The organism is Umezawaea beigongshangensis (genome assembly GCF_016464305.1).
Lineage (GTDB): Bacteria > Actinomycetota > Actinomycetes > Mycobacteriales > Pseudonocardiaceae > Umezawaea_A > Umezawaea_A beigongshangensis.
Map to the genome: position 1 here is coordinate 113,774 of NZ_JAEIOJ010000001.1, position 113,765 is coordinate 227,538.

The following is a 113,765-nucleotide window of genomic DNA, read 5'->3' on the forward strand; positions in this document are numbered from 1 at the left end:
CCCGATGGGCCGCAACCTAGGTCCGTCCACCCGAGCGATGAAGAGACTGGCCGTAAGGGTCGTATTGGTCGTTAAGGTCGTGAGACAGCTCACAGGCCGCACAGGACAGAATGTTGTCATGCGCAGAGCGGTTCCACTGGGTCTCTACCTGCTCGCCCTGCAGGTGGCGATCGTCCTGGCCACCACGGCGGCGGCCGGTCTGCTGGCCGCGAAGATCCAGCACGACCGCATCCGCGCGAACTACGCGTCGCAGATGCTGTCGGTGGCCGAGAGCGTGGCGAAGCTGCCGTCCGTCGTGGACGCGTTCTCCTCCCCCGAGCCGTCGGCGACGATCCAGCCGCTGGCCGAGCTGATCCGCAAGTCCTCCGGAGCCACCTACGTCGTGGTGACGGACACGAGCGGCGTCCGCTACGCCCACCCCGATCCGGCGCGCATCGGCGAGCTGGTGTCCACGGACCCGAGCCCGGCGCTGGCCGGCACCGTGTTCGTGGGCACCGAGACCGGCACCCTGGGCGTGTCGCTGCGGGCGAAGGTGCCGGTGCGCAGCGCGAGCGGGGAGATCATCGGCATGGCGTCGGTGGGCATCCTGGAGAGGGAGCTGGCCTCGGACCTGTCCGAGGACCTCCAGCAGCTCGTGGGGTGGCTCGGCGGCGCGGCGGTGCTGGGCGTGCTCGCGGCTGCGCTGGTGACGCGGACGGTGCGGCGGCGGATCTTCAAGCTGGAGCCGCGCGACATCGCGCACCTGCTGGAGACCCGCGACGCGATGCTGCACGGCATCCGCGAGGGCGTCGTCGCCGTGGACGACCGCGAGCGGCTGGCGCTGGTCAACGACGAGGCGATGCGCCTGCTCGACCTGCGCGTGGACCCCACGGGGATGCCCGCGGTGGAGGTGCTGGAGCAGGGCGGCCTGCTGGACCTGACCCGTGCGAAGGAGGACGTGTCCGACCAGCTGGTCCTCGCCGGTGAGCGCGTGCTGGTCGCGAACCGGATGACCGCCACGACGCAGGGCCGCCGGGTGGGCGTGGTGCTCACGCTGCGCGACCGGACCGAGCTGTACGACGCGTTGCGCGAGCTGGACGGGCAGCGCACCCTCACCGAGGTGCTGCGCGCGCAGGCCCACGAGTTCTCCAACCACCTGCACGTCATCGGCGGGCTGCTGGAGCTGGAGCGCCGCGAGGACGCCGTGCGCTACATCGAGCGCGTGGGCGGTGGCGGCGCGCTGACCTCGGCCGCCGTGGACGGCGCGATGGGCGATCCGGCGCTGGCCGCGCTGCTGCTGGCCAAGTCCAGCACGGCTCACGAGCGCGGGGTGCTGGTCCGGTTGGACCCCGACTTCGAGGTGGCCCAGGACGCGGGCGATGATGCCCTCACGGTGCTGGGCAACCTCGTCGACAACGCCGTCGACGCGGTGGGAGCGGGAGGAACGGTGCAGGTCCTGGTGCGGTCCGACGCGACCGGGGTGCGCATCGTCGTCTCCGACGACGGCCCAGGGGTCCCCGAGTCCGACCGCGGGAGGATCTTCGAGCTGGGCGTGACCTCGAAACCGCAGCGCAACGCCCACGGTCGTGGCATCGGCCTGGCCCTGGTGTCGCGCGTCGTCGGCCGTCGGCGCGGACGGGTCGAGATCGGCGACTCCTCCCTCGGCGGGGCCGCGTTCGACGTGTGGCTGCCCTCGGGAGCGGCGTCGTGACCTCGCCCGTGCGGACGATCGTGGTCGACGACGACTTCGCCGTCGCGGCCGTGCACCGGGGCTTCCTGGAGACGCTGCCGGAGTTCACCGTGGTCGCCGAGGCGCACCGCGGCCTGGACGCGCTGCGCGCCATCGAGGAGCTGCGGCCCGACCTGGTGCTGCTCGACATCCACCTGCCCGACATCTCCGGGCTGGAGGTGCTGGCCAGGCTGCGCGCGCGCAGCGGACCGCAGGTCGACGTCATCGCGATCACCGCGGCGCGCGAGGTGGAGACGGTGCGCCAGGCGATGTCGCGGGGCGTGGACCACTACCTGGTGAAGCCGTTCACGAAGGCCGCGTTCCTGGACCGGATGCGGATCTACTGGGCGCAGCGCAACGAGGTGCTGCGGTTCACGCGCGAGGACGACGCCGTGCTGGACCAGGAGGAGGTCGACCGCCTGCTGGCCGCGGGCCAGAGCCGCTCTCCCACCGCGACGCTGCCCAAAGGACTGTCGGCGGTGACGCTGCGCCTGGTGACCGACGCCCTGAAGGCCACGGACGGCGATCTGTCCGCGCAGGAGGTCGGCGACCGCGCCGGGCTGTCGCGGGTCAGCGCGCGCCGCTACCTGGAGCACCTCGTGGCCGTGGGCAAGGCCGAGGTCCTGCCGCGCTACGGCATGGCCAACCGGCCCTCCCACGGCTACCGCTGGCGCGGCTGCTGACCCTGCCGGGGGCAGCGTGCAGCGCGGATCCGGCGCGGACCCGCGACGCGCGCGACGTCAGCCGGCGTGGAACGGACGGTGGACGAATCCACCGGTCCGAGGACGACGGTGACGCGCGGCGAAGTGGTGTCCCTCGGCGCAGCCGATGAGCAAGCAGCCCGCGAGCAGGGGAAGCACCTCGCTGCCGGTCACGGCCAGCGAGGTCACCACCACCGCCCACACGAGGAGCCTCATGCTCTCCAGGTAAGCAGGATCACGTCGCGAACACATCGCATTTGTCCAAGTTTTGAGACAACGGGTCACGCGCCGGGCACGACGGCGTCCACCACGGTGCCCACCAGCGGCCACGCGCCGGGCACGAGCAGCACCCCCACGACCGTGAAGACGGGGAAGAGCAGCAGGTTCTCCACCGGACCGCCGGTGCGGAAGCGCAGCCACCTCGGCGGCCGCAGCTCGTACCACGTCTCCCCCGCGATCGGCAACGGGAACAGGAACGGACAGCCCGACATGGTGATCGAATCGCCGAGGTCGTGCACGACGCAGCCCACGGCCACCGCGACGCCCAGCTCTCCGGACAGCGCGCCGAACTGGTTCACCGCCGCGTCGAGGCCGTTCTGGTAGAGCCACAGCAGGATCGCCGCTCCGGCGACCAGACCGACCCAGTCCCCGAGCGCCGCCTCGGCCAGCAGCGCCGAGAACACCGCGACGCCGAACACCGCCCACCCGCCGCCGAGCTCCGTGACGCCGGCGACGAAGTAGCCCAGCAGCGCGGCGAACAGCACGGTGTGCGAGAGGTGCCGGTGCTCGCCGGTGACGGGCTCGTCGCGCGGCCCCTTCGTCACGGCGTAGACGTAGCGGGACGACTTGCGCAGCACGAACGACAGCGCCCCGGTCAGCGGTCCGAGGAACCGCGACGCGGTCGACGAGCGGTGGTCGAAGTCCGGCAGCAGGGCGAACCCCGCCGTCACCAGCCCGATCAGCACCGCGCCGGCCACGTCCCCGTGGCCCAGCAGCGGCGCGATCCCCATTCCCGCGCACCATCCGGTGAGCGCGTGCGTCCTCCCCATCACCCCCCGACTAGATCACAGGTGGATCAGCGGGCCGCGCACCCGGCACCTTCCCCGACAGCGTGAAGCTCGGCCACCCGATGGTGTGGGCCCCGCCGCGCGAACGCGGTCGCGGACCGCGGCGCGGTTACGTTGCTGACCGTCGTCCCCCGCCCGCCGCGAGGAGTTGTCAGTGATCACGCGCGAGCGCGTCGGCGCCGCGGTCGACTCGCCGCGGTTCCACCACGCGATCATCGGACTGATCGTCCTCAACGCCCTCACGCTCGGGCTGGAGACCTCGCAGCGCCTGCTGGAGGGCTACGGGCCGCTGCTGCGCGGCTTCGACCGGCTCGTGGTGGCGATCTTCGTCGTCGAACTGCTCGCCCGGTGCTACGCGCAGGGCCGCGCCTTCGTCCGCGATCCGTGGAACTGGTTCGACGTGGTCGTCGTGAGCATCGCGATCGTCCCCGCCACGGGGGCGTTCTCGGTGCTGCGGGCGCTGCGCGTCCTGCGGGCCCTGCGGCTGATCTCGATCGTGCCGAGCATGCGGCGCGTGGTGTCCGCGCTGCTGGCCGCGGTGCCCGGCATGCTGTCGATCGGCGCGCTGCTGGTGCTCGTGCTCTACGTGTCGGCCGTGATGGCGACGAAGCTGTTCAGCACCACCGCGCCCGAGCGGTTCGGCGACCTGAGCGACTCGCTGCTGACGCTGTTCAAGATCATGTCCGGTGAGGGCTGGTCCGACGTGTCCGACGAGGTGATGCGGACGCAGCCGTTCGCGCTGGTGTTCTTCGTCGTCTACATCGTCATCACCGCCTTCACCGTGCTCAACCTGTTCATCGCGGTGGCGGTCAGCGCGATGGAGTCGCAGGTGAGCGAGGAGCGGCGCGAGCAGAACTCCGAGGACGCGGCCGTGGCGCTGACGATCCTCGACGAGCTGCGCGCGCTGCGCGCCGAGGTGGACGCGCTCGGGGGCGAGCGTCCCGCGGTGCCCGACCAGCGCTGACGGGTTCCCCGCGCTTGACACGGGCGGCACGCGGAGGAGAAGCTCTCCCGGTTCCACTAGTTCAGTAGTTGAACGGTGATGAGAGCGGCGTGATCGAGTTCAGGATCGACCGGCGGTCCGGCGTGGCCACGTACGTGCAGATCGTGCAGCAGACCAAGCAGGCGCTGCGACTCGGCCTGCTCGGGCCGGGCGACCGGTTGCCGACGGCCAAGGAGGTCGTCACGGCCACCGCCATCAACCCGAACACGGTGCTCAAGGCGTACCGCGAGCTGGAGCGCGAGGGCCTGGTCGAACCCCGCCGCGGTCTCGGCACCTTCGTCTCGGCGTCGCTGGCCGCGCCCGCCGTTCCCGAGGACTCCCCGCTGCGCGCCGAGCTGAGCGACTGGATGCGCCGCGCCCGCGAGGCGGGTCTGGACCGGGAGGACGTGGACGCCGTGTTCACCTCGACCCGGTCCGAGCACTACGAGGCGTGACCGGGACCACCACCTCCTCCGGACGAGGGTGAGCCGCACCACCGCCTTGGACACTCTGTCCAACACTCAGACTCTTCGTCTACAGTTCGCGGTGTGACAGCGGACGCGATCCTCGACGCCCTGAAAGACGTGGTGCCCGGCCTCGCGGCGACCTTCGGCCGCTCCTGCGAGGTCGTGCTGCACGACTACCGGCGGCCGGAGCACTCGGTCGTCGCCGTGGCGGGCGACCTGACCGGACGCCACGTCGGCGGCGCGATGAGCGAGATCGGCTTGTCCGTCCTCGCTCGCGGGGACGACGCGGAGAACGAGCTGAACCACGTCACGCGCACCCCGTCCGGCCGCACGGTCAAGTCCTCCACCCTGCCCCTGCGCGACGAGCACGGCCACGTGTTCGGGGCGCTGTGCGTGAACCTGGACGTGACGGCCCTGCGCCAGGTGGGCGACCTGCTCGCCGACCTGGCGGGCGGGGAACCGGCCGCGGTCCCCACGACCACGTTCACCGACGACGTGGACGAGGTCGTCGACGCCGTCGTGCGGGCGGAGGAGCTGGCCCTGGCCAAACCGGTGGACGGCCTGAGCAGGCGCGAACGCCTGCCCCTGCTGCGGACGCTGGACCGGCGCGGCGTCTTCCGCGTGCGCGGGGCGGCACCCCGCGTGGCCGCGCGCCTGGGCATCTCCCGCGCCTCCCTGTACGCCGACCTGGCGCAGTGCCGCGGCGCCGACGACACACGGACCGAGGAACGGTGAACACACCCCACCTGCTGCTGGACCGGGCGGTGCTGGAACGCAACGTCGCACGTCTGCGCGCCCGGCTGGACGCGCTGGGCGCGCCCCTGCGCCCGCACGTGAAGACCGCCAAGTCCGTCGACGTGGCGAGGCTGCTGTTCGACGGCGGCACCGGTCCGATCACCGTGTCGACCCTGCGCGAGGCGGAGGCGTTCGCCGACGCGGGCTTCACCGACGTCCTGTACGCCGTGGGCATCGCACCGTCCAAGCTGGACCGCGTGGTCGCGCTGCGGCGGCGCGGCGTGGACCTCGTGGTGCTGCTGGACTCGGTGGAGCAGGCGGTCGCCGTCGCGGAGACCTCGGTCGCGGCCGGAGCGCCCCTCCCGGCGCTGATCGAGGTCGACTGCGACGGGCACCGCTCCGGCGTGCTGCCCGGCTCGCCGGACGTGATCGCCGTCGCCGACGCCCTGGTGCGCGGAGGGGCCGAGCTGCGGGGCGTGCTGGCCCACGCGGGCGAGTCCTACTTCCGCTACGACGCCGACTCCCTCGCCGCGGCGGCGGAGGCCGAGCGGGCCGCGGCCGTGCGCGTGGCGGAGGACCTGCGTGCCGCGGGCTTCGCGTGCCCGGTGGTGAGCGTCGGCTCCACGCCGACCGCTCACGCGGCCCGCGACCTGACCGGGGTGACCGAGGTGCGGGCGGGCAACTTCGTGTTCTTCGACCTGGTGATGGCCGGGATCGGGGTGTGCTCCGTCGACGACCTGGCCCTGTCGGTGGTCGTCACGGTGATCGGCCACCGCCCCGACAAGGGGTGGATCCTGACCGACGGCGGCTGGACGGCCACCTCTCGGGACCGCGGCACGGCGCGGCAGCCGGTGGACCAGGGCTACGGGCTCGTCGCCCGGCTCGACGGCGGCGTGTACCCCGACCTGCTCATGACGGACGCGAGCCAGGAGCACGGCGTCCTGTCGGTGCGCGCGGGCAGTGCCGCCCCGCTGCCGGACCTGCCCGTCGGAACGCGGCTGCGCGTCCTGCCCAACCACGCCTGCGCGACCGCGGCCCAGCACGAGTCGTACCGGGTCGTCGACGGCGAGGCGGTCACCACGTGGCCCCGCGTGAACGGCTGGTGAGGGCGTCGTGATCGTCGTCCAGGAGGAGGAGTCGGCCGCCCCGGTGACCGAGGAGCTGGCCTGCGAGGCCGCTCGGCTCGCCCTGCTGGCGGCCGTGGCCGAGGGCACGGACTCGTTCGCCCCGGTGATCGGCCACGGCTCGTCGCCCGACGACCGCTTCACGGTGAAGTCGGCGACGACGGCCGACACCGCGGGCGTCAAGATCGGCACGTACTGGCCGGGCAACAGCGACCTGCCCCGGCACAGCTCGCTGATCCTGCTGTTCGACCAGGCGATCGGCCGGGTCGGCGCGGTGATCGGGGCGGGCGGGGCGAGCAGGAGCTGCCACCGGACCTGCTGGCGACCGCGAGCCCGTTCTGCGACCTGCCCGCAGACCCGACCGGTTCGGAGGGGTCACGGTTCCCGGACCGCGGCGCGGCCGGGTTCCAGCACGCGGTCGAGGCGGACGGGGAGGACCCGGTGGCGGGTGCCCGTGGCGTGCCACACGGCGTTGGCGATCGCCGCCGCGGTGCCGGCCGTGCCGATCTCGCCCAGTCCGTTGAACCCCGACGGGTCCTGGGGCTCGTAGTCCGGCACGAAGTCGGCCTCGACGTCGGGCACGTCGGCGTGCGAGGCGATGTGGTAGCCCGCGAAGTCGCCGTTGACCAGCCTGCCGGTCCTGGCGTCCCGCACGCTCTCCTCGTGCAGGGCCATGGAGAGTCCCATGACCATCCCGCCGACCACCTGGCTGCGCGCCAGCAGCGGGTTGATCACCCGGCCCACGGCGAACAGGCCGAGCAGACGGCGCACCCGCACCTCGCCGGTCGCCGGGTCGACGGCGACCTCCGCGAAGACGGCGCTGAAGGTCTGCCGTTCCCCGCCCGGCCGGAAGTCGATCATCGTGGTGGTGTCCACCGTCGCGGTCACCGGCCCGGCCGGGTCGCCGGGGTTCTCCCGCAGCTTCTTGGCGGCCTCGGTGATGGCGAAGGACCAGGACGTCGTCCCGCGGGAACCGCCAGCGCCCCACGCAGCGCCGAGATCGCTGTCCCCGATCCTGATCCGGATCTTCTCCGTGCCGACCCCGAGCGAGTCGGCGGCGACCGCGGTCAGCGCGGTGCGGGCGCCCGTGCCGATGTCGCTCGCCCCGACCGACACCGTGAACGTCCCGTCCGTCTCCGCGGTGATCGAGGCCGTCGACGGGAACACCCCCGCGCCGAACGACGTGGTGGCCACGCCGCTGCCGATCAGCAGCGCGCCCTCGCGCCGGGAGCGGGGACGCCGGTCGCGCGCCGCCCAGCCGAACCGGCGCGCTCCCTCCCGCAGGCAGGCGACCAGGCGGCGGGTGCTGAAGGGCAGTCCCGAGACGGGCCCGACCGCGGGCTGGTTGCGCAGGCGCAGCTCCACGGGGTCCAGGTCCAGCCGCTCCGCCACCTCGTCGATCGCCGACTCCAGGGCGAACGAGCCGGGTGTCGCGCCCGGCCCGCGCATCGAGGCCGGTGGCAGGACGTCGAGGGGCACGGCGACGAGCTGCGTGCGGATCGCCGGAGCCGCGTACAGGACCTTGGTCTGCTCGGTGCAGGCCTCGATGTACTCGGCGAGCGGCGAGAGGGCGTAGGCGGCCCGGTGGCGCACGGCCCGCAGACGGCCGTCGGCATCGGCGCCGATGGTCAGCAGCTGGTCCGTGGGGGGCCGCGACGAGGTCGTCTCGAAGACCTGCGCCCTGGTCATGACGATCCGCACCGGACGTCCGAACCGCCGGCTGGCCAGCGACCCGAGGATCACCGGAGGACCGCAGGCGCCCTTGCCGCCGAACCCGCCGCCGACGTGCTCGGAGCGGACGTGCACCCGCTCCCGGTCGATGGACCACAGGGCGGCCAGCACCTCGGACACGCTGAACGCCCCCTGGTTGGAGTCCACGGCGTACAGGTCGCCGGAGTCCCACCACACGGTCGCGGCGTGCGGCTCCACGGCGCAGTGGCTCTCCTCCGGGGTGCGGTACCGCTCCTCGACCACGACGGCGGACGCGGCCAGTTCCGCGTCCAGGTCACCGGTGTCCGCCTCCGGGCCGAAGGCGGTCGACGCCGGACGCGCGGCGGGGTGCTCCAGACCGAGGTCCAGGTCGTGCGGCTCGGCGTCGCAGGTCACCCGCAGCGCCGCCGCAGCCGCTCTGGCCTGCTCGGGCGTTTCCGCCACCACCAGCGCGACCGGCCAGCCCGCGTACGGGATCACCTCGTGCTGCAGCAGTTGCAGGCTGCCGTCCGGGCCGAAGTAGTTGCCGGCCCCCTGGTCGAGCCGGGGTGCGTTGCGGTGGTCGAGCACGCCCAGCACGCCCGGCATGGCGAGCGCGGTCGAGGCGTCGACGTCACGCACCCGGCCGCGGGAGGTGGTGGCGGTCACCATCCAGCCGTGGGCCAGGTCCGGCAGCGGCACGTCCGCGGCGTAGCGGGCGGCGCCGGTGACCTTGAGCGGGCCCTCGATCCGGGGGCGTGACGCGCCGACGGCGCCGGGAGCGGGTTCTGGACTCATCGGTTCTCCTCCGTCGCAGCGAGTTCGGCGAGCACGGCCCGGATCAGGTTCCGCGCCAGCGGCACCTTGTACCCGTTGTCGGGCAACGGCTTCGCGTCGCTCAGCGCCTCGTCGGCGCAGGTGCGGAACCCGTCGGCGGTCGGGCGGGCGCCGCGGAGCACGGCCTCGGCGGAACCGGCCCGCCAGGGACGCGACGCCACGCCGCCCAGCGCGATGCGCACGTCGTGCACCACGCCGTCGCGGACGTCGAGCGCGGCGGCGACGGAGACGATCGCGAAGGCGTACGACGCGCGCTCGCGGACCTTGCGGTAGCGCGACCGCGGGCTCACCGCGGACCCCGGCAGCACGACGGCGGTGATCAGCGCGCCGGGCGGCAACGCGGTCTCCCGGTCCGGACGGTCGCCGACCGGCGGGTAGAACCGCGACAGCGGGATCTCGCCCGCGCCGTCGAGCGTCTGGTAGCGCACGACCGCGTCGAACGCGGCGAGCGCCACCGCCATGTCCGAGGGATGGGTGGCGACGCAGTGCTCGGAGTGACCGAGCACCGCGTGGTTGGGGTGGACTCCCCCGATCGCGGCGCACCCGCTGCCGGGAACCCGTTTGTTGCACGGCCGGGAGAGGTCGGCGAAGTAGCCGCAGCGGGTCCGCTGAAGCAGGTTGCCGCCGACCGTGGCCACGTTCCGCAGCTGGCCGGACGCGCCCGACAGGACGGCCAGGGCCAGCGCCGGGAACCGGCGGCGCACCTCGGGATGCGCGGCCACGTCGCTGTTCGTCGTGGTCGCACCGACGACCAGTCCGCCGTCCGGGGCGACCTGGACCCCGTCGAGCGGCAGCCGTCGCACGTCCACCAGCCGGGTCGGCTCCTCGACACCGCGCTTCATCAGGTCGACGAGGTTCGTGCCCCCGCCCAGGTACCGGGCGCCGGCGTCCTCGGCGACCGCGGTGAGCGCGTCGCTGACCCGCGCCGCGCGCCGGTAGGCGAACTCCCTCACGCCGCACCCCCCTGGCGAGCCGCGGTCTCCAGCACCGCGCGCACGATCGACGGGTACGCCCCGCAGCGGCACAGGTTGCCGCTCATCCGCTCGCGCACCTCGGTCTCGTCCAGCTCCGGTACCCGGTCCGGCGCGTCGCCTGCGGTGACGGCGCTGGGCCAGCCCGCCGCGTGCTCGGCGAGCATCCCCACCGCCGAGCAGATCTGCCCGGGGGTGCAGAAGCCGCACTGGAAGCCGTCCAGGCGCACGAACGCCTCCTGGATCGGCCGCAGCTCGCCCTCGGCGGCCAGTCCTTCGACGGTCGTGACCGCGGTGGCGTCGGCGGCGACCGCGAGGGTCAGGCAGGAGAGCACTCGCCGGTCGTCGCACAGCACCGTGCAGGCCCCGCACTGCCCGTGGTCGCACCCCTTCTTCGGCCCGGTGAGGCCGAGGTCCTCCCGCAACAGGTCGAGCAGCGTCCGGCGGTTGTCCACGGACAGCCGGTGGAACGCCTCGTTGACTCTCAGCGACACGTCGGTGCGCGTGTGATCGATCATCGCAGTCCTCGTTCTCGAACGGACGACGGTGCGTGCGGCCGCGCCGGTACGCGGGACCTCCGGCAGAGGTGGACGAGGGCCGGCGGCGGCGACATCGCTTGTCGTGGCCCGAGTCTCGGTGCCGCCGCGTCGATCCACATCGGTCATCCGACTCCGGGAACTCGGCGCCGGCGCCCCGCACGCCCGTTGGGTCGTTCGACGGATGCGCCGGCCACGAGCCGTGCTCCACCCTCGACGGCGTGGCACCACCAGGACGGGGACACCGCTCGGCGTCCCACCACCCGACGGCCGCGTGCGGAGGCGGAGGCGCGGGCCGGGGACCTCAGTGCGCGCCCCGCCCGTCGGCCGGCGACGACAGGGCGTCCCGGAGTCCGGCTCGGGACGTGACGCCCAGCTTGGGGAAGATCCGGTACAGGTGGGCGCCGACCGTCCGGTGGGACAGGTACAGGCGCTCGGCGATCTGCTTGTTGGTCATGCCGCTCGCCGCCAGGTGGGCGATCTCGTCCTCCTGGGCCGTCAGCGCGGGCGGACCACCTCGCCGCCCCGGCGACGGCCGGTGTCCGCAGGCGCGCAGTTCCCTCTCCGCCCGGAAGAGCCACGGTGCGGCCGTCATGGCGGCGAAGCCGTCGCGCGCGGCGAGGAGGTGCCGCTTGGCCCGCGCCGCCGACCCGGCCCGGCGCAGCTTCTCGCCGAGGGCCAGCCGCACCCGCGACCCGTCGAACAGCCACCGCCGCGCGTCGGCGCCGACCAGCGCGGCTTCCAGGCGGGACACCGGCTCGTCGCCGTCGAGGACGAGGGCCTCGGCGCCGGCCAGGAGCAGGGCCGTCCGGGACGACAACGCCCCCACGTCCGCGTCCCGCATCGCCCGGACGTGCGCCAGCGCCTCGGCCGTGCGCCCGGTCCGCACGGCGGCCTCGACCAGGTCGAACATGACCCACGTGCAGTGCGGGACGTGGGAGGCGAGAACGCCGGGCGGGCTCAGGGCGGCGGCGTGCCAGAAGGCGGCGTCGTGGTCGCCCCGCCCGGCGGCGGCGAGCGCCCGCGCGTGGTGCGCGAACAGCGCGGCGGCCGCCACACCGCGGGGCAGCGCCCAGTGCGTGATCTCGTCGGCGAGCGCGCACGCCTCGTCGAACCGCCCCCGGCCCGCGGCGAGGATCGCCCGGTTGTACCGGAAGCACCACGCGAAGAACGGGAAGCCGCTGGTGTCGCAGATCCGCCGTCCCTCGGCGGCGAGTTCCTCGGCCTCGTCCCACCGTCCCACCAGGAAGTCGTCGAGGCACAGGTGCATCAGCGCCCCGAGGTGCCGACCGGGTGCTCCGCCGTCCCTCCCGTGCCGGACCAGCCGCCAGGACGACTCGCGGCAGTCGCCGAGGCGGTCGAGGTACACCGCGGCGGTGCCGATCCGCACGACGCGGGCGGCGTCCGCGTCGGCGGTCAACGTCCGCAGGACCGCGTCGACCCGCGGCAGAGCGGCCTTCCCGTCGCGCACCGGATCGGCGACGCTGTCGCGCGCCAGCGCGAGCACGTCCGGCGGCTGCGGCCGGAGCCGCCGCAGGACCGAGAAGAACGGCTTCCAGTGCTCCGGCGTGCTCCCGTGCCAGCACAGCAGCAGCAGGGTGTGCACGGCCTCGACGAGCGCGGGATCGTCGGCCCCGTGGTCGTGGCCGCCGGTCTCGATGGCGCTGACCAGCAGCCGGTGCGCGGTGTTCAGCTCACCGTCCCCGTTGATCACGAGGAGGGCTGCCGCGCTGGCCGCGTACAGGGAGCCGGCGGAGTCCGGAGCCGCCCGGCGTGCGTCGGTCAGCAGGACCTCGGCGTCGGCGACAGCGCCGTTCGCCTCCGCGCCGACGTACGCGGCCTCGGCGAGCCGCCGTCCCCGGTCGGCGCTCGTCGTGCTCAGCTCGGCGGCGCGGACCAGGGCCGCGACCGCCGCGAACCCGTCACCCCGGAGCAGCACGCGGTGCGCCGCGTCCTCCAGGAGCCCCGCCACCGCCTCGTCCGGACCGGCGGCGGCCGCGGCGAGGTGCCACGCGCGGCGCTCCGGGTCCTCGACCAGGGCTCCGGCGAGGGCGAGGTGCGCGGTGCGGCGCTCCTCGTGCGTCGACATCGCCACGACCGCCGAGCGGATCAGCGGGTGCCGGAACGCGATCCGGGCCGTCGCGTCGTCCACGCGCACCAGCTGCGCCCGCTCGGCGGGAGCCAGGTCGGCCAGGCCGGGCCGGTCGGGCAGAGCGGCGCGGAGCACCCGGACGTCGCCGGCGCCCTCGAAGGTGGCGAGCAGCAGCACGTGCCGGGTCGCCTCGGGCAGTGCGGTGAGGCGTGCCGCGAAGATCGCTCGCAGACGATCGCTGAGGGGGACGACCTCGGGATGCGTGCCCGTGCGCTGAGCGGAACCCGGCAGCGTGGCCGGCAGCTCCACCAGCGCGAGGGGATTGCCCCGTGCGAGGTCGAGCAGGCGCCGCCGCACCCGCGCCGGCATCCGCGGGTGGCGCGTGTCGAGCAGCTGCCCGGCCGCCTCGTCGCCGAGCGGCTCGACGACGAGCTCGGACAGCCCCCGCAGGTCGAGGAAGCTCGCCGAGCCCGTTCTGGCCGACAGCAGCAGCCCGGCCCGGCGGCCCCCGAGTCTCCTGGCGACGAAGCCGAGGACGACGGCACTCGCGCGATCGATCCGGTGCACGTCGTCGACCACCAGGACGACCGGCGCGTCGGCCGCGAGCTCCCCGACGAGCAGCAGCGCGGCGTTGCAGACCAGGAGGACGTCCGCGGGCACGCCGGCACCGAAGCCGAGTGCCACCGACAGCGCCTCGCGCGGACCGGGCGGGAGGCGGTCGAGAGCCCCGCGCACGGGCAGCAGCAACTGGTTGAGACAGGAGTAGCCGACGTCGGCTTCGAACTCCGATCCGGACGCCCGCAGCGCGCGCATCCCGCCCGAGAGGGCGAGTTCCGCCGCGGCGGTCACGAGGGAGGACTTGCCGACTCCCGGTTCGCCCCGGATCAGCCGGACGCCGCCGCCCCGTCGCACACCGTCGAGGAACTCGGAGATCAGCGCCAGCTCGTCGCTGCGCCCGAACAGTTCGACACCGGCCACCCACCACCTCACGCGCCCGTCGTCGCTCCCCGGTCACCGGTGGACCGTGAGCCGTCTTCAAGTTCCTTCGTCCGGGCAGGCTATTGCGAGCAGCGCGCCGCGGGGCCGTCAGCGGGATCGGCGAGGAGGATCGAGCAAGAGATCGCGAGTTCTGATCAACCGTCGCCGGGCGCGACCGGCGCAGCACGCCGCTCTGCTCACCGATCAGCAGCCGCCGGACGAGCTCCCGTTCGACCAGGGGCGCCTCCGGGACGACCCGCGCGCGGTGGCGCTGCGTGAAGCGCTGTTCGCCCTGCGCCACACCCGCTCGCGGTGGACACCTGCGAGCCGTTCCCGTCCCCGCCCTCGCGGTCGACGGCTGCCGGGCGGCCGGGCCGGCGGTGGCGGCGAGATCCGGAGGTGACTCGTGCCACCTCCGCGAGCGGAGAGTCCGCGGAACACCCACGGCGGTGATCGAATACCTGTTCAGGCCCCGGAACCCTCGTCTTCTCCCGAAGCGGCGCGCGTGCCATCGTGCGGATCGGGCCCCCGCCCCGGCCTCCCGGTCGGCGTGCGGGGTCACGGCCGGAGGGCGCCGGTCGGGCGAGGACGCGGCACCTCGCGGGCAGCGGGAGTCGCACGGAGGAGACGGAGCGCGGCATGCAACGACGGGCGCTGCTGGGTCGTGAGACGGAGCGCGGCGCGCTGGCCGCCCTGGTCGAGCAGGCAGCCTCCGGGTCGGGTGGCGCGGTGGTCGTGCTCGGTGCCCCGGGGATCGGCAAGTCGGCGCTGGTCGCCGAGGCGGCGGCGCGCGCCGAGGGCCGCGGGATCCGGGTGATCACGGCGGTGGGGGTGGAGTCGGAGGAGGACGTGCCCTGCGCCGGTCTGCACCAGCTGGTCCACCAGCTGCGAGACGGGATCGACGGCCTGCCCGGACCACAACGCGCCGCGCTGCGCGCGGCCGTCGGGCTCGTCGACGAGGCCGTGCCCGGCCTCTACCTCGTCGGTCTGGCCGCGCTGACCCTGCTGTCGGACGCGGCGGTGAAGACGCCGCTGCTGGTGGTCGTCGAGGACGCCCACTGGATGGATCGGGCCAGCCTGGAGGTGCTGGGGTTCGTCGCGCGGCGGATCGAGTCCGACCCCCTCGCCCTGGTCGCCGTCACCCGCGGCCTCGACGACCGGCTCGGAAGTGCCGGGCTGCCCGTGCTGCGCCTGAACCCGCTGACGGACGCGGTGTCGGGCGAGCTGCTGGACGCGGTGGCTCCCGGCCTGGGGCAGCAGGTCAGGCGGCGACTGCTGGAGGAGGCGGCCGGGAACCCGCTGGCGCTGACCGAACTGCCGGTCGCGCTGCGGTCGGTCGGCGGGGCGTACGCGCTCACGCCGGGTCCGCTGCCGTTGACCGAGCGGCTGGAGCGGACCTTCACGGCACGGGTCTCCCGTCTTCCGGCCGACACCAGGGCGGTCCTCCTCCTCGCGGCCCTCAACGGTGACGGCACGGTGGACGAGTGCCTCGCCGCCGCTGCCCGGATGCTCGGGAGGGCGGTCGACGTCGCCGCCCTCGGCCCAGCGGTCGGCGCGGGGCTGGTGGAGGCGTGGGGGATGGTCTTCCGGCACCCGCTGGTCCGCTCGGCGATGCACCACGCCGCGACCGCCGCGGAACGGCAGGCCGCGCACGCCGCTCTCGCCGCCGAGCTCGAGGGGCAGCCCGACCGGCAGGCGTGGCACCGCGCCGCCGCCACCGCCGGTCCCGACGAGCAGGCGGCGCGGGACCTGGACTCCACCGCCGGCAGGGCCCTGCGGCGGGGCGGTGTCGCCGCGGCCCTGGGCGCGCTGCGGCGAGCGGCGGAGCTGACCGCCGACCCGTCCGCTCGCGCGGACCGGTTGCTGCGCGCGGCCGAGCTCGCCCTGGAGTCGGGGCAGTGCGACGTCGCGTCGCACCTGCTGGTCCGAGCGCGCTCGCTGGACCTCTCGGTCCGGGACCAGGGCCGTGCGGCCTGGGTCGGCATCGCCCTGGTCGAGGGTGCGCAGGGCGAGGGCACCGCGACCGCCGAGCTGGCCGAGCTGGCCGTGGAGATCGCCGCCGGCGGCGAGCCCGTGCTGGGGCTGCGCATGCTGTGGGGCGCGGTCCTGCACTGCTTCTGGGGAGAACCGGGACCGGCCGCCCGCCAGCGGGTCACCGACGCCGTCGGCCGGATGCCCGTGGACGCGGACAACGCCGACCTGGTGGCTCTGCGGGCGTACTGCACGCCGGTCGAGCGCGGGCGAGACGTCTTCGAGTCGCTGGCCGCCCAGCTGGAGCGCTCGTCCGAGGACGCCGAGGGGGACCAGCTCCTGGGCAGTGCCGCGGTGACGGCGGGTGCTCCCGCCCTGGCGGGTCGCCTGACAGCGAGGTCGCTGGACCCCCTGCGGACGCAGGGCCGGCTGTCGATGCTGGCCCGCGCCCTCTGCGTCCAGGCGGGCAGCGCCGCCCGGCTCGGTGACGTGCGCACTGGTCACCGAGCCGCCGAGGAGGCCGCCGAGCTGGCCCGCGCGACCGGCCAGCGTCTCGTGCACGCGATGGTGCACGCCATCCGCGCACAGCTCGCCGCCGTCTGCGGCGACCCGCTGGCGGAGGCGTGGGCAGCGGAGGCGGAGCGCACGGCCCTGCCAGGCGGCGCGCGCCCGGCGCTGGCCATCGTGCAGATGGCCCGCGGGCAGGCAGCCCTCTGCCAGGGGCGCTACGGCGACGCCTTCGGGCACCTGCACCGCGTCTTCGACCCGGCCGACCCCGCCTTCCACCCCTGGCTGCGCTTCTACGGGGTCTCCGAGCTGGTCGAGGCGGCCGTGCGCAGCGAGTCCGCGGAGGCGGCACGGGACGTCCTGGAGGAGTTGACCCCGCTCGGAGAGCTGACTCCGTCTCCGGCCCTGCTCTGCGGGCTGCGCCTCGCCCGCGCCCTGCTCAGCCCGTCGGACACCGCTGAGCCGCTCTACCGGGCGGCCCTCGACGCCGTTCCCGCCGACTGGCCGTTCGAGCGGGCGCGGGTGCACCTCGCCCTGGGCGAGTGGCTGCGGCGTCACCGGCGGCCCGCGGAGTCCCGCGTCGTCCTGCAGGCGGCGCGCGAGGTCTTCGACGCGCTCGGCGCATCGGCCTGGGCGGAGCGGGCACGCCAGGAGCTGCGCGCCGCGGGCACGTCCTCCCCCGGCCAGGACCCGGCCACCGTCGACCGGCTCACGTCCACCGAGCTGCACGTCGCCCAGCTCGCCGCGCAGGGGCTGACGAACCGGGAGATCGGCGAGCGGCTGTACGTCTCGCCCAGGACGGTGAGCACCCACCTCCAGCGGATGTTCCCCAAGCTGGGCGTGACGTCCCGCGGGGAGCTCGCGGCGGTGCTGCGCGGCACGATGACGTACGCCGAAGACGTCGTCTGACGGACGCGGCCGGTCCCCGTCGCTCCCTAGGTTCGTGCCGTGCCCGATCCGCGCACCGCGGACGGGCGGGAAGGACACCATGGGCACCATCACCGTCGGCACCGAGGGCTCGACCGGCGTCGAGCTCTACTACGAGGACCACGGCTCCGGCCAGCCGGTCGTCCTGATCCACGGCTACCCGCTGGACGGGCAGTCGTGGGAGAAGCAGACCATCGCGCTGGTCGAGGCCGGCTACCGCGTCATCACCTACGACCGCCGGGGCTTCGGCCGGTCGAGCAAGACCATGACGGGCTACGACTACGACACCTTCGCCGGTGATCTGGACAAGGTCCTGACCCAGCTCGACCTGCGTGACGTCGTCCTCGTCGGCTTCTCGATGGGCTCGGGCGAGGTCGCCCGCTACCTCGGCACCTACGGCTCGGAGCGAGTGGCGAAGGCGGCGTTCCTCGGCGCGCTCCAGCCGTTCCTGCTGCAGACGGAGGACAACCCCGCGGGCGTGCCGCAGTCGGTGTTCGACGGCATCGCCGAGCAGGCCGAGGCCGACCGCTACGCCTGGTACCAGAACTTCTTCGTCGACTTCTTCAACACCGACGAGACGCTCGGGTCCCGTCTCAGCGAGGCCGCGCTCCGGGCGAACTGGGCCACCGCCGTCGACTCGGCGCCCGTGGCGGCCTACGCCTGCGTTCCGGCGTGGCTGACGGACTTCCGAGCCGACGTGGAGCGCATCGACGTGCCGTCGCTGATCCTGCACGGCACCGCCGACCGCATCCTGCCGATCGACGCCACCGCCCGCGAGTTCCGCCGCCGCCTGCCCGAGGCGCGCTACGTCGAGATCGACGGTGCTCCGCACGGCCTGCTGCTCACCCACGCGGCCGAGGTCAACGCCGCCCTGATCGCCTTCCTCGCAGACTGAGAGCCTGACATCCACACGCTCACGCACCGCCTCACCGCACGCGTCACCGCTCTGCTGGCCGTGCTCGCCGCCGCCGCCGGGCTCGCCCTGTTCGGCACGTCGAACGCCGTGGCCGCCCACCCGTCGGGCGGGCAGAAGCCCACGATCGTCCTCGTCCACGGCGCCTTCGCGGACGGCTCCAGCTGGACCCCCGTCCTGGAGCGGTTGCAGCGGCGCGGCTACACCGCCGTCGCCGTGGCCAACCCCCTGCGCGGAGTCCGCTCCGACGCCGACGCCCTCGACGCGCGTCTCGCCACCATCGACGGACCCGTGGTGCTCGTCGGCCACTCCTACGGCGGTGCCGTCATCACCAACGCGAAGGCACGGTCGCCGAAGGTGAAGGCGCTGGTGTACGTCGCCGCCTTCGCCCCGGCCGAGGGCGAAGCCGCGGCACAACTCGCCGCGAAGTACCCCGGCAGCACGCTGGGCGAGACGCTGGCACCGGTTCCGCTGCCCGACGGCTCGGAGGACCTCTACATCAAGCCCTCGCTCTTCCGGCAGCAGTTCGCGGCCGACGTTCCGGCGCGACAGGCCGCCCTCATGGCGAGCACCCAGCGTCCCATCCGGAACGTCGCCCTGAACGAGGCGTCCGGCGAACCCGCCTGGGCGACCGTCCCCTCGTGGTTCCTGCTGGCCGGCGCCGACAAGAACATCCCCCTGCGGGCGCAGAAGTTCATGGCCGACCGGGCTGGTTCGCGCGCCACCGTGACCGTCGAGGGGGCGTCGCACGCCGTGGCGGTCTCGCGTCCGGACGCGGTCGTCACGCTCATCGGCCGCGCTGCGGGCTGACCCCTCCCCTCTCCCCCGGCCCCCGCGGACCACAGGTCGCGGGGGCCGGGGGTGCGCCCGCTTCGGCGGAGCCGCGGCTCTGACCTGGAGAGCACGTTGGCCGCCACGGAGCTGGACCTCACGGCCGGGGAGATCGAGTTCTCCGTCGGGCAGCCGACGGAGACGGCGGCGGCGGGGTGGGACCACCGCGCGCGGTGGCCGCATCCCGGCCCACGCGTGCGAGGGCGCGTCAGCGCGCCGGTGATCCGTCACCGGTGGTGCCCCCGGTGCGGCCCCACCGGAACCGGGGGCACCACCAGCCGCGACGATCGGTGCCGAAGTGTCGCTGGAGCACCGGCGTCACGAGCCGGAGTGCGATCCCGTGTCTCGACCACCAGAAGCAGGTCGATTCCCGATCCGGACTCGGCCGTCGTCTCCGCGCTCCAGGTCGTGCACCTCGGACGCTCCCACCGGCGGAGAACCACCGGCCCCGCGGTCCCCCGGCTGCGCGTGCAGCGAGACGCGGAACTCTCGTGGTGACATCCCCACAACGCGCCGAAACGCGGTGCTGAAAGCACTTTCGGACTGGTACCCGATGGCTCCTGCTATGACCGTGAGGGAGTCTTCGGTGCGCAGTGCGGCACGCGCGAGCTGCATTCTCCACTCGATGAGGTAGTCCAGGGGAGGTCTTCCCACCCTGTCTCTGAAGTTCGCGGCGAAAGCCGACCTCGACATCGTCGAGATCTTGGCGAGCTCGTCGAGCGTCCAGCGACGGCGCGGTTCGGCGTGCATAGCTCGCAGTGCTGCCCCGATTCCGTCGTCGACGACCGACGCGAGCCATCCCAGGGGCTCGCGGGACGAACCGGCGTGCGACCTCAGCATGTGCACCAGCAGAATTTGAGCCACGTGCTCGAGGACGAGAGACCTGCCCGCCTTGTGCGTCTCGATCTCGTGGACGAGGAGGGCCGCGATGTTCCAGAGCAGTCTTCCGTCAGCATCGTCCGCTGTGACGATCACAGCCGGGGGAAGCGATGAGAACAGGGTCGACGCATCGGAGCTCCGGAACTCGAAGTCGACGCTGCACGTGTACATGACGGAGCCGCGAGAGATCTCGTGAACACTCGCGGAGAGCTCCTCGCTGAGCAGCCCGTTCGAGTCGCGAGCTCGGGCCTCCTCGATCGAACTGCCGAGGCCGTAGGGGGGCGGATTTCCGAGAAGGTAGAAATCGCCCGTGCTCAGGAGAACGGGTTCCAGTCCGTCGACGCACAGCCAGCACTCGCCTTCCACCATCACGCCGAGCTTGATGTGCGGGAAGGGGGAGAACTGAGCTCCCCACGGCGCCGTCGCGTGGAGCGGGACGGGAGCGACGGTCCGGGGCCGCGCCAGCGCCAGGGCGACCCGGAAGGGGTCGTGCGCGTCGAGGGGGACCTCGGCGGTGGACGATCGATAAACATTCCTGGACTGCACGTTATGGACTGTACGCCCAGCGGTGGGAACGATGGGTGTTCGACGGCGGGAGTTGCCAGGCGTGCGAAGCCTGCTCACGCCGGATCGACACGAGGAGCAGCAGACGCATGCGGTACCGATTTCTCGGAAGCTCAGGGCTGCGAGTATCAGAACTGTCGCTGGGGACGGGTAATTTCGGCACGGGCTGGGGACACGGGGCGCGGGCGCCCGAGGCTCGGGCGATGTACGACACCTACAGAGAAGCGGGAGGAAACTTCATCGACACCGCCTCCAACTACCAGTCGGGGGATGCCGAGGAATACCTCTCGGACATCATCTCCTCGGATCGCGAGGAGGTGGTTCTGGCGACGAAGTACACCATGGGGACTTCGGCGAGCAGCGGCCTCCAGATGACCGGGAACAGTCGAAAGGCGATGGTCCAGTCCCTGGAGCAGAGTTTGCGTCGACTGGGCACCGACCGGGTGGACGTGTTCTGGGCCCACGTGGCCGACACGTCCACTCCCGTCGAGGAGATCGTGCGAGCCTTCGACGACCTGACGCGCGCCGGCAAGATCCTGTACGCCGGTCTCTGCAATTTCCCCGCATGGCGTGTGGCAACGGGAGTCACCCTGGCGCAGCAGCAGGGCTGGGCCCCTCTCGTGGCGATTCAGGTCGAGTACAGTCTCGTCGAGCGCAATGCCGAACGGGAGTTGGTGCCGATGGCAGAAGCCTTCGGCCTGGGCGTCCTCGGGTTCTCGCCTCTCGGCGGCGGTCTTCTGACGGGCAAGTACCGGCGGGGCGAAACGGGTCGCGCGCAGAGCTCGATCAGCCAGTTCCTCCACGGGGAGGACGACCCCGCCAAGGCGAGGGTTCTGGATGCCGTCGAGAGCGTCGCCGTGGACCTCGACACGACTCCGGAGCGGGTGGCGATCAGGTGGTCGATGTCGAAGGGGGTGATCCCCATCATGGGACCGAGGAGCGTGGACCAGCTCACGTCCTACCTCGCGGCCAGCGAGCTGGACGTCTCGACGCGTCAGCTCGAACAGCTGGACGAGGTGAGCGCGCCGCAGCTGGGGTACCCCCACAGGTTGTGGCCCGAGCACGAGCGGGTGGAGAAGAACCGGTTCACCCGGCCGTGAGAGGCATCCATCACTTCATCGGGAGGTCGACGTGAAAGCCGCACTCGGAGACCGGGTCATCGCGACCGCGGACGCTGAAGATCTCGTTCTGATCGAGGGGAACCGGTACTTCCCTCCGAGCTCTGTCGAGTGGTCGGTGCTGGAACCGAGCCCGACCGCGTACACGTGCCCCTGGAAGGGGCAGGCCGAGTACTACTCCCTCGTCGGCGGCCCGAAGGACGTCGCTTGGGCGTACACGGCACCCCGTGCGGACGCCGTCGAGCGGGTCGGCAGGGACTTCGCCGGGTTCGTCGCGTTCGATCGTGCCGTCGTCATCAGCGAGTAGTCCGCGGTCGTGGCGAGAGGGCCTCGCAGGCCGTGCGGGATCTGGGCCAGCGCCCGCACCCCGCACGGCCGGCATCGCCGGCCCCGTCAGAGCCGAAGTGGCACAACACCGTCTGCACGACACGAGGGGATCGACGCACGAGCGCTCCCCGGTCGTCGTCCACGCGGAACGCCTCCTCGGCCAGCCGGACCGCTTCCACCGATGTGGGCGGTCCGGCTGCGGCGAGTCCACTTCGGACGCGGGCGACCCGAACCGGACCGGAGCTGATCCGCTCCCGGCGGACGGCCGCGTTCCGCGTGCCGCTGGGGATCGGGCGGATCTGACGGACGGTGGACGCCGCCACGCCCCTGCAGACGAGCGGCTTACCGTCACAGCGGGCGCGGCAGCGGCGCAGCTCGGCGTGGAGGTCTTCGAAGGTCCGGGCGGCCAGCTCTGACGGCGATCCTGCCGACTGCCGGCGCGACCGTGCGCTCGGCGCAGCCGACGGAGGTCCTGCGGGTGCTGTTGCCGATCTCACTCGTGCGCAGCCACTCGTCGACGACGCGGGACCGCCGACTCCGCCGAGCGCCGCTCGTCGACCTGAGCCCGGAACTCGACGATTTTCTTCTCCGCCTTCTCCCACACGGCGTCGAGACGGATCAGCTCCGGTGGTCCTGATCCGGTTGTCGCCGCGGCCGAGCGGTGGTGCCCCCGGTCAGACTCGAACTGACACTGGACGGATTTTGAGTCCGCTGCCTCTGCCGATTGGGCTACGGGGGCCGGCGAGTGCTGACTCTACTGGATCAGACCCGGCCGGACGGCCCGCACCCGCGAACGTCCGACTCGCGGATCACGAGCGGACCAGACGGGCTATGGCCTCGCTCGCCTCCTGGATCTTCGCCTCCGCCACCGGGCCGCCCTCGGCGGCCGCCTGGGCGACGCAGTGCTTGAGGTGCTCGTCCAGCAGGCCCAGCGAGACGGCCTGGAGGGCCTTCGTCGCGGCGGCGATCTGGGTGAGCACGTCGATGCAGTACTCGTCGCCCTCGACCATGCGCTGAAGACCCCTGATCTGCCCCTCCACGCGGCGCAGTCGCTTCAGGTAGGCGTCCTTGTCGGCGGTGTACCCGTGCATCAGACCTGCCCTCCCTACCCCCGGCGGGTATCCGGTCCAGGATACGTGCGACTGGCCGATTGTGGCGCGTGACCGGCTTCACCACCCATTTTCCGCAGAGGACGACGGTCGCGAAAAGGCCACGAACGGGCGCTCTTGGCACATTCTGGTGAGAAAGGTTGGCTTCTGTTTGTCACAGTGCACTATGGTGAGCGCGAAGCGCGTCCACAGTTACTGTCGGGGGCAACGCGCTCTATGCGAGCACACACGGAGGAACTAGTGGCACAGCAGACGGTGGTTCAACTCATCGACGACCTCACCGGTGACCAGGCCGATGAGACGGTGACCTTCGCTCTCGACGGTGTCGAGTACTCCATCGACCTGTCGAAGGAGAATGCCGACAAGCTTCGCGACTCCCTGGCCGACTTCGTGGCGAAGGCGCGTCGCGCTGGTGGCCGCAAGCAGCGCAAGGGCACGGGCAAGAGCACCATCAAGGCCAGCGACAAGGCCCAGGCGCAGCAGATTCGCGACTGGGCGCGGGCGCAGGGCCACCAGATCTCCGACCGGGGCCGCATTCCGCAGGGTCTGGTCGTGCAGTTCCAGGAAGCGCACGCCTCCTGACCCGCGGCGTGTCTCGCTCGGTTTCTCGTGTCGCGGGGGCGCCCCTCGCCCCCGCGGCGCGAGAAGTCCGCGCCAGCACGGTACTCCCAGCTCAGCGGTCGGGAAAGGTCGCTCCGAGCAGACGCAGCGCCGCTGTCGCCTTGACGGCCGTCTCCTCGAATTCCTGTCCGGGATCGGACAGCGCGATGACCGCTCCGCCGACCCCGAAACTCACCTTGTCGCCGTCGACCACCAGGGTCCTGATGACGATGCTGAAGTCGGCCGCGCCGGACAGCGAGAAGTATCCCAGCGCCCCCGAGTAGACTCCTCTCGGACCGGCCTCCAGGTCGTCCAGGATCTGCATTGTTCGGATCTTGGGCGCTCCGGTCATGGAGCCGCCGGGGAATGCCGCTCGCACGCAGCGCACCGCCGACGCGTTCGGACGCAGGCGTGCCCGGACGGTGCTCACGAGCTGGTGCACGGTGGCGTAGCTCTCCACCTCGAACATTCGCGGGACCTCGACGGAGTCGATCTCAGCGCACGTTCCCAGGTCGTTGCGGACCAGATCGACGATCATCAGGTTCTCGGCCCGGTCCTTGACGCTCGACGCGAGATCGGCGCGCAGCGCGGCGTCCTGTTCGGGATTCTCACCGCGGGGCCTGGTGCCCTTGATGGGGCGTGATTCGGCCTCGCCGTCGGCGGTCACGCGCAGAAAACGCTCCGGTGACGCGCTGAGAACCCACAGGTCGGCGAAGCGCAGCAGGGCGGCGAACGGCGCGGGGCTCTCGCGGCGCAGGACCCGGTACGCCTCGCGGGGATCGAGGTCGCCGTCCCAGCTCACCGTGTTGGTGAGGCACACCTCGTAGGTCTCCCCCGCGGTGATGGCCTCCTGGCAGGCCGCGACGAGCTTCAGGTACTGCGCGCGCGAGTGGCGCGGCCGCGCGTCGCCCGGCACGCGCACCGGAGCGGCCACCGGCGGCGCGGAGCCGGTCAGGGCGCGCAGGACGCGTTCGGTCTCCTCCAGCCAGCCCGCCGCCGCGCCCTCCAGGGCCAGCAGGTGCACGCGCCGCAGGACGTGGTCGAAGACCACGGCGCGGTCGGCGAAGATCATCGCGGCGTCGGCGTGGTCGGCGCGGTGGGCGGCGTTCCCGCCGGTCTCGGCCTTCAGCTCGTAGCCGAGGTAGCCCACCCAGCCCAGGGCGAAGCCGAACGGCAGGCCGTGCGGCGACACGGCGTTGCGGGCCACGTCGGCGTCCAGCCAGTCGAAGAACGACTCGACGTGCTCCTGCTCGCCGGAGACGGTGAGCAGCTGCTCGGCGACGTCGTAGGTGGCCACGCGGGCGAGCGGCCCGGAGGCGTCGCCCAGGAACGAGAAGCGTCCGCCCCCGCCGCTGCTGTCGAGCCAGAACGCGTGCTCGGACCCGCCGTGCAGGGCGTCGAACGCGGCCTCCGGCGACGGGTGCGCGTCCAGGGTGCGCACGACGACGCGGTGCGCGGGCGCCGGGCGGGCCGGTGCGCTGCGGGGGACCTCCTCGCGGGCGGCGCGGCGCGGGGTGAGGCGGCGGAAGTTGGCGAGCAGGTCGTCGCCGTGGGCGGTGCGGACGGACTCGGGGTGGAACTGCACGCCCCACGCCGCCCGCCGGCGGTGCTGCACGGCCATGAGCACCCCGTCGTCGGCGACGGCGAGCGGTTCCAGCTCCGGCGGCAGGCCGGTGACGGCGAGCGAGTGGTAGCGCACGACCTCGAACGACGGGGGCAGGCCCGCGAAGAGGCCGGTGCCGGTGTGCCGCACGGACGAGGTCAGACCGTGGCGCGGCTCGGGAGCCGGGCCGACGACGGCCCCGTGCGCGAGGCACAGCGCCTGGTGGCCGAGGCACACGCCCAGCAGCGGGATCTCGGCGTGCGCGACGACGTCCCGGCAGATCCCGACGTCGGAGAGCCGGTGGGGCGTGCCGGGGCCGGGCGAGATCACGACGTTGTCGAACGCGTCGAGGTCGCCCGGTCTCCAGGCGGGGTCGTCGTTGCGGACCACGACGGGCTCGCGGCCGTTCACCCGCGCCAGCTGGTGGTACAGGTTGGCGGTGAACGAGTCGTGGTTGTCGAGGAGCAGCGTGCGCACGGTTCACCACCACGGGAAGGAGCGGAACGCGTGGACGTTACCTGGCGAAACGCACCGCACGGGCGTCCGTGGCACAGCTCTCAGCGAGTACGGTGGCGATCGATGAGCGCCGACGAGGAACCCGAGGACGACTTCTCGGACGATGATGACGAGTTCGACGAGGACGACTACGAGGAGGACGGTTCCGACCTCTTCGAGGTGACGCGTGAGCCGCGCACCATCTGCCAGCTCTGCGGCGGTGCGGGCTTCGTCGCGAGCCCGGTGATGGCGGTCGTCAGCGGGGCCCCGAGGACGATCGACAACGGCCGCCCGTGCCCGCACTGCGACGGCAACCGGACGTTCACCGGCCTGATCCCGCCGGTCTGACGCGCCCCAGCGGGACCGGACGAACCCCGGTCCCGCTGGTCCTGGCGGTGGGCGCGCGCCTACTCCACGACGTGGAAGCGTTCGTCCACGGTGAGGGCGGCGAGCTCCTCGACGGTCATGGGCAGCTCTCCCATCGCCGGTCGCCCGGAGTGCGGAAAGGCCAGGGACTGGATCACCTGGACGTAGGTGCCGTCCTCGTGCACGTGCACGGCGACCTGGTCGGCGGTCTCGGCGTCCTCGGCGTCCGCGGCGCCCTCGACGAGGACCACCTGCTCACCGTCCACGTCGATCGGGGTGCACTCGCCGTGCTCCGGCCGGGGGTGCGCCGACACCGCCTCGCAGGCGTCGGCCGGCACACCGGAACGGGCGGTCCGGACGAGGACCTCGACCAGGCCGACACCGGACTCGGCGACGCCGTCCGCGGCGACGGGGAGTTCGACGCTGTAGCTCCACAGCTCCCGGCCGTCCTCGACGGCGTCGTAGCTGGCCCCGGCCCGCAGGAGCGGGTCGCCCGAGAGCTCGTGGGTCCCGTCAGCCACGTCGACGCCCGCCGGGAGCATCGACGTGAGGACGTCGACGAGCTCCACGGCCCGGTCGGCGCGCGGTCCGCTCCTCGCGGTGGGGTCGGTCCGGCCGCTGGGCGGGGCGGAGGACTCGGCCGCGCCGGGAGGGCTGGTGGGGGCCGGGGTCTCCTGCACGGTCGACGTCGGCCGCGGTCCGGCTGCCGGTCCGACCCGCTGCCCGCCGCCGGACAGTCCCGGCAGGACCACCGCGCCGACGGCGATGATCACGACGGCGGCTCCCGCGCCGACCGCGCCGAAGGTCGCCCGCCTGCGCCGCCGTGCGGCTCGCGCCGCCTCCAGCACGGCGACCGGGTCCATGCTCGGGGGCGGGCCGCTCGCCACCACCACGTCCTCCAGGACGCGCTTGACCTCGTGTTCGTTCATCGGTTCCTCTCCGCGGACGAGATGGTCGGGGTGGCGTCGAGCAGGCGTCGCAGCGTCTGCAACCCCCGCGAGGCCTGGCTCTTCACCGTTCCTCGCGAACATCCGAGAAGCCGGGCGGTGTCCTCCACCGACTGGTCCTCCCAGTAGCGCAGGACGATCACGGCGCGCTGTCGCGGCGGCACCTTCTCCAGCGCCTCCAGCAGCACCATCCGTTCTTCCGCGTGGTGCCGCTGCTCGGACCGCACGTCGGTGGGGGAGTCGGTGACGCGCTCGTTGCGGAACCAGCCGCGGCGCAGGTCGGACACGAAGGTCCGCACGAGCGTCCGGCGGGTGTAGGCGTCGAGCGCCTCGTGGCGGGAGATCCGCCACCACACCCGGTACAGCTTGACGAAGGTCTGCTGCACCAGGTCTTCTGCGCGGTGCCAGTCGCCGCACAGCAGGTACGCCGTGTTGCGCATGGCGTCGGACCGGGCCGCGAAGTACTCGGCGAACGCGGCGTCCCGATCACTCATTCGTCCTCCCCGTTCTGCGTTGCGGGTTACTCACGCCGGCGAGCACCGCGCGGGTTGCACCGCGACGCGACGAATCCGTCCGGTGTGCTCCCCATCACCCGTCCCTCGTACATCGCACTCACCCGAACGAGGACAATGGGACGTACCGTCACGTTCTTCGGAGGCCCCGCTTGTTGTTCGCCCTGATCCTCGGCGTGCCCTGCGCGCTCGCCCACTACTACCTGTGGCGCAGACTGGTGCGGGACACCTCGCGTCCAGGCGGTCGTGGCCGCCTGTTCGGCACGGCGGCTCTCGTCGTCGCCTTCGCGGTGATGCTCGCCGCGCTCGTCCTCTCGCGGTCCGCCTCCCCGGAGGTCGCCCGGTTCGTGGCGTGGCCCGGGTACCTCTGGCTCGCGGCGATGTTCTACCTGACGCTGCTGCTCGGCGTGCTGGAGATCCCGCGGCTCGTGCTGAACCGCCGCGCCCGCGGCGCGGCCCCGGTGCGGGCCGGGGAACCGGTGGCCGTCGGGACGTCCGGGGCCGCGATCGCCGCGGAGGAGCCGGACCAGCGGACGCCGGAGGTTCCGCGGGAGCGCGACGCCGTCCGGATCGACACGGGTCGCCGCCTGTTCATCGCCCGCTCGCTGGCCGTCGCCGGTGGTGTCGCGGCCGGCTCGGTGGTCGGGTACGGCGCGACGCGGGCGCTCGGCACCCCGGACCTGAGGCGGGTGCCGGTCGTGCTGAACAAGCTCGACCCGTCGCTGTCGGGGTTCCGGGTGGCCGTGGTCAGCGACATCCACCTCGGCCCGCTGCTGGGCCGCTCGCACACCGAGCGCATCGTCCGGATGATCAACGAGCAGCAGCCGGACCTCGTCGCGATCGTCGGCGACCTGGTCGACGGCTCCGTGGACGAGCTGGGCGAGGCCGCCGCTCCGCTGCGCGACCTGGTGAGCCCGTACGGCAGCTTCTTCGTCACCGGCAACCACGAGTACTTCTCCGGCGCCGAGCCGTGGCTGTCCGAGCTGGAGCGCCTCGGCGTCAACCCGCTGCGCAACGAGCGCCTCGCGATCGAACGCGGTGGGGCCGGCTTCGACCTCGCCGGGATCAACGACGTGACCGGCCGCAACTACGACGACGCCCCCGACCTGGACCGCGCGCTGGACGGCCGGGACGACTCGCGGCCGGTCGTGCTCATGGCCCACCAGCCGGTGCAGGTCGCCGACGCCGCGCGGCGGGGCGTCGACCTCCAGCTGTCCGGGCACACCCACGGCGGGCAGATGTTCCCCTTCAGCCTGGCCGTGCCGGTGCAGCAGCCGGTCGTGGCGGGTCTCGCGACGGTGGACGGCACGCAGGTCTACGTGAGTCGCGGTGCGGGCTTCTGGGGACCGCCGGTGCGGGTGGGCGCGCCGCCGGACATCTCCGTGATCGAGCTGCGCTCCAGCTAGCCACGTCACAAAGTCGCTCCGGGATGCGGCTGTTCCTCCTCGGAGGACCTACAGTGGACGGCCGTGCCCGAGCGCGGGTGCGGAGGGAGATCCAGGAGCGGAATGACGGAGAGCTCTACCCCCTCGGGGATGTCGCCGGTGCCCGGTGGCGCCGGTGCCCGGCTGGAGACGCGACACGAACGCATCCGCCGCTTCCTGGACGAGGAGCGGCCCGCGACGCCGTGCCTCGTGGTCGACCTGGAGACGGTGCGGCAGCGGTTCGCGGCCGTCCGCGACGCGCTGCCGCGGGCCGGGATCTTCTACGCGGTGAAGGCGAACCCCGCTCCCGAGGTGATCGGGCTGCTGGTCGCGGAGGGCGCGAGCTTCGACGTCGCCAGCCCCGCCGAGATCGACCTGTGCCTGGCGCGGGGCGCCGCTCCCGAGACGATCTCCTACAGCAACCCGATCAAGAAGGCCGCCGACGTCGCCCACGCGTACGCGCGGGGCGTGCGGCTGTTCGTCTCCGACAGCGAGCAGGACGTGCGGGCCCTCGCCGAGCACGCGCCCGGCTCCTCGGTGCTGCTGCGCATCGTGGTCGACGCCGTCGGCTCGACCTACCCGTTCGGCAAGAAGTTCGGCTGCGCCCCCGACATGGCGACCGACCTGCTGCTCCTGGCCCACGAGCTGGGCCTGCGGGCGAGCGGCGTCGCCTTCCACGCCGGGTCCCAGCAGCTCTCGACGCGGGCGTGGGACGGCGGGATCGCGGACGCGGCCACCGTGTTCGGCAAGCTGCGCGCCGAGGGGGTCGAGCTCACGACGCTGAACCTCGGCGGCGGTCTGCCCGCCACCTACCGCGGCTCCGTCCCCCCGCCGCTGGCCGACTTCGCCGCCGGCATCACGGCGTCGGTGCGCGAGCACTTCGGCGACCGGACCCCGCGAGTCATGATCGAGCCCGGCCGCGCCGTCGTGGCCGAGGCCGGCGTCGTCCGCTCCGAGGTCGTGCTGGTGTCGCGCAAGTCCTACACCGACGACCGGCGCTGGGTGTTCCTCGACATCGGCCGCTACCAGGGGCTCGCCGAGACCGAGGGCGAGGCCATCGCCTACCCGCTGCTCACCTCTCGCGACGGCGGCGCGACGGGTCCGGTGGTGCTCGCCGGTCCCACCTGCGACGCCGACGACGTGATCTACCAGAACACCCGTTACGACCTGCCCCTGGACCTGCGGGCCGGTGACCACGTCGACCTGGTCAACGCCGGCGCCTACACCGCGAGCTACTCGTCCGTGGAGTTCAACGGATTCGGCCCGCTGGCCGTGCACTGCGTGCGGTGACCGCACACCCCCGAGTTCGTCCGCGTAGTTCCGCTGTTGATCGCGTTTGGAGTGATTGATGTCCGATGTTCCCTGTCAGGACGAGCCGGTCGGCTTGTTCGCGGGACAGCACGTGCTCGCCGAGCTGGAGGGCGTGAGCGCCGAACTGCTGGACGACGAGCAGTTCTTGCGCCACGCGCTCGGTGAAGCGCTGACGCAGGCCGACGCGACGGTGCTGGAGGTGATCTCCAAGCAGTTCGACCCGCAGGGGATCACCGTGCTGGCGCTGCTGTCGGAGTCGCACGCCTCGATCCACACCTATCCCGAGGTGGGTTCGCTGTTCGTCGACGTGTTCACCTGCGGTACCAGGGCCAAGCCCGCGCTGGCCGTGCAGCTGCTGGCCGACGCGCTGGGCGCGGTCTCGACACGGACGGACTCGATCGAACGGGGCCGGAGGGTTCCGGCCCTGGTGTACGACAAGGAGAAGACCGCGTGACCGCCATCAGCAGCACGATCCTGGAACCGCTCGGCGCCGGACTGCACCGGCTGTGGGAGCTGGAGGAGGTGCTGGTGGACACCCGGACCGACTTCCAGCACCTGGTGATCGCGAGGACCGCGCAGGGCGTGTCCCTGTTCTGCGACGACGACCGGCAGAGCACCGAGTTCAGCCAGCTCGTCTACCACGAGGCGCTCATGGTGCCCGCCCTGCTGCTGGCCGACCGGGTCGACCGGGTGCTGGTCGTCGGGTCCAGCGAGGGCGTCGTGTGCCAGATGGCCGTGGCCGCTGGCGCGACGGTCGTCGACCACGTCGACATCGACTCGCAGGCGGTGAAGCTGTGCGCCGAGCACCTGCCCTACGGCTACACGGCCGAGGAGCTGGCGCGGGCCGAGCGCGGCGAGGGCGCCGTGCGCGTGCACTACACGGACGGCTGGGAGTTCCTGCGCCGCGCCTCGGAGGGCACCGACCGCTACGACGTCGTGCTGATCGACCTGCCCGACGAGCGCGAGGAGGAGGCGCAGCACAACCGCCTCTACGGCACGGACTTCCTGCGGATGGCCCGCTCGGTGCTCTCGCCCGGCGGTGTCGTGGTCAACCAGGCCGGGTGCCAGACGATGTGGCGCAACGGCACGCTGATCCGCTCGTGGCAGCGGTTCAACGAGGTGTTCGACACCGTCGCCTACTACGGCTCGGACGAGCACGAGTGGGCCTACCTGTTCGGGCGTGCCGACGTCGTCGAGGACCCGACCGAGCTGATGGTGCGGCGACTGGAGACGTGCGGCTACCGGCCGCGGTCGATCGACGCGCTCGCGCTGCGCGGCAACTCGGTGGCCCCGCACGCGGTGCGCAACGCCTGATCGGATCGACCGTTCCGGGGGAGGTGCTCGTCACGAGTGCCTCCCCCGGTCGCGTTCACACCCCCAGCGCTCGCTTCAGGAAGTCCACCTGGAGCAGCAGGAGGTTCTCCGCCACCTGCTCCTGCGGGGTCATGTGCGTGACGCCGGACAGCGGCAGCACCGAGTGCGGGCGGCCCGCGGCGAGCAGCGCGGAGGACAGCCGCAGCGTGTGCGCGGCCACCACGTTGTCGTCGGCGAGGCCGTGCACGATCAGCAGGGGCCGCTCCAGCGAGCCCGCGTCCGCGATCAGCGAGTTCGCGTCGTACACGTCGGGCTGCTTCTCGGGGTGCCCGAGGTAGCGCTCGGTGTAGTGCGTGTCGTAGAGCCGCCAGTCCGTCACGGGAGCACCGGCGACGGCCGCGTGGAACACGTCCGGGCGGCGCAGCACCGCGAGCGCGGCCAGGTAGCCGCCGTAGGACCAGCCGCGGACGCCGACCCGGCTCAGGTCCAGGTCCGGCTCGGTCTCGGCGACCCCCCGGAGCGCGTCCACCTGGTCCTGGAGCGTCACGGTCAGGTCGAGGTGGATCTGCCGCTCCCACGCCGGACCGCGTCCCGGCGTGCCGCGACCGTCCACGACGAGGACCGCGAAGCCCTGGTCGGCCAGCCACTGCGAGGTCAGGTGGGCGCCGCGGGCGTGCAGCACGCGCTGGGCGTGCGGGCCGCCGTAGGGGTCGAGCAGCACCGGCAGCTGGCCGGAACCGGGCACGTGCCCGGTGGGCAGCAGCAGCGCGCAGCGCAGGTTGCGCTCCCCCACCGACAGCAGCCGCACGTTCGGCGTGATCACCGGCGTCTCGGCCCACGAGACGATCTCGGCGACCTCGTCGCCGTCGCGCGAGACGACGACCCGCTGGCCGAACCGGTCCAGCGTCGACGACGACAGCACGAGGACGTCGCCGCCGCGCACCGCGCCGTGCACGCCGTCCACCTCGGACAGCCGCTGGACCGAGCCGTCGGACAGGCGCACGCGGAAGACGTGGACCTGCGCGGGGTCCTCTTCGGACGCGGTGACGAGAGCGTCGGTCGACGTCACGTCGAGCAGCGAGCGGACCTGGAGCGACACCGGCGTCAGCGCCTGCCCGCCCACCAGCAGCCGGTACGCGCCCTCGCGCGGCGCGAGCAGGACGAGGCGGCCGTCGGGCGTGCGGTCCGGCGATCCGGCGGCGACCTCGACCCAGCGCTCGTCGGTCTCGTCGTGCAGCACCCGCGTCGCGCCGCTGTCCGGGTCCAGCGCGAGCACGCGCACCGTGCGCTGGTCGCGGGTCTGCACGGCGAGCAGCGGTGCGCCGGAGTCCGGCCAGCGCACGGAGTTGAGGTACGGGAACGCGGTGTGGTCCAGGTCCACGTCGGTCCGCGCGCCGTCCTCTCCGAACAGGGCGAGGGTTACGACGGCGTTGTCGGTTCCGGCGGCTGGGTAGGCGATCTCACCGGCCGGAGTGCCGGGGTTCGCCGGATCGGCGACGTACCAGCGCGCCACGGGACCGTTGTCCACGCGCGCGGCGAGCAGCGTCCGCCCGTCGGGGGACCACCAGTGGCCGCGGTAGCGGCTCATCTCCTCCGCGGCGATGAACTCGGCGAGCCCCCAGGTGATCTCGGGGCCGTCCGGCTCGGCCACGACGCGGTCCGCGCCCGTGTCCAGCTCCACGACGTGCAGCGCGCCGCCGGTGACGTAGGCGACGCGGGAGCCGGTCGGGTCCACCCTCGGGTCGACGACCGCGCCCGCCGCGGCCAGTTCGCGCACGGTGTCGCCCTCGACGACGAAGAGCTTGCCGGACAGGGCGAAGGAGACGACGTCGGCCTGCCGGTCGGCTGCGTAGCCGACGATGCCGGCCGCCTGCTCGCGGCTGCGCTCGCGGCGGGCCCGCTCCTCCGGCGGCAGGTCCTCCGGATCGGCGAGCAGCGCGGCGGGGTCGGCGAGCAGCGTCTCCTCGCCGGTGGCGGTGTCGAGCGCCCACAGCCCGTTGGCCCGCGCGCTCGGCGACGTGGCGCGCAGGAACAGCACGCGCGAGCCGTCCGGCGCGACCACGAAGGTGCGCGGAGCGCCGAGGGTGAACCGCTGGGTGCGCGCGTGCTGGCGCGGGAAGGAGATCTCGTTGCCCACGCCGGTCACCTTCGCAGATGACCGTGCGGGGTGCCACGGTCGGGTGGAGGTGAGCGGTGCCCCGTCACTCGGCGGAGTGACGCGGCACCGCCTCGTGCACGTCCCTTCTGAACCGCGGCGCTCCCGGGGCCGTAGGGCTGTGTGAGAGCGACCGACGGATGAGGAGGACATGAGTGTGATCCGCAAAAACCGCATCGCCGTCAGCGTGGCCGCAGGTCTGGCAGTCGTGCTGGGCCTGGGACTGTGGACCTCCTACGCGACCGGAGCGCAGAGCAACACCCCCGTGGCGCAGGTCCAGCCGGACAAGCTGCGGCAGCAGGCGCAGGCCGACGACGGCTACGGCACCGCCGCCGACCCGGACCAGGCCGGCGCGCAGGCGCCCGCCGCCACCACCACCGAGGCCCCCGCCGCGGCGCCGGTCAGCACGATCGCGCTCCAGGGCAAGACCGTGGACAAGATGGGCGAGGTCGTGCAGGACGGCGACGGCCGGACGCTGTACCGCTTCGACAAGGACGTCGCGAAGCCCGCGGCGAAGACCAACTGCGTGGACGCCTGCGCCACGACGTGGCCGCCGCTGCTGTCGCCGACGGTCCCGACCGACATCACCGGCGTCGACCCGGACCTGGTGGGTCTCGTCGAGCGTCCCGACGGCCAGACGCAGGTCACGATCGACGACTGGCCCGTCTACACCTACTCCAAGGACGACAAGCCCGGCGCGTGGAAGGGCCAGGGCGTCGGCGGCACCTGGTTCGTGATCCAGCCGGACGGCAAGCGCAACGTCGAGTGCCTGCCGGCGGGAGTGACGCCGCCGGTCGCGTGACCGTTCCCCCAGTTCGACGTGGTGCGACCCGGCCTCGGGGAAGGGGCCGGGTCTCGCCGCGTTCCGGTGGTCCCACCTCCCGCACCGCTCTCGCTCACGACGAAGGGGCCCTCCGCTCGGAGGGCCCCTTCGTCGTCGCGGCAGCGATCAGAGAGTGGGGTACAGCGGGTGCTTGGCCGCCAGCACCTCCACGCGGGAGCGCAGCTCGGCCAGGTCGGGCTCGGGCTGGAGCGCGGCGGCGATGACGTCGGCCACCTCGCTGAAGTCGGCCGCGCCGAAGCCGCGGGTCGCCAGCGCGGGCGTGCCGATCCGCAGACCCGAGGTCACCATCGGCGGGCGGGGGTCGTTGGGCACGGCGTTGCGGTTGACCGTGATGCCGACCTCGTGCAGCCGGTCCTCGGCCTGCTTGCCGTCGAGCTGGGAGTCCACCAGGTCCACCAGCACCAGGTGCACGTCCGTGCCGCCGGTCAGCACCTTCACCCCGGCGTCGGCGGCGTCCTGCGCGCTCAGCCGCTCGGCGAGGATGCGGGCGCCCTCCAGGGTCCGCCGCTGGCGGTCGGCGAACTCGGGGGTCGCGGCGTGCTTGAACGCCACGGCCTTGCCCGCGATCACGTGCTCCAGCGGACCGCCCTGCTGGCCGGGGAACACCGCGGAGTTGATCTTCTTCGCGATGTCGACCTCGTTGGACAGGATCACGCCGCCGCGCGGTCCGCCCAGCGTCTTGTGGGTGGTGGTGGTGGTGACGTGGGCGTGCGGCACGGGGCTCGGGTGCAGCCCGGCGGCCACGAGGCCCGCGAAGTGCGCCATGTCGACCATCAGGTACGCGCCCACCGAGTCGGCGATGCGGCGGAACTCGGCGAAGTCGAGCTGACGCGGGTAGGCCGACCACCCGGCGACGATCAGCTTCGGCCGGTGCTCGGTGGCGAGGCGCTCCACCTCCGCCATGTCGACCAGGCCGCCGGTCTCCGAGACGTGGTAGGGCACCACGTCGTAGAGCTTGCCGGAGAAGTTGATCCGCATGCCGTGGGTCAGGTGCCCGCCGTGCGCCAGGTCCAGGCCCAGGATCGTGTCGCCCGGCGTGAGCAGCGCGAACATCGCCGCCGCGTTGGCCTGCGCGCCCGAGTGCGGCTGCACGTTGGCGAACCCGGCGCCGAACAGCGCCTTCACCCGCTCGATGGCCAGGGACTCGATCACGTCGACGTGCTCGCAGCCGCCGTAGTAGCGGCGGCCGGGGTAGCCCTCGGCGTACTTGTTGGTCAGGACCGAACCCTGGGCCTGGAGGACCGACACCGGGGTGAAGTTCTCCGACGCGATCATCTCCAGCGTGCCCTGCTGCCGGGACAGCTCGGCGGCGACCGCCGACGCCACCTCGGGGTCGAACTCCGCGAGGGAGGTGTTGAACTGCTCGGACATGGTGGGGATCTCCTCGGAACGGATCAGTTGGCGCGCTTGTAGAACGGCAGTGGCACGACCTCGACGGGCTCGTGGCGGCCGCGGACGTCCACCGACAGCTTCGTGCCGGGCTCGACGTTCGCCGTCGTCACGTACGCCATCGCCACGGAGTGGCCCAGCGTGGGGGACAGCGCGCCGCTGGTGATCTCGCCGATCACCGCGCCGTCGGCGTCGAGCACCGGGTAGCCGTGCCGGGGAGCACGGCGGGAGGGGGTCGTCAGACCCACGAGGACGGAGTCGACGCCCGACTCGGCGATGGCGGCCAGCGCCGCGCGGCCCACGAAGTCCCCCGGCTTGTCCAGCTTCACCACGCGGCCCAGGTTGGCGCTGTAGGGCGAGCGCTGCGCGCTCAGCTCGTTGCCGTACAGCGGCATCCCGGCCTCCAGGCGCAGCGTGTCGCGGCACCCCAGCCCGGCCGGGCGCAGGCCGTGGGGCTGACCGGCCTCCAGCAGCCTCTGCCACACGGTCGGGGCGTCGGCCGGGGCGACGAACAGCTCGAAGCCGTCCTCTCCGGTGTAGCCGGTGCGCGCGAGCAGCACGTCCTTGCCGGCGACCTCGGTCGGGTAGGAGGCGTAGTACTTCACCGAGTCCAGGTCGGTGGGGGTGAGCCCGCCGAGGATCTCCGCGGACCGCGGCCCCTGCACGGCCAGCAGGGCGTGGTCCTGCGAGGCGTCGACCACGGTGGTGTCGAAGCCGTCGGCCCGGCTCACCAGCGCGTCGAGCACCACGGCGGCGTTGGAGGCGTTCGCGACGACCAGGTACTCCCGCTCGCCGGTGCGGTAGACGATCAGGTCGTCGATCACGCCGCCGTCCTCGCGGCAGATCATGGTGTAGCGGGCGCGACCGAGGCCGATCGCGGAGACGTGCCCCACGAGCGCGTGGTCGAGCGCGGCGGCGGCCTCGGGACCGCTCAGCAGGATTTCACCCATGTGTGTGAGGTCGAAGAGACCGGCGGCCGTGCGGACGGCGTGGTGCTCGGCCAGTTCGCTGTCGTACCTCAGGGGCATCCGCCAACCCGCGAAGTCGGTGAACGCGGCACCCAGGGCCTCGTGCTCGGCGTGCAACGGCGTGCGACGGCTGTCCATCAGGTTGTTCCTCCGTGGTGGGGGCGTGCCGGGGTGCCGGTCGTCGCCGGTGGGCGAGCGATCGGTCGGCGGTGCGAGCAGGACGGGACACGGTCCACGGGCAGACTCCTCCGGTGGGAGCGAGCCTCCCCCTCTGTCATGAGCCTGAGAGCTTCACCGCGCACGCGCGGTGTGCACCGTGGGCGAGGCGCACCGGGGCGCCTGCTTTTCAGAGCGGCCTTCGTCGGGCGGTGGCTGTGCCTGAGAGATTCCGGGGAGGGATTGCTCCTTCGGCGCCCCCGAGGGGGACTCTCCCGCGCGACGTCGACGGCCGTGTTCAGTTGACCGGACCGAACGCTATGCGGGCGCGCGCCGAGACGCAACGCCCGGACCCGCGCCGGCTCGGCACGTCGGCTCAGAGCGCGACGCCCTCTCGCGCGCGCTCGGCCACCTTGCGCTCGGCGACGAACGACAGGAACGGGATCGTCCCGGCGATCAGCACGAACACCGTGCCCTTGACCGACCAGCGGGCCTTGATCGCCAGGTCGACGGTCAGCACGAGGTAGACGGCGTAGAGGAAGCCGTGGACCGGGCCGACGACCCGCATCATCTCGTCGTGGCCGCCCGCGTACTTCACGACCATCGCCACCACCAGGACCAGCAGGAACACGCCCACCACGTAAGCCATGAACCGGAACCGGCCCAGTGCGCCCCTCATGGACAACCGCCCTCTCTCGAATCGATCAGCCCGCGCGGTCACGCGCGTTGAGCTCGGCGAGGTAGCGGTTGTAGGCCGCGTGCTCGTCGTCGGGGTCCTCGTCCTCGTGCGCGACGGGCACGTACCGCTGCCGCGCCTCGGCGGGGGGGTCGGCCGGTTCCGCCGGGTCGGTCCCGGCGCCCTCGGCCAGCTCGGCGGCGTGCTGGGCGTTCAAGCGGCGCAGGCGCCAGACCATGAACGCGGGGAAGAGGCCGAACAGCGGCCACTGGAGCACGTACCCGAGGTTCTGGAAGCTGCCGCTGGCCGAGGAGAAGCGCTCCCACTGCCACCAGGCGAGCGCGCAGCATCCCACCAGCGACACCACGCAGGCGAGGAACACCGCGAGTCGCTTCGGGGTGAGGAGACCGCGCACGGGGAAAACGCTAGCACCGGCGCCGGTGTGGTCCAGCACTCAGTGCGCGCGGCGGGCGCACGGGCCGGTGTCGGGCGCGGCGGGAGATCGGCAGGTCGTCGCGGGTGCGCCGCGGGCGACGAGCGCCGGCCCGCGATCGGGCGAGCCGCCGAGTCGCGTGCCGGGAGGTGTGGAGGCGGTGCTGCCGGAGGAGGCCGCCGGGGCGGCCCCGGACCGGGGGTGGGACCGGGAGGCCGGGTGGGAAGCGACCCGACCCCTCGTGACCGGGCTCCTCCCGCACGAGGAGCCCCGCCCGTCTGTCAGGCGACGCCGTCGCGGCGCTGCCGCTGGAGCCTCGCCACGCACCAGGCGGCCGCACTTCCCCGCCTGAGGTGCTGGAGAACCGTCATCGGGCCGAGCCGGCGACCCAGGTCGGCGGGCGAGAGCCCGGCGGCCCGGTAGTCGAGCGCGCGCTGGTCGAGGGGGCTGATCCCCGCGTCCCACCACTGCTCGGCCTCCGACACGTCCCCGACCAGCTGCCAGTAGCTGGCCGCCGCCGCCAGGAGGTCCTCCGGGACCTCCGGTGCACGCCTGCGCATCGCGGCCACGTAGCCGGGATCCGCGGACTCGACCCGCACCAGGCCGCGCGAACCGCTCCTCGCCGCTCGCTGCACGGGGATTCCCGGCGCCGACGGCGGTGCTTCCGCGAGCCACGCGTCCTTGATCCGGTTCACCTCCTGCATCTCGGCGTCTTCCGACCTCTCGGCCGCCCACTGCCTGAGCAGTGCGTCGACACCCGAGTCCTCGACCATTCTGCCTCCTCAATCGGTCGAAGATCAGCCAATGCAGCGCACCGTATTCGCGGCTAACGACAACCGCTAGACCCAGATCGGCCTCAACACCCGTTACCACGGTGTTATAGCCCGCAATCCACCCGTTGGATGCAACGAACCGGGGGGCATGTCACCCGCAGTAGTCACCTGTCCGGGGGACCTGCGGGAACCGAACGGGGTCTTCCGCGACGTCACACGGACGTGTCAGATCAGGCGAACAGACCCTTGACGAACGTGACGACGGCCTCCGCGCCCCGGCGCAGCCACGCGAGCACCCGCTGAACGACCTCGGCCGACTCGACCGGCTGGGTGATCAGGAAGAAGAGCACCAGCGCGGCCACCACGAGTCCCACGAGCTTCCTGGTGTGCACAGCTGCCTCTCCGTCCGCTGGCCGAACGCGCCGGTGGCGGTACCACCGCGTCAACGGTCATCGTCCACCATTCACCCGGCCGAACACCGGCGCACACGCCCGCGCGGCCCGTTCGCCCGTACGGCGGGTCGTTCGGCCGACGGAGAACGACGCAGGGGTGTCTCCACGTCGTCCTGATGTCACCCGAACGGACGCTCAAGGCGCATCGCGGCCAGGCCGATGTCATGAAAAGCAGGCTGGAGGCCCGCCCAGATCCTCCCCCGCTGAACATCGACGCTCGAACCTCGCTGAACCCCGGAGAGCCAGACGCTGACGCCGGCCACACCGTCACCCGGTCGCCACATGTCCGGACACGCTGTGTGAACGCTGTAGTTCACCTGCGTTCTATTTCCGCGCCTTCTTATTGGCGTCCGATCGTCACGCGACAACACCGGAACGACGCAGTTCGTCAATGTCCTCGTCCGTCATGCCCGTTTCGGCCAGAATCGTGTCCGTGTGGGACCCGTTCCCGGGCGGGGCGCTCGGGACGGCGGCGGGCGTGCGGTCGAACCGCGGCGCCGGCGCGGGCTGGGTCCGCCCGGCCACCTCGACGAACGTGCCGCGCGAGACGTTGTGCGGGTGAGCTGGGGCCTCGCCGGGGGTGAGCACGGGCACCAGGCACGCGTCCGTCCCCCCGGCGCGCTCGGCCCACTCCTCCCGCGTCCGGGAAGCCACGGTCGCCGCGATCAGCTCCCGCAGCTCCGGCCAGCGCGCGGGATCGTCGCGGTCGGGCACGTCGGCGTCGGCCAGTCCGAGCACGACGAGCAGCTCGGCGTAGAACTTGGGCTCCAGCGCGCCGATGCTGACGTAGCGGTCGTCGGCGGTGCGGTAGACGTCGTAGAACGGCGCCCCGCCGTCGAGCAGGTTGGTGCCGCGCTCCGGCCCCCACACCCCGGCCGAGCGCATCCCGTGCAGGAACGTCGTCAGCAGCGCGCTGCCGTCGACCATCGAGGCGTCCACGACCTGACCGCGACCGGAGCGCTCGCGCTCGTACAGCGCGGCGAGGACGCCCACCGCGAGCAGCAGGCCACCGCCGCCGAAGTCGCCGATCAGGTTGAGCGGCACGGTCGGCGGACTCCCGGCGCGGCCGATGGGGTCCAGCGCGCCGGAGAGCGCGATGTAGTTGATGTCGTGCCCGGCGCGGTCCGCCATCGGCCCGTCCTGGCCCCACCCGGTCATCCGGGCGTAGACCAGGCGCCGGTTGCGGGCGAGGCACTGCGCCGGGCCGAAGCCGAGCCGCTCGGTCACGCCGGGACGGAAGCCCTCCACGAGCACGTCGGCGCGCTCCACCAGCCGCAGCACCACCTCCGCGCCCCGCGGCGAGCGGACGTCGACGGCGATGGAGCGCCGGCCGCGACCGAGCACGTCACCGGGCACGTCACCGGGCACCGCGACGCCGCCGGGCCCGACCCGGTCGACCCGCACGACCTCCGCCCCGAGATCGGCCAGCACCATGCAGCCGAACGGCCCCGGCGCGAGGCCGGCGAGTTCGACGACCTTCAGACCCGCGAGCGGTCCCACGACTTCCCCTCCCCTGCGAACGCGCACTCCTGGAACGGCGGACCTACAGCGCGCGGGAGATGATCTCCTTCATGATCTCGTTCGTCCCGCCGTAGATCTTCTGCACGCGCGCGTCCGCCCACGCGCGCGCGATCGGGTACTCGTTCATGTAGCCGTAGCCGCCGAAGAGCTGCACGCACTCGTCGACCACCCGGCACAGGCGCTCGGTGGACCACCACTTGGCCATCGCCGCCGTCGGCACGTCCAGCTCGCCGCGCAGGTGGCGCTGCACGCAGTCGTCGACGAAGGCACGGGTCACCGCGGCCTCGGTGGCGCACTCGGCGAGGGTGAACCTGGTGTTCTGGAACGCGAAGACCGGCCGGCCGAACGCGGTGCGCTCCTTGACGTAGGCCAGCGTCATGTCGACCGCCGCCTCCAGCCCCGCGATCGCGGCGACCGCGATGATCAGCCGCTCCTGCGGGAGCTGCTGCACGAGCTGGACGAACCCCTGGCCCTCGACGCCGCCGAGCAGGTTCGCCACCGGAACGCGGACCCCGTCGAAGAACAGCTCGGCGGTGTCCTGCCCCTTCATCCCGACCTTGTCCAGCACGCGGCCGCGGCGGAAGCCGGGGGTGGTGGTCTCCACGACCAGCAGGGAGATGCCCGCCGCGCCCTGCTCGGGATCGGTCTTCACGACCACGACCACCAGGTCGGCGAGGCCGCCGTTGGTGATGAACGTCTTCGACCCGTCGATCACGTAGTCGTCGCCGTCGCGGACCGCCCTGGTCCGCACCCCCTGGAGGTCGGACCCGGCGCCGGGTTCGGACATGGCGACGGCGCCGACCAGCTCACCGCTGGCGAGCTTCGGCAGCCACGTCCGCTTCTGCTCCTCGGTGCCGTAGGCGAGCAGGTAGTGGGCGACGATGCCGTTGTGCACGCTGCCGCCCCACGAGCTGTCGCCCGCGCGGGCCTGCTCCTCCAGCAGCACGGCCTCGTGGGCGAACGTGCCGCCGCCACCGCCGTACTCCTCGGGGACGCTCAGGCACAGCAGGCCGACGTCGCCCGCCCTGTTCCACAGCTCCCGGTCGACGTGCTTCTGCTCGGCGAAGCGCTCCTGGTGCGGCACGACCTCCCTGGCGAAGAACGTGCGGGCCAGATCGCGCAGCTGGTCCAGGTCGTCGGTCATCCACGGCGAGCGGTGGGCGGGCACGGCGACCTCCTGCGAGCGGGACGGGCGTGAGCTGTCTGCGAAGGTAATCCGCCCCGCGCCGCTCAGCCATGACCGTCGCGCTGATGATCGCCCTCCGACACTGAGCGGAAGAGTCACCCCGGACGACCGCGCCGGTCATGGGCGTGACGGGGGCGCGTGCCTACCGTGGAGCACATGAGCGAAGCCTTGATCTTCGACGCGGTGCGCACACCGCGCGGCCGGGGGAAGCGCGGGTCGCTGCACAGCGTCAAGCCCGTGTCCCTCGCGTCCGGCGTGCTGCGCGCGCTCGCCCAGCGCAACGACCTGGACACCTCGGCGGTCGACGACGTCGTGTTCGGCGTCGTGTCCCCCGTCGGTGAGCAGGGCTCCGACATCGCCCGCACGGCCGTGCTGGCCGCCGGGTGGGACCTGCGTCCCGCCGGTGTGCAGCTCAACCGATTCTGCGCGTCCGGCCTGGAGTCGGTGAACATGGCGGCCGCGAAGGTGGCGTCCGGGTTCGAGGACCTCGTCGTGGCCGGTGGCGTGGAGTCCATGTCGCGGGTGCCGATGGGGTCGGACGGCGGCGCGTGGATGGCCGATCCGGAGACGAACACCGCGGTGAACTTCGTGCCGCAGGGGGTGAGCGCCGACCTGATCGCCACGCTGGAGGGCTTCAGCCGCGAGGACGTCGACGGCTACGCGCTGCGCTCGCAGCAGCGCGCGACGCTGGCCCGCGACAAGGGCCGCTTCGAGCGGTCGATCGTGCCGGTGGTCGACCAGAACGGGACGGTGCTGCTCGACCACGACGAGGCGATCCGCCCGGAGACGACCCTGGAGGGGCTGGGCGCGTTGAAGCCGAGCTTCCAGTTCCACGGCGACCTGGGCTACGACTCGGTGGCGATCGACCGCTACCCGTCGGTGGAGCGCATCCACCACGTGCACACACCGGGCAACTCGTCGCAGATCGTCGACGGCGCCGCCGCGATGCTGATCGGCAACGCCCGCGCGGGCCGCGACCTGGGCCTCACGCCGCGGGCGCGCGTCCTCGCCACGGCCGTCGTCGGCAGCGAGCCGACGATCATGCTCACCGGTCCCGCCCCGGCCACCCGCAAGGCTCTGGACCGCGCCGGGCTGTCGGTGGAGGACATCGACCTGTTCGAGATCAACGAGGCGTTCTCCGCCGTGGTGCTGAGGTTCCTGCGCGAGCTGGACCTGCCGGAGGACCGGGTCAACGTCAACGGCGGGGCCATCGCGCTGGGCCACCCGCTCGGCGCGACCGGCTGCATGATCCTGTCGACGCTGCTGGACGAGCTGGAGCGGCGGAACCTGCGGCGCGGGCTGGCCACGCTGTGCGTCGGCGGCGGCATGGGCATCGCGACGATCGTCGAGAGGATCTGAGGATGGCTGACGCGATCCGGTACGAGCGCGACGCCGACGGCGTCGTCGTGCTCACCCTGGACATGACGGGCTCGGCGAACGTGATGAACGCCGAGTACCACGAGGCGATGGGCGCGGCCGTCGCGCGCCTGGAGGCCGAGCGCGACGACATCACCGGTGTGGTGATCACGTCGGCCAAGAAGACGTTCTTCGCCGGCGGCGACCTGAACCTGCTGATCCGGGTCACACCCGAGAACGCGGCCGAGTCGCTGAGCTTCCTGGAGGAGGTCAAGACCCAGCTGCGCCGCCTGGAGAAGCTGGGCAGGCCCGTCGTGGCGGCGCTGAACGGCCACGCGCTGGGCGGCGGCCTGGAGATCGCGCTGGCGTGCCACCACCGCGTGGTGCTCGACGACCCCGGCATCTCGCTCGGCCTGCCCGAGGTGACGCTGGGTCTGCTGCCCGGCGGTGGCGGCGTGACGCGCCTGGTGCGGCTGCTGGGCGTGCAGGCCGCGCTCCCGCTGCTGGTGGAGGGCACGCGGTTGCGCCCGGCGCGGGCGTTGCGGGCCGGGATCGTGCACGAGCTGGCGTCGGACGCCGACGACCTGCTGGTCAGGGCGAAGGCGTGGATCGCGGCGAACCCCGAGCCGAAGCAGCCGTGGGACGTCCCCGGCCACACCGTGCCCGACGTGCGCCCCGGCGACCCGAACGTCTACGCGGTGCTGGCGGCCGCGCCCGCCGTGCTGCACAAGAAGACCCGTGGCGCGTTCCCCGCGCCGGAGAAGATCCTCGCGGCGGCCGTCGAGGGCGCGCTGGTGGACTTCGACACGGCGCTGCGGATCGAGGCCAGGTACTTCCTGGAGCTGGCGACCGGCCAGGTCGCCAAGAACATGATCAGCACGTTCTGGTTCCAGCTCAACGAGATCACCGCGGGCGGCTCGCGTCCGTCCGGTGTGGACGGCCGGCCGGTGACGAGGGTGGCGGTGCTCGGCGCGGGCATGATGGGCGCCGGGATCGCTCAGGTCAGCGCGGAGGCCGGGATCGACGTCGTGCTCAAGGACGTCTCCGCCGAGGCGGCCGAGCGGGGCAGGGCGGGAATCGCCGCGATCCTGGACGAGCGGGTGTCGAGGGGACGGCTGACGGCGGAGAAGCGCGACGCGGTCCTCGCCCGCATCTCCCCCACCGGCGAGGACGCCGACCTCGCGGGCAGCGACCTCGTGATCGAGGCCGTGTTCGAGAACCGCGAGCTGAAGAGCACCGTGCTCGCCGCGGCCGAGCGGCACGCGCTGGGCGACGCGGTGATCGCCTCCAACACCTCCACGCTGCCGATCACCGGTCTGGCCACCGCCGTGCCCGATCCGGGCCGCTTCATCGGGCTGCACTTCTTCTCCCCCGTGCACAAGATGCGGCTCGTGGAGATCATCCGCGGGGAGAAGACCTCCGACGAGACCCTGGCCAGGGCGTTCGACTACGTGCGGCGGATCGGCAAGACGCCCGTCGTCGTCAACGACAGCCGCGGCTTCTACACCTCGCGCACGTTCGGCACGTACGTGACCGAGGCCGTCACGATGCTCGCCGAGGGCGTGCACCCGGCCCTGATCGAGAACGTGGCGCGCAAGGCGGGCATGGCGGTCGGCCCGCTGGCGGTGTCCGACGAGGTGACGCTGACGCTCCAGCTGAAGATCCGGGAGCAGACCCTGGCCGACCTGGCCGAGGACCCCGGCGCCGCAGCGCTGAGCGAGAGCCCCGGTTTCCGGGTGATCGAGGAGCTGGTGGCGCTGGGCCGCACCGGCAGGTCCGGCGGCGCGGGGTTCTACGAGTACCCGGAGGGCGGCACGAAGCACCTCTGGCCCGAGCTGGTGACCCGCTGGACGAAGCCCGACGCGGGCGTGTCCGAGCAGGACGTGCGCGACCGGCTGCTGTTCGTGCAGTCGCTGGAGACGCTGCGCTGCCTGGACGAGAACGTGCTGACGTCGGTGAGCGACGCGAACGTCGGCAGCGTGCTCGGCTTCGGCTTCGCGCCGTGGACGGGTGGCACGGTGCAGTTCGTGAACTCCACGGGTCTGGCGGAGTTCGTGCAGCGGGCCGACTACCTGGCCGACACCTACGGCGAGCGCTTCCGCCCGCCGGCGTCGCTGCGGGAGCGGGCGGCGCGCGGCGAGCCGTTCTGATCGACGGCGCGCGGCTCCCCGGCACGTCCGGGGAGCCGCGCGCGTCAGCGACCGCACCCGGCGGTCGTCAGCGCGGGATCGGCTCCCTCCCGAGCGGCGATCAGCGAGGGCGGGAACTTCCGGTCGCCCGCCGACCGTGCGCGACCGCGTGTGGCGGCTGTGCGACGCCGCGCTGACGACCTCTCCCCGGCCCGGCGCGGTCGCTAGTCGCGCGCCGGGTGCGCGCGGTAGGCGCCGGGGCTGCTGCCCGTCCAGCGCTTGAACGCCCGGTGGAACGCGCTCGCCTCCGAGAAGCCCAGCCGCCTGGCCAGCTCCTCCACCGACTCGCCGCCGCGCACGAGGCTCGCCACCGCCTGGTCGCGCAGCAGCTGCTCGCGGACCTCGCGGAACGACGTGCCCTCCGCGGCCAGCTTGCGGCGCAGGGTCGGACCGCTCACGCCCACCCGCGACGCGACCGCGTCCAGCGACGGCAGGTCACCTCCGATGCCGTTGCCCAGGATGCGGCGCACCTGGCCGGACGTGTCCGCGCCGTGGTCGCGGCGGGACAGCAGTTCCGCCGGGGAGTTGCGCAGGAAGCGGCGCAGCGCGGGCTCGTCCTGCACGACCGGCAGCCGCAGGAACCGCGCGTCGAAGTGCAGCGCCGTCGCGGGCGCGTCGAAGCGCAGCGGGCAGCCGAAGATCAGGTGGTACTCGGCGCCGTGCGACGGCTCCGGGTAGGCCAGGTCGACGGCGCGCAGCGGGATGCGGCGGCCGACCAGCCAGCTGGAGAAGCGGTGCCACAGCACGAGCAGCGACTCGGCGAGGAACCGGTCCGGGTCGTCGAACGTCGTCGTGTCGATCTCGAAGCGCACCACGTCGTCGTGCTGGGCGAGCGTCAGGTTCAGCCCGGTGTCGAACAGCTCGTAGAACGCGAGCCCGCGGTGCAGCGCCGACGCCAGGTCGGCGCAGTGCACCGCCAGCAGGCACATCGTGGGGAACGTGCCGCGCTTGCTCGGCCTCGGGCCGAAGCCCATGAACTCGTCGTCCAGCAGGTCCCACAGCGCTTGCACGAGGCGCGTGTACTGCTCCGCGGTCACCCTGGCCCGCTCGTCGTCCAGCAGGCTCGCGCCGATCCCGGCCGCGTCGAGCGCGGGAGACACGTCGCGACCGGCCCGGCGGGCCGCGCTCAGCGCCGCCGTGACGTAGTGGCTCGCGATGGTCCTGGTGAACATCCCGTCCAGTGTCGCAGTCGGCACGGATCTTCCCGGCGGACGGTGGCGCGGCACACGACACGTGCCGCGCCACCGCCGCCGAAAGGCTCGGTCGAGCGAGCCAGCACCTCGTCGGTGGGGCATGAACCCGGCCACCGGCGAGGGGAGTCGGTGCCACCATCACAGGGGTTGCCCGTGTCGAGCGCGTGTCACGCACGTTGCGGTGCTGCTACGTCCAAGACCACGCGAGTGGATGAGCAGCGCGCTCGCGCCGCCCGCCGGCGGTGCGAGCGCAACAGGAGCGCGGGTGAACCGGAGCTGACGGTTCGTGGGCGTTCGTCCACGCGGACGAACGCCCGATAGGACGTTCGAGGCGTCGTGACGTTCACGGAACGGGGACGGCCGACAGCGGCCGAACACGGTTCGTCACCCGGTACTGTCTGCGACGATCGTCTTCTCCTGCCGGTCCGGACGGGGCCAGCGAACTTCGCGAGCACGTGGGAGGCAGGCTGTGCGGATGCTCTGGGCGACGTGCGGCGGTGCGGTGGCCGTGTCCGCGGTGGCGGGCGTGCTGATCGGCGTGCACGTCACCGCGCCGGCCGAGGACCGCCCGAGCGGCGGCGGACCGGCGGTGACCCAGGTGCGGTCGCGGACCTCGACGCCGCCCGTGACCTGGTCGATCACGCCGACCAGCGAGCCGAGCCCCGAGGCGGCCTCGCCCTCGGCGCGGGGGACGACCCGCAGCACGACGCAGGCCGCCCCGCCCCCTCCGGAGGAGGAGACGCAGGAGCCCCAGCTCCCCCCGGTGGTCCAGCAGCCGACGACGCAGGAGCCGTCGCCCACGACGACCACGACGAGGGGCTGGCCGTGCAGCCCGCTCAACCCGCTGCCACCGCCCTCCTGCACCGAGTGAGCGACCCCCGGCGCTGAGCCCTCCGCCCGAACGCTCCACTCGCGGGTTTTACGTTTGCGTGTCCCGGTGGCAACGTCGGGTCGGCAACCTGGGCGCATGGACCTTCCCACGTCGAAGACGGCCCCGGCCTGGCGGTTGCGCGTCGAGCTGGACGACAGCCCCGGCGCGCTGGCGCGGATCACCATCCGGCTGGCCGAGCGGGACTGCAACGTGCTCGCGCTGGCGGTGATCCCCGTGCCCGGCGGGGTGCTCGACGAACTGGTGGTGCGGGCCGCGCCCGACGTGCTGCCCGCCGACCTCGTGGAGGCGGTCCGCGCCGAGGGCGGGCGGTGCGCGGGCATCACCGCCGCCGACGTGCGCGACCTGGTGGACGCGCCCACGGCGGCGCTGCGCGCGGCGCGCGACGCTGCGCGCGACCCCGGCGCGGTCGTGGAGGCGCTGCGGGCCGTGCTCGCGGCGGACTCCGTCGAGGTGGCGCCCTCCGCCGAGGAGGAACCGGAGTCCGGTCACCGGGTGGTGCTGACGACCGGCGAGGGCGTGGTGCTCGTCGCCCGGCGCGGCTGGGCGCCGTTCACCGGGGTGGAGGTGGCCAGGGCGCGGGCACTGGTCGACCTGCTGGTCGACACCGGCGGCCCGGCCCGGTTGCCGGTGGCCGCGCTCAGCGACGACGGCGCGGCGCTGGTCCTGCGGCTCGGCCGTCCGGTGGACGAGGACGCCGTCGCCGACCTGCACGCCCGCTGCTCGATGCCCACGCTGTTCAGCCGCTACCACTCCGGGATGCGCTCGGTGCCGCGTCGCTGGCTGCACCGGCTGCTGAGCCCGCCGCGCGGCAGCACGCTGCTGGCGCAGTGCGCCGACCGGGTCGTGGGGATGGGGCAGCTCATCCGCACGGCCGAGCCCGGCTGCGCGGAGGTCTCGCTGCTGGTGGAGGACGCCTGGCAGCGGCGCGGAGTCGGCACCGCCCTGCTGGCGGCCCTGGCCGGCGCGGCGCGCGGCGCCGGGTACCGGGAGATGGTCGCCTGGTGCCTGCCCACCGAGTCCGGGCTCGTCCGCGCGGCGGCGCGCGTCGGCCTGCCGACGTCGCTGCGCCGCGAGGACGGTCTGCTCCGGGTCGGGATCACCCCGACGGCGGAACCGCTGCGCGTGCCCGTCCGCCGGCAGGACGCCGAGACAGCTCCGCTGAGCGACGTCCGGTGACACGCTGTCTCCGAGAGCGCTTCCAAGCCGGTGGTGCGGGGCTAAGCTGATCTGCGAACCGCGACGGCTAGGAGTGATGCGCGTGACCGCCCAACCTCAGCCATCCGCGCGTCCGACCCTGGAGGACGTCGCGGCCAGGGCGGGGGTCTCGCGCGCGACGGCCTCGCGGGTGCTCAACGCGTCACCTCGGGTCAGCCCCGAGGCGCTGGAGGCGGTGACGAACGCCGTGTCCGAGCTGGGCTACCAGCCCAACAGCGCGGCGCGGGCACTCGTGACCAGGCGCAGCGGAGCCGTCGCCGTCGTGTTCTCCGAGCCCGAGCCCAAGATCTTCGACGACCCGCACTTCGCCCGGCTGATCCGGGCGGCGGCCCGCGCGCTCTCCGAGCAGGACGCGCAGATGGTGCTGATGCTCGTGCACTCGCCGCAGGACCAGGAGCGGGCGCACCGGTTCCTCGCGGGCGGGCACGTCGACGGCGCGCTGCTGTTCGCCCCGCACCGCAACGACCGGCTGACCGGCGTGGTGCGCAAGCTGCACCTCCCGGTGGTCCTCGGTGGACGGCCGTGGGGTTCGCTGCGCGGGTTGCACCTGGTGGACAACGACAACGAGGGCGGCGGCTTCCAGGCCACCGAGCACCTGAAGTCGCTGGGGCGCAAGAGGATCGTGCACGTCAGCGGCCCGGCCGACGAGCTGTCGTCGACCGACCGGCTCGACGGGTGGCGCAGGTCCGTCGGCGCGGACGACGCCGCCGTCGAGCTGATGAGCGAGAGCGGTGGCTACACCCGGCAGGGTGGCCGGAACGCGATGCGCACGCTCCTGCGACGGGTGCCGGACCTGGACGCGGCGTTCGTCGGCAGCGACCTGATGGCCGAGGGCGCGCTGGCCGCGCTCCGGGAGGCCGGCAGGCGCGTGCCGCAGGACGTGGCCGTGGTCGGGTTCGACGACCACGTGACGATCGCCGCGCACACCGATCCCCCGCTGACGAGCATCCGGCAGGACATCGACTCCCAGGTCAGCCACATGGTGTCGCACCTGATCAGGCTGCTGCGCGACGAACCGGTGCGCGCCAAGCGCGAGGTGCTCCCCACGATCCTGGTCCGTCGCGAGTCCGCCTGACCCCGGTGTCCGACCCCAAGTGCCGGTCGGCCCGGCCCTCGCCCGGGCCGACCGGCACCTGTGAAGAGGGCCCGCGGCGCGGATCGTGACGCGCGGGCGGGCAGGAACACCCGTGAGCGGCCCGTCCACCCCCCGACGGAGGACGGGCCGCTCACGGCAGCCGGGTCGGCGGATCAGCCCTCGGCCATCCCCGCCACCACCGACGTGCGGGCCGCCCGCCGGGCCGGGAGGGCCGCGGCGAGCACCGCGGCGAGCACCGCGGCGACGAGCATGGTGCCGATCTGGCCGTAGGGCACCGCGAACGTCAGCGGGATGTTGTCGCTGGAGAGCGCCGTGGTGAGGACCCAGCTGAACCCGATGCCGAGCACCAGGCCCACCGCCGCGCCCATCAGGGCCATCAGGATCGACTCGACGACCAGCATCAGCCGCAGCTGTCCCCTGGTCAGTCCGAGCGCCCGCAGCAGCGCGGACTCCCTGGTGCGCTCCAGCACCGACAGCGACAGCGTGTTGGCGATGCCGAACAGCGCGATGAGCACGGCCAGTCCGATCAGCGCCCACATGAAGCCGAGCAACTGGTCGACCTGCTTGCTGAGCTGCGCCTTCGTCTCGGCGGCGCTGTCCAGCACGGCGATCGGCGACGGATCGGTCACCCGCTGCACCGCCGCCCGGCCCGCTGCGGCGTCCACCCCGTCGGCCAGCTTCACCATGACGCGCTCGTAGCCCCGCTCCAGCTCCGGCTTCAGCGCCCGTGCCGTCGGCAGCGCGACCAGGCCGTCGTAGAACGCCTCGCCCTCGTAGAACGCGACGACCGTCAGCGGCTTCGTCGGCGCCGGAGCGTCCGCGGCGTCGGCGCGGGAGGAGCCGCGCACCTCGTAGGTGTCACCGATCTTCAGGCCGGTGCGGCGGGCAGCGCTCTCGCTGAGGACGACCTCGTCGTCGGCCAGCGAGTCCAGCGTCCCGGCGACGATCGTCGGGTTGACCAGCCCGCCGATGGCGTCGCCCTCGACGGCGGTGACGTAGGCGAACTGCTCGTCCTGCAGCTCCACGGACAGGTACGCCGCGGCCGAGACCTCCTCGACCTCCGGGAGGTCGTCGAGCTGCGTCACCAGGTCCTGCGGCAGGACCTGGTCGTAGAGCGAGGACGTCACGTTGTAGTCGGCGGGGAACTCCGCGTCGACCTGGGCGTTGGCCGTCTCCTTGCCGCTGCTCGCGAGCACGGTCACCGTGCTGACGATCGTCACGCCGATCAGCAGCGCGGACGTCGTGGCCGCCGTGCGCCGCGGGTTGCGGCTCGCGTTGCCCGCGGCCAGCTCGGCCGGCACGCCCAGGAGCGCCCTGGGCACCACGCCCAGCACCCGGTTGATCGGACCCACCAGCAGCGGACCCAGCACCAGCACGCCGATCAGCACCAGCATGCAGCCGGCGCCGCTGATCAGCATCGCCTGCTCGCCCTTCTGACCGGTGCCCAGCACCGCCAGCGCTACGCCGCCCACCAGCAGGAGCAGTGCGAACGCCACCCGGAGCCGTCCGGTGCGCGCGACGTCGTCGTTGCTGTCGAGCTGCGAGCGCAGCGCCGCGATCGGCGGCACCCTGGTGGCCCTCAGCGCGGGCAGCACGGCCGCGACCAGGGTCACCAGCACGCCCACCGCGAACGCGGCGATCACGGTGACCGGTTCGACCGGGATGCGGACGTCGGCCTCGCCGCCCGTCGACCGCGCGAGGCCCCACTGGAGCGCGGCGGACACGCCGATGCCGCCGAACAGGCCCACCAGCGAGGCGAACAGGCCCATCGCGAGCGCCTCGGCGATCACGCTGCGGAACACCTGCCCGCGGCCCGCGCCGACGCAGCGCAGCAGCGCCAGCTCCCTGGTGCGCTGGGCGACCAGGATGGTGAACGTGTTGTAGATGACCATGGAGGACACGACGAGCGCGATGAACGCGAATCCCAGCAGGACCGTCGTGATGTCGCCGATGTTCTGCTCGACGAACGCGAGGTCCTGCTGCACGAGCGCGGCGCCGGTCTCGATCCGGTAGCCGCCCGAGCCGAGCGCGGAGGTGATCGCGGCGACCAGCGCCTCCTGACCGACGCTGCCGTCACCGGCGACGACGACGGAGTCGTACAGCACGCCCGGATCGAGCTGCTCCAGCGACTCGGGCAGGAGCACCACGTGGTCGCTGCCGGACAGGGACAGGAGGCTGGTGCCCTGCCGGTAGGTGCCGACCACGGTGAACGAGCGCTTCTCCTGCTGCTCGTTCAGCAGCTCGACCTGCCCGCCGATGCCGAGCTTCGACGTCGTGGCGGTGCGCTCGTCGACGGCGATCTCGTTCGCCGCCGTCGGGTAGCGGCCCTCGATGACGTCGAACTCGCGCAGCGACTCGGTCTTCGCCAGCGGAGCCACGACGGCGGGCCTGGCCTTGCCCTCGCCGCCCAGCAGGGCCACGTGGAGGTAGCCCCGCACGTCGGTGCCCGCCACCCCCTGCACGGTGCTGATCTGCTCGGCGACACCGCGGGGAATGCCCTCGGCGTCGCTGTTCTGGTGGTCGACGCCGACGCTGACGTCGACGCCGCGGGAGCTCTTCGAGAACTCGTCGGTGACGCTCTCGCGCAACCCGTCGCCCAGGACCATCGTGCCGGAGACGAACGCCACTCCGAGGGCGATGGCCACCGAGGACAGGACCAGCCGCGCTGTGCGGGCCCGCAGGCCCGCGAGGATCGTGCGCAGCATCAGGCACCCAGGTTCTTCAGCGCGGAGAGCACGGAGTCGGCGGTGGGGTTGTGGATCTCGCCGGCGAGGTGGCCGTCGGCGAGCAGGACCACGCGGTCGGCGTAGGACGCCGCGTTCGGGTCGTGCGTCACCATGATCACCGTCTGGCCGAGCTTGCGGACCGACATCCGCAGGAAGTCCAGCACCTCGGCGCCGGAGCGCGAGTCCAGGTTGCCGGTGGGCTCGTCGGCGAACACCACGTCGGGGCGCGACACCAGCGCGCGGGCGCACGCCACCCGCTGCTGCTGGCCGCCCGACAGCTCGGTGGGCTTGTGCCGCAACCGGTCCCGCAGACCCAGCACGTCGACGATCGTGTCGAACCACTCCTGGTCGGGCTTGCGGCCCGCCAGCTCCAGTCCCAGCAGGACGTTCTGCTGCGCGGTCAGCGTCGGCAGCAGGTTGAACGCCTGGAACACGAAGCCCACGCGGTCGCGCCGCAGCTTCGTCAGCTCCTTGTCGCTCAGCCCGGTGATCTCCTGAGATCCGATGTGGACGGTTCCGCTGTCCACGTCGTCGAGGCCCGCGAGGCAGTGCATGAGAGTGGACTTCCCCGAACCGGACGGACCCATGATCGCCGTGAACTTGCCCGCTTCGAAGCTCACGCTCACGCCGTCGAGCGCCCGCACCGCGGTGTCGCCCTTGCCGTAGACCTTCACGAGACTTCCTGCGGCCACGGCGGTCCGGGTGCCGATCGTCCCCGTCTCGGACACCACTGCTGACATCTTCGCCCCTGTTCTTCGTTCGTCCTGCTGTCCTCGACGAAGCTAGGGAGGGAAGGGGTGAGCGGGCATCAGCTCAGGAGCGGGGTCCGGTCTCCTCCTGCGGGATGACGGCGGGTCGTACCGGGGACGGAGCACAGCGCCGGGGCGCGGGCACCGGGCGGGCGCGCCGGCCCGGCCAGCGGACCCCTCACCCCCGGCCCGCGACCGGGGCCGGTCCCGTGCGCGCCCTGGCCGCGCGGGCCCTGACCTGGTCGGCCTCCGGGGCGTCCAGCTCGGTGAGCAGGGTCAGCGCGCGCTGCCAGTGGGCGGCGGCCCCCGGCTCGCCGGAGCGGTCGAGGACCACCGCGAGGCGGTCGTGCGCGAGCGCCTGGTGGTAGGGGCTCACGGCCTCGACGGCCAGGCCGAGCGCCGAGCGCGCCGACGACAGCGCCTGCTCGTGCTCCCCCAGCTCCAGCAGCGCGCCCGCCAGATCGGTGAGGCACGCCGACTCGCCACACAGCTCGCCCACCTCGTGGTACATCGGCAGCGCGGCCCGCAGCCAGCGGGCGGACTCGGCGGGCCGCCGCGTCGCGGTGTTCAGCAGCCCGAGGCTGTGGTGGGCGTTGGCCTCGGCCCAGCGCGCCCCTCCGGCGCGGCTGACCTCGATCGCCTCCCGGTAGTGCGACTCGGCCTCGACGGTCCGGCCGAGGTCCAGCACGGTGTTGCCGAGGGTGATCAGCGCGCGGGCGTGCCGGACCGCGTCGCCCAGCGACCGTCCCACCTCCAGCGCCTCGCGGTGCCGGGCGAGCGCCTCGTCGACCCGGCCGAACTGGAGCAGCACCACCCCGAGGTTGTAGAGCGTCACGAACCGCGCGTCGGGATCGGCCAGTTCCTCGGTGGCGCGCAGCGCGCTCTCCGTGGTGCGCAGCCACGTCTCCCGGTCGGTGCGCAGCCAGAAGAACCGGGACAGCGTGTAGGGCAGCTGCCAGGCGTGCACCCACCAGCGCGCCGACGCGGCGAGCTCGGCGGCGGCGACCAGGTTGGCCTGCTCCGCCTCCAGCCACGCCAGCGCGGCGTGCGCGTCGGGCAGCGGCGGCACCTCGGCGGGCACGTGCTCCGGGCTGATGGTGACGGTGCCGCGGCCGACGGGCAGCAGGCCGTCGGCCACGTCGGCGCAGTGCAGGTAGTAGTCGAGCATCCGGCCGGTGGCCGCGTGCCGCTCCCGCTCGTCCAGCTCGGCCGACAGCGCCCTGGTGTAGACGCGGACCAGGTCGTGCGCGGTGAAGCGGCCCGGCTCGACCGGGGTCAGCAGGTTCGCAGCGGCCAGCGAGTCCAGCCCGCGCTGCGCCTCGGCCAGGGGAACCCCGGCCGTGGCGGCGGCGGCGTGCGGGGTGATCTCGGGGCCGGGGTGCAGGCCGAGCAGCGCGAGCAACCGCGCCGGGAAGTCCTCCAGCGCCCGGCGCGAGGCGTCGAGAGCGGCGCGGACCGTGCTGTTCCCGTCCTCCAGCCCCAGCGCGGACAGGCGGCCGTGCTCGTCGCTCAGCTCCGCCGCGAGCTGGGCGACCCGCAGCGACGGGGCCACCGCGAGCCGGGCCGCCGCGATGCGCAGGGCCAGGGGCAGCCCGTCGCACAGCTCGGCGATCCGCCGCAGCGCGTCCGCGTCACCGTCCTCGGCCGGGCGGCCAGCCACCCGGGTCAGCACCTCCAGCGCGGCGTCGCACCCGAGCATGTCCAGCTCCACGACGCGCGCCTCGGCGTGCGCGACGAGACCGGTGAGCCGCCGCCTGCTGGTCACCACGACGCACGACGGCGATCCGGGCAGCAGCGGCACCAGCTCGGCGGAGCCGCGCGCGTTGTCCAGCAGCAGCAGCATCCTGCGGTCGGCCACGAGGGTGCGCAGCAGCGCCGAGCGCTCCTCCACCGACACCGGCGCGTCGGCGGCGGGCACTCCCAGCGCGCGCAGGAACCGGCCCAGCACCTCACCGGTGTCCAGCGGTTCCCGGTCGCGGTCGTAGCCGTGCAGGTCCACGTACAGCTGGCCACCGGGGAACTCCTCGCGCACCCGGTGCGCCCAGGCGAGGGCGAGCGCCGTCTTGCCCACCCCGGCCGCACCGGTCACTACGAGCACGGGACCGGGGTGGTCGGCGAGCAGCGCGTCCAGCCGAGCCAGCTCGTCGTCGCGGCCCACCAGCGCACCGGGCGCGCGCGGGAGCTGCGCGGGAACGGCGGACGGCCGCGGCGGCGGCGCCGGCGGCGCGCTCACCGGCGGCGCGGGGCGCTCCGGCTCGGGGTCCTCACCGGCGAGGACGGCCTGCTGCAACCGGCGCAGCTCCGGGCCCGGTTCGACGCCCAGCTCGTCGATCAGCACCCGCCGGGCCGTGCGGTAGGCGGCCAGCGCCTCCGCCTGCCTGCCCGCCTGGCACAGCGCGCGCATGAGCAGCCCGTGCCCGCGTTCCCGCAGGGGGTGCTCGGCGACCAGCCCGGCCAGTTCACCGGCCAGCTCCGCGCCGCGGCCGACGGTGATGGCCAGCTCCGCCCTGTCCTCCAGCACGGCCAGCCGCCGCTCGGTCAACCGCGCCCGCTCGACCTCGGCGAACAGTCCCGGCACGCCGCTCAGCGGCTCGGCGCGCCACAGGCCGAGCGCGGCGGCCAGCTCGTCGCACGCCGTGGCCGGGTCCCCGGCGGCGCGCAGCCGGTTGGCCGCCGACACCCGCTTCTCGAACACGTCCAGGTCCAGCGCGTCGCGGTCGACGCGCAGCAGGTAGCCGTCACCGACCGACGTCAGCAGCTGCGCCCGCGCCCGCCGTGCCCGGTCCGGCTCCAGCGCGCGGCGCAGCCCGGCCACGTAGGTCTGCACGAGGTTCACCGCGCTGCTGGGAACGGCGTCGCCCCACACGGCCTCGATGATCTGTCCCCGGCTGACCGGGGTGTTGCGGGCGAGCAGCAGCACGGCGAGCACCGCGCGCTGCTTGGCGGCGCCGAGCTCGACCTCCTCGCCGTCGCGCACCGCGCGGAGCAGGCCGAGAACCTCGAACCGCGGGGGTTCGGCGTCGTGCGCCACGGGCCCGTCCTTCGCCGGAGGGGGCACAACCGGACCGGTGCTCCACGGAGTGCCGCAGAGGGCTCCAGTGGGGCTCCAGTCGCGCTGTAGCCGGTTTCTTACGCTTAGCGTGTCCAACCAACCACACAGGGCGAGGAAAAACGAAACCCGGTGGGGTCGGTTGGGCCAGAGAGCGGACCACCCGCTGCTCTCCTCGATCGACGTGGGTCGGCCGGCGTGCAAGGGGCATCCAGCCCGCGGCGGCGGAACGCCGGCCGACCCTCGTCCCCTCCTCGAAGGGGGCCACCTGGAAACAGGTGGCCCCCTTCACCCGTCTCCCCCCGAGTTGAGCGTTCGGGCACGCCGAGTTGAGCGTTCGGGCGGGACCGGAGGCGGACGCACGTCTCCAACGCTCAACTCGCGGTGCTCGAACGCTCAACTCACCGTGCTGGAACGCTCAACTCGCGGTCAGGGGACCAGCTCCGGGGTGCGGTCGGGGGTGGGGGCGGACTTCTTGGCCCGGCGGCGCTTCACGAGCACCGCCACCACCGCGGCCAGCACCAGGGCCACGACCACCGCCGTGCTGGCCCGACCCAGGGTCTTCTCCACGTACTTGGCCGACGCGCCCGCGACCGCGCCGATGCCGATGTGCAGGGCCGCCCAGGCCGCCGCGCCCACGACCGAGGCGGGCAGGAAGCTGCGGTAGGGCAGGTTCGCGGCCCCGGCGGAGGCGGGCATCAGGGTGCGCACGACCGGCAGGAACCGCGCCACCAGCACGGCCCACCAGCCGCGGCGGCGCAGGAAGTCCCCCGCCCGGTCCCAGTGCTGCTGCCCGAGCTTGCGGACGACCCCGGTCTCCCGCATCCGATCGCCGTACCTGCGGCCGATCAGGTAGCCGATGCTGTCCCCGGCGACCGCGCACAGGGTCACCACGACCCACAGCACGACGAAGCGCGGCACCGTGGTGGCCGTCGTCGACGCGATGAGCAGTCCCGACTCGCCAGGAGCGAGGAACCCGACGCCGAGGGTGCACTCGGCGAGCACCAGCGCGCCCGTCGCGGCGACCACGGCGGGCTGCGGCAAGCCGGCGAGCCCGTTCAGGGCGTCGGTCAGCAGTCCCATGTCCTCAATCCCCCAGGAGGTGGAGCCCGACAAGAAGCGCGAGCATATCCAGCGCTCGCCGGGTCCATTCCACCGCGAGAGGGGGCACGTCCGCATCGGTCTGCGGTCAGACCTCCCGTACTACCGGAGGACTACGCGACCCCCGGGGGGAGCACGACGACGGTCAGGGTCGGTCGAACTCCCCGTCCTTGGCGGCACCGAGGAAGCGCTCCCACCCGGCGGAGGTGAAGCCGAGCGCACCGGCCGCGGCGTTCTTCGAGTCGCGCACGGCCGCCCAGGAGCCGCCGAGCGCGACCTCGACGCACTCCGGTCCACCGGCGGACGACCAACTGCTCTTGCGCCACACGGCGCCGGGGTGCTGCCGGGCAGGCTCGACTCTGTCCACTGTCCTTCTCAACTCCGCTCGGCTAGAGATCGCGGATCACACCGGTGATCAGCGCGTTCGAGGCGTCGGGATCGAACGCCGACACGACCAGACGGTCGAACATGGCCGCGTACCTCTGGACGTCGGTGGGTTGCTCCAAGTAGACGCCGCTTCTGGTGCTTTCGATGTATACCACGTCCGGATCGAGCTGCTCCGGAAAGCTCAAGATCACGAACGGCCCGTCCATGCCCGCGTGCCCGCCGGCGCTGAAGGGCACGATCTGGAGGTCCACGTTCGGCAGCGCGCCGACCTCCAGGAGCCTCGTCATCTGCTCCCGAGCGACCTCGGGACCGCCCACCAGCCGCCGCAGCGCGGCCTCGTCGACGACCGCGTGCAGCCGCAGCGGGTCGTCCTCCTGGAGCAGGGCCTGCCGCGCCCGGCGCAGCGTGACCCTGCGGTCGATCTCGGAGTCCCCCGCCTCCGGCAGGACCTCGCGGATCAGCGCCCTGGTGTAGGACTCGCACTGCAGCAGCCCCGGGATCATCAGCCCCTGGTAGGTGCGCAGGGACTCGGCGTCGGCCTCGAAGCCGACGTAGCGGCCGGGCACGATGTCGCCGTACTCGTCCCACCACGCCTTGCGCCTGGCCTCCCTGGCGAGCTGCACGAGCTCGTCCACGGTCGCCGGATCGGCACCGTAGGCGTCGAGCATGTCGCGGACGTCGCGCGGACTCACGCCGACGCGCCCGGTCTCGATCCGGCTGATCTTGGAGGCGGAGCACTCCAGTTTCTCGCCCACCTCCTCGATGGTCAGATCGGCTTCCTCGCGCAGTCGCCTCAGCTCGGAGAGGAGCCGGCGCTTGCGCAGGGTCGGACTGCTGCCGCGTGGCATGTCCATCCACCTCCAGGTACATCGAACAGTTTGTGAGCGAACGACGTCGGAGCAAAGAGACGTCATCCATTCGTGTACTGCAACTTGCAGATCGCCCGTTTGTGGTCGCAGAGTTCTCAGGTCACGTCGCGACGGACCGCGGCGAGTGGAAGACCCGGAGGGGACGCGGGATGAGCGGTACGGGAGAGCTTCGCGACCCGTGGCCGTTCATCACACCTCCGGGTGCCGACACCGGTCGTGCCGACGAGGAGCGATGACCCGATGGGCGTCACCGTGTTCAGCCAGCTCGACAAGTCGTTGAACGAGCACCTCTCCACGCTGGTGCGGCTCGCGGACCACGCGGACGACCAGGCCGCGGCGGAACTCGCGAGGGCGGAACTGCCTCGCGTGGTCGCCGTGGTCAAGGCGCTGCTCGACGAGCACCGGCCCGACGAGCGCGGGCGCTGCCCGACCTGCCGGACCCGGTGGTGGAGCAGGCGGCGGCCCTCCCCGTGCCGCGCCTACCTCGGTGCGCAGCTGTGCTTGACCGTCGTCGGGCAGGACGGCGGCAGGCACGGGCACCTGCGCAACGCGGGCTGATCCTCCCGGACGAGCGGGGCGACCCGCTCCCGCGGGCGTCGCGGGACACTCGACCGCGGTGCGCGACTCCGTTCCCGACGCGGAGCCGCCCACCGCGGTCGTCGTCCTCGGCGCGTCCCGCGACGCCGGCACCATGATCCACACTTCCGGTTGAACTTCCCCGGTGTGCCGCCGCTCGCCCCGCAGAATGGGGCTCGACGCGAGCGTTCACCGACGCGGCGGCGCTGACGCACCAGCGCCGGTCCACCAGTGCCGACACTGACCTGTGCCGACACGGAGGTGCCACGTGGCCACCCCCCAGCACCGTGCGGCGCCCGAGCCCTCCGCGCTCGCCGCCCCCCGGCCGCGCTCAGCGCTGCCCCCGTCCGGACGGCCCCTCTCCGGGCTCGCACGCGTCGACGCGCCGCCGTTAGCCGTTCGCTGACCACTCCCCTCCCGTCGCAGCACCACGCCCGCACGGCCCGCACCGGGCTGCGCGGCACCGCCGCACCGGCGAAAGGACCTCCTGTGAACCCACCACACCGGCCCCGGTCGCACGCGGGCGAGCACACCACCGCCGGACCTCCCGGCCGCCTGCGCCCGCTGCTGCACCACGACGTCCCGGCGTCGTTCGCGATCTTCCTGCTCGCCGTGCCCCTGTCGCTGGGCGTCGCCGCGGCCACCGGCGCCCCGCTGATCGCCGGGCTCGTCGCCACGGTCGCGGGCGGTCTCGTCGCGGGCGCGTTCGGCGGTGCCCCGTTGCAGGTCAGCGGTGCCGCCACCGGACTGACGGTGGTCTCGGCCGGACTGATCGCCCAGTACGGCTTCGCCGCCACCGCCATGATCACGCTCGCCGCCGGCGGCCTCCAGATCGTGCTGGGCCTGCTGCGCGCCGGGCGGCTCGCGCTGTCGCTGTCCCCCGCCGTGGTGCACGGCATGCTCGCCGGGATCGGGCTGAGCATCGCGATCGGCCAGCTCCTGGTCGTGCTGGGCGGGCACTCCACCGGATCGGTGCGCGCCGACCTGGCCGCGCTGTTCGCGGAGCTGGGGCGGTCCCACCTCGGCTCGGTGCTGGTGGGGTTCGTCGTCGTCGCCGTGATGCTGGTGTGGCCGACCGTGCCGCACGCTGAGTACGTGCCAGCGCCGCTGGCCGCCGTGCTGGCCGGCACCCTGCTGTCGACCACGCTGCACCTCGGGGTGACGACGGTGGACCTGCCGTCCGACCCGCTGTCCGGTCTCGTCCTGCCGGAGGTCCCGGACGGCACCGCGGGCGGTGTCCTGCTGGCCGTCGTGACCGTCGCGCTGGTCGCGAGCACGGAGTCGCTGCTGTCGGCCGTGGCCGTGGACCGGCTGCACGACGGCAGGCGCGCGGACCTCGACCGCGAGCTGGTGGCCCAGGGCGCGGCCAACGCCGTGTCCGGGGCGCTGGGCGGGCTGCCGATCAGCGGCGGCGCCGTCCGCGGGTCGGCGAACGTCGCGGCCGGCGCCCGCACCCGCGCGTCGACCGTGCTGCACGGCCTGTGGGTCGCGGTGTTCGTGCTGACGCTCGCCCCGCTGCTGGAGCTGATCCCGCTCGCCGCTCTCGCGGGCGTGCTGCTCGTGGTGGGTCTGCGGCTGGTCGCCCCCGGCCGGATCAGGACGCTGTGGCGGCACGGGGAGCTCACCGTCTACGTCGTCACGGTGCTGGGCGTGCTGGTGCTCGGCCTGGTGGAGGGGGTGCTGATCGGTGTCGCGGTCGCGGTGCTGCGGTCGCTGTACCGGTTGGCGCACTGCTCGGTCCGGGTGCAGCAGGAGCACGACAGCTGGCACGTCGAGGTCCGCGGATCACTGGTGTTCCTCGGGGTGGGACGGCTGGTCAGAGGGCTGCGGCGGGTGCCGCTGGGGCGGCACGTGGTGCTGGAGCTGCACGTGGACTTCCTGGACCACGCGGCGTTCGAGGCGATCGACGACTGGCGCGCGGGCTACCAGCGACTGGGCGGGCACGTGGAGGTCGACGAGGTGCACGACACGTGGTTCAGCCGGGCCGTGCTGGGCACCCCGGCCCTGCGCAAGACCGAGCCGTCGCCGCTGCCCCGCTGGTTCGCGCCGTGGTCGCACTGGCAGAGCACGCGCGGCAGCGGCAGGACCGACGTGCGGCTGCCCGTCCAGCGCGACGCAGAGGTCGACCGGATGATCCTGGGGATGAGCGCGTTCGAGCGGCACTCGGCGCCGCTCGTGCGGCCGTTCCTCGCCGACCTCGCCGCGCACGGCCAGCGCCCCCGGCAGCTCTTCATCACCTGCGCCGACTCGCGGGTGGTGCCCAACCTGATCACCAGCAGCGGGCCGGGCGACCTGTTCTGCGTGCGCAACATCGGCAACCTCGTGCCGCGTCCGGACGGCGGCGGGCGCGCCGGGGTCGACCACTCGGTGGGGGCGGCGATCGAGTACGCCGTCGAGGTGCTCGGGGTGACCACGATCGTGGTCTGCGGGCACTCGGACTGCGGCGCGATGAAAGCGCTCGTCACCGGCTCGGCCCGGCGCGACTCCCACCTGCACTCGTGGCTCGCCCACGCCGAGCCGAGCCTGATCCGCTTCCACGAGCCGACCGCTCCGAGCTGCCAGGACCTGCCGGTGGCCGAGCGGCTGAGCGTGGCCAACGTGGCCCAGCAGCTGGAGAACCTGCTCGCTCACCCGTCGGTGCGGGAGGCGGTGAACGCGGGCGCGCTCACCCTGGTGGGCACGTACTTCGACATCTCCGCGACGCGCGTCTACCTGGTGGACCCCGACCGCAACGGGCTGGAGCCGGTCCGGGTCTGAGGATCACCCGTGCGCGCGGACCGCGTCGACGCGGTCCGCGCGCACGGGCCGCCGTTCCCGCGCCAGCACGGCCCAGCAGACCCCCGCGCCGATCAGCGCCGCGGCGGTGGCGGCGACCGCGCCGGGGCCCGGCAGCGCGCCGAACCCGTCGCCGAGGAGCAGCGGGCAGGTCACCAGCCCCAGCAGCCACGGGACGCCGAGCACCGGCGGCGCGAGGACGGCGGCGGCCCCCGCGGCGGCGAACGCGACGTGACCGGCGCCGTGGTCCAGCACCGTGCGGGCGCCGTCCGGGTAGCCGCCGGCGGTCACGACCAGCGCGGCGACCAGCGCCGCGCCGACGTGGCCGGTGATCGCGACGGTCACCGCGCGCCGCGAGCCCAGTGCGCGCTCCACCGCGCCCAGGCACCAGCCGATCCCTCCGGCGAGGGTGAGCAGCAGCGGCACCGGGCCTCCGGCGACGTCGACGAGGAACGCGCTGCCCACCAGTGCCGTCACCGGGTGGTCGGCGAGGTTGTGGGCGCTGGTGCTGAAGGAGACGTGCACCTGCTCGGCCACCTGCGCGCGGAACACGCGGTGCACGAGCAGGGCGGCGCCCACCAGGGCTGCGAGGTACCCGGCGGTCACGGGGGCGCGCCGGGCGCGGTCGCGGAGCGGTTGCATCACGGGAGCCGATGCTGGTGCGGATTCCGCTGCCGCGCCCGCTCCGGCGGCGGATTCACCCGCGACGTCCTCCCATCGGTCGACCACCGCTCACCGGGTGTGTCAACAGGACTTGCTCCAGCTGCACTCCAGGTCACCGGACCGTGCGTCGGCCTGCGGCCGCGGCGCGAGGACGACGCCGCCGAGCCCGGCCCGGTCGCTGGCGAGCCGGACGGCGATCGCGTCCTCCACGTCGTGCGGCGAGGAGGACACGAAGTTGTTCAGGATCAGGGCGAACACCAGGTGCCGGCCGTCCGCCGCGGTGACGTAGCCCGCCAGCGAGGTGACACCGGTGAGCGAGCCGGTCTTGGCGCGCACGTTGCCCGCGGCCGGGGTGTCGCGCATCCGGTTGCGCAGGGTGCCGCCCCTCGTCCGGTCGGGATCACCCGCGACGGGCAGGGCCTCGTACCAGGCGCCGAACCAGGGCTCGTCGCGCGCGCCGATCAGCAGCGAGGCGATCTGGTCGGGTGAGACGACGTCCATCCTGGACAGTCCGGAGCCGTCGACGAGCCGCAGCGCGGCGGGGTCGACGCCGAGACCGGGCAGCCCGGCCTGGAGCGCGGCCAGCCCGGCGCCCCACGTGCCCTCGCCCGACACGGCGCGTCCCGCGGCCTTGACCAGGATCTCCGAGTGCCCGTTGTTGCTGAACTTGAGCAGCGGCACCAGCAGTTCGCCCAGCGTCATCGACTCGCGGGAGGCGAGCGTCGTCGCGTCCGGCGGCGTGACCCCGCGGCGGACCTTCCCCAGGACGCGCACGCCGTTGTCCGCCAGGGCCCGCGCGAAGATCGAGGTGGCGAGACCGGTGGGGTCGGCGACCGCCGTGTACTGGGTGACGGGCTCGCTGCCGACGGCCAGGGAACCGCTGACCCTGATCGTGGTGGACGCGCGGTCGCGGTCGACGGAGACCGAGCCGCCGGACGCGGCGGTGGTGGCGGTGCTGACGATCCGCACGTGGTCGTTCGGCGGGTCGACCTCGACCCGCGCCGGCGCTCCCGGCGCGGCGCCGGGGAGCACCCGGACGATCACCGTCCCGGCGTCGTAGTCGGTGTCCGGCGAGACGGTGAGGGCGGAGATCTCCGCGTTGTAGTAGTAGGGCTCGTCGTCCCAGGCCCAGCCGGTGCCCAGGCGCACCGCGTCGAACCAGGTGTCGTCGGCGACCAGGTCCCCGGCCACCACCCGCACGCCGGAGGCGCGCACGCGGGCGGCGAGGTCGTGGTAGTCGGCGGCGAGCGGGGTGGGGTCACCGGTGCCGCGCAGGAGCAGGTCGCCGTTCACCAGGTGGCCGCGACGGGTGCCGGAGGCCAGCACGTCGGTGCGGAAGCGGTGGTCGGCTCCCAGCACCTCCAGCGCGGTGGCCGTGGTGATCAGCTTGGCGTTGGACGCCGGGACCAGCCGGTCGGCGCTCGACCTGGTGTAGAGCAGGTCGCCGGAGTCGGCGTCCCTGACCACCAGCCCCACGCTCGTGCCCACCAGGCGCGGATCGACGAGCAGGCGGTCGAGATCCGCTCCCAGCGGATCGGCGGTGTTCTGGGCCGCGGCTCCTCCACCGGGCAGGCCGAGGACGAGGACGACGAGGGCGATCAGTACCGGCCAGCGCTTCATGTGAACTTCTCCCACATCACTCGGCGTGCGCGAGAACTTCCCCCCTCAGCAGGAGGATTCTCGCGCACGCCGAGAGGGTGCGGGAGGTGGATCAGGCGTCGATCTGCGAGCGGTCACCACCCCACAGCGTGTGGAAGCTGCCCTCGCGGTCGGTGCGCCGGTAGGTGTGCGCGCCGAAGAAGTCGCGCAGGCCCTGGATCAGCGACGCGGGCAGGCGCTCGCTGCGCAGGCCGTCGTAGTACGCCAGCGCGGAGGAGAAGCCCGGCGTCGGCACGCCCGCCTCGACGGCCGCGACGACGACGCGCCGCCACGCCGCCTCCGCCTGCTGCACGGCGTCCCGGAAGTAGTCGTCCACCAGCAGCGACGCCAGGTCCGGGTTCGCGTCGTACGCCTCGCGGATGCGGTCGAGGAACTTGGCGCGGATGATGCAGCCGCCGCGCCAGATCGTGGCCATCGCGCCGAGGTCGACGTTCCAGCCGTACTGCTCGCTCGCGGCGCGCAGCTCGTCGAAGCCCTGCGCGTAGGCGACGACCTTGGAGGCGTAGAGCGCCTGGCGGACGTCCTCGACCAGCGAGTCGGAGACCCGGTCGGAGCTGAAGTCCGACACGGTGCCGTAGGCGGTGCGCACGGCGGCGCGCTGGTCGACGTGGCCGGACAGCGAGCGCGCGAAGACGGCCTCGGCGATGCCCGTGACGGGCACGCCCAGCTCCAGCGCCTCCTGCACGGTCCAGCGGCCGGTGCCCTTCTGCTCGGCCTCGTCGGCGATCAGGTCGACCAGCGGGACGCCGGACTCCGGGTCGACGTGACCCAGGACCTCGGCGGTGATCTCCACCAGGTAGGACTCCAGGTCGCCGGAGTTCCACTCGCGGAACACGTCGGCGATCTGCGCCGGGGTGCGTCCGCCGATCTTGCCCAGCAGGTCGTACGCCTCCGCGATGAGCTGCATGTCGGCGTACTCGATGCCGTTGTGGACCATCTTCACGAAGTGGCCGGCGCCGTCGGGTCCCACGTGGACGCAGCACGGCTGCCCGTCGACCTGCGCGGCGATCGACTCGAACACCGGGCCGACGTGGGAGTAGGACTCCTTCGAGCCGCCCGGCATGATGCTCGGGCCGTTGAGCGCGCCCTCCTCGCCGCCGGAGATGCCCGCGCCCACGAAGTGCAGCCCGGCCTCGCGCAGCGCGGCCTCGCGGCGGCGGGTGTCGGCGTAGTGGGCGTTGCCGCCGTCGATCACCATGTCGCCGGGTTCGAGCAGCCCGGTCAGCTCGTCGATCACCGCGTCGGTCGGAGCGCCCGCCTTCACCATGATGATGATCTGGCGGGGCGTCTCCAGGCTCTGGACGAGCTCCTGCATCGTCTCGGCCGGTACGAACTCGCCCTCGTGGCCGTGGTCGGCGACCAGGGCCCTGGTCTTGGCGCTGGAACGGTTGTGCACGGCGACGCGGTAGCCGTGCCGGGCCAGGTTGCGCGCCAGGTTGCTGCCCATGGTCGCGAGGCCCGTCACCGCGATCCTCGCCTTGCCCTCGGTTGTCATACGACCAGCCTGCCCTCAGCGGGGCGGCGACGCCACGGGACTCACGTCTCACTTCCCGGTCGAACCGCCTCCTCGGCGCGAGCGGCCAGCTCCGGCCGGGGACGCAGGACCGCCGCGCTCGCCGCCCCGACCACGCACAGCGCGATCGGCAGGACGAAGGCGACGTTGAGCGGCACGACGGTGGTGAGCGCGCCGATCACCGCGGGACCGGCCAGCAGGCCGAGGTACCCGAGCCCGACGACCCGCGCGAGGACCGCGCCGGACGCCCGCGCGTCGAGGTTGCCCGCCGCGGTGAAGAACTGCGGGACGCAGCCGGACAGCCCGACGCCGAACAGGGCCCACCCGGCGATGGCGAGCGCCGTCCACGGCGAGGCGGCGGCCGTGGCCAGGCCGAGCGCGGCGATCGCGGCACCCAGGCGGACGACGGCGACGGGACCGAACCGCGCCGTCACGGCGTCGGCGGTGAAGCGGCCGACGGTCATCGTGACGGAGAACGCGCCGAAGGCCAGCGCCGCCGTGCCCGCCGGTGCGCCGAGGACGTCCCGCAGGTGCAGCGCGGCCCAGTCGTTGGCGACGCCCTCGGCGAGCATCAGGGCGAACGCGAGCGCGCCCATCAGCCACACGAGCCGCGCGGGAGCCGTCGACCGGCGCGCGGGGGCGGTGTCCGCGGCGCGCTGCGGCGCGGAGGCGCCGGGCAGCAGGAAGGGACGGACGAGGAGCGCGGCGAGGACGCAGACCGCGGCGGCGGCCAGCAGCGACGTGGAGGCGGGCACGTCCAGGCCGAGCAGCACCGCACCGAGTCCGGCCGCCGCGGCTCCCCCGACGGAGAACATCGCGTGGAAGCCGGACATGATCGGCCGTCCGGCCGCCCGCTCCACCTCCACGGCGTGCGCGTTCATCGCCACGTCGACCGCACCGTTGCCCAGGCCGAACAGGGCCAGCGCGACGCCCAGCGTCCACACGCCGCCCGCCAGGCCCGGCCCGGCGAGCGACGCGCTGATCAGCACGGCCGCGGCCGGCACCACCACGCGGTGGCCGAACCGGTCGGCCAGCGGGCCGGTGATCTGCATGCCGGTGAACGCCGCGACGCCCATCACGAGCAGCAGCACGCCCAGGGTGCTGTGCGAGATCCCGGTGTCCTCCTCGATCACCGGGACGTGGACCACCCACATCCCCAGGGCGAACCCGTTGAGGGCGAAGACGGCCCTGGTGGCGGTGCGGGCGGGACGGAGTCGATCGGTCATCGGCGGATCTCCCGGTGCGGGCTCGGGGAACGGGATCAGGTGCGCGCGACGTGGACGAGCACGCCGCGGTCGGCGAGCTCCGCGCGCTGCGCCGCCGGCGCGGAGTCGTCGGTGATCACGGTGTCGGCGGCGTCGGCCGGGCAGACGTGGACGAGCGCGACGCGGTCCCACTTGGAGCCGTCGGCGAGCACCACCGAGCGGGCCGACACGGCGAGCGCCTGCTGCTTGATCTCCGCGTCGCGCAGGTCGAAGCTGGTCAGCCCGTCGGAGACGCTGAAGCCGCAGGGGCTGATCACCGCGACGTCGAAGCGCAGGGCGCGCAGCGAGGCCAGCGCCAGCGGCCCGACGAGCGCCAGTTCGTCCGGCCGGGGCTCGCCACCGGGCAGCAGCACGCGCACGGTCGCGTCGTCCAGGAGTTCGCGGGCCGCGTGCAGGGACAGCGGCAGCACGGTGACCGGGCGTCCGCGCAGGTGGCGGGCGACCTCGACGGCGGTGGTGCCGCTGTCGAGCACGACGGTCTCCCCGTCGGAGATCGCCGCCGCCGCGGCGGCGGCGATGGCCCGCTTGGCGTCGCTCGCCACCGCGGCGCGCGCGGCGAACGGCGGTTCGACGCCGGTGGGGGACACGGGCACCGCGCCGCCGTGCACCCGCCGCAGCACGCCCCTGGCGGCCAGCACGTCGAGGTCGCGGCGCACCGTCATCTCCGACGCGCCGGTGGCCGTCGCCAGGTCGGCCACCTCGACCCGGTGCCGGTCGGCCAACTGCTCGACGATGACCCGCTGTCGCTCGACGCTCCTCACCCGAAGGATGTTCGCACATCTGGTGTGCGTTCGAACACCGTTCTTGTGTGAACGATCGTGCGGGGTGGACGAACGGGAGGGCGGGCGTCCACCACCCGGTGGTGAGGAGAGCAGGCGCGCTCACCCCACACCGATGCACACACCGCGACAACGAGCCCGCACCGGTGACCGGGCCGTGTCGGTTCATCACCGGATCGAGCACCCCCACACGGCCGGTTCTCACGCCCGGTTACGGTCAGACCATGACGCCTGAGGAGTTCCGCCGTCTCGGGCACCTGGTCGTGGACTGGGTGGCCGACTACCGGGAGCGGATCGAGGAGTTCCCCGTCCTGTCGCAGGTGGAGCCCGGTCGGGTGCGGTCCCAGCTGCCCGCGCTGGCCGAGCGCGGCGACGGGTTCGAGGCGCTGCTCGCCGACCTGGACCGGACCGTCGTGCCCGGACTGACGCACTGGCAGCACCCGTCGTTCTTCGGCTACTTCCCGGCGAACTCCTCGCTGCCGTCCGTCCTCGGCGACCTGCTGTCCACCGGCCTGGGCGTGCAGGGGATGCTCTGGGCCACCTCGCCCGCCGCGACCGAGCTGGAGCAGCACCTGCTCGACCAGCTCGCCGACGCGATGGGGCTGCCCGCGGAGTTCCGTGGCGGGGGCGTCGTGCAGGACACCGCGTCCTCGGCCGCTCTCGTCGCCCTGCTCGCCGCGCTGCACCGCACCTCCGGCGGGAAGTGGCGGGAATCCGGTGTGGACGGCGACGAGCGCGTCTACGTGTCCTCGCAGACGCACTCGTCGCTCGCCAAGGCGGTGCGCATGGCCGGACTCGGCGAGGAGGCGCTGCGCTCGGTCGACGTCGTGCCCGGCACGCTCGCGATGTCCGCCGACGCGCTCGCCGAGCGGATCACGGCCGACCTCGCCGCCGGGCTCCGTCCGGTGCTGGTGTGCGCGACGATCGGCACCACGGGCACCGGCGCGGTGGACCCGGTGCGCCGCATCGCCGAGATCTGCGCCGCGCACGGGATCTGGCTGCACGTCGACGCCGCGTGGGCGGGGTCGGCGGCGCTGTGCCCCGAGTGGCGTCCGCTGTTCGACGGCGTGGAGCTGGCCGACTCCTACGGCAGCAACGCCCACAAGTGGCTGCTCACCGCGTTCGACTGCTGCCTGTTCTGGACCAGGCACGCCGACGTGCTCGTGGACGCCCTGTCGATCTTGCCGGAGTACCTGCGCAACGCCGCCAGCGAGTCGAACGCCGTCGTGGACTACCGCGACTGGCAGATTCCGCTGGGACGGCGGTTCCGGGCGCTCAAGCTGTGGTCGGTGCTGCGCTGGTACGGCCTGGAGGGCGTGCGCGAGCACCTGCGCGGCCACGTCGCGCTCGCCGAGCTGCTGGAGGGCTGGATCGCCGCGGACGACCGCTTCGAGCTGGCCGCCCCGCGCTCGCTCTCCCTGGTCTGCCTGCGGCTGCGCGCCGGTGACGAGGCCACCCGCGCCGCGATGGACGCGGTCAACGCGAGCGGGCGGGCGTTCGTCACGCACACCGTCGTCGACGGCCGCCTGGTGATCCGGGTCGCGATCGGCGCCGAGGGCACGCGGGAGGAGCACGTCCGCGCCCTGTGGGAGCAGCTCCGCTCCCTCGCGTCCTGACCGGACGCGCCCCTCAGCCGACGGCCCCGACGACCGGCAGTCCCGCGGGACGCCGCCCGGTCGCGGCGTGCACGGCGCCCGCGACGGCCGCGGCCGCGGGGGCGTAGGCCAGCTCGCCGACGCCTCCCGGATCGGCGGTCGAGGGCACGAGGACGACGTCGACCACCGGCGCGCGGTCGATGCGCAGCCACGGGTAGTCGCGGAAGCTCGACTGGACGACGGCGCCCTCGCGGACGGTGATCTGCGCGCCGAACGCCGTGGACACCGCGTCGGACACGGCGCCGTCGACCTGCGCACGCACCCCGGAGGGGTTGACCACCACGCCGACGTCGACCGCCACGACGACCCGCACGGCGCGCGGCTGCTCCCCGGAGCAGTCCACCTCGGCGACGACCGCGACCGCCGAGCCGTAGTCGTCCAGGCAGGCCGCTCCGGCCGCGTGCCCGGCCGGGAGCCGGCGTCCCCAGCCGAACTCGGCCGCGGCGGCGTCCAGGCAGGTCAGCAGCCTCGGCTTGCCGGTCAGCAGGTCGCGGCGCAGCGCCACCTGGTCCAGGCCGCCGTGCAGCGCGACGGCGGTCAGGAACATCTCCTCGGCCACGACGAGCTGTCCGGCGTAGACCGAGCGCCAGAACCCGGTGCGCAGCGGCGACGGGATCAGCCGCACGTCGACCGCGCCGGGCACGTCGTAGCCGAAGCGGTCGCCGAACGCGCGCACCAGCTCGGGCGTGCCGAACACCGGTGCGGTGGTCAGCGGCCACGTCGCGAGGGCGTGGTGCCGCCACACCGGCACGCCGCGCTCGTCGAGCACCGCGTGCAGCGTGTGCGAGGAAGCGGGCCGGAACGAGCCGTGCCGCATGTCGTCGTCGCGCGTCCACATCACCTTCACCGGCCGCCGCACCAGGGCGGAGAGCCGGACGGCCTCCTCGGTCACGTCGGTCTCGGCGCGTCGGCCGAAGCCGCCTCCGGCGAGCGGCACCGACACGGTGACCGCGGAGACGTCGACCCCGGCGAGCTCCGCCGCCTGCCGCCGGACGGCCTCCGGGCTCTGCGTGGCCGTCCACACCCGCACCGTGCCGTCGTCGGCGACGTGCGCGGTGGCGTTGACCGGCTCCATGCAGGCGTGGGCCAGCACGGGCATCCGGAAGCTCGCCGTGAACGGCGTCCCGGCGGGACCGTCCGGGGACGGCGGCACCGCCGCGTCGAGGTCCTCGAACCACCGCGCGCTGGAGGCGGCCGGTTCACCGCCGCTCCAGTCCACGACGAGGCGCTCGCGGCCGCGCAGGGCGGAGGCGGTGTCGTCGGCGAGCACGGCGACGCCGGAGGCCAGCGCCTCGACGCGGACGACGTGCGGCACGGCGAGAGCGGCCGTGTCGTCGATCGAGCGCGGCGCCGCGCCGAGCCACGGCGGCCGGGCGAGGACGGCCACGAGGCCGCCGGGCCGGGTGACGTCGAGGCCGTAGCGGGCGCGGCCGGTGAGCACGTCGGCGTTGTCCACGCGCCGCTGCGGCCGGCCGATGATCCGCCAGCGCTCCGGCGGCAGCAGGCTCACCTCCACCGCAGCCGGGTCGAGCGCGGCGGCGTCGGCGAGCAGCACCCCGTAGGGCAGGGGCTGCCGGCGCGGGTGGCGCACCCCTCCCCCTGCGGCGGTGCACTCGGCGTCGGGCACGCCCCAGCGCTGGGCGGCGGCGCGGACGAGCAGCGCGCGGCCGGTCGCGCCCGCCCGGCGCAGGGGTTCGAACAGCGTGCGGACCGACGAGGAGCCGCCGGTCGCCTGGTTGCCGTAGCGGGGGTCCGCGTCGGCGGTGCGGACCCGGACCACGTGCAGCGGCACGGCCAGCTCCTCGGCGACGAGCGAGGCCAGCGAGGTCCGCACGCCCTGCCCCAGCTCGGTCTTCGGCACGGTCACCTCGACCGAGCCGTCCCGCTCGACGCGCACGAAGGCGTTGGGCTCGAACGTCGCGCCGCCGGCCAGGGCCTCCGCCTCCGCGACCCCGACCGGCAGGACGCCGGTGGGCAGGCCGCCGGGAACGGCGACGAGGACCAGCGCGGCGCCACCGGCCGTGGCCAGGAAGCCGCGGCGGTTCGTCCTGGCGGTCACCGGTCGCGCTCCTCGCGCTGCAACCGGGCGGCCCGGTGCACGGCGGCCCTGATGCGGGAGTGGGTGCCGCAGCGGCACACGTTGTCGCGCAGCGCCTCGTCGACGTCCGCGTCGGTGGGCGCGGGCACGCGGCGCAGCAGGGCGACGGCGGACATCATCTGGCCGGCCTGGCAGTAGCCGCACTGGGGCACGTCCAGTTCGGCCCACGCGCGCTGCACCGGGTGCGAGCCGTCGCGCGACAGGCCCTCCACGGTGGTGATCTCCCGGTCGCCGATCTCGGTGACCGGCGTCGAGCACGGGCGGAACGCCCTGCCGTCCAGCAGGCTCGTGCACGCGCCGCAGGCACCGATCCCGCAGCCGTACTTGGGGCCGAGCACCCCGAGTCCGTCGCGCAGCGCCCACAGGGTCGGTGTCTCCCCCGGAGCGTCCACACGACGCACGTCGCCGTTGACGCGAATTCTCACTGCCCGACCTCCACGAAGGGGACGAGTGCAGCGGCGGACCTCCAGCTTCGTGAGGCGCGGGGGACGCGCGCAAGGGTCCGCCTCGTCTCGGTGGGGAAGTCGACCCGTCCGGACGCGGGGCGCTCCGCTCAGCGGATCACGCGGAGCAGGCCCTCCTGGACGACCGTGGCGACGAGGAGTCCGTCGCGGGTGAAGAAGCGGCCGGTGGCCAGGCCGCGGGCGTTGGACGCGCTGGGCGACTCGCAGTCGTAGAGGAACCACTCGTCGGCCCGGAACGGCCGGTGGAACCACATGGCGTGGTCCAGGCTCGCGCCCAGCACCTTGTCCGTGCCCCAGTACACGCCGTGTCTGGTCAGGACGGAGTCGAGCAGCGTCATGTCCGAGGCGTAGGCCAGCACGCACACGTTGAGCAGGTCGTCCTCCGGCAGCACGCCGTCGGCGCGCATCCACACCTGGCTGCGCGCCTCGCGGTGGCCGGAGTCGCGGGCCTGCCACGGCGGGGGCGTCACGTAGCGGATGTCGATGGGGCGCGGCTGACGCGCCAGGCCGATCTTCTCCAGGTAGCCCTTCGCGCTCTCCGCGTACGTCGGCAGCGACTCGGGGTCCGGCACCTGCGGCATCCCCTCGGCGTGGTCCAGGCCGGGCTCGTCGAGCTGGAAGGACGCCGACAGCGAGAAGATCGCCTTGCCGTGCTGCACGGCGACCACGCGGCGCGTCGTGAACGAGCGGCCGTCGCGGATGCGGTCGACCTCGTAGACGATCGGCACGCGCGGGTCACCGCCGCGGATGAAGTACGAGTGCAGGGAGTGCACCCGCCGGTCGGCGGGCACGGTCCGGCCCGCCGCGACCAGCGCCTGACCGGCGACCTGCCCGCCGAACACCCGCACCGGCGAGTCGGCCGGGCTCACACCGCGGAAGATGTTCTCCTCGATGCGCTCCAGGTCGAGCAGTGCCACGAGCCGGTCGAGCACCGGCTGCCCGTGCGGGGTGCCGTCGCTGTCCAGCGGCACGCCGTCGGCGCGGTCGTCGGAACCAGCGGTCCCGGCACGGGCAGCCTGTCTCACCTGAACTCCTGGGGGCGCGGCCCGCCGGACCGGCGGTGCGCCGAGCCGTCAGGCGTGGTCTTCCTCTCCGAGGCGGTGCACCCGGATGAGGTTGGTGGAACCGATGGTGCCGGGAGGCGAGCCTGCCACGATCACCACCAGATCGCCCGGCTGGTACCGCCCGATGGAGAGCATGGAGATGTCCACCTGGCGGACCATCTCGTCGGTCGAGTCCACCTTAGGCACGAGGAACGTCTCCGTGCCCCAGGTGAGAGAAAGCTGACTGCGGACCTCCTGCTCGGGCGTGAACGCCAGCAGCGGCAGGTGGGTGTGCAGGCGGGCGAGCCGCCGCACGGTGTCACCGGACTGGGTGAACGCCACGAGCGCCTTCGCGTTGAGGCGCTCGCCGATGTCGCGGGCCGCGTAGGAGATCACGCCCCGCTTGGTGCGCGGCACGTGCGTGAGCGGCGGCACCACGGTCGACTCGGTCTCGACGGCCACGATGATGCGGCTCATCGTCTCGACCGACTCGATGGCGTAGCGGCCGACGCTGGTCTCGCCGGAGAGCATCAGCGCGTCGGCGCCGTCGAGGACGGCGTTCGCGACGTCCGAGGTCTCGGCCCGCGTCGGGCGGGAGTTGACGATCATCGAGTCGAGCATCTGGGTGGCCACGATGACCGGCTTCGCGTTCTCGCGGGCGATCTGGATGGCGCGCTTCTGCACCAGCGGCACGTGCTCCAGCGGCAGCTCCACGCCCAGGTCGCCGCGGGCGACCATCACGCCGTCGAAGGCCAGGACGATCGCTTCGAGGTTGTCGACCGCCTCCGGCTTCTCGATCTTGGCGACCACCGGCAGGCGCCTGCTGCCCACGCGGTCCATCACCTGGTGCACCAGGTCGATGTCCGCCGGGGAGCGCACGAACGACAGGGCGATGAAGTCCACGCCGAGCCCGAGGGCGAACTCCAGGTCCTCGACGTCCTTCTCGGACATCGCGGGCACGGAGACGTCCATGCCGGGCAGCGAGAGGCCCTTGTTGTTGCTGACGGGGCCGCCCTCGGTGACCTCGCAGACCACGTCGGGCCCCTCGACGTCGGTGACGATCAGGCCCACCTTGCCGTCGTCGACCAGGAGGCGGTCGCCGACCTTGGCGTCCTTGGCCAGTTCCTTGTACGTGGTGGAGACCCGGTCGTGGGTGCCCTGCACGTCCTCGACGGTGATGCGCACGGTGTCACCGGTGCGCCACTCGACGGGACCCGCGGCGAAACGACCGAGCCGGATCTTGGGGCCCTGGAGGTCCGCCAGAATGCCCACAGCGCGGCCCGACTCGTCCGCGGCTGCGCGGACCAGGTCGTAGACCTGCTTGTGGTCTGCGTGGCTGCCGTGGCTGAAGTTCATCCTGGCCACGTCCATGCCCGCCGCCACGAGCTCGCGGAGCTTCTCCGGCGTGCTGGTGGCGGGGCCCAGGGTACAGACGATCTTCGCGCGTCGACTCACGTTTTCAGAGAGTAGACCCCCGAGCTTGAACGATCCCGAGCTACCGGTCGGTAAATTTCGCGCGACCTGGAGAATCGCTCTTGTGACCGCCAGAATCCTTCCGTTCGTGTTCGCCGTGTTGCTCAGCGTCATCGTGTTGTTCACCCCGGAGTCGGGTGTGCCCAGCTCGCCGCCGGGCACCGACAAGGTCGTGCACACGGTCCTGTTCGCCCTGCTCGCGGCGACCGCGCTGTGGGCGCGGGCCGGACTGCGCACGGTCGTGGTGGGCCTCGTGGCCTACGCGGCGCTGTCCGAGGTGCTCCAGCAGGTCATCACCCCGCTGCACCGCAGCGGGGACGTGGTCGACGCCCTGGTCGACGTCGTGGGCGTGGCGCTCGGTGTGTTCCTCTTCACCCGCGTGGGGGACGCGGTGCGGACACGCCGACGTGATCGGCGCACCAGTCGTTGAAGGTGCGGACCTGCCGCCACGCCCTGCGCACCCGATCCAGCGACTCGCGCTCGTGCAGGGCGTCGTCGGGCTCCCAGACGCGGGCGGCGTAGATCGTGCGGTGGCGCAGCAGGTCGATGCGCGGGTGGTCGAGGTCGAACCCGCGCGGCTTGCTCTTGAGCTGGTTCCCGAGCACCTCCCAGCCGCCCCCGGTGAGCTTCGCGAGGATCTTCCGCAGCTCCTCCCCGCGCCGCTCGTCGTCGACCGACGTGCGGTAGCGGGCGAGCTGGTCGGCCTCCATGTGGAACGAACCGCCGGCCACCCGCAACCCGTCGGAGCTGACCTCCACGTAGTACGCGCCACCGCCGCGGCCCAGCTCGACGACGGCGCCGCAGTGGGTCTTGTACGGGGTCTTGTCCTTGGCGAACCGCACGTCGCGGTAGGGCCGGAACACCTTGCCCTCGCCGAACTCGGGCTCCAGCTCGGCGAGCAGCGCCTCCATCGGCGCCCGCACGTCGCGCTGGTAGGTCTCGCGGTGGTCGTCCCAGTACGCCTTCGAGTTGTCGTCGTTCAAGCCGTCGTAGAAGTCCACGGCGTACTCGCCGAAGCCGCTGAAGGTCACGCCGAGGAGCTTAGGAGCCCGGCGCCGTCCACCGCAGACGGAGGCCCGCCCCACGACGCTGTGGGGCGGGCCTCCAGTTCGGGGACGGTCTACACGACCGCCAGCGGGAGCTGGTTCGGGATCACCGGCGACGGCAGGTCCGACGAGCCGGTGAGGAAGGCGTCCACGGCGTTGGCGACGGACCGGCCCTCCGCGATGGCCCACACGACGAGCGAGGCGCCGCGGTGGGCGTCACCGCACACGAACACGCCCGGCGAGGCCGTCTGCCAGTCCGAACCGCACGCGATGGTGCCGCGCCGGGTCAGCGGGACGCCCAGCCCGTCGAGCAGCGGCATCTCCTCGACGCCCTCGAAGCCGATCGCCAGCAGCACCAGGTCCGCGGGCAGCACCTCGACCTGCTCGGACATCGGCACGACCCGGCGCTGCCCGGTCTCCGCGTCCTTCTCCACGCGCACCTCGCGCAGCTCGATCGCCGTCACGCACCCCTCGTCGTCGCCGACGAAGCGCTCCACGGCGGCGGCGAAGCGGCGCTCGCCGCCCTCCTCGTGCGCCGCGTAGGTGCGCAGGATCCAGGGCCACACCGGCCACGGCGACCGCTCGTCGTCGCGCTGCGACGGCGGCTGCGGGTACTGGTCGAGCTGGAGCACGCTCGCCGCGCCCTGGCGGATCGCGGTGCCGTAGCAGTCGGCGCCGGTGTCACCGCCGCCGATGATCACCACGTGCTTGCCGGCGGCGTCGATCGGCGACGGTCCGTCGCCCTCGACGGCGCGGTTGGCCGGCACCAGGTGCTCCATCGCCAGGTGCACCCCGCCCAGCTCGCGGCCGGGCGTGCCGGTGTCGTCGCGGCCGCGCAGCGCGCCCACGGCGAGCACCACGGCGTCGAACTGCTCGCGCAGGTCCTCCACGGTGAGGTCCACGCCGACCTCGCAGCCGGTGACGAACCTCGTGCCCTCCTTGCGGAGCTGGGCGAGCCGCCGGTCGAGGACCTTCTTCTCCATCTTGAACTCGGGGATGCCGTAGCGCAGCAGTCCGCCGAGCCGGTCGTCGCGCTCGTACACGGTCACGTCGTGCCCGGCGCGGGTGAGCTGCTGGGCGGCGGCGAGACCGGCGGGGCCGGAGCCGACGACGGCCACGCGCTTGCCCGAGGACACCGTCGCCCTGGTGGGCTGGACGAACCCGCCCTCCCAGGACACGTCGGCGATGGTCTGCTCGACGCGCTTGATCGCGACCGCTCCCCCGGCGTCCGGGGTGATCGACAGCACGCACGCGGCCTCGCAGGGCGCGGGGCACAGCCGCCCGGTGAACTCCGGGAAGTTGTTGGTGGCGTGCAGCCGGTTGCTCGCGGACTCCCAGTCGCCCCGGCGGACCAGGTCGTTCCACTCCGGGATCAGGTTGCCCAGCGGGCACCCGGCCGACCCGGAGTGGCAGAACGGGATGCCGCAGTCCATGCAGCGGGTCGCCTGGGTGCGGACCCGCGCGTCGCGCGTCTCGGGGTCCAGATCGAGGTACACCTCGTTCCAGTCGCCGAGCCGCTCGTCCGCGGGACGCTTGGTCAGCTCCTCGCGCGTGTGCTTGAGAAAGCCCTGGGGGTCAGCCACGGGACGCCTCCATGATCGCCGTGTCCACGTCCCTGCCCTCGGCGCGTGCGAGCCTCATCGCTTCGAGCACGCGTTCGTAGTCGCGGGGCATGACCTTCGTGAAGGCCGCGGACCGTCGTGTCCAGTCTCCGAGCAGCGAGGCGGCGACGGCCGAGCCGGTCAGCTCGTGGTGCCGTTCGACGGTCTCGCGCAGCCAGCGCAGGTCCTCCGCGCCGGGCCGCTGCAACTCGACCATGTCCTTGTTGACCGAGACGGGGTCGAGGTCGAGCAGGTAGGCGATGCCACCGGACATGCCGGCCGCCAGGTTGCGGCCGGTCGGGCCGAGCACGACCGCGCGGCCGCCCGTCATGTACTCGAAGGCGTGGTCGCCCACTCCCTCGGCGACGGCGACGGCGCCGGAGTTGCGGACGCAGAACCGCTCGCCGACGCGGCCCCGCAGGAAGATCTCGCCGCCGGTCGCGCCGTAGCCGATCACGTTGCCCGCGATGACCTGCTGCTCGGCCGCGAACTTCGCCTCGGGGTGCGGGCGCACGACGATCCGGCCGCCGGACAGGCCCTTGCCGACGTAGTCGTTGGCGTCGCCCACCATCTCCAGCGTGACGCCGGTGGGCAGGAACGCGCCGAGGGACTGGCCGGCCGACCCGGTGAAGCGCACGTGGATCGTGTCGTCGGGCAGGCCGGTGCCGCCGAAGCGCCGGGTGACCTCGGCGCCGAGCAGCGTGCCGACGGTGCGGTTGACGTTGCGCAGCGGCAGTTCCAGGCGCACGGGGTGCGCGTCCTCCAGCGCGGCCTCCGCGAGCTGGATGAGCGTGCGGTCCAGCGCCAGCTCCAGGCCGTGGTCCTGATCGCGGACCTTGCGCCTGGCCGTGCGGTACCGGGTCTCCGGCACCTCGAAGACCGGCGTGAGGTCGAGACCGCTGGCCTTCCAGTGGTCCACGGCCGCACCGGTGTCGAGCAGCTCGGCGTGGCCCACGGCCTCGTCGACGGTGCGGAAGCCCAGCGCGGCCAGGTGCTCGCGCACCTCCTGCGCCACGAACTCGAAGAAGTTCACGACGTGGTCGGCCTGCCCGGTGTAGCGCTTGCGCAGCTCCGGGTTCTGGGTGGCGATGCCGACCGGGCAGGTGTCCAGGTGGCACACGCGCATCATCACGCAGCCCGCGACGATCAGCGGCGCGGTGGCGAAGCCGAACTCCTCGGCGCCCAGCAGAGCCGCGACCACGACGTCGCGACCGGTGCGCAGCGCGCCGTCGACCTGGACCGTGATGCGGTCGCGCAGGCCGTTGAGCAGCAGCGTCTGCTGCGTCTCGGCCAGGCCGACCTCCCACGGCGTGCCCGCGTGCTTGAGCGAGTTCAGCGGGGACGCGCCGGTGCCGCCGTCGTGGCCGGAGACCAGCACGACGTCCGCGTGGGCCTTCGCCACACCGGCGGCGACGGTGCCGACGCCGACCTCCGAGACGAGCTTCACGTGCACCCGCGCCTGCTCGTTCGCGTTCTTCAGGTCGTGGATGAGCTGCGCCAGGTCCTCGATGGAGTAGATGTCGTGGTGCGGCGGCGGCGAGATGAGGCCGACGCCCGGCGTCGAGTGCCGGGTGCGCGCGATCCACGGGTACACCTTGTAGCCGGGCAGCTGCCCGCCCTCGCCGGGCTTCGCGCCCTGCGCCATCTTGATCTGCACGTCCGTGGCGTTGACCAGGTACTCGCTGGTCACGCCGAAGCGGCCGGACGCGACCTGCTTCACCGCGGAGCGGCGCTCCGGGTCGTAGAGGCGGTCGGTGTCCTCGCCGCCCTCACCGCTGTTGGACCGGCCGCCGAGCCGGTTCATGGCGATGGCCAGCGTCTCGTGCGCCTCGGCGGAGATGGAGCCGTAGGACATGGCCCCGGTGTTGAAGCGCTTGACGATGGAGCTGACCGGCTCGACCTCGTCGATCGGCACCGGCTGGCGGTCCTGCGCGCGCAGCTGGAACAGGCCGCGCAGCGTGCCGCCCTGCCGGGCCAGCCGCTCGACCTCCTCGGTGTACTGGCGGTACACCTCCTGCTTGCGCGTCTTCGTCGCGTGCTGGAGCAGGAACACCGTCTCCGGCGTGAACAGGTGCAGCTCGCCCTCGCGGCGGTAGGAGTACTCGCCGCCGACCTCCAGCCGCCGGTGCACCCGGTCGGTCGGGTTGTCGGGGTAGGCGCGGCGGTGGCGCAGCGCCACCTCCTCGGCCAGCACGTCGAGCCCGACGCCGCCCAGCTTGGACGTGGTGCCGGTGAAGTACTCGGCGAGCAGGTCGCGGGAGAGCCCGACGGCCTCGAAGACCTGGGCGGCGGTGTAGGCGCCGACCGTGGAGATGCCCATCTTGGACATGATCTTCAGGACGCCCTTGACCAGCGCGGTCACGTACCGGCGCACCGCCGTGCGGGCGTCGATGCCGGTCACGGCGCCGGTGCTGATCAGGTCCTCGATGGTCTCGAAGGCCAGGTACGGGTTGACCGCGGCCGCGCCGTAGCTCAGCAGCGCCGCGATGTGGTGCACCTCGCGGGCGTCGCCGCTCTCCACGACGAGCGCGACGCGCAGCCGCTCCTTGGTGCGCACCAGGTGGTGGTGCACCGCGGAGACGAGCAGCAGCGACGGGATCGGCGCCATGCGGTGGTCGGAGTCGCGGTCGGACAGCACGAGCGTGCGCGCGCCGGCGGTGATGGCCTCGGAGGCCTCGCGGCGCACCCGCTCGATCGCCGCCGCCAGCGCCTCGCCGCCACCGTCCACCTCGTACAGTCCGGACAGGACGGTGCACGCGAAGCCCGGCAGGTCGCCGTCGTCGTTGACGTGGATGAGCTTGGCCAGCTCGTCGTTGTCGATGACCGGGTAGGACAGCTGGATGTGCCGGCAGGACGCGGGGCCGGGGTCGAGCAGGTTCTGCTCGGGGCCCATGACGCGCGACACCGACGTGACGATCTCCTCGCGGATCGCGTCCAGCGGCGGGTTCGTGACCTGCGCGAAGTTCTGCACGAAGTAGTCGTAGAGCAGCCGGGAGCGCTGCGAGAGCGCGGCGATCGGCGTGTCGGTGCCCATCGAGCCCAGCGGCTCCGCGCCGACGACCGACATGGGGCCGAGCAGGATGCGCAGCTCCTCCTCGGTGTAGCCGAAGGTGAGCTGGCGGCGCACCACGGACTCGTGGCTCTGCACCACGTGCTCGCGGTCGGCGAGGTCGTCGAGCTCCAGCAGACCGGCGTGCAGCCACTCCTCGTAGGGGTGCTCACCGGCCAGCCGGGACTTGACCTCCTCGTCGTCGACGATGCGGCCGCGGGCCGTGTCGACGAGGAACATGCGGCCGGGCTGGAGGCGGCCCTTGGCCACGACCTGGTCGGCGGGAACGTCGAGCACGCCGGTCTCGCTGGCCAGCACGACGCGGCCGTCCGCGGTCTGCCACCAGCGGGCCGGGCGCAGGCCGTTGCGGTCCAGGACCGCGCCGACGAGCGTGCCGTCGGTGAACGTGACGCAGGCGGGACCGTCCCACGGCTCCATGAGGCTCGCGTGGAAGCGGTAGAACGCGCGGCGCTTCGGGTCCATCGAGGCGTGGTTCTCCCACGCCTCGGGGATCATCATCATCACCGCGTGCGGCAGGCTGCGCCCGCCCAGGTGCAGCAGCTCCAGGACCTCGTCGAACGACGCCGAGTCGGAGCCGTCGGGGTCGCAGATCGGGAACAGCCGCGACAGGTCGCCGGGAACCGCCCCGGACGCCAGCAGCGCCTCGCGGGCGCGCATCCGGTTGCGGTTGCCGCGCACGGTGTTGATCTCGCCGTTGTGGGCGACGTAGCGGAACGGGTGCGCGAGCGGCCACGACGGGAAGGTGTTGGTGGAGAAGCGGGAGTGCACCAGGGCGATGGCCGTGGTGAGCCGCTCGTCGACCAGGTCGGGGAAGAACGCGGGGAGCTGCCCCGTCGTGAGCATCCCCTTGTAGACCAGGGTGCGGGAGGACAGCGACGGGAAGTAGGTGCCGCAGCCCGCCACGACGCTGTCGCGCTCGACGCGCTTGCGCAGGCAGAAGGTGAGCCGGTCCAGCTCGACCCCGGACGGACGGGCGCCACCGGCGTCCGGCGAGCCCGCGACGAACAGCATCGCGAAGTGCGGCACCACCGACAGCGCGGTGGGGCCCACGTCGGCCGCCTCCGGGTCGACGGGCACCTCGCGCCAGCCGAGGACCTCCAAGCCCTCCTCGGCGGCGACGCCCTCGGCCAGCCGCACGGCGTGCGCGCGCTGCTCGGGGTCCTGCGGCAGGAAGGCGATGCCGGCCGCGTAGGTGTGCAGGCCGTCCGCGTCGGACTCCGGCAGCGCGAAGTCGGTGACCGCGCGCAGCAGGGCGTCCGGGAGCTGGAGCAGGATGCCCGCTCCGTCACCGCTGGTGGGTTCCGCTCCGGCCGCGCCCCGGTGCTCCAGGTTGGCCAGTGCGGTCAGCGCATCGACGACGATGCGGTGGGAACGCCGACCCTCGATGTCGGCGACCATCGCCACACCGCAGGCATCGCGCTCCGCTGCCGGGTCGTACAGCCCCTGTGGGGCCGGGATGGCGGAGAAGATCACCGCGCAGACCTCCCTCGTCGTCCGTGAAGAACGATGTCCTCGTGCTCAGTGCTCGACTGACGGCTGCTGGGCACGGGACGACGGTGGCCCGCGTGTTGACGCGACTTTAACAGCCGCGAAACGAAGAGACACCCTCTGAGGGGTGATCTGTTTCATGAGGATGTAACGATTTCGGCGCTCGGAGCGACAGTGCGGCCAACACCCGAACTCCGACCGTCGACGAGCGTAACCGACGTGTTCCGGGACGATGCGGTGATGAGAGCTTGCCGACACCCGAACGAGTCAGCCTCTCCGAACGCCGTCGTCGCTGGTGAGCGCCTCGCTGATCAGGTTAGCAGTCGGTAACGACCTGGTAGCGTGCCCGACGCCGGACCGAGGTGTCCGGTGCCGCCGAGGCAGCGAAGCCGGTGCGACTCCGGCGCTGTGCCGCAACTGTGACGGGTCCGTGATCCGGCGGACCCGGTAGCCAGGACGCCTGCCGCGCGCGTGCCACGCCACCCGTCTCCGGAGCAGGGACGGGGCGTTCGCGGTCGTACGGCGCCGGAGCGTGCCGCACCTCGTCGGACGGCCCCGTGCCGCCACCGGGCCCGAGCCCACCAGAGGTGCCCCGTGCAGTCCGCACAGACCTGGTCCCGCAGGATCGCCGCCACCACCGCTCTCACCGCGCTCGTCCTGAGCGGGTGCGCCACCCGCGAGCAGGACGCGACGCCCGGCTCGGCGACCGGCGCCGCGCCCGCCTCGGCGTTCCCCGTCGAGCTGACCGCGCCCGGCGGCGAGCGGCTGGTGCTCGACCGGGCGCCGCAGCGCATCGTCTCCCTGGCACCGACCAGCACCGAGTCGCTGTTCGCGATCGGCGCCGGCGCGCAGGTCGTCGCGGTCGACGACCGGTCCACGTACCCGGAGAACGCGCCGCGCACCGACCTGTCCGGCTTCCAGCCCAACGTCGAGGCCGTCGCGGGCCACACCCCCGACCTGGTCGTCGCGTCCAACGACACCGAGGGACTCGTCGCGGGCCTGGCGAAGGTCGACGTGCCGGTCCTGCTGCTGCCCGCGGCCACCGACCTCGACGACGTGCACGAGCAGATCTCCCTGCTCGGCCGGGCGACCGGGCACACCGCGGAGGCCGACGACCTCGTCCGCACGATGCGCGCGGACGTGGAGAAGATCGTCGCCGACACCCCGCGGCCCGCCGAGCCGCTGAGCTACTACCACGAGCTGGACCCGAGCTTCTACACCGCGACCTCGGCGACCTTCATCGGCCGGGTCTACGGCCTGTTCGGCCTCACCAACGTCGCCGACGCCGCGTCGGTCACGGGCGACTACCCGCAGCTGTCGGCCGAGCAGGTCGTGCAGGCCGACCCCGATCTGATCTTCCTGGCCGACGTGGCGTGCTGCGGGCAGTCCGCCGAGACCGTCGCCCAGCGGCCCGGTTGGGCGAGCGTGACGGCCGTCCGCGAGGGCGGCGTCGTGGCGCTGGACGACGACGTCGCCTCCCGCTGGGGTCCGCGCGTCGTGGACCTGGTGCGGACCGTGGCCGACGCGGTCGCCGCGTCGGCCGCGAAGTAGGTGGCGACCACCCGGCTGCGGCCGGGTCACCTGCTGATCGCGCTGCTGGTGCTGCTGGCCGCCGTGCTCGCCTCCACCCTGCTGGGAGCCGTCGACCTCGGCCGGCAGCGGGTGCTCGCCGAGATCGGCGCGCAGCTCACCGGCGGCACGTCGCCGCTGACGGCGCGCGAGGCGGCGATCCTGTGGGAGCTGCGCGTGCCCCGGATCGTCCTGGGCGGCCTGGTCGGAGCCGCGCTGGCGGTGTCCGGCGCGGCGTTCCAGGGCGTGTTCCGCAACCCGCTCGCCGACCCCTACCTGCTGGGGGCCGCCGCCGGGGCCGGGCTCGGGGCGACGGTCGTCGTGGCCGTCGCCCCCGGCAGCACCGGCTCCGCGCTCGGCCCCCTGCCCGTCGCGGCGTTCCTCGGCGCGGCGGGCGGGGTGGCGCTCACGTCGCTGCTGGGCCGCTCCGCCGGGGCCGGAACGGCGACGCTGCTGCTCGCCGGGGTCGCCGTGGCCTCGTTCCTCACCGCCGTGCAGACCTTCGTGCTCCAGCTCAACGCCGAGACGCTGCGGCAGGTCTACACGTGGATGCTCGGCGGGTTCGGCACGTCGGGGTGGCGGCAGGTGCTCGTGGTGCTGCCGCACGTCGTGCTCGCCTCCGCGGTGCTGTGGCTGTGCGCGCGGCTGCTGGACGTGCTGGCGCTGGGCGACGACGAGGCGTCCTCGCTCGGCGTGCGTCCCGCGCGGGTGCGGCTGCTGGTGCTCGCCGCCGCCTCCCTGGCCACGGCCAGCGCGGTGTCGGTGAGCGGGCTGATCGGCTTCGTGGGGATCGTCGTGCCGCACGTCGTGCGGTTGCTGGCCGGGGCGAGCAACCGGGTCGTGGTGCCGCTGTCGCTGCTCGGCGGGGCGACGTTCCTGATCCTGGCCGACGTCGTGGCGCGCACCGCGTTCGCCCCGGCCGAGCTGCCGATCGGCGTGGTCACCGCGTTCACCGGAGCCCCGTTCTTCCTGCTGGTCCTGCGCGGCGCCGGGAGGCGGGCGTGAGGCTGGAGCTGACGTCGGTGAGCGCCGGGTACTCCGCCGTCCCCGCGGTGCGCGACGTGTCGGCGCGGGTCGGGTCCGGCAGCTGGCTCGCGGTGATCGGACCGAACGGCGCGGGCAAGTCCACGCTGCTCAAGGCCGTGGCCGGGCTCGTCCGGCACACCGGGGAGCTGACGCTGGACGGACACCCGGTGGCGGCGCTGGCGCACCGGGAGCGCGCGCGGGCGATCGGCTACGCGCCGCAGACCCCGCAGCTGCCCGACGGGCTGACCGTCACCGACTACGTCCTGCTGGGCCGCACACCGCACCTGCGTCCCCTGGCGCGGGAGGGCCGGGCCGACCTGGCCGTGGTGGCCGACGTGCTGGACCGGCTCGACCTCGCCGCCCTGGCCGGGCGGTCGCTGCGCACGCTGTCCGGCGGTGAGCGGCAGCGGGCGGTGCTGGCGCGGGTGCTCGCGCAGCAGGCGGGTCTGCTGCTGCTCGACGAACCGACGACCGGGCTCGACGTCGGGCACGCGCAGGCGCTGCTGGACCTGGTGGACCGGCTGCGGCGGGAGGACGGCACGACGGTCGTGAGCACCCTGCACGACCTGACGCTCGCCGGTCAGTACGCCGACCAGCTCCTGCTGCTGCACGACGGCGCGGTGGCGGCGCGGGGAACTCCCGCGCGCGTGCTCACCGAACCGCTGCTCTCCCGGCACTACGGCGCGCGGATCACCGTGCTGTCCACTGCGGACGGGTCACCCGTCGTCGCGCCCCGCCGGACGTGAGCACGCGCGGTCACCGCGCGGTTCACCTGGTCGTGGTGCGGTAGGACCCGCGTGCCCGCTGTCGCGCGCGGCGGCGCGGGAGCACCGTGGACGTCGTCCACACCGGAGCGACGAAGGAGCGCCGTGGCGACCGACTTCCAGCGCCGCAAGATCAGCGGGGTGTTCACGGCGATGGACGCCGACGGCGACGGTCTCCTCGACGAGGCGGACTTCCTCGCCCTGACGCGGCGGTGGACGGCGCTGCGCGGCTCGGCGCCCGGCTCCGCCGATCACACGAGGCTGACCACGATCATGATGGGCTGGTGGCTGACGCTGCTCGCCGCCTCGGACACCGACCGCGACGAGCGGGTGACCCTCGACGAGGTCCTGCTGGTGGTGGACCGGCTGGGCGAGGCGCTGGACGCCGTGCGCGAGACCGCCACCACGATGTTCGAGGCCGTCGACCACGACGGCGACGGGCTGATCTCGGCCGCGGAGTACCGCGTGCTCGTCGAGGCGTGGAACGGCCGGCCGACCGACACCGACGCGGTGTTCCCGCTGCTCGACCCGGACGGCGACGGGCACGTGTCCGAGGAGGAGTTCGTCGAGCTGTGGACGCAGTTCTGGGCCGGGGACGACCCGGCGGCCCCCGGCACGTGGGTCTTCGGTCGGTTCGAGCAGCCGGTGAGCGGGGTCTCGTGAGCGGTGGCGGGCGGCTCGCGCCGCCCGCCCGCGATCACTTCTCGCCGGTCCTCGTGCCGCCCGCGCCGCCAGCGCCGTCCGCAGCGTCCGCGGCCTCGCGCACCGCGGTGGACCCGGTGCCCGGCTCCGCCGCGCTCTCCCGGCCGGTGACGGTCTTCTCGGCACCGGACCCGGCGGACGCGTCGACGGCCTCGTGGTCCTCCTGCCGCGCGGCGACGATCGCGGCGACGTCCTCGCGCTCGCCCCGCTTCTTCGCGAGCACGAAGTAGACGACGGCGCCCAGGAAGACGACCACCGACACCAGCACGTTGATCCGCGTCCCGAACACCCGCGTCGCCTCGTCGGTGCGCATCAGCTCGATCCAGAAGCGCCCGGAGGTGTACCCGGCGACGTAGAGCGCGAACGCGCGGCCGTGGCCCAAGCGGAACCTGCGGTCCGCCCACACGACGAGCAGCGCGACGCCCAGGTTCCACAGCAGTTCGTAGAGGAACGTCGGGTGCACGACGTCCAGCGGCGTGTGGTCGAGCACCACGCCGGTCAGCTCGTCCGGCAGCCCCGTGTCGGGGTCGACGCGCTGGTAGATCTCCAGGCCCCACGGCAGCGTGGTGGTCGCGCCGTACAGCTCCTGGTTGAAGTAGTTGCCGACGCGGCCGATGGCCTGGGCGACGACGACGCCGGGCGCGATGGCGTCGGCCAGCGGGGGCAGCGGGATGCCGCGCCTGCGACAGGCGATCCACGCGCCGACGCCGCCGAGGGCGACGGCTCCCCAGATGCCGAGGCCGCCGTTCCAGATGTAGAGCGCCTCGACCGGGTTCTTGCCCTCGCCGAAGTACTTCTGCCAGTCCGTCGCCACGTGGTAGAGCCGGCCGCCGACCAGGCCGAACGGCACGGCGTACACGGCGACGTCGGTGATCGTGCCCGCCTCACCGCCGCGGGCGACCCAGCGCTTCTCGCCCCACCAGATCGCCACGACGATCCCGACGATGATGCACAGCGCGTAGGCGCGGAGGGGAATCGGCCCGAGTTCCCAGACGCCCTGATCGGGACTGGGGATGGTCGCCAGGTAGGCGTTGGACGCGAGGGTCGTCAACACGCCGCCCACCGTACTCGGACACCGGCGCGGTGGTGAGAGCCACCTGCGCCGAGTTCGGCCCGGCGCGGGCGGCCCGGCCGCGTGCGGGGTCAGGCGGGGGTGGCCGCCCTGCGGACGCCCTGCGCCAGGTCGCGGGTCAGGGCGCTCACCGCGTCCTCGCCCTCGCGCACGGCCGACACGAACGCCGAGCCCACGATCACGCCGTCGGCGAAGGCGGCCAGCTCGGCCGCCTGCTCGCCGGAGCGCACGCCCAGGCCCACCCCGATCGGCAGGTCCGTGTGCTCGCGCGTGCGCCTGACCAGCTCCGGAGCCGCGCTGGACACGACGTCGCGAGCGCCGGTGACGCCCATGACCGACGTGGCGTAGAGGAAGCCGCTGGACGCGGCGGACGTGGAGGCGATGCGGTCCTCGGTCGAGGACGGCGCCACCAGGAAGATCCGGTCGAGCGAGTGCCGCTCGGCCGCGGCGATCCAGTCCTCCGCCTCGTCGGGCACCAGGTCGGGGGTGATGAGGCCGAGGCCACCGGCGGCGGCGAGGTCGCGGGCGAAGGCGTCCACCCCGTAGCGCAGCACCGGGTTCCAGTACGACATCACGACCGCGCGGCCACCGGCCGACGCGACGGACTCCACGACGCCGAACAGGTCCCGCACCCGGAACCCGGCGCGCAGCGACTGCTCGGCGGCGAGCTGGATCGTGGGGCCGTCCATGACCGGGTCGGAGTACGGCAGGCCGACCTCGACCAGGTCGCACCCGGAGTCGACCATGCGGCGCAGCGTGTCCTGCGAGCCCTCGATCGTCGGGTACCCGGCGGGCAGGTAGCCGATGAGCGCGGCGCGTCCCTGCTCGCGGCACTCGGCGAACATCGGCGCGAGGCGGCTCATCGGGCTTCCTCCGGCTTGTTGAGGCCGAACCACTCGACGGCCGTGTCCATGTCCTTGTCGCCGCGCCCGGAGAGGTTGACCAGGATCAGCCCCTCCTCGCCCAGCTCGTGCCCGATCTTCAGCGCGCCCGCGAGGGCGTGGGCCGACTCGACGGCCGGGATGATGCCCTCGGTGCGCGACAGCAGCGCGAACGCGTCCATCGCCTCGGCGTCGGTGATGGGCCGGTACTCGGCGCGGCCGAGGTCCTTGAGGTGCGAGTGCTCCGGTCCGACGCCGGGGTAGTCCAGCCCGGCCGAGATGGAGTGCGCCTCGCTGATCTGGCCGTCCTCGTCCTGCAGGACGTAGGACATGGCGCCGTGCAGCGAACCGGGGGTGCCCGCGGTGAGCGTCGCGCCGTGCCGGCCGGAGTCCACGCCGTCGCCGCCGGGCTCCAGGCCCACGAGCCGCACGTCCGGGTCGTCGATGAAGCCGTGGAAGATGCCGATGGCGTTGGAGCCGCCGCCCACGCACGCCGCGACGACGTCGGGCAGCCGACCGGCCTTCTGGAGGATCTGCTCGCGCGCCTCGATGCCGATGATCCGGTGGAAGTCGCGCACGAGCACGGGGAACGGGTGAGGACCCGCGGCCGTGCCCAGCAGGTAGTGCGTGTCGTCGACGTTGGCGACCCAGTCGCGCAGCGCCTCGTTGATGGCGTCCTTGAGGGTCCGCGACCCCGTGCTCACCGGGATCACCTCGGCGCCGAGCAGCCGCATCCTGGCCACGTTGAGCGCCTGGCGCTGGGTGTCGACCTCGCCCATGTAGACGACGCAGTCGAGGTCGAGCAGGGCGCACGCGGTCGCCGTGGCCACGCCGTGCTGACCGGCTCCGGTCTCGGCGATCACGCGCTTCTTGCCCATGCGCTTGGTCAGCAGCGCCTGCCCCAGCACGTTGTTGATCTTGTGCGAACCGGTGTGGTTGAGGTCCTCCCGCTTGAGGAAGATCCGCGCGCCACCGGCGTGCTTCGCGAACTTCGGAGCCTCGGTGAGCAGCGACGGCCGGCCCGCGTAGTCGCGCAGCAGGCGGTCGAACTCACCGAGGAACTCCGGGTCGATCCGCGCCTTGTCGTACTCGGCGGCCAGTTCGTCCACGGCCGCGATGAGCGCCTCCGGCATGAACCGGCCTCCCCACGGCCCGAAGTGGCCCCTGGAGTCCGGGTCGTGCGGCGTGGGGGACAGCTGCCCGCCCGCGCCCTTGCCGGTGGAGGACATGCGCTTCTCCTAGTTCGTGTGCGTGTCTAGCGGCTCGGCCGGGGGCACGCCGGGTGCGATCCCGCCGTGACCAGCTTGTTGACCGCCACCTTGGGGTCGTCGCTGGTGACGAGCCCCTCGCCGACGAGCACGGCGTCCGCGCCCGCGCCCGCGTACGCCATGAGGTCGCCAGGACCCCGGACGCCGGACTCGGCGATCTTGATGGTCTCGAACGGCAACCCGGGGGCGATGCGACCGAAGACGTCCCGGTCCACCTCCAGGGTGTGCAGGTTGCGCGCGTTGACGCCGATCACGCTGGCTCCGGCCTCCAGGGCGCGGTCCGCCTCCTCGGCGGTGTGCACCTCGACCAGCGCCGTCATGCCCAGCGACTCCACGCGGTCCAGCAGCGACACCAGCGCGTTCTGCTCCAGCGCCGCCACGATCAGCAGCACCAGGTCCGCGCCGTGCAGCCGCGCCTCGTGCACCTGGTACGGGCTGACGACGAAGTCCTTGCGCAGCAGCGGGACCTTCACCCGCGCCCGCACGGCGTCGAAGTCCGCGAGCGAACCGCCGAAGCGGCGCTGCTCGGTGAGCACGCTGATGACGCGCGCTCCGCCGGCCTCGTAGGAGGCGGCGAGGTCCGCCGGCTCCGGGATGTCCGCGAGCTGCCCCCTCGAGGGGCTGCTGCGCTTGACCTCGGCGATGACGCCGACACCTGGTCCGCGGAGGACCGCCATCACGTCCCGCGGAGGCGCGACCTTCGTCGCCTCCTCCTTGACCACCTCGAAGGGCAGTGCCGCCTCACGCACGGCCAGGTCCTCGCGGACGCCGTCGAGGATGGATTCGAGAACGGTCACTCGAACACCTCGCCCGTAGCTCTGAAAGCAGTTCTCGGCACCGTCTGGTCGATTGGTTCGGTCGCAAGCTCCCGCACGTCACGCTCCCCTTCCCGCCGCAACGATGCTAACCCCGGAACGGATGCGGCCCGACCACCGGGGGCAGGTGTCCGCGCTGCTCCGCGGGGCTGTGCGGCGCCGGACGTGCGCCGACGTGCGCCGTCGCGTCCCCGGACGATCACGGCGGAGCAGCGCGGGTCAGCGCGGCGCGGCGTCCGGAGGGTTTCCCGTCGGGTCCTCGCCGCGCTCCAGGGCGTTCCACAGCTCGCGATCCGGGTCGGCGACCCGCTCGGCCGCTCCCGGTGCCCGGTGACCGCCCAGCCGGGGCATGACGGCGGAGCGCCACACCAGCACGACGCCACCGGCGAGCACGACCAGTCCCCCGGCGACGGCGAGCAGGCGCGGCGGGAGCGAACCCGTCGCGGTCGCGGCCAGCGCGCAGGCGAGGCCGCCGGCGAGCGCGACCAGCACGCCCAGCACGCGCCGGGCGACACCGCCCAGCGCCACGGCAGCGGCGATCGCGGCGACGGCCAGCACGGCCAGCGGGACGAGGGCGGGCACGACCTCACCGCCGGAACGGGTCACCTCGACGAGGCCGCCGCCCGCGCGGTCGCGCCGCTCGGCGACCCAGGTCAGCCCGGACGAGCCCCACAGCAGCAGCGCGCCGAGCACCAGCAGGAGCACCGCGGTCCACAGCGGACGGCGGCTCACCGGCCGCTCAGCCACGGTGGTCGCCCACCGCCGGAGCCATCGTCTGCGCCGTGGCGATGGCGGCGAGCACGGCACCGGCCTTGTTCAGCGTCTCGTCGTCCTCGGCCTCCGGGTCGGAGTCGGCCACGATGCCGCCACCGGCCTGCACGTAGGCCACGCCGTCGCGCATCAGCGCCGTGCGGATCGCGATGGCCGTGTCCGCGTCACCGGCGAAGTCCAGGTAGCCCACGACACCGCCGTACAGGCCGCGCCGGACGGGCTCCAGCTCCTCGATCAGCTCCATCGCGCGCGGCTTCGGCGCTCCGGACAGCGTGCCGGCCGGGAAGCAGGCCGCCACGGCGTCGTAGGCGGTGCGGCCCTCGGCCAGCTCACCGGTGACCGTGGACACGATGTGCATGACGTGGCTGTAGCGCTCGACCTTGAAGAAGTCCACGACGTGCACCGAGCCCGGCTTGCAGACCCGGCCCAGGTCGTTGCGGCCGAGGTCGACGAGCATGAGGTGCTCGGCGCGCTCCTTGGAGTCGGCCAGGAGGTCCTTCTCCAGCAGCGCGTCCTCCTCCGGGTCCTCCGCGCGCCACCGGGTCCCGGCGATGGGGTGCGTGGTGGCCTTGCCGTCGCGGACGGTGACCAGCGACTCGGGGCTGCTGCCGACGACGTCGAAGCCGTCCAGCCGCAGCAGGTACATGTAGGGGCTGGGGTTGGTGGCGCGCAGCACCCGGTAGACGTCGAGCGCGTCGGCGTCGGTGGTCATCTCGAACCGCTGCGACACGACGACCTGGAACGCCTCGCCGGCGCGGATGGCCGCCTTGGCCGCCTCGACGGCCGCGCCGTGCTCCGCGCGGCTGCGCCGCCGGGTGAACTCCGGCTTCGGACGGGAGAACAGGGCGGCGGTCGGCGGTGCCGGGGTGTGCAGCTCGACGGTCATCCGCTCCAGCCGCGCCACGGCGTCGTCGTAGGCCGCGTCGACCCGCTCGGTGGAGTTGTCCCAGTTCACGGCGTTGGCGATGAGCGTGACCGAGCCCTCGTGGTGGTCGAGCGCGGCGAGGTCGGTCGCGAGCAGCATGACCAGCTCGGGCAGCCGCAGGTCGTCCTCGGCGAGGGTCGGCAGCGTCTCCAGCCTGCGCACGGCGTCGTAGCCGATGTAGCCGACCATGCCGCCGGTCAGCGGGGGCATCCCCGGCAGCGGGTCGGTGCGCAGCGCCTCCAGGGTCTCGCGCAGCGCCACCATCGGGTCTCCCCCGGTGGGCAGGCCGACCGGGGGCGTGCCGGTCCAGTACGCCTCGCCGCCGGTGGCGGTGAGGGCAGCGGCGCTGCGGACGCCGATGAACGACCAGCGCGACCAGGAGCGGCCGTTCTCGGCCGACTCCAGCAGGAACGTGCCGGGCCGGTCGGCGGCGAGCTTGCGGTACAGGCCGACGGGGGTCTCCGCGTCGGCGAGCAGCTTGCGCACGACCGGGATCACCCTGCGCTGCTCCGCGAGGGCGTGGAACTCCTCGCGCGTGGGGCTGAACGACCCCAGACCGGACCTGCTGGCTGCACCCAAGACGCTGACCATGCGCGTCATTGTGCCGGGAGGAACTGGACCTCGACGATGCGGGGACTCCGCGTCACCCGATCTCAACGCGCGTTGAAAACCTTTCGGTCCGCACGCATGATGATGCCGTGACAGGAGCCGTCGAGCAAGGCGACCGCAAGCGGCGCGGCAGGCGCGCGGCCGGGCAGGACACCAGGGCCGCCCTGCTGACCGCCGCCCGCGCACTGTTCGTCGAGAGGGGTTACGAGGGGGCGACCGTGCGGGCCATCGCGGCGCGGGCCGGGGTGGACGCGGCGATGGTCAACCACTGGTTCGGCGGCAAGGAGGCGCTGTTCGGCGAGGCCGTGCTCCAGCTCCCGGTCGATCCGGCCGCCGTCGTCGAGCGCGTCCTCGACGGCCCGCCGGAGCGGATCGGGGAGCGGATCGTGCGCACCTTCCTCGGCGTGTGGGACGACAGCGGTGGCGGCGCGTTCGCCGCGCTGGTGCGCAGCGTCACCGCGCACGACGAGGTCGCGCGGGTGCTCCAGGAGTTCTTCCTGCACACGCTGTTCGCCCGCGTCTTGGCGTCGCTGGACGTCGACCAGGCCGACCTGCGGGCCACGCTGTGCGCGACGCAGGTGGTCGGCGTGGGGATGGTGCGCTACGTGCTGCGGTTCGAGCCCCTCGTCTCCGCCGAGGTGGACACGGTGGTCGCCGCCGTCGCGCCGACGCTCCAGCGCTACCTGCTGGGCGACATCAGCGCGGAGCCGGGCTGACCGGCTCCGCGGCGAGCAACACGTCGGCGTCGAAGCACGTGCGGTCGCCGGTGTGGCACGCGCCGCCCACCTGGTCCACGACGAGCAGCAGCGCGTCGCCGTCGCAGTCCAGCCGCACCTCGTGCACGTGCTGGGTGTGCCCGGACGTCGCGCCCTTGACCCACTGCTGCCCCCGGCTGCGGGAGAAGTACGTGGCCTCGCGGGTGGTGAGCGTGCGGTGCAGCGCGTCGTCGTCCATCCACGCGACCATCAGGACCTCGCCGGTGCCGCGCTGCTGCACCACGGCGCACACCAGGCCGTCCGGGGTGCGCTTGAGCCGCGAGGCGATGGTCTGGTCGAGCTGGGTCACTCCCGGCCTCCGAGGTGAGCGCGCGCGGGCGCGAGGTTGAGCAGGACGACGCCGTAGACGTGCGCGGCGCACAGCACGCCGGAGACCAGCCGGACCCACCAGGGCGCGGCGGCGAGCACGATCAGCAGGTGCAGCAGCGCCAGCACCGCGAACAGCACGACGCCGGTGACGCGGGCGGGCCGGAACCCGGCGAGCAGGCCGCCCGCGACGAGCAGCTCCAGCACCAGCGCGCCCAGCGGCAGGGTGAGGAACCCGGCGTCGCCGTCCGCGTACCAGCGCAGGAGCGCGGTGAGCACGAACAGCGCGCCGCCACCGGCCGCCACGAGGGCGGACACGACCACCTCGGGCGGTGCGGAGGAGTCGCCGGTGAGGCGGCGCGGCGAGGGCGTCACCGGATCTCCACCCCCGCCGCGCGCAGCTCGTCCTTGACCTCGCCGATGCGGAGCTGGCCGAAGTGGAAGACGCTCGCCGCGAGCACCGCGTCCGCGCCGGCGGCCACCGCGGGCGGGAAGTGCTCGGTCGCGCCCGCTCCGCCGCTGGCGATGAGCGGCACGTCCACGACCGCGCGCACGCGCGTGATCAGGTCCAGGTCGAACCCGGTCCTGGTGCCGTCGGCGTCCATCGAGTTGAGCAGGATCTCGCCCACGCCCAGCTCCTGACCGCGCGCGGCCCACTCGACGGCGTCGATGCCGGTGCCGGTGCGGCCGCCGTGGGTGGTGACCTCGAAGCCGGACGGCGTGGGCCGGCCGCCCGCCGGGACGCGCCGGGCGTCGACCGACAGCACGATGCACTGCGCGCCGAAGCGCTGGGAGCACTCGCCGAGCAGTTCGGGCCGCGCGATGGCCGCGGTGTTGACGCCGACCTTGTCCGCGCCCGCGCGCAGCAGCCGGTTCACGTCGTCGGTGCTGCGCACGCCGCCGCCGACGGTGAGCGGGATGAAGACCTGCTCGGCGGTGCGCCGCACGACGTCGAACGTCGTCTCGCGGTCGGAGGAGGACGCCGTGACGTCCAGGAAGGTCAGCTCGTCCGCGCCCTCGGCGTCGTAGGCCCTGGCCAGCTCGACGGGGTCGCCTGCGTCGACGAGGTTGGTGAAGTTGACGCCCTTCACCACCCTGCCGCGGTCGACGTCCAGACAGGGGATCACGCGCACGGCCACCGACATGCGGAAGAGCCTACGGGAGCGGTCCTGGCTAACGTCGTGGTGTGAACGACGACATCGCCCGCCTCGGCGAGAGCAAGTACCTGCTGGTGACGACCTTCCGCGCGGACGGCACGCCGAAGCCGACCCCGGTCTGGGTGGCGCACGACGGAACGGACCTGCTGGTGTGGACGGTCACCGACTCCTGGAAGGTCAAGCGCATCCGGCGCAACCCGGCCGTGGAGGTCGCGCCGTGCACCGTCCGGGGCGAGCCGCTGGGCGCGTCCGTTCCCGGAACGGCCCGCGTCCTGGACGCCGACGGCAGCGAGCGGGCGCGGCGGGCCGTCGCGCGGAAGTACGGCGTGGTGGGCCGCGTGACCGTGTTCGTCAGCAGGCTCCGGCGCGGCCGCGACGGCACGATCGGCATTGCGATCACACCGTCAACCACCGGTTGACGATGTCCGACGCGTCAACCTAGAGTTGACGGATGACCACGTCCCCGGTTCAGCTGACCGATCTCGTCGTCGCGGTCGCCACCCGGCACCCCGGCGGTGATCCCCTGGAACGCCTCACCGCCGCCGTGGGCCTGAGCGAGGAGCTGGACGAGCTGGGCGACCACCTCATCGGCCACTTCGTGGACGAGGCGCGGCGCGGCGGCGCGTCGTGGACCGACATCGGCGCGTCGATCGGCGTGAGCAAGCAGGCGGCGCAGAAGCGGTTCGTGCCCCGCGAGTCGCCCGAGACGCAGGTCCTGTCCGGACCGTCGTTCGACCGGTTCACCGAGCGGGCGCGGCGGGTCGTCGCGCTGGCCAGGCACCACGCGCGGTTCAGCGAGCGCATCGGCACCGAGCACCTCGTGCTGGGGATGCTCGACGAGAGCGGGGGCCAGGCGGCGAAGACCATCGCGGCCCTGGAGGCGGCGGAGGGCACGACCCGGCTGGTCGTGATCGACCAGCTCGACCGGACGAGCCACGTGCCCGCGGAGAAGCAGCCCTACACCTCGCACTGCAAGAAGGCGCTCGAACTGGCCGTGCGCGAGGCGCTGCGGCTGGGACACGGCTTCGTCGGCACCGAGCACGTCCTGCTCGGCGTGCTGGCCGAGGGTGCCGGTGCGGGCGCGCGAGCGCTGACCCGCACCGGCATCACCCACGAGAACGCCGAGGCGCACGTCGTGGCGGCGATCGAACGGGCGATGCTCAGCGCACCGCGCTGAGCGCCTCGGGCAGTGTGAACGCGCCGGCGTAGAGGGCCTTGCCGACGATGGCGCCCTCGACCCCGTCGCGGGACAGCGCGGCGAGCACCAGCAGGTCGTCCACGCTGGACACACCGCCGGACGCGATGACCGGGGCGTCGGTGCGGGCGCAGACCTCGCGCAGCAGCTGCACGTTCGGGCCCTGGAGCGTGCCGTCCTTGCTCACGTCGGTCACCACGTAGCGGCTGCAGCCGTCGCGGTCGAGCCGGTCGAGCACCTCCCAAAGGTCGCCGCCGTCCTGCGTCCAGCCGCGCGCGGCCAGCCGGTGGCCCTTGTCCGTGATCCGCACGTCCAGGCCCACCGCGACCTTGTCACCGTGCTCGGCGACGACCTTGGCGCACCACGCCGGGTCCTCCAGCGCGGCGGTGCCCAGGTTGACCCTGGCGCACCCGGTGGCGAGAGCGGCGTCGAGGGAGGCGTCGTCGCGGATGCCTCCGGACAGCTCCACCAGCACGTCCAGCTCGCCGACGACGCGTTCGAGCAGTTCGCGGTTGGAACCGCGGCCGAAGGCGGCGTCGAGGTCCACGAGGTGGACCCACTCGGCGCCGTCGTTCTGCCAGGCGAGCGCGGCGTCCAGCGGATCGCCGTAGGAGGTCTCGGTGCCGGCCTCGCCCTGAACCAGGCGAACGGCCTTGCCGTCGGCGACGTCGACGGCCGGGAGCAGCGTGAAGGTCACCGGTCCAGCCTAGTTGCCCGGTTCCCGGCCGGACACTCGGGAGGTCAGAGGGTGTCCAGCCAGTTGCGCAGGAGGGTCGCTCCGGCGTCGCCCGACTTCTCCGGGTGGAACTGGGTCGCCGAGAGGGGGCCGTTCTCCACGGCGGCCACGAACTCGCCCCCGTGCTCGGCCCACGTCACCAGGGGCGGACGGATGCGGTCGGACGGCTCCAGCTCCCACTTCTGCACGCCGTAGGAGTGCACGAAGTAGAACCGGATGTCGGCGTCCAGCCCGGCGAACAGCCGGGTGCCCTCGGGAGCGCGCACGGTGTTCCAGCCCATGTGCGGCACGACGTCGGCCTGCAACCGCTCCACGGTGCCCGGCCACTCGCCGCAGCCCTCGGTGAGCTGGCCGTGCTCGATGCCGCGGTCGAACAGGATCTGCATCCCGACGCAGATGCCCAGCACGGGCCGCCCGCCGGCGAGCCTGCGGCCGATGATCCGGCCGCCCCGCACCGCGTTCAGGCCCTCCATGCAGGCCGCGTAGGCGCCGACGCCGGGCACGACCAGGCCGTCCGCCTCCATCGCGGCGCGGTGGTCCGACGTGACCTCGACGTCTGCGCCGACGCGCTGGAGGGCGCGTTCGGCCGAGCGGAGGTTGCCGGAGCCGTAGTCGAGCACGACGATGCGGGACATGGTTCCAGGTTAGGCGATGGGTCAGGCCAGCGGAGGATCGTGGGGCGCCGTGCCCTGTGTCACGGGGATCACCGGCAGCACGGTGTTGATCGGCAGGTCGGCCGTTCCCGGCAGCCCGGTGATCCACGTGTCGGCCCTGCCCTCGTCGACCAGGCCCACGACCTGCGCCAGGTCGGGACGGCCGACGGCGCGCAGCACGGCGGCCAGGCCCTCCGGCCCGCCGGCGGTCGCGGCGGGCGCGTCGCCGCCCAGCACCTCGCCCGGCGTCGCGGTGAGCCGCACGCCGTGCCGGGAGGGGAACCACCGCACGAGCGAGCGGGCGGCCCGGAGCGGACCCACGGCGCAGCTCAGCGGCTCCTCGTCCTCCAGCGAGCAGGCGACGGCGGCCACCGCGTTCCAGCGCAGCAGCAGCGCCCGGCCGGCCACCTCGCGGCAGCGCGCGGCATGACGCACCTGGACACCGAACCCGGCGATCGGCGGCAGCGCCACCGTGCCGGAGGCGACCGGGACCAGCACCGCGGGCCCGGCTGTGGCCCGGTGCAGGGCGAGCTGGAGCTCGGCCGCGGGAGCGGGTGTCCAGATGACGGTTCTCGGCACGCTCACGGGTAGATCATCCCCCCTGCGCCGGAGCGGGTTCGCCGGGCGGGTGGCGAGTGGGCGGAGACGTCCCGTGTGGACCGTCGGAGGACCTGGCGTCCGGGTGATCCGACAACTTCGACCTTGCTCGAAGTAACGACCTAGGATGCACTGGTGAGCAGGTTGCCGGAGAGCTTGACCATCGGACAGGTCGCCGAACGCAGTGGGGTTCCGCACACCGCCCTGCGGTTCTACGAGGACCGGGGCCTCATCACCTCCGAACGCACCGGCGGCAACCAGCGCCGCTACGCGCGCTCGGTGCTGCGCCGCCTCGCCTTCATCCGCACCGCGCAGCGCGTCGGCCTGAGCCTGGAGAAGGTGCGCGACGCCCTCGGCACCCTGCCCGACGGACGCACGCCCACCAAGGCGGACTGGAGCAGGCTGTCGCAGGAGTGGCAGGTCGAGCTGGACGCGCGGATCGACGCGTTGCAGCGGCTGCGCGACCGGCTGAGCTCGTGCGTCGGCTGCGGCTGTCTGTCGCTGCGCAGCTGCTTACTCCAGAACGCCGACGACCAGCAGGCCGTCGACGGGCCGGGGGCGCCGAGGCTCAAGCCCGCCCTGGAGGGCGGCACCTGAGCGACTCGGCGGCAGCACGGCCACCGGGAGTGCTGCCACCGCGGACCGCGGCCCGACGCTCGCCGGGGCGGGCCGGTGGGGGTCAGACCAGCCAGAGGACGGCGCCGCCGATCGCGAGGACCGCGAAGACCCCCAGGACGACGGCCACGACCTTCGCGGTCCGCCACGTCGTCCACACGCCGCCGAGCAGGAACCCGGCCAGGGCCAGCAGCCCGAGACCCACGACCTCCTCCGGCACTACAGCACGCCCTTGGTCGACGGCACGCCACCGACGCGCGGGTCCGGCTCCACCGCGGCGCGCAGCGCGCGGGCGACGGCCTTGAACTGGGCCTCGGTGATGTGGTGCGGGTCGCGCCCGTACTCCACCCGCACGTGCAGCGCGATCTGCGCGTGGAAGGCCAGCGAGTCGAACACGTGCCGGTTGAGGACGAACGGGTAGTTCCCGCCGATGGTGAAGGCGTTGAACTGCTCCGGCTCGCCGGTGTGCACGCAGAACGGGCGGCCGGACACGTCCACGGCGGCGTGCGCCAGCGTCTCGTCCATCGGGATCCACGCGTCGCCGAAGCGGCGGATGCCCCGCTTGTCGCCGAGCGCCTCGCGCAGCGCCTGGCCCAGCACGATCGCCGTGTCCTCGACGGTGTGGTGCGCGTCGATCTCGACGTCGCCGGTCGAGCGCACGGTCAGGTCCAGCGACCCGTGCACCCCCAGCGCCGTGAGCACGTGGTCGTAGAACGGCACTCCCGTGCTGATGTCCACCACACCGGTCCCGTCGAGGTCGACCTCGACGTGCACCGACGACTCCCTGGTGGTCCGCTCCACCTTGCCGACACGACTCACCGACTCACCTCCTTGCCTGCCGCGAGGAACGCGTCGTTCTCCTCGGGCGTTCCGATGGTCACCCTCAGGTGCCCGGTGATCCCCACGTCCCGGACGAGCACACCGCGCTCCAGGTACTCGCGCCACGTCGCGCGCGTGTCGGGGAACCAGCCGAACAGGACGAAGTTGGCGTTGCTCGGCACCACGGCGAAGCCGTCGGCCGTCAGGGCGGCGACCACCCGGTCGCGCTCCGCGGCGAGCTTCGCCACCGACCCGAGGGTCTCCCCCGCGTGCCGCAGGGCCGCGCGGGCGGCGGCCTGGGTGAGCGCGGACAGGTGGTAGGGCAGGCGCACGAGCAGCAGCGCGTCGACCACGGCGGGCGCGGCGGCGAGGTAGCCCAGCCGTCCACCGGCGAAGGCGAACGCCTTGCTCATGGTGCGGCTGACGATCAGCTTCTCCGGGAACTCGGCGAGCAGCGACACCGCGCTCGGCCGGTCGGAGAACTCGGCGTACGCCTCGTCCACCACGACGATCCCCGGCGCCGCCGCGATCAGCTCGCGCAGCTCCTCGGTCGGCACGCTCTGGCCGGTGGGGTTGTTGGGGCTCGTCACGAACACCACGTCGGGGCGACGCTCGGCGACGACGAGAGCGGCCTTCGCCGTGTCCAGGGAGAAGTCCGCGCGCCGCGGCGCGGGCACCCAGTCGGTGCGGGTGCCCGCCGCGATGATCGGGTGCATCGAGTACGACGGCTCGAAGCCCAGCGCGGTGCGGCCGGGACCGCCGAACGCCTGGAGGACCTGCTGGAGGATCTCGTTGGAGCCGTTGGCGGCCCACAGGTTCCGCTCGGTGAGCGGCACGCCGGTCGCGTCGCCCAGGTAGGCCGCGAGGTCCGACCGCAGCGCCGCGGCGTCGCGGTCGGGGTAGCGGTGCAGCTCGCCCGCGACCTCCTGCACGGCCCGCACCACGTCGGCCACCAGTTCCGGGGTCGGCGGGTACGGGTTCTCGTTGGTGTTGAGCCGGACCGGCACGTCCAGCTGCGGTGCGCCGTAGGGCGTGCGGCCCCGCAGGTCCTCGCGCAGCGGCAGGTCGCTCAGCTCGACGCGCTCGCCGATCGGGTTCACGCGGTCGCCTCCCGGAAGCGCGCCGTCACGGCCTGGCCGTGCGCGGGCAGGTCCTCGGCGTCGGCCAGCGCGACGACCTTGTCGGCCACCTCGCGCAGCGCGTCGGCGGAGTAGTCCACGACGTGGATGCCGCGCAGGAAGGTCTGCACGGACAGTCCGGAGGAGTGCCGCGCGCAGCCGCCGGTGGGCAGCACGTGGTTGGACCCGGCGCAGTAGTCGCCCAGCGACACCGGGGAGTGCGCGCCGACGAAGATCGCCCCGGCGGCGCGGACGCGGGCGGCGACGGCGCTCGCGTCCGCCGTCTGGATCTCCAGGTGCTCCGCGGCGTAGGCGTCGACGACCTTCAGGCCGGTGTCCAGGTCGGAGACCAGCACGGTCCCGGACTGCGGGCCGCTCAGGGCCGTGCGGATGCGCTCGACGTGCTTGGTGGCCGCGACCAGCCGGACCAGCTCCACGTCGACGGCGTCGGCCAGCTCCTCGGAGGTGGTGACCAGCACGCTGGCCGCGAGCGGGTCGTGCTCGGCCTGGCTGATCAGGTCGGCGGCCACGTGCACGGGGTCGGCCGTGGCGTCGGCGAGGACCGCGATCTCGGTGGGCCCGGCCTCGGAGTCGATGCCGATCAGACCGCGCAGCAGGCGCTTGGCGGCGGTGACGTAGATGTTGCCCGGCCCGGTCACCAGGTCGACGGGCGCCAGTTCCGCGCCGTCGACGTCGGTGCCGCCGTGGGCGAGCAGCGCGACGGCCTGCGCCCCGCCGACGGCCCACACCTCGGTCACGCCGAGCAGCTCGGCCGCGGCGAGGATCGTCGGGTGCGGCAGGCCGTCGAAGTCGGCCTGCGGCGGTGAGCACACGACCAGCGACTCGACGCCCGCGGTCTGGGCGGGCACCACGTTCATGATCACGCTCGACGGGTAGACCGCGAGGCCGCCCGGCGCGTAGAGGCCGACGCGGGCCACCGGCACCCAGCGCTCGGTGACCGTGCCGCCGGGCACGACCTGCGTCGTGGTGTCGGTGCGGCGCTGGTCGGCGTGCACCAGGCGGGTGCGGGAGATCGTCTCCTCCAGCGCGGCGCGCACGACCGGGTCCAGCTCGGCCAGGGCGCGGGTCAGCTCGGCGGCGGGGACGCGCACGGACGCCGGGCGGACGCCGTCGAAGCGCTCGGTGAACTCCAGGACGGCGTCGACGCCGCGCTCGGCGACCGCCTCCACCATCGGGCGGACCCGGTGCAGCACCGCGTCCACGTCCACCTCTGCACGCGGGAGCACCGCGCGGAGTTGAGCCGGGGAGGGAACACGACCTCGCAGGTCGGTGCGGCTGAGCATGGACGTCCTCGGTGTGGGAGTCGGCGTGTCGCGGACCCGTCAAGGGTAAGGCGTGCGGCTCGCCGGTCCCCGGTCGCGGTGCGTGCGACCGGTCACCGTCCGCTCAGCGGACACCCGTGCCCATCTGTCAACTGTCACTCTCCGCTCACGGGCGATTGCAGACCAACGGCGGTGGCCCGTGCCCGGCGCGTCGCGCGACGCTGCGACGGCACTGCTCCGTCACACCCCTGCACCTGATGGAGGCGTCATGCACCTCTCCCTACGCGCCCTCGTGGCCGCCGCGCTCGGAGCGAGCCTCGTGCTCTCCGCGCCGGTCACCTCGTCGGCGTCGCACCGGCCCGTCTCGACGAACTCCCCCGACCGGGTCGTGTACGAGATCGCGACCCCCGGCGCGGAGGACCGCAGCGCGGTCGCCGCGACCGGCGTCGACGTGCTCGGCGCGAAGGACGGCACCACGACCGTCGTCGCCGAGCGGTCGCAGGTGAAGGCCCTGGAGGCGACCGGGCTGGAGCTGACCCCGCTGGGCGACGCCGACGCGCAGCTCGCGGCGCTGGGGAGGGTCGACTTCGCGCCGAACGGCGACGCGACCACCCTGGACTTCCCGTCGGGCTACGCCGGGTACCACAACTTCGCCGAGATGACCGCCGAGCTGCGGCAGACGGTGACCGACCACCCGAACCTGGCCAGGCTCACCAGCATCGGCAAGTCGTACCAGAACCGCGACCTCTGGATGATCAAGATCAGCAACGCCCCGGCGACCGACCAGGCCAAGCCCGAGGTGCTGTTCACCTGCAACCAGCACGCGCGCGAACACCTGACCGTGGAGATGTGCCTGCGCATCGTGCAGCGCTTCACCGACGGCTACGCGACGAACGCCGCCGTCAAGAACCTGGTCGACACCCGCGAGATCTTCGTGGTGCCGAGCGTGAACCCCGACGGCGCGGAGTACGACATCGCGACCGGCAGCTTCCGCGGGTGGCGCAAGAACGTCCAGCCCAACAGCACCGCCACCGGGACCGACCCCAACCGCAACTGGGGCTACCGGTGGGGCTGCTGCGGCGGGTCCAGCAGCAGCGGCAGCAGCGACACCTACCGCGGCACGGCGGCGTTCTCCGCGCCCGAGACCGCGCGGCTGCGCGACCACGTCAACTCCCGCGTGGTGGGCGGCGTGCAGCAGATCACGACGCACATCGACTTCCACACGTACTCCGAGCTGATCCTGTGGCCCTTCGGCTACACCTACGACGACACCGCCACCGGGCTGAACGCCGACCAGGCCAACGCGTTCGCGACGCTGGGCAGGCAGATGGCCGGCAGCAACGGCTACACCCCGCAGCAGTCGTCCGACCTCTACATCACCGACGGCGGCATCAACGACTGGATGTGGGGCGTGCACAAGATCTGGAGCTACACCTTCGAGATGTACCCCGCGTCGGGTTCGGGCCTCAACGGCTTCTACCCGCGCGACACGGTGATCGCCGCGCAGACCGCGCGCAACGACGGCGCCGTGGACCTGCTGCTCACCTACTCCGACTGCGTTCCGCGCATCATCGGCAAGACCTGCTGACGACCGTGCCGGAAGCGGCCGGACCGCCCCGGCCGCTCACGGCCGGGGCAGTCCGGCGACCAGCTCCACCGCGCGGTCGACCTGTTCGGGCGAGACGAAGCAGTGCGGCGAGGCGCGCACGACGGCGTCCAGGCCGCGGCGGGTCATGTCGAGCAGCGTCGAGGAGGCCCGGCTGACCGCGACCGTCACGTCCCGCTCCGCCAGCCGGTCGCGCACCTCGTCCGCAGCCACCCCGTCCACGGTGAACGTGACGATCCCCGACCGCCGTTCCCCCTGGTCGCGCACGGTGACGCCGGGCACGGCGGCGAGTCCGCCGCGCAACCGCTCCGCCCGGTCGGCGACCTCGGCCGCCACCGCGTCCACTCCGAGGCCCAGCAGGTAGCGGACGGCCGTGACGAGCCCGAGCCGGTCGGCGACACCGCACTCCCACAGCTCGAACACCCGCGCGTCCTCGCGCAGCGCGAACTCGCCGGGTCCGGTCCACGACCCGCTGTGCAGGTCGACCAGCCGGGGCCGCAGCCGGTGGGCGATCTCCCGGCGCACCACCAGGACGCCCGTGCCGCGCGGTCCGCGCAGCCACTTGCGCCCGGTGCAGGAGATCAGGTCGGCGCCCAGCTCGTCCGCGCGCACGGAGAGCTGGCCGACGGACTGGCAGGCGTCGAGCAGCAGCAGCGCTCCGACGGCGTGCGCGGCGTCGGCGACCTCGCGCACCGGGTTGACCAGGCCGCCGTTGGTGGGCGCGTGCACCAGCGACACGAGCTTCACCCGCTCGTCGAGCAGGTCGCGCAGCGCGGCCACGTCGACCTGTCCGGCCGCGTCGGAGGGGATCACCTCCACGAGGGCCCCGCACTCCCGCGCCCGGCGCAGCAGCGGGACGGCGTTGCCCGCGTACTCGACCTCGGTCACCAGGACGCGGTCACCGGCGGCCAGCGGGACGGCGTCGAGCGCGGCGAGCCACGACCGGGTGGCGCTGTCGGTGAACGCGATCTCGTCGGAGCGGCAGCCCAGCAGCTCGGCGAGCACGGAGTACCCGTCCGCCAGCTCGTCGGCGCGCTCGGCGGCGGCGGCGTACCCGCCCACCTCGGCCTCGCGCCGCAGGTGGGCGATCACCGCGTCGAGCACGGGCCGCGGCGGGAGCGAGGACCCCGCGCTGTCGAGGAAGATCCGTCCGGCGCTCGCCGGGGTGTCGCGCCGGACGGACTCGAGGTCGAACATCTAGCAGTGCTGCTGCGACGGCGGCTTCTCGGCGGAGAAGGACACGTCGGTGATGGTGAAGGTCCTGGTGAAGTAGTTCCACCCGTGGCTGAAGCACGACTCGTACTCGCGCACCGAACCGTCGGCCAGAGTTTCGCCGTATTCGACGAGCGCGTAGCGACTCGTTCCGTTGTAGACCCGGAACGCGGCCGCGCTGCCGGACCAGTCGGTGTCGGTGTTCACCGTCGGAACCGCCGATTCGTTTCCGGGGTTGACCCAGACGGACCAGGTGCAGAAGCGGTCTTCTTCACAGTTCGGAGGAACAGCGGCCGAAGCGCTGGGCGTGAAGGCGGCGAAACCGGCGACGACTGCCAGCAGAACAGAAACAGCACGCGACTTCGAACGCATTCAGATTCCTCCTGGTACGGGGATTCGAACGTTCGGACGCTATCACGAAGCGCACAGTCGGTACAGGTTTCAACTATCTGGTGGCCACACGGGCCAGAACGAGCGGAACGGGCACCTCCCGCTCGACGGGTCGCGCTCGGCGGACCGGCCCTCCGGAGCTTCCCGGTGAGTCGACAGAAGACCGGAACGGGCTCGCTCGGGTGAACCCGATCTCGACGGCCGCAGCGCGCCGGTCCCTCCTCGGGGAGGAGTCGCGACGCTCCCCGGGGTCGTGCTGCGCGGCGTCCAGCCCGATCGCTCCGCCTCATGGCGGACGACGGACACCACTACCGCTCGATCGGCTGGAACCAACTGCTCGTGGTGGCCCCCAACGGCGACACGAGGTCCTTCATCTGCGTGCGGTCCATCGCGGACAAGGACGGTCTCAACTTCTTCCGCTTGCGGGTGGGCGCGAACGAGTGCGTGACCCGTCGCCAGCAGAAGTAGGTTCGGGTGGAGGTTCGCAGCATCGCGGTCGAAGGCGTCGGCGGCACCCGCAGCGACAAGTCCGTGCTGTGGCGCGACGACGGGAGGCTGGAGGTTCTCGTGCACTTCGCTTCACCGGTCGCCCGCGGCAACGAGTTCCAGGTGCTGGTGGAGATCGACTGACCGGGGAAGTGCCGCGCACCGGTGCGGGACCGGGAACCGCTGGAGTTCTGCATGCGGGTGCACACGACGATGGACGTCCACTACGCCGTGCTCCTGTCGGCGGGAGAGGCCGTCCACTGGGACCCCATCGGATTCTCACCGGCGTCGGACCTGCGAGTCTCCTCGTTCACCCACGACTCCGAGCACGTGGCCGTCGTGCTCACCGGTGAGCAGGTGCTGCGACGCGACAGGACAGGACTGCGACTCGACCTGCGACCTCGGGACACCCGCACCAGGCGGAACGGGCGTCCCGACGATCGAGCAGTGGCGGAGCGCTACTTGTCAGAACTGACGTCGTCGCCGCCGCCGAACATGTCGTGAAACAGCATCTTCATCCTTCAGGTCGTCCCCCGACCGCTCGGACCGCAGTATTCGATCCACTGTGGACTGGCAGGTCAGAGCGGTTCACCGCTCGGAGTGACGGCTCGATCCCCTACTTCGGCGTCCAGGTCTCCAGGTTCCACCACGGGCCCCAGGTCAGGGCGCTGGTGGAGTCGCCGTCGACCACGTCGGTGTACCCCGTCCAGTTGTCGCGCAGGACGTAGGTGTGGTCGACCCACGCCAGGTAGACGGAGCCGGGCGCGGCGGTCCAGGCGCGCTGGAGCTGACGGTAGGCCACGGCCCGCTGACCGGGGTCGAGCAGCGTGCGCCCGGCGTCCAGAGCCGCGTCCACGGCGGGGTCGGCGTACGCGCCGGGGTTGTCGAAGCCGGTCGGCGAGGACGTGGAGCGCAGCGTGCGGTACGTGGCGAGGTCGGGGTCGAACGGGTTGCCGACGTGGTGCAGCACCGCGTCCTGGCGCAGGCGGGGCACGACGGCCTCCGCGCTGAGGCCCGCCAGCTGCACGTCGATCCCCACGGCGCGGGCGTCCGCGGCGAACGCGGTCGCCAGGTCGACGTCCACGGCGTCGCCGAGCTGGTACATCAGCGTGAAGCGGGCCGGGACGCCGTCCCTGACCCGGACGCCGTCCGCGCCGGGCACCCAGCCGCCCTCGTCGAGCAGGCGCTTCGCCGCGTCGGCGTCGCGGGCGAACCCGGCGCCGGGTTCGGCGAACTCGGGCAGCACGGGCGGCAGCGGGGTGCCCGACGCGGTGCCGCGTCCCGCGAGCAGCGCCTTCACCACGTTGTCCCGGTCGACGGCGACGTTGAGCGCGCCGCGCACGGCGGCGTTGCCGGTGACGGGCCCGCCGCTGGGCAGCGCCACGACGCGGGCGTCGGCGGCGCGGTGGGAGACGACCCGCATCCCGCCGACGTCGGAGAAGGACGAGACCAGCCGCGGCGGCAGCGCCGCGCCGTCGAACTCCCCCGCCTGCATCCGCTGCGCCCTGGTGTTGTCGTCGGGGACGAACACGACGGTGACCCTGGTGATCCGCGGGGCCGGGCCGGCGTGCTCCGGGTTGGCCTCCAGGACCAGCCGGTCGCCCCTGCGCCACTCCGCGAGCCGGTAGGGGCCGGTGCCCACCGGCGCGGTGCCGACCGCCGCGGAGGCCAGCGGCGCACCGGGGACGATCGCCTCGCTGGGCAGCACGCCCAGCACCAGCAGGTGCGGGAACGCCGGTTGCGGCCGGTCCAGGACGAACCGGACCGTCGTGGCGTCGACCTGCTCCACGGCGGTGAGCGCGCCGAACGACGCCCGCACGGTGGACCCGGCGGCCGGGTCGAGCAGCGCGCGGTAGGTCGCCACGACGTCCTCCGGCCCGAACGCCGTGCCGTCGCTGAACCGCACGTCCTGCCGCAGCGGCACCGTCCACGCGCGCCCGTCGGCGGACGGCACGGGCAGGTCGGCGGCCAGGTCGGGCTCCAGCGCGCGGTCGGCCCGGTGGGCCACCAGCCCGTCGTGGACCTTGGACGCGCCGAGCGAGCCGAAGCCCAGCAGCGGGTTCAGCGTCGCGGGTTCGCGCTGGTCGGCCAGCACGATGGAGCTGTCGTCGACCGTGCCCTCCGCGCTCGGTGTCGTCGTGTCCGTGCACGCGGTCGCGACGGCAGCGGTGCAGAGCAGGACGACCGGGAACGGGAAGCGCACGGTTCTCGACCCTAGCCGCTGGGCCGGAAGACGTCAGCCGATCGGGTCCGGCAGGGGCGTGACCCGGTACTCGCAGTCGAGGACGTCGCCGGTGGCGGGGTCGCGCAGCTCGACCCGCCAGGTCGCGGCGAACTGGTTCACGCCCTCGCGCATCGGGATCGTGCCGGACAGCAGCACGGTGCCCGCGCGCAGCAGGCCCCGCTCGCGCAGCAGGTCGAGCCAGTGGGAGGGCGTCAGCAGCTCGGCGAGGGTGCCGGACTGGATGCGCTCGCCGTCGGCCCACGCCGTCAGCTCGATCGCGTCGAGCCGGTCGGCGACGTCGACGAGCCGCCACGCGCGGCGGCCCAGCACGTCGGGTCCGGCCTGCTTGCTCCACGCCACGCCGTGCACCTCCAGCGCGCGGTCGGTGTGGTCGCAGGCGACGGTGAGCAGCACGTCGCGCTCGTCGTCCCCGGTGACGACGAGCGCCCACTCGGCCTCGCCGGAGGTGCGGCCGTGCTGGACGGGCACCTCGGAGGTCTGCATCGCGAGGTAGGGGGCGACCGGGTAGAGGGCGGGGGTCTCGCCGGGCGCGGGCACGCCGAGTTCGGCGAGCTCGCGGACGTGCGCGGCCACGTCCTCCTGGCTGCGACCGGCGTAGCCGCCGTTGAGCAGGGCGATCACCTCGACCTCCGCCGACTCGCCGCCGGGGAGGTCGAAACTCAGAACTGACATGCCGGCTCCTTGCGCATACGACCTGTATACAGGCAGCATCACAGGCGGTTCGCAGGAGGACAAGCCGCTGACGCGAGGTGTGACGAGATGCCCGACACGACGACCGACGAGGTGCGGAGGCCGGCGCTCGTCCGCGCCTTCGCCGCCTCCCTGTCCGGGACCGCCCTGGAGTGGTACGACTTCGCCATCTACAACGTGGCCGCCGCCGTGGTGCTCGGCCCGCTGTTCTTCCCCAGCGCCGATCCGCTCACCGGCACGCTGAGCGCGTTCTCCACCTACGCCGTCGGCTACCTGTCGCGCCCGCTCGGCGGGTTCTTCTTCGGCCGCCTCGGCGACGTGCTCGGCCGCAAGAAGATCCTCGTCATCACGCTGCTGATCACCGGCATCGCGACGCTGCTGATCGGCCTGCTGCCCACCAACGCCGCGATCGGCGGCACGGCGGGCGTGCTGCTCGTGGTCCTGCGCTTCGCCCAGGGCGTCGGCCTCGGCGGCGAGTGGGGCGGCGCGGTGCTGCTGTCCAGCGAGTACGGCGACCCCCGCAAGCGCGGGTTCTGGGCGTCGGCCGCCCAGATCGGCCCGCCCGCGGGCAACCTGATGGCCAACGGCGTGCTCGCGCTGCTCGGCGTGGCGCTGACCGAGGAGCAGTTCTTCTCCTGGGGCTGGCGCGTGGCGTTCCTGCTGTCCGCCGTGCTCGTCGCGTTCGGCCTGTGGATCAGGGTGAAGCTGGAGGAGACGCCGGTGTTCACGGCGATCCGGGAGCGCGGCGAACGCCCGAGCGCCCCGATCCGCGAGGTGGTGCGCACCGAGACGCGACCGCTGATCGCCGCGATCCTGTGCCGGGTCGGCCCCGACGTGCTCTACGCGCTGTTCACGGTGTTCGTGCTGACCTACATCACCACGCAGCTCGGCCTGCCGCGCAACGCCGGGCTGACCGCCGTGCTCGTCGCGTCGGCGTGCCAGCTCGTGCTGATGCCGCTGGCGGGCGCGCTGTCCGACCGGTTCAACCGGCGCCGTCTCTACGCGGTGGCGGCGGTCGGCGGCGCGGTGTGGCCGTTCCTGTTCTTCCCGCTGATCGGGTCCGGCTCGCGGGTGCTGCTGGTCCTGGGCGTCGTCGTGGGGCTCGCGTTCCACGCCTTCATGTACGGCCCGCAGGCGGCGTTCATCTCCGAGCAGTTCAGCCCGCGCCTGCGCTACACGGGCAGCTCGCTGGCCTACACCCTGGCCGGGATCGTCGGCGGCGCGGTCGCCCCGCTGATGTTCACGGTGCTGCTCGCCGGGTTCGGCACGTGGCTCGTGATCGCCGCCTACGTGGCGGTGGCCTGCGCGGTCACCCTCGCCGGGCTGTACCTCGGCCGCGACCCGCGTCCCGAGGACGACGAGGAGCTGGCGGCGCTCGCCGGTGCCTGAGTCAGGCGGCGAGCAGCACCCGCAGCGTCGCCTCCAGGTGGGCCGAGACGGCCTTCGCCGTCGCCTCGACGTCTCCCGCGTCGAGCGCGGCCACGATGGCGTCGTGCTCGCGCAGCACGGCGTCCTGCCGTCCGGCGGAGCGGAACAGCGCGACCACGCCGACCCGGACCTGCCTGGCGCGCAGCCCCTCGTACATCTTCGTCAGCATCTCGTTGCCGGTGGCGGCGACGAGGGCGGCGTGGAAGCGCCGGTCGACGTCGATGAACTCGCGGGCGTCCTGCGCGCCGCGCAGCTCCCGCTGCCGCCGCACCGCGGCGCGCATCTCGGCGATCGGCGCGGTGCCCGCGGCCAGCACGCGCTCGGCGGCGTGGCGCTCGACCATGCCGCGCAGCTCCATCAGCTCGGCCACCTGCCGGCCGGAGACGGGAGCGACGTAGGCGCCCTTCTGGGGCACGAGCTGCACGAGGTCCTCGGCGGCCAGCAGCAGCAGCGCCTCGCGGATCGGGGTGCGGGACACGCCGACCCGGTCGGCGACGTCCTGTTCGCTCACGAACCGGCCCTGCATCTCCGGGTCGGAGAGCACGGTGTCCTTGAGGAACTCGTAGGCGCGTTCACGACCGGACGTCACCGTCCACCCCCCTGCACACTGCCTGTATACCAATCGTAACAGCGACGACGAGGAGACGACGCCGTGCGCATCGCCCTGTGCCAGACGAACTCGACCACCGACCCGCTGGCGAACCTGGAGCTCGTGCGCGACGGCGTGCGCGCCGCCGCGGCGCGGGGGGCGCGGGTCGTGCTGTTCCCCGAGGCGATGATGTGCCGCTTCGGGGTGTCGCTCGCGCCGGTCGCCGAACCGCTGGACGGGCCGTGGGCGACCGCGGTGCGCGACGTCGCCGTGGAGCACGGCGTGGTCGTCGTGGCCGGGATGTTCACGCCGGCCCCGGACGGGCGCGTGACGAACACGCTGCTGGCCACCGGAGCGGAGTTCCACGTGGGCTACGACAAGATCCACCTGTTCGACGCGTTCGGCTTCGCCGAGTCCGACACCGTCGCACCCGGTTCCGAGGTGGTCGTGGTGGAGGTCGACGGCATCGGCCTGGGCCTGGCCACCTGCTACGACGTCCGCTTCCCCGAGCTGTTCCGCGCGCTGGCCGACCGGGGCGCGAGCGCGGTCCTGCTCGGCGCGTCGTGGGGCGCGGGTCCCGGCAAGAAGGAGCAGTGGGAGCTGCTGGTGCGGGCGCGGGCGGTGGACTCCACGACCTGGGTCGTCGCGTGTGGACAGTCCGATCCGGGCGAGACGTCCGGCACCGCGCCCACCGGCATCGGCTTCAGCGCGGCGGCCACACCGCTCGGCGCGGTCGCCGCGCAACTGGACGCGGAGCCCGGCCTGCTCGTGGTCGACGTGGACACCGACGCCGTCGAGCGGGCCCGCGCGACGATCCCGGTCCTGGCCAACCGGCGCCTCTGACGTCCGCGGGCGCCGGCCCCGCCCGGCGACCGGTGCGCGAGCGGCCAGCGGGCCGCTCGCGCACCGGCTCAGCGCAGGTCCAGCCCCAGGTCCAGGGCGGGGGCCGAGTGGGTCAGGCCGCCCACCGCCAGGTAGCGCACGCCCGTCTCGGCGTAGGCCCGCGCCACGGGCAGGGTCAGGCCGCCGGACGCCTCCAGCGGCACACCGCCCGCGCGGCGCACGGCCTCCGCGCACTGCTCCGGGGTGAAGTTGTCCAGCAGCACCAGTTCCGCGCCCTCGGCGACGGCCTCGTCCAACTGGTCCAGACCGTCGACCTCCACCTCGCACGGCAGGTGCGGGGCGTGCGCGCGGACGGCGGCCATCGCGGCCCGCACCGACCCGGCGGCGAGCACGTGGTTGTCCTTGATCAGCACGGCGTCGCCGAGGCCCATCCGGTGGTTCGCGCCACCGCCGCAGCGCACGGCGTACTTCTCCAGCAGCCGCAGGCCCGGCAGCGTCTTGCGGGAGTCGCGCACCTGCGCCCCGGTCCCGGCGATCGCCTCGACCCACGCGGAGGTGGCCGTGGCCACGCCGGACAGGTGGCACACGAGGTTCAGCGCCGTGCGCTCGGCGGTGAGCAGCCCGCGCACCGGGCCGCGCAGCACCAGCGCGGGTTCACCGGGCACGGCCCTCTCGCCGTCGCGGCGCTCGGACAGCACCTCGTACTCCCCGCCCAGCACGGCGTCGAACACCGCGCGGGCCGCGGGGAGACCCGCGAGGACGCCGGACGCGCGCGGGGTGATCTCCGCGACCGCGACGGCGTCGGCGGGCACGGTGGCCGCGGTGGTGGCGTCGGGCCCGTACCGCAGGTCCTCGGCCAGCGCCAGGTCCACGACCCGCCGCACGTCGTCCAGATCGAGGTCGAAGCCGAGTGTCACGCCGCACCTCGCACGAGAACGGGATCGGCCAGCACGGGCTGGCCGGTCGGGGTGAGCCGGACGACCTGGCTGCGCTGCCAGCGCGCGTCGTCGCGGTCGGTGAAGTCGGTGCGCACGTGGCAGCCGCGGGACTCGGTGCGCTCCGCCGCCGCCGCGATCAGCGCGCGGGCGGCCAGGGTGAGCGCGGCGTCCTCGACGAGCGCACGGGTGCGGAGCACGCGGTTCGTCGTGGACAGGTCGAGGACCGAGCCGACGACGGCGAGGCCCTCGGCGTCGCGGCCGATGGCGGCGTAGCGGCTCATGACGCGCTGGAGCAGGTCGCGGTCGGCCACGGGCGCGGTGGGCAGGCCCGGCACGAGGGCGGCGCGCGGCTCGGCCAGCAGCCCGAGCGCGAGGTCGGCGGCGACCGCCTCCGCGGTGCGCGCGCCGACCACCAGCCCCTCCAGGAGACTGTTGGACGCCAGGCGGTTCGCGCCGTGCAACCCGGTGCGCGCCACCTCGCCCGCCGCGTAGAGACCGGTCACGCCGGTGCGTCCGTCCACGGTGGACACCACACCGCCGCAGGCGAAGTGCGCGGCCGGTGCGACCGGGATCGCGTCGACGGCGGGGTCGACGCCCGCCGCGAGGCACGCCGCGCTCACCGTGGGGAAGCGGGCGCGGAAGTGCTCCGCGTCCAGCCCGGTGGCGTCGAGGAACACGTGGTCGTCGACCCCTCCGCGCTCCAGCGCCAGGTGCCGGGTGATCGCCGCGGCCACGACGTCGCGCGGCGCCAGGTCCTCCAGCGGGTGCACCCCGCGCATGACGCGCTCGCCGGTGGCGTCGACCAGGACGGCGCCCTCGCCGCGCACGGCCTCGGTGATCAGCGGGCAGCGCCCGCGCGCGCCGCGACCGGTGTACAGGACGGTGGGGTGGAACTGCACGAACTCCACGTCGGCGGCGACCGCTCCGGCGCGCAGGGCCAGCGCCAGCCCGTCCCCGGTGGCGACCTCGGGGTTGGAGGTGGCCCGGTAGAGCTGGCCGAGCCCGCCGCTGGCCAGCAGCACGGCCGGGGCGCCCAGCACACCGGGCACGCCAGCGCCGTCCAGCACGAGCAGCCCGCACACCGCGCCGAGCGGGGTGCGCAGCGCGTCGACGGCGACGTGGTCCTCCAGCACGGGGATGCGACCGTCGCGGGTGGCGGCGAGCAGGGCGCGCTCCACCTCGGCGCCGGTGGCGTCGCCTCCGGCGTGCACGACGCGGAACGTGCTGTGCCCGCCCTCCCTGGTGCGCGCCAGACGGCCGTCCTCGGCGGTGTCGAACACCGCGCCGCGCGCGAGGAGCCGCGACACCGCGTCCGGGCCGTCGGCGACGATCGCACTCACGGCGTCGGCCTCGCACAGTCCAGCTCCGGCGACGAGGGTGTCGGCGACGTGCCGGGACACGGTGTCGCCCGGCTCGTGCTCACCGGGCAGGACGACGGCGACACCGCCCTGCGCCCAGCGCGTGTTGCCGTCCGCTCCCGACGCCTTCGTGACGACGAGGACCCGCAGGCCGAGTTCGCGGGCGCGCAGCGCC

The 113,765-nt window shown here is 73.4% G+C and carries 103 protein-coding genes, 1 tRNA gene and 2 riboswitches (1 of these 106 cut by a window edge); of the genes, 41 read left to right on the forward strand and 63 right to left on the reverse strand.

Annotated features, from left to right (window positions below; translation table 11 throughout):
• Positions 1-118 precede the first annotated feature (118 nt).
• Positions 119-1,690: an ATP-binding protein gene (locus IMZ35_RS00545; RefSeq protein WP_229369216.1), complete on the forward strand. Its 1,572-nt coding sequence runs from the start codon at positions 119-121 to the stop codon at positions 1,688-1,690.
• Positions 1,687-2,391: a response regulator transcription factor gene (locus IMZ35_RS00550; protein ID WP_307867618.1), complete on the forward strand. Its 705-nt coding sequence runs from the start codon at positions 1,687-1,689 to the stop codon at positions 2,389-2,391. The genes IMZ35_RS00545 and IMZ35_RS00550 overlap by 4 nt, the downstream gene beginning before the upstream one ends.
• 57 nt (positions 2,392-2,448) lie before the next feature.
• Here IMZ35_RS00550 and IMZ35_RS00555 read toward each other — a convergent pair whose 3' ends face one another.
• On the reverse strand, positions 2,449-2,625 hold the full coding sequence (locus IMZ35_RS00555) for a hypothetical protein (protein WP_199438866.1): 177 nt from the start codon (positions 2,623-2,625) through the stop codon (positions 2,449-2,451).
• 65 nt (positions 2,626-2,690) lie between these two features.
• Positions 2,691-3,458 carry a metal-dependent hydrolase gene (locus IMZ35_RS00560; protein WP_199438867.1) on the reverse strand — a complete coding sequence of 256 codons (768 nt, stop codon included), beginning with the start codon at positions 3,456-3,458 and terminating at the stop codon, positions 2,691-2,693.
• A 172-nt stretch (positions 3,459-3,630) separates the two neighbouring features.
• Here IMZ35_RS00560 and IMZ35_RS00565 point away from each other — a divergent pair, with 172 nt between their 5' ends.
• The 4 genes from IMZ35_RS00565 to IMZ35_RS00580 all read left to right on the forward strand — a co-directional run bounded on the left by IMZ35_RS00565 (position 3,631) and on the right by IMZ35_RS00580 (position 6,766).
• Positions 3,631-4,440, forward strand: coding sequence for an ion transporter (locus IMZ35_RS00565; protein ID WP_199438868.1), 810 nt, complete (start codon positions 3,631-3,633; stop codon positions 4,438-4,440).
• 89 nt (positions 4,441-4,529) lie between these two features.
• The gene (locus IMZ35_RS00570) at positions 4,530-4,913 is read left to right on the forward strand and encodes a GntR family transcriptional regulator (protein WP_199438869.1); all 384 of its coding nucleotides are present in this window, start codon (positions 4,530-4,532) and stop codon (positions 4,911-4,913) included.
• Positions 4,914-5,006: 93 nt separating this feature from the next.
• Entirely contained in the window at positions 5,007-5,660 is a 654-nt protein-coding gene (locus tag IMZ35_RS00575; protein WP_199438870.1) for a helix-turn-helix transcriptional regulator, read from the forward strand.
• Positions 5,657-6,766 carry an alanine racemase gene (locus IMZ35_RS00580; protein WP_199438871.1) on the forward strand — a complete coding sequence of 370 codons (1,110 nt, stop codon included), beginning with the start codon at positions 5,657-5,659 and terminating at the stop codon, positions 6,764-6,766. The genes IMZ35_RS00575 and IMZ35_RS00580 overlap by 4 nt, the downstream gene beginning before the upstream one ends.
• Positions 6,767-7,159: 393 nt before the next feature.
• Here IMZ35_RS00580 and IMZ35_RS00585 read toward each other — a convergent pair whose 3' ends face one another.
• The 4 genes from IMZ35_RS00585 to IMZ35_RS00600 form a co-directional block, all read right to left on the reverse strand.
• On the reverse strand, positions 7,160-9,271 hold the full coding sequence (locus IMZ35_RS00585; protein WP_199438872.1) for a xanthine dehydrogenase family protein molybdopterin-binding subunit: 2,112 nt from the start codon (positions 9,269-9,271) through the stop codon (positions 7,160-7,162).
• Positions 9,268-10,263: an FAD binding domain-containing protein gene (locus IMZ35_RS00590; RefSeq protein ID WP_199438873.1), complete on the reverse strand. Its 996-nt coding sequence runs from the start codon at positions 10,261-10,263 to the stop codon at positions 9,268-9,270. Before IMZ35_RS00590 ends, IMZ35_RS00585 begins: the two co-directional genes overlap by 4 nt.
• The gene (locus IMZ35_RS00595) at positions 10,260-10,799 is read right to left on the reverse strand and encodes a (2Fe-2S)-binding protein (RefSeq protein WP_199438874.1); all 540 of its coding nucleotides are present in this window, start codon (positions 10,797-10,799) and stop codon (positions 10,260-10,262) included. The genes IMZ35_RS00590 and IMZ35_RS00595 overlap by 4 nt, the downstream gene beginning before the upstream one ends.
• Positions 10,800-11,121: 322 nt before the next feature.
• Positions 11,122-13,887: an ATP-binding protein gene (locus IMZ35_RS00600; protein WP_199438875.1), complete on the reverse strand. Its 2,766-nt coding sequence runs from the start codon at positions 13,885-13,887 to the stop codon at positions 11,122-11,124.
• Between the two features lie 639 nt (positions 13,888-14,526).
• On the opposite strand from IMZ35_RS00600, the gene IMZ35_RS00605 reads away from it, so the two are divergent.
• The 3 genes from IMZ35_RS00605 to IMZ35_RS00615 all read left to right on the forward strand — a co-directional run bounded on the left by IMZ35_RS00605 (position 14,527) and on the right by IMZ35_RS00615 (position 19,015).
• The gene (locus IMZ35_RS00605; RefSeq protein WP_199438876.1) at positions 14,527-17,274 is read left to right on the forward strand and encodes a helix-turn-helix transcriptional regulator; all 2,748 of its coding nucleotides are present in this window, start codon (positions 14,527-14,529) and stop codon (positions 17,272-17,274) included.
• Between the two features lie 79 nt (positions 17,275-17,353).
• The gene (locus IMZ35_RS00610; RefSeq protein WP_199438877.1) at positions 17,354-18,187 is read left to right on the forward strand and encodes an alpha/beta fold hydrolase; all 834 of its coding nucleotides are present in this window, start codon (positions 17,354-17,356) and stop codon (positions 18,185-18,187) included.
• A 108-nt stretch (positions 18,188-18,295) separates the two neighbouring features.
• A complete protein-coding gene (locus IMZ35_RS00615) occupies positions 18,296-19,015 on the forward strand; it encodes an alpha/beta fold hydrolase (protein ID WP_199439556.1) in 720 nt (239 codons plus the stop codon).
• Between the two features lie 339 nt (positions 19,016-19,354).
• Here IMZ35_RS00615 and IMZ35_RS00620 read toward each other — a convergent pair whose 3' ends face one another.
• Complete coding sequence (locus IMZ35_RS00620) at positions 19,355-20,461, reverse strand: AraC family transcriptional regulator (RefSeq protein WP_199438878.1); 1,107 nt, start codon at positions 20,459-20,461, stop codon at positions 19,355-19,357.
• Positions 20,462-20,568: 107 nt separating this feature from the next.
• On the opposite strand from IMZ35_RS00620, the gene IMZ35_RS00625 reads away from it, so the two are divergent.
• A complete protein-coding gene (locus IMZ35_RS00625; RefSeq protein ID WP_199438879.1) occupies positions 20,569-21,579 on the forward strand; it encodes an aldo/keto reductase in 1,011 nt (336 codons plus the stop codon).
• Positions 21,580-21,610: 31 nt separating this feature from the next.
• Positions 21,611-21,904, forward strand: a complete 294-nt coding sequence (locus tag IMZ35_RS00630) for a DUF427 domain-containing protein (protein WP_199438880.1) — start codon at positions 21,611-21,613, stop codon at positions 21,902-21,904.
• 682 nt (positions 21,905-22,586) lie between these two features.
• Here the strand turns inward: IMZ35_RS00630 and IMZ35_RS00635 are convergent.
• Both IMZ35_RS00635 and IMZ35_RS00640 read right to left on the reverse strand, forming a co-directional pair.
• Positions 22,587-22,663 (reverse strand) — tRNA-Leu (locus IMZ35_RS00635).
• A gap of 70 nt (positions 22,664-22,733) precedes the next feature.
• Positions 22,734-23,015: a metal-sensitive transcriptional regulator gene (locus IMZ35_RS00640; protein WP_199438881.1), complete on the reverse strand. Its 282-nt coding sequence runs from the start codon at positions 23,013-23,015 to the stop codon at positions 22,734-22,736.
• 258 nt (positions 23,016-23,273) lie between these two features.
• Between IMZ35_RS00640 and IMZ35_RS00645 the strand changes: the two genes are divergently transcribed.
• Entirely contained in the window at positions 23,274-23,615 is a 342-nt protein-coding gene (locus IMZ35_RS00645) for a histone-like nucleoid-structuring protein Lsr2 (RefSeq protein ID WP_199438882.1), read from the forward strand.
• 91 nt (positions 23,616-23,706) lie between these two features.
• Here the strand turns inward: IMZ35_RS00645 and pabB are convergent, their stop codons facing one another.
• Positions 23,707-25,713 (reverse strand): aminodeoxychorismate synthase component I, encoded by a 2,007-nt coding sequence (gene pabB / locus IMZ35_RS00650; RefSeq protein WP_199438883.1) that lies wholly within the window; start codon positions 25,711-25,713, stop codon positions 23,707-23,709.
• Positions 25,714-25,815: 102 nt separating this feature from the next.
• On the opposite strand from pabB, the gene IMZ35_RS00655 reads away from it, so the two are divergent.
• Positions 25,816-26,079, forward strand: coding sequence for a hypothetical protein (locus IMZ35_RS00655; RefSeq protein WP_199439679.1), 264 nt, complete (start codon positions 25,816-25,818; stop codon positions 26,077-26,079).
• Between the two features lie 59 nt (positions 26,080-26,138).
• On the opposite strand, the gene IMZ35_RS00660 is transcribed toward IMZ35_RS00655, so the two are convergent.
• The gene (locus IMZ35_RS00660) at positions 26,139-27,026 is read right to left on the reverse strand and encodes a hypothetical protein (RefSeq protein ID WP_199438884.1); all 888 of its coding nucleotides are present in this window, start codon (positions 27,024-27,026) and stop codon (positions 26,139-26,141) included.
• On the reverse strand, positions 27,023-27,538 hold the full coding sequence (locus IMZ35_RS00665) for a SigE family RNA polymerase sigma factor (RefSeq protein WP_199438885.1): 516 nt from the start codon (positions 27,536-27,538) through the stop codon (positions 27,023-27,025). The genes IMZ35_RS00660 and IMZ35_RS00665 overlap by 4 nt, the downstream gene beginning before the upstream one ends.
• 173 nt (positions 27,539-27,711) lie before the next feature.
• Between IMZ35_RS00665 and IMZ35_RS00670 the strand changes: the two genes are divergently transcribed.
• From IMZ35_RS00670 to IMZ35_RS00685, 4 genes are all read left to right on the forward strand, one after another.
• The gene (locus tag IMZ35_RS00670; protein ID WP_199439557.1) at positions 27,712-28,962 is read left to right on the forward strand and encodes a metallophosphoesterase; all 1,251 of its coding nucleotides are present in this window, start codon (positions 27,712-27,714) and stop codon (positions 28,960-28,962) included.
• A gap of 102 nt (positions 28,963-29,064) precedes the next feature.
• Positions 29,065-30,270, forward strand: a complete 1,206-nt coding sequence (locus tag IMZ35_RS00675) for a type III PLP-dependent enzyme (protein WP_199438886.1) — start codon at positions 29,065-29,067, stop codon at positions 30,268-30,270.
• A gap of 58 nt (positions 30,271-30,328) precedes the next feature.
• The gene (speD, locus tag IMZ35_RS00680) at positions 30,329-30,745 is read left to right on the forward strand and encodes an adenosylmethionine decarboxylase (protein WP_199438887.1); all 417 of its coding nucleotides are present in this window, start codon (positions 30,329-30,331) and stop codon (positions 30,743-30,745) included.
• Between the two features lie 5 nt (positions 30,746-30,750).
• A complete protein-coding gene (locus IMZ35_RS00685) occupies positions 30,751-31,605 on the forward strand; it encodes a spermidine synthase (RefSeq protein ID WP_199439558.1) in 855 nt (284 codons plus the stop codon).
• A 55-nt stretch (positions 31,606-31,660) separates the two neighbouring features.
• Here IMZ35_RS00685 and IMZ35_RS00690 read toward each other — a convergent pair whose 3' ends face one another.
• Complete coding sequence (locus tag IMZ35_RS00690; protein ID WP_307867621.1) at positions 31,661-33,742, reverse strand: S9 family peptidase; 2,082 nt, start codon at positions 33,740-33,742, stop codon at positions 31,661-31,663.
• Between the two features lie 169 nt (positions 33,743-33,911).
• On the opposite strand from IMZ35_RS00690, the gene IMZ35_RS00695 reads away from it, so the two are divergent.
• Complete coding sequence (locus IMZ35_RS00695) at positions 33,912-34,562, forward strand: hypothetical protein (protein WP_229369230.1); 651 nt, start codon at positions 33,912-33,914, stop codon at positions 34,560-34,562.
• Positions 34,563-34,709: 147 nt separating this feature from the next.
• Here the strand turns inward: IMZ35_RS00695 and glyA are convergent, their stop codons facing one another.
• The 8 genes from glyA to IMZ35_RS00735 form a co-directional block, all read right to left on the reverse strand.
• A complete protein-coding gene (gene glyA, locus IMZ35_RS00700) occupies positions 34,710-35,975 on the reverse strand; it encodes a serine hydroxymethyltransferase (protein WP_199438889.1) in 1,266 nt (421 codons plus the stop codon).
• A 23-nt stretch (positions 35,976-35,998) separates the two neighbouring features.
• Positions 35,999-37,099, reverse strand: a complete 1,101-nt coding sequence (gcvT, locus tag IMZ35_RS00705; RefSeq protein WP_438816802.1) for a glycine cleavage system aminomethyltransferase GcvT — start codon at positions 37,097-37,099, stop codon at positions 35,999-36,001.
• Positions 37,100-37,317: 218 nt separating this feature from the next.
• Positions 37,318-37,405, reverse strand: a riboswitch (glycine riboswitch).
• 88 nt (positions 37,406-37,493) lie between these two features.
• Positions 37,494-37,796: a DUF3817 domain-containing protein gene (locus IMZ35_RS00710; protein ID WP_199438890.1), complete on the reverse strand. Its 303-nt coding sequence runs from the start codon at positions 37,794-37,796 to the stop codon at positions 37,494-37,496.
• A 25-nt stretch (positions 37,797-37,821) separates the two neighbouring features.
• Positions 37,822-38,208 carry a hypothetical protein gene (locus IMZ35_RS00715; protein ID WP_199438891.1) on the reverse strand — a complete coding sequence of 129 codons (387 nt, stop codon included), beginning with the start codon at positions 38,206-38,208 and terminating at the stop codon, positions 37,822-37,824.
• Positions 38,209-38,507: 299 nt separating this feature from the next.
• Positions 38,508-38,999: a helix-turn-helix transcriptional regulator gene (locus IMZ35_RS00720; protein ID WP_199438892.1), complete on the reverse strand. Its 492-nt coding sequence runs from the start codon at positions 38,997-38,999 to the stop codon at positions 38,508-38,510.
• A gap of 230 nt (positions 39,000-39,229) precedes the next feature.
• Entirely contained in the window at positions 39,230-39,391 is a 162-nt protein-coding gene (locus IMZ35_RS00725) for a hypothetical protein (protein WP_199438893.1), read from the reverse strand.
• A 417-nt stretch (positions 39,392-39,808) separates the two neighbouring features.
• The gene (locus IMZ35_RS00730) at positions 39,809-40,951 is read right to left on the reverse strand and encodes a CaiB/BaiF CoA transferase family protein (protein WP_307867622.1); all 1,143 of its coding nucleotides are present in this window, start codon (positions 40,949-40,951) and stop codon (positions 39,809-39,811) included.
• Positions 40,952-40,994: 43 nt separating this feature from the next.
• Positions 40,995-42,116, reverse strand: a complete 1,122-nt coding sequence (locus IMZ35_RS00735) for an acyl-CoA dehydrogenase family protein (protein ID WP_199439561.1) — start codon at positions 42,114-42,116, stop codon at positions 40,995-40,997.
• A 198-nt stretch (positions 42,117-42,314) separates the two neighbouring features.
• Between IMZ35_RS00735 and IMZ35_RS00740 the strand changes: the two genes are divergently transcribed.
• Together IMZ35_RS00740 and IMZ35_RS00745 are read left to right on the forward strand one after the other, a co-directional pair.
• Positions 42,315-43,517 (forward strand): acetyl-CoA C-acetyltransferase, encoded by a 1,203-nt coding sequence (locus tag IMZ35_RS00740; protein ID WP_199438895.1) that lies wholly within the window; start codon positions 42,315-42,317, stop codon positions 43,515-43,517.
• Between the two features lie 2 nt (positions 43,518-43,519).
• Positions 43,520-45,664, forward strand: a complete 2,145-nt coding sequence (locus IMZ35_RS00745; RefSeq protein WP_199438896.1) for a 3-hydroxyacyl-CoA dehydrogenase NAD-binding domain-containing protein — start codon at positions 43,520-43,522, stop codon at positions 45,662-45,664.
• 203 nt (positions 45,665-45,867) lie between these two features.
• Here IMZ35_RS00745 and IMZ35_RS00750 read toward each other — a convergent pair whose 3' ends face one another.
• Positions 45,868-46,899: an AraC family transcriptional regulator gene (locus IMZ35_RS00750; RefSeq protein ID WP_307867623.1), complete on the reverse strand. Its 1,032-nt coding sequence runs from the start codon at positions 46,897-46,899 to the stop codon at positions 45,868-45,870.
• A gap of 472 nt (positions 46,900-47,371) precedes the next feature.
• Here IMZ35_RS00750 and IMZ35_RS00755 point away from each other — a divergent pair, with 472 nt between their 5' ends.
• The 3 genes from IMZ35_RS00755 to IMZ35_RS00765 all read left to right on the forward strand — a co-directional run bounded on the left by IMZ35_RS00755 (position 47,372) and on the right by IMZ35_RS00765 (position 50,078).
• The gene (locus IMZ35_RS00755; RefSeq protein WP_199438897.1) at positions 47,372-47,767 is read left to right on the forward strand and encodes a hypothetical protein; all 396 of its coding nucleotides are present in this window, start codon (positions 47,372-47,374) and stop codon (positions 47,765-47,767) included.
• Positions 47,768-47,863: 96 nt separating this feature from the next.
• On the forward strand, positions 47,864-48,964 hold the full coding sequence (locus IMZ35_RS00760; protein ID WP_199438898.1) for a GNAT family N-acetyltransferase: 1,101 nt from the start codon (positions 47,864-47,866) through the stop codon (positions 48,962-48,964).
• Positions 48,965-49,040: 76 nt separating this feature from the next.
• On the forward strand, positions 49,041-50,078 hold the full coding sequence (locus IMZ35_RS00765; RefSeq protein ID WP_199438899.1) for a LacI family DNA-binding transcriptional regulator: 1,038 nt from the start codon (positions 49,041-49,043) through the stop codon (positions 50,076-50,078).
• A gap of 173 nt (positions 50,079-50,251) precedes the next feature.
• Here IMZ35_RS00765 and IMZ35_RS00770 read toward each other — a convergent pair whose 3' ends face one another.
• The 6 genes from IMZ35_RS00770 to IMZ35_RS00795 form a co-directional block, all read right to left on the reverse strand.
• On the reverse strand, positions 50,252-52,804 hold the full coding sequence (locus tag IMZ35_RS00770; protein WP_199438900.1) for an ABC transporter permease: 2,553 nt from the start codon (positions 52,802-52,804) through the stop codon (positions 50,252-50,254).
• Positions 52,804-53,565, reverse strand: coding sequence for an ABC transporter ATP-binding protein (locus tag IMZ35_RS00775; protein ID WP_199438901.1), 762 nt, complete (start codon positions 53,563-53,565; stop codon positions 52,804-52,806). The genes IMZ35_RS00770 and IMZ35_RS00775 overlap by 1 nt, the downstream gene beginning before the upstream one ends.
• A gap of 187 nt (positions 53,566-53,752) precedes the next feature.
• Positions 53,753-56,605 (reverse strand): AfsR/SARP family transcriptional regulator, encoded by a 2,853-nt coding sequence (locus tag IMZ35_RS00780; protein ID WP_307867624.1) that lies wholly within the window; start codon positions 56,603-56,605, stop codon positions 53,753-53,755.
• Between the two features lie 447 nt (positions 56,606-57,052).
• Entirely contained in the window at positions 57,053-57,706 is a 654-nt protein-coding gene (locus IMZ35_RS00785; protein WP_199438903.1) for a DedA family protein, read from the reverse strand.
• A 163-nt stretch (positions 57,707-57,869) separates the two neighbouring features.
• Positions 57,870-58,091 carry a DUF397 domain-containing protein gene (locus IMZ35_RS00790; protein WP_199438904.1) on the reverse strand — a complete coding sequence of 74 codons (222 nt, stop codon included), beginning with the start codon at positions 58,089-58,091 and terminating at the stop codon, positions 57,870-57,872.
• A 22-nt stretch (positions 58,092-58,113) separates the two neighbouring features.
• Positions 58,114-58,959: a helix-turn-helix domain-containing protein gene (locus IMZ35_RS00795; RefSeq protein WP_199438905.1), complete on the reverse strand. Its 846-nt coding sequence runs from the start codon at positions 58,957-58,959 to the stop codon at positions 58,114-58,116.
• Positions 58,960-59,220: 261 nt separating this feature from the next.
• On the opposite strand from IMZ35_RS00795, the gene IMZ35_RS00800 reads away from it, so the two are divergent.
• Both IMZ35_RS00800 and IMZ35_RS00805 read left to right on the forward strand, forming a co-directional pair.
• The gene (locus IMZ35_RS00800; protein ID WP_199438906.1) at positions 59,221-59,538 is read left to right on the forward strand and encodes a hypothetical protein; all 318 of its coding nucleotides are present in this window, start codon (positions 59,221-59,223) and stop codon (positions 59,536-59,538) included.
• 507 nt (positions 59,539-60,045) lie between these two features.
• Complete coding sequence (locus IMZ35_RS00805; RefSeq protein WP_307867626.1) at positions 60,046-62,313, forward strand: SulP family inorganic anion transporter; 2,268 nt, start codon at positions 60,046-60,048, stop codon at positions 62,311-62,313.
• A gap of 3 nt (positions 62,314-62,316) precedes the next feature.
• On the opposite strand, the gene IMZ35_RS00810 is transcribed toward IMZ35_RS00805, so the two are convergent.
• From IMZ35_RS00810 to IMZ35_RS00830, 5 genes are all read right to left on the reverse strand, one after another.
• On the reverse strand, positions 62,317-62,973 hold the full coding sequence (locus IMZ35_RS00810) for a rhomboid-like protein (protein ID WP_307867757.1): 657 nt from the start codon (positions 62,971-62,973) through the stop codon (positions 62,317-62,319).
• Between the two features lie 102 nt (positions 62,974-63,075).
• Complete coding sequence (gene dacB / locus IMZ35_RS00815; RefSeq protein ID WP_199438908.1) at positions 63,076-64,614, reverse strand: D-alanyl-D-alanine carboxypeptidase/D-alanyl-D-alanine endopeptidase; 1,539 nt, start codon at positions 64,612-64,614, stop codon at positions 63,076-63,078.
• Between the two features lie 91 nt (positions 64,615-64,705).
• Complete coding sequence (gnd, locus tag IMZ35_RS00820; protein ID WP_199438909.1) at positions 64,706-66,148, reverse strand: NADP-dependent phosphogluconate dehydrogenase; 1,443 nt, start codon at positions 66,146-66,148, stop codon at positions 64,706-64,708.
• A 41-nt stretch (positions 66,149-66,189) separates the two neighbouring features.
• The gene (locus IMZ35_RS00825; RefSeq protein ID WP_199438910.1) at positions 66,190-67,392 is read right to left on the reverse strand and encodes an MFS transporter; all 1,203 of its coding nucleotides are present in this window, start codon (positions 67,390-67,392) and stop codon (positions 66,190-66,192) included.
• Positions 67,393-67,427: 35 nt separating this feature from the next.
• Positions 67,428-68,192, reverse strand: a complete 765-nt coding sequence (locus tag IMZ35_RS00830) for a DeoR/GlpR family DNA-binding transcription regulator (RefSeq protein WP_199438911.1) — start codon at positions 68,190-68,192, stop codon at positions 67,428-67,430.
• 242 nt (positions 68,193-68,434) lie between these two features.
• Here IMZ35_RS00830 and IMZ35_RS00835 point away from each other — a divergent pair, with 242 nt between their 5' ends.
• The gene (locus tag IMZ35_RS00835; RefSeq protein WP_199438912.1) at positions 68,435-69,826 is read left to right on the forward strand and encodes a pyridoxal-dependent decarboxylase; all 1,392 of its coding nucleotides are present in this window, start codon (positions 68,435-68,437) and stop codon (positions 69,824-69,826) included.
• A 13-nt stretch (positions 69,827-69,839) separates the two neighbouring features.
• Here the strand turns inward: IMZ35_RS00835 and IMZ35_RS00840 are convergent, their stop codons facing one another.
• From IMZ35_RS00840 to pyk, 4 genes are all read right to left on the reverse strand, one after another.
• On the reverse strand, positions 69,840-71,924 hold the full coding sequence (locus IMZ35_RS00840) for a xanthine dehydrogenase family protein molybdopterin-binding subunit (RefSeq protein WP_199438913.1): 2,085 nt from the start codon (positions 71,922-71,924) through the stop codon (positions 69,840-69,842).
• On the reverse strand, positions 71,921-72,388 hold the full coding sequence (locus IMZ35_RS00845; protein WP_199438914.1) for a (2Fe-2S)-binding protein: 468 nt from the start codon (positions 72,386-72,388) through the stop codon (positions 71,921-71,923). The genes IMZ35_RS00840 and IMZ35_RS00845 overlap by 4 nt, the downstream gene beginning before the upstream one ends.
• Positions 72,389-72,516: 128 nt before the next feature.
• Entirely contained in the window at positions 72,517-73,398 is an 882-nt protein-coding gene (tesB, locus tag IMZ35_RS00850) for an acyl-CoA thioesterase II (RefSeq protein WP_199439564.1), read from the reverse strand.
• 102 nt (positions 73,399-73,500) lie between these two features.
• Entirely contained in the window at positions 73,501-74,925 is a 1,425-nt protein-coding gene (gene pyk / locus IMZ35_RS00855; protein ID WP_199438915.1) for a pyruvate kinase, read from the reverse strand.
• A gap of 106 nt (positions 74,926-75,031) precedes the next feature.
• Between pyk and IMZ35_RS30350 the strand changes: the two genes are divergently transcribed.
• Positions 75,032-75,373 carry a VanZ family protein gene (locus tag IMZ35_RS30350; RefSeq protein ID WP_307867628.1) on the forward strand — a complete coding sequence of 114 codons (342 nt, stop codon included), beginning with the start codon at positions 75,032-75,034 and terminating at the stop codon, positions 75,371-75,373.
• Here the strand turns inward: IMZ35_RS30350 and IMZ35_RS00865 are convergent.
• The 3 genes from IMZ35_RS00865 to gltB all read right to left on the reverse strand — a co-directional run bounded on the left by IMZ35_RS00865 (position 75,315) and on the right by gltB (position 82,133).
• Positions 75,315-75,974, reverse strand: a complete 660-nt coding sequence (locus IMZ35_RS00865; RefSeq protein WP_199438917.1) for a DUF2461 domain-containing protein — start codon at positions 75,972-75,974, stop codon at positions 75,315-75,317. The genes IMZ35_RS30350 and IMZ35_RS00865 overlap by 59 nt on opposite strands.
• An 89-nt stretch (positions 75,975-76,063) precedes the next feature.
• The gene (locus IMZ35_RS00870) at positions 76,064-77,572 is read right to left on the reverse strand and encodes a glutamate synthase subunit beta (protein ID WP_199438918.1); all 1,509 of its coding nucleotides are present in this window, start codon (positions 77,570-77,572) and stop codon (positions 76,064-76,066) included.
• Positions 77,565-82,133, reverse strand: coding sequence for a glutamate synthase large subunit (gene gltB, locus IMZ35_RS00875; RefSeq protein WP_199438919.1), 4,569 nt, complete (start codon positions 82,131-82,133; stop codon positions 77,565-77,567). Before gltB ends, IMZ35_RS00870 begins: the two co-directional genes overlap by 8 nt.
• Positions 82,134-82,515: 382 nt before the next feature.
• Positions 82,516-82,614, forward strand: a riboswitch (cobalamin riboswitch).
• Positions 82,615-82,742: 128 nt separating this feature from the next.
• On the opposite strand from gltB, the gene IMZ35_RS00880 reads away from it, so the two are divergent.
• The 4 genes from IMZ35_RS00880 to IMZ35_RS00895 all read left to right on the forward strand — a co-directional run bounded on the left by IMZ35_RS00880 (position 82,743) and on the right by IMZ35_RS00895 (position 86,170).
• A complete protein-coding gene (locus tag IMZ35_RS00880) occupies positions 82,743-83,699 on the forward strand; it encodes an ABC transporter substrate-binding protein (RefSeq protein ID WP_307867630.1) in 957 nt (318 codons plus the stop codon).
• Positions 83,700-84,722, forward strand: a complete 1,023-nt coding sequence (locus IMZ35_RS00885) for a FecCD family ABC transporter permease (RefSeq protein ID WP_307867631.1) — start codon at positions 83,700-83,702, stop codon at positions 84,720-84,722.
• Entirely contained in the window at positions 84,719-85,489 is a 771-nt protein-coding gene (locus tag IMZ35_RS00890; protein WP_199438920.1) for an ABC transporter ATP-binding protein, read from the forward strand. The genes IMZ35_RS00885 and IMZ35_RS00890 overlap by 4 nt, the downstream gene beginning before the upstream one ends.
• 123 nt (positions 85,490-85,612) lie before the next feature.
• Entirely contained in the window at positions 85,613-86,170 is a 558-nt protein-coding gene (locus IMZ35_RS00895) for an EF-hand domain-containing protein (RefSeq protein WP_307867632.1), read from the forward strand.
• Positions 86,171-86,204: 34 nt separating this feature from the next.
• Here IMZ35_RS00895 and lgt read toward each other — a convergent pair whose 3' ends face one another.
• The 6 genes from lgt to IMZ35_RS00925 form a co-directional block, all read right to left on the reverse strand.
• Positions 86,205-87,263: a prolipoprotein diacylglyceryl transferase gene (gene lgt / locus IMZ35_RS00900; protein ID WP_438816803.1), complete on the reverse strand. Its 1,059-nt coding sequence runs from the start codon at positions 87,261-87,263 to the stop codon at positions 86,205-86,207.
• Between the two features lie 89 nt (positions 87,264-87,352).
• The gene (gene trpA, locus IMZ35_RS00905) at positions 87,353-88,144 is read right to left on the reverse strand and encodes a tryptophan synthase subunit alpha (protein WP_199438921.1); all 792 of its coding nucleotides are present in this window, start codon (positions 88,142-88,144) and stop codon (positions 87,353-87,355) included.
• Positions 88,141-89,391 carry a tryptophan synthase subunit beta gene (gene trpB / locus IMZ35_RS00910; RefSeq protein ID WP_199438922.1) on the reverse strand — a complete coding sequence of 417 codons (1,251 nt, stop codon included), beginning with the start codon at positions 89,389-89,391 and terminating at the stop codon, positions 88,141-88,143. Before trpB ends, trpA begins: the two co-directional genes overlap by 4 nt.
• Before the next feature lie 26 nt (positions 89,392-89,417).
• Positions 89,418-90,227, reverse strand: coding sequence for an indole-3-glycerol phosphate synthase TrpC (gene trpC, locus IMZ35_RS00915; protein ID WP_199438923.1), 810 nt, complete (start codon positions 90,225-90,227; stop codon positions 89,418-89,420).
• Between the two features lie 237 nt (positions 90,228-90,464).
• The gene (locus IMZ35_RS00920) at positions 90,465-90,992 is read right to left on the reverse strand and encodes a Trp biosynthesis-associated membrane protein (protein WP_199438924.1); all 528 of its coding nucleotides are present in this window, start codon (positions 90,990-90,992) and stop codon (positions 90,465-90,467) included.
• Complete coding sequence (locus IMZ35_RS00925; protein ID WP_199438925.1) at positions 90,985-92,532, reverse strand: anthranilate synthase component I; 1,548 nt, start codon at positions 92,530-92,532, stop codon at positions 90,985-90,987. The genes IMZ35_RS00920 and IMZ35_RS00925 overlap by 8 nt, the downstream gene beginning before the upstream one ends.
• 107 nt (positions 92,533-92,639) lie before the next feature.
• Between IMZ35_RS00925 and IMZ35_RS00930 the strand changes: the two genes are divergently transcribed.
• The gene (locus IMZ35_RS00930) at positions 92,640-93,266 is read left to right on the forward strand and encodes a TetR/AcrR family transcriptional regulator (RefSeq protein WP_199438926.1); all 627 of its coding nucleotides are present in this window, start codon (positions 92,640-92,642) and stop codon (positions 93,264-93,266) included.
• Here the strand turns inward: IMZ35_RS00930 and hisI are convergent.
• From hisI to hisF, 3 genes are read right to left on the reverse strand one after another with little or no spacing between them, the layout of a single operon-like run.
• The gene (hisI, locus tag IMZ35_RS00935) at positions 93,247-93,615 is read right to left on the reverse strand and encodes a phosphoribosyl-AMP cyclohydrolase (protein WP_199438927.1); all 369 of its coding nucleotides are present in this window, start codon (positions 93,613-93,615) and stop codon (positions 93,247-93,249) included. The two genes, IMZ35_RS00930 and hisI, sit on opposite strands and share 20 nt — an antisense overlap.
• The gene (locus tag IMZ35_RS00940) at positions 93,612-94,007 is read right to left on the reverse strand and encodes a hypothetical protein (protein WP_199438928.1); all 396 of its coding nucleotides are present in this window, start codon (positions 94,005-94,007) and stop codon (positions 93,612-93,614) included. The genes hisI and IMZ35_RS00940 overlap by 4 nt, the downstream gene beginning before the upstream one ends.
• Positions 94,004-94,777 carry an imidazole glycerol phosphate synthase subunit HisF gene (hisF, locus tag IMZ35_RS00945; RefSeq protein WP_199438929.1) on the reverse strand — a complete coding sequence of 258 codons (774 nt, stop codon included), beginning with the start codon at positions 94,775-94,777 and terminating at the stop codon, positions 94,004-94,006. The genes IMZ35_RS00940 and hisF overlap by 4 nt, the downstream gene beginning before the upstream one ends.
• Positions 94,778-94,818: 41 nt before the next feature.
• Here hisF and IMZ35_RS00950 point away from each other — a divergent pair, with 41 nt between their 5' ends.
• Positions 94,819-95,208 (forward strand): PPOX class F420-dependent oxidoreductase, encoded by a 390-nt coding sequence (locus IMZ35_RS00950; protein WP_199438930.1) that lies wholly within the window; start codon positions 94,819-94,821, stop codon positions 95,206-95,208.
• A 32-nt stretch (positions 95,209-95,240) separates the two neighbouring features.
• A complete protein-coding gene (locus IMZ35_RS00955) occupies positions 95,241-95,966 on the forward strand; it encodes a Clp protease N-terminal domain-containing protein (protein WP_199438931.1) in 726 nt (241 codons plus the stop codon).
• Here IMZ35_RS00955 and priA read toward each other — a convergent pair.
• The 3 genes from priA to IMZ35_RS00970 are packed head-to-tail and all read right to left on the reverse strand — an operon-like array spanning position 95,950 to position 97,958.
• Positions 95,950-96,681, reverse strand: coding sequence for a bifunctional 1-(5-phosphoribosyl)-5-((5-phosphoribosylamino)methylideneamino)imidazole-4-carboxamide isomerase/phosphoribosylanthranilate isomerase PriA (gene priA / locus IMZ35_RS00960; RefSeq protein WP_199438932.1), 732 nt, complete (start codon positions 96,679-96,681; stop codon positions 95,950-95,952). The two genes, IMZ35_RS00955 and priA, sit on opposite strands and share 17 nt — an antisense overlap.
• 44 nt (positions 96,682-96,725) lie before the next feature.
• Positions 96,726-97,355 (reverse strand): imidazole glycerol phosphate synthase subunit HisH, encoded by a 630-nt coding sequence (hisH, locus tag IMZ35_RS00965; protein WP_199438933.1) that lies wholly within the window; start codon positions 97,353-97,355, stop codon positions 96,726-96,728.
• Positions 97,356-97,376: 21 nt separating this feature from the next.
• Positions 97,377-97,958 (reverse strand): hypothetical protein, encoded by a 582-nt coding sequence (locus tag IMZ35_RS00970; protein WP_199438934.1) that lies wholly within the window; start codon positions 97,956-97,958, stop codon positions 97,377-97,379.
• 147 nt (positions 97,959-98,105) lie between these two features.
• Here IMZ35_RS00970 and soxR point away from each other — a divergent pair, with 147 nt between their 5' ends.
• Positions 98,106-98,567, forward strand: a complete 462-nt coding sequence (soxR, locus tag IMZ35_RS00975; protein WP_199438935.1) for a redox-sensitive transcriptional activator SoxR — start codon at positions 98,106-98,108, stop codon at positions 98,565-98,567.
• 82 nt (positions 98,568-98,649) lie between these two features.
• Here soxR and IMZ35_RS00980 read toward each other — a convergent pair whose 3' ends face one another.
• From IMZ35_RS00980 to hisD, 4 genes are read right to left on the reverse strand one after another with little or no spacing between them, the layout of a single operon-like run.
• On the reverse strand, positions 98,650-98,805 hold the full coding sequence (locus tag IMZ35_RS00980; protein ID WP_498063207.1) for a CG2302 family histidine operon protein: 156 nt from the start codon (positions 98,803-98,805) through the stop codon (positions 98,650-98,652).
• A complete protein-coding gene (gene hisB / locus IMZ35_RS00985) occupies positions 98,805-99,404 on the reverse strand; it encodes an imidazoleglycerol-phosphate dehydratase HisB (protein WP_199438936.1) in 600 nt (199 codons plus the stop codon). Before hisB ends, IMZ35_RS00980 begins: the two co-directional genes overlap by 1 nt.
• Complete coding sequence (locus IMZ35_RS00990) at positions 99,401-100,504, reverse strand: histidinol-phosphate transaminase (RefSeq protein WP_199438937.1); 1,104 nt, start codon at positions 100,502-100,504, stop codon at positions 99,401-99,403. Before IMZ35_RS00990 ends, hisB begins: the two co-directional genes overlap by 4 nt.
• Positions 100,501-101,826, reverse strand: a complete 1,326-nt coding sequence (hisD, locus tag IMZ35_RS00995) for a histidinol dehydrogenase (RefSeq protein WP_199438938.1) — start codon at positions 101,824-101,826, stop codon at positions 100,501-100,503. Before hisD ends, IMZ35_RS00990 begins: the two co-directional genes overlap by 4 nt.
• Positions 101,827-102,073: 247 nt before the next feature.
• Between hisD and IMZ35_RS01000 the strand changes: the two genes are divergently transcribed.
• Positions 102,074-103,393 (forward strand): M14 family metallopeptidase, encoded by a 1,320-nt coding sequence (locus IMZ35_RS01000; protein ID WP_199438939.1) that lies wholly within the window; start codon positions 102,074-102,076, stop codon positions 103,391-103,393.
• Between the two features lie 36 nt (positions 103,394-103,429).
• Here IMZ35_RS01000 and IMZ35_RS01005 read toward each other — a convergent pair whose 3' ends face one another.
• Both IMZ35_RS01005 and IMZ35_RS01010 read right to left on the reverse strand, forming a co-directional pair.
• On the reverse strand, positions 103,430-104,608 hold the full coding sequence (locus tag IMZ35_RS01005; protein ID WP_199438940.1) for an aminotransferase class V-fold PLP-dependent enzyme: 1,179 nt from the start codon (positions 104,606-104,608) through the stop codon (positions 103,430-103,432).
• Entirely contained in the window at positions 104,609-104,830 is a 222-nt protein-coding gene (locus IMZ35_RS01010; protein WP_199438941.1) for a hypothetical protein, read from the reverse strand. It abuts the gene before it with no gap.
• Between the two features lie 471 nt (positions 104,831-105,301).
• Here IMZ35_RS01010 and IMZ35_RS01015 point away from each other — a divergent pair, with 471 nt between their 5' ends.
• The 3 genes from IMZ35_RS01015 to IMZ35_RS01025 are packed head-to-tail and all read left to right on the forward strand — an operon-like array spanning position 105,302 to position 106,003.
• The gene (locus IMZ35_RS01015) at positions 105,302-105,481 is read left to right on the forward strand and encodes a hypothetical protein (RefSeq protein ID WP_199438942.1); all 180 of its coding nucleotides are present in this window, start codon (positions 105,302-105,304) and stop codon (positions 105,479-105,481) included.
• A gap of 6 nt (positions 105,482-105,487) precedes the next feature.
• Entirely contained in the window at positions 105,488-105,643 is a 156-nt protein-coding gene (locus tag IMZ35_RS01020; protein WP_199438943.1) for a hypothetical protein, read from the forward strand.
• A gap of 51 nt (positions 105,644-105,694) precedes the next feature.
• The gene (locus tag IMZ35_RS01025) at positions 105,695-106,003 is read left to right on the forward strand and encodes a hypothetical protein (protein ID WP_199438944.1); all 309 of its coding nucleotides are present in this window, start codon (positions 105,695-105,697) and stop codon (positions 106,001-106,003) included.
• A 112-nt stretch (positions 106,004-106,115) separates the two neighbouring features.
• Here IMZ35_RS01025 and IMZ35_RS01030 read toward each other — a convergent pair whose 3' ends face one another.
• Together IMZ35_RS01030 and IMZ35_RS01035 are read right to left on the reverse strand one after the other, a co-directional pair.
• Entirely contained in the window at positions 106,116-107,702 is a 1,587-nt protein-coding gene (locus IMZ35_RS01030; protein WP_199438945.1) for an ABC transporter substrate-binding protein, read from the reverse strand.
• Positions 107,703-107,735: 33 nt separating this feature from the next.
• On the reverse strand, positions 107,736-108,416 hold the full coding sequence (locus tag IMZ35_RS01035) for a DUF2848 domain-containing protein (RefSeq protein ID WP_199438946.1): 681 nt from the start codon (positions 108,414-108,416) through the stop codon (positions 107,736-107,738).
• An 87-nt stretch (positions 108,417-108,503) separates the two neighbouring features.
• Between IMZ35_RS01035 and IMZ35_RS01040 the strand changes: the two genes are divergently transcribed.
• Positions 108,504-109,823 (forward strand): MFS transporter, encoded by a 1,320-nt coding sequence (locus IMZ35_RS01040; protein ID WP_199438947.1) that lies wholly within the window; start codon positions 108,504-108,506, stop codon positions 109,821-109,823.
• Between the two features lies 1 nt (position 109,824).
• Here the strand turns inward: IMZ35_RS01040 and IMZ35_RS01045 are convergent, their stop codons facing one another.
• Entirely contained in the window at positions 109,825-110,451 is a 627-nt protein-coding gene (locus tag IMZ35_RS01045) for a GntR family transcriptional regulator (protein ID WP_199438948.1), read from the reverse strand.
• A 63-nt stretch (positions 110,452-110,514) separates the two neighbouring features.
• Between IMZ35_RS01045 and IMZ35_RS01050 the strand changes: the two genes are divergently transcribed.
• The gene (locus tag IMZ35_RS01050; protein ID WP_199438949.1) at positions 110,515-111,294 is read left to right on the forward strand and encodes a carbon-nitrogen hydrolase family protein; all 780 of its coding nucleotides are present in this window, start codon (positions 110,515-110,517) and stop codon (positions 111,292-111,294) included.
• A gap of 68 nt (positions 111,295-111,362) precedes the next feature.
• On the opposite strand, the gene nadC is transcribed toward IMZ35_RS01050, so the two are convergent.
• Complete coding sequence (nadC, locus tag IMZ35_RS01055; RefSeq protein WP_199438950.1) at positions 111,363-112,211, reverse strand: carboxylating nicotinate-nucleotide diphosphorylase; 849 nt, start codon at positions 112,209-112,211, stop codon at positions 111,363-111,365.
• Positions 112,208-113,765, reverse strand: the 3' portion of a protein-coding gene (locus tag IMZ35_RS01060; RefSeq protein WP_199438951.1) for an L-aspartate oxidase. The gene runs 68 nt beyond the window's last position; the window shows 1,558 of its 1,626 coding nt (coding positions 69-1,626); its start codon lies beyond the right edge, outside the window; the stop codon is at positions 112,208-112,210. The genes nadC and IMZ35_RS01060 overlap by 4 nt, the downstream gene beginning before the upstream one ends.

Bases quoted from the DNA above. Each gene is read 5' to 3' on its own strand.
- IMZ35_RS00545 (WP_229369216.1), top strand. From the start codon at position 119: ATGCGCAGAGCGGTTCCACTGGGTCTCTACCTGCTCGCCCTGCAGGTG.
- IMZ35_RS00555 (WP_199438866.1), bottom strand. From the start codon at position 2,625: ATGAGGCTCCTCGTGTGGGCGGTGGTGGTGACCTCGCTGGCCGTGACC.
- IMZ35_RS00560 (WP_199438867.1), bottom strand. From the start codon at position 3,458: ATGGGGAGGACGCACGCGCTCACCGGATGGTGCGCGGGAATGGGGATC.
- IMZ35_RS00585 (WP_199438872.1), bottom strand. From the start codon at position 9,271: ATGAGTCCAGAACCCGCTCCCGGCGCCGTCGGCGCGTCACGCCCCCGG.
- IMZ35_RS00595 (WP_199438874.1), bottom strand. From the start codon at position 10,799: ATGATCGATCACACGCGCACCGACGTGTCGCTGAGAGTCAACGAGGCG.
- IMZ35_RS00605 (WP_199438876.1), top strand. From the start codon at position 14,527: ATGCAACGACGGGCGCTGCTGGGTCGTGAGACGGAGCGCGGCGCGCTG.
- IMZ35_RS00610 (WP_199438877.1), top strand. From the start codon at position 17,354: ATGGGCACCATCACCGTCGGCACCGAGGGCTCGACCGGCGTCGAGCTC.
- IMZ35_RS00625 (WP_199438879.1), top strand. From the start codon at position 20,569: ATGCGGTACCGATTTCTCGGAAGCTCAGGGCTGCGAGTATCAGAACTG.
- IMZ35_RS00640 (WP_199438881.1), bottom strand. From the start codon at position 23,015: ATGCACGGGTACACCGCCGACAAGGACGCCTACCTGAAGCGACTGCGC.
- IMZ35_RS00655 (WP_199439679.1), top strand. From the start codon at position 25,816: ATGAGCGCCGACGAGGAACCCGAGGACGACTTCTCGGACGATGATGAC.
- IMZ35_RS00660 (WP_199438884.1), bottom strand. From the start codon at position 27,026: ATGAACGAACACGAGGTCAAGCGCGTCCTGGAGGACGTGGTGGTGGCG.
- IMZ35_RS00665 (WP_199438885.1), bottom strand. From the start codon at position 27,538: ATGAGTGATCGGGACGCCGCGTTCGCCGAGTACTTCGCGGCCCGGTCC.
- IMZ35_RS00675 (WP_199438886.1), top strand. From the start codon at position 29,065: ATGACGGAGAGCTCTACCCCCTCGGGGATGTCGCCGGTGCCCGGTGGC.
- speD (WP_199438887.1), top strand. From the start codon at position 30,329: ATGTCCGATGTTCCCTGTCAGGACGAGCCGGTCGGCTTGTTCGCGGGA.
- IMZ35_RS00695 (WP_229369230.1), top strand. From the start codon at position 33,912: ATGAGTGTGATCCGCAAAAACCGCATCGCCGTCAGCGTGGCCGCAGGT.
- glyA (WP_199438889.1), bottom strand. From the start codon at position 35,975: ATGTCCGAGCAGTTCAACACCTCCCTCGCGGAGTTCGACCCCGAGGTG.
- gcvT (WP_438816802.1), bottom strand. From the start codon at position 37,099: ATGGACAGCCGTCGCACGCCGTTGCACGCCGAGCACGAGGCCCTGGGT.
- IMZ35_RS00710 (WP_199438890.1), bottom strand. From the start codon at position 37,796: ATGAGGGGCGCACTGGGCCGGTTCCGGTTCATGGCTTACGTGGTGGGC.
- IMZ35_RS00720 (WP_199438892.1), bottom strand. From the start codon at position 38,999: ATGGTCGAGGACTCGGGTGTCGACGCACTGCTCAGGCAGTGGGCGGCC.
- IMZ35_RS00735 (WP_199439561.1), bottom strand. From the start codon at position 42,116: ATGACCGACGACCTGGACCAGCTGCGCGATCTGGCCCGCACGTTCTTC.
- IMZ35_RS00740 (WP_199438895.1), top strand. From the start codon at position 42,315: ATGAGCGAAGCCTTGATCTTCGACGCGGTGCGCACACCGCGCGGCCGG.
- IMZ35_RS00745 (WP_199438896.1), top strand. From the start codon at position 43,520: ATGGCTGACGCGATCCGGTACGAGCGCGACGCCGACGGCGTCGTCGTG.
- IMZ35_RS00755 (WP_199438897.1), top strand. From the start codon at position 47,372: ATGCTCTGGGCGACGTGCGGCGGTGCGGTGGCCGTGTCCGCGGTGGCG.
- IMZ35_RS00760 (WP_199438898.1), top strand. From the start codon at position 47,864: ATGGACCTTCCCACGTCGAAGACGGCCCCGGCCTGGCGGTTGCGCGTC.
- IMZ35_RS00765 (WP_199438899.1), top strand. From the start codon at position 49,041: ATGCGCGTGACCGCCCAACCTCAGCCATCCGCGCGTCCGACCCTGGAG.
- IMZ35_RS00770 (WP_199438900.1), bottom strand. From the start codon at position 52,804: ATGCTGCGCACGATCCTCGCGGGCCTGCGGGCCCGCACAGCGCGGCTG.
- IMZ35_RS00775 (WP_199438901.1), bottom strand. From the start codon at position 53,565: ATGTCAGCAGTGGTGTCCGAGACGGGGACGATCGGCACCCGGACCGCC.
- IMZ35_RS00785 (WP_199438903.1), bottom strand. From the start codon at position 57,706: ATGGGACTGCTGACCGACGCCCTGAACGGGCTCGCCGGCTTGCCGCAG.
- IMZ35_RS00795 (WP_199438905.1), bottom strand. From the start codon at position 58,959: ATGCCACGCGGCAGCAGTCCGACCCTGCGCAAGCGCCGGCTCCTCTCC.
- IMZ35_RS00800 (WP_199438906.1), top strand. From the start codon at position 59,221: ATGGGCGTCACCGTGTTCAGCCAGCTCGACAAGTCGTTGAACGAGCAC.
- IMZ35_RS00810 (WP_307867757.1), bottom strand. From the start codon at position 62,973: ATGCAACCGCTCCGCGACCGCGCCCGGCGCGCCCCCGTGACCGCCGGG.
- dacB (WP_199438908.1), bottom strand. From the start codon at position 64,614: ATGAAGCGCTGGCCGGTACTGATCGCCCTCGTCGTCCTCGTCCTCGGC.
- gnd (WP_199438909.1), bottom strand. From the start codon at position 66,148: ATGACAACCGAGGGCAAGGCGAGGATCGCGGTGACGGGCCTCGCGACC.
- IMZ35_RS00825 (WP_199438910.1), bottom strand. From the start codon at position 67,392: ATGACCGATCGACTCCGTCCCGCCCGCACCGCCACCAGGGCCGTCTTC.
- IMZ35_RS00835 (WP_199438912.1), top strand. From the start codon at position 68,435: ATGACGCCTGAGGAGTTCCGCCGTCTCGGGCACCTGGTCGTGGACTGG.
- trpA (WP_199438921.1), bottom strand. From the start codon at position 88,144: ATGAGCCGCCTCGCGCCGATGTTCGCCGAGTGCCGCGAGCAGGGACGC.
- trpB (WP_199438922.1), bottom strand. From the start codon at position 89,391: ATGTCCTCCACCGGCAAGGGCGCGGGCGGGCAGCTGTCCCCCACGCCG.
- IMZ35_RS00925 (WP_199438925.1), bottom strand. From the start codon at position 92,532: ATGGTCAGCGTCTTGGGTGCAGCCAGCAGGTCCGGTCTGGGGTCGTTC.
- hisF (WP_199438929.1), bottom strand. From the start codon at position 94,777: ATGTCGGTGGCCGTGCGCGTGATCCCCTGTCTGGACGTCGACCGCGGC.
- IMZ35_RS00955 (WP_199438931.1), top strand. From the start codon at position 95,241: ATGACCACGTCCCCGGTTCAGCTGACCGATCTCGTCGTCGCGGTCGCC.
- hisH (WP_199438933.1), bottom strand. From the start codon at position 97,355: ATGTCCCGCATCGTCGTGCTCGACTACGGCTCCGGCAACCTCCGCTCG.
- hisD (WP_199438938.1), bottom strand. From the start codon at position 101,826: ATGCTCAGCCGCACCGACCTGCGAGGTCGTGTTCCCTCCCCGGCTCAA.
- IMZ35_RS01000 (WP_199438939.1), top strand. From the start codon at position 102,074: ATGCACCTCTCCCTACGCGCCCTCGTGGCCGCCGCGCTCGGAGCGAGC.
- IMZ35_RS01005 (WP_199438940.1), bottom strand. From the start codon at position 104,608: ATGTTCGACCTCGAGTCCGTCCGGCGCGACACCCCGGCGAGCGCCGGA.
- IMZ35_RS01015 (WP_199438942.1), top strand. From the start codon at position 105,302: ATGGCGGACGACGGACACCACTACCGCTCGATCGGCTGGAACCAACTG.
- IMZ35_RS01025 (WP_199438944.1), top strand. From the start codon at position 105,695: ATGCGGGTGCACACGACGATGGACGTCCACTACGCCGTGCTCCTGTCG.
- IMZ35_RS01035 (WP_199438946.1), bottom strand. From the start codon at position 108,416: ATGTCAGTTCTGAGTTTCGACCTCCCCGGCGGCGAGTCGGCGGAGGTC.
- IMZ35_RS01040 (WP_199438947.1), top strand. From the start codon at position 108,504: ATGCCCGACACGACGACCGACGAGGTGCGGAGGCCGGCGCTCGTCCGC.